We start from the raw sequence: 115,343 nt of genomic DNA, 5'->3' as shown, positions 1-115,343 counted from the left end.
CCCATCCCTTCTTCCAGTTCTGAAACGATTTTGCCCCAGGGATCGCAGATCAGACTGTGGCCAAAGGTCCTCCGGCGCTCACTGTTCTGCCCGCCCTGACCCGGCGCTACCATCCATAACTGGTTTTCTATGGCGCGAGCCCGAATCAAGGCGTGCCAGTGGGCATCACCGGTATTCCAGGTAAAGGCGCTGGGCAAAGTGATCCATTCGGCACCCCTTTCCCGCAGAGCCCGGAAGATTTCTGGAAACCGCAGGTCATAACAGATCGCCAGACCCAGTCGACCTGCAGGCGTATCAATGACCACTAATTCTTCACCGGGTTCAAAGGTGTCAGATTCCCGATACTGCCCGTGGGCGTCTTCGACCATGGCGTCAAACAGGTGGATCTTGTCATAGCGAGCTACCTGCTGCCCCTGATCATCATAAACAACACAGGAAGCACGTACCCGGTCCGAGATTCTGGTGCCATCCGGGCGAGAGGCAATGGGCAACGATCCCCCAACGATCCACAAGCCCAGTTTTTTGGCCTGTTCCTTGAGAAAAGTCTGGATGGGGGCATCCGGAGCATTCTCATGCTGCCCGTGTTCCAGCATCTGTCGGGTAGACAATACGGCAAAATTTTCCGGAAGCACCGCAACCTTGGCGCCCTGCTTTGCGGCCTCTGCTAACAGGCGCTCGGCGTCGTCCAGATTCTTGGCGATATCATGCCCGCTGACCATCTGAATGGCCGCAACCCGGCGCCTATTTTCTGAATTGCTGGAGTCTGTTACTGCCGACATCACCGGCCCCCTTCTGTAATGATCAATGTATCAGCTGCCACTGTCGAAAACGCGTTTTAGATCGACGTCAGGGTTAGCCCATGTACCCTTAACACTATAAGTGGCACTGGTCAGTTTACTCAACGGGTCACCCAGCACTTTGTCCAAAACGAAAAGCGCACCGCCAATTGGGGCTCCTGCGCCCATCAAAAGGGCCGCCAGCGGAAGATTCTGAGTTAGAGGCAATACCACAACCATGTTCATATCCAGAGTTTCCTCTGCCAAATCCGTGGCTCCGCTAAACTTGAATGCCCCGGAGGGTCCGACAATCTGTAATTCCGGATCCAGGGTGAGCACCCCATCCTCCAGACGAGCCTTGCCAGAAATGGCGTCAAACGCCACACCCGCTTCATAAAGATCCGAGAAGTCCAGCTTCAGGCGTCGCCACAAGGTGTCTGAATTCAACAGGTTGAATATTCGGAAAAGCTGCGCGGTGTTATTCCCTTCAAGAATGACACCCTGATCGAAACGCATGCTGGCAGTGCCGCTCAGGGCCGCGGTTTCAAACTGATCCGGGCGCCCTGGCCAATCCAGATCCAACTCGATTGCTGTCTTCTCATTCCTGAATGGCACCTCTGCCGCAAAAAGCGCACTGGCGTCCGCCAGTGACTTCCCGTTCAAGGTTCCGGCAAACCCCGTTCTGACCTCGTCGCCTCGAATTCCCCAATCCAGGTCGCCCTGCAGGACCAACGACTTCAACTGCCCCTTGATATTGGCGACGCGAAAGCGCTCCGCTTCAGGCCGAAGGCCAAACGACCAGATACCGGCGTCTTCATCATTGAGTTTTAAATCGGCAATTCTTACGTCAACGTCGGGCCAACGTCCCGACTCAAGGTCTCTGAAGTCTTGGACTGACATCCTGTCATCGAGTTCCTTGCCTTCCCCGCCCGGGTCTTTGTCCTGCTCCAATGCCAGCGCTTCGAGGTCTACCTGAATTGAGCCGTCACCGACAGGCCAGGTTACCAGGCCTTTTACCCAGCCCCCTTCGAGGTCGACAAGCCAGTTATCCATGCCTTCGACCGCTTCTATTCCCAGCTTGTCAAAAGACCGGTTGCCCAGCGTTAGATTATTCAAGGCAATGTTTACCCGCCCGGTTTGCCAATCTACATCAGCATTCATCCGATCCTGCCAATCGATCGACAGTTCGAATCCGTTATCCGGATCAGGTACCACCGAAACGTCAACCGGCGCAGCGGCGTCAGACACCTTGCCAAGCGGTTCCGGCCAGCCGATCGAAACGCCCGTCAGGTCTGAGGTCAAACGAACCCGAGCCGGTTGGTCCGGCAGCAGACTCAGCGCGGCCTCGTAGCCCAACTTCCCCTCTATTCCAAGAGCCAGCTGGTCGCTCATACCAAGCTTGCGCCGCACATCTTCCACGGCGACGTCGCCCGCCTGCCGAATCACCAATCCGTCTCCCGATTCGGCTCTGCGGAACCAGGTTTTGACCGGGCTACCCAGAAAAAGTCCTGTCACCGGTTCAGAAGAGAAACCGGCCTGAGTGTTGTAGGACAGGACCCCCGACACATTTTCCCAATTCAGATTTACCGCCGGGTAGAACAAGGACACTGAATCTGCCGACACTGTCGCGTCAATCATCGGGGGTTGATCAGAACCCAGAGCAAACCCAAGTCCCAGATCAAGACCCAACTCGCCTTGCAAAAGCAGGGAATCCGGGGTCAGGTCTGTAAGATCTCTGAGGGGGCTTTGGGACAACCAATAGGCAAGCGCATCCCCGTTTATCGGGCCGCCCGCATCAACGTATAGCATGGTCTGCTCACTGGTCGGTTTTACTCTCACCTGCCCCGGCGTCAATTCAATCCCGCCCGTCTCGCCCGACGCCAGATCAACCCGCGTCTGACCTTGATGAATAAACACACGGCCTGCCGCACCGCTCACCTCTGGCCATCGATCGTCATAGTTGATGGTTGTATTACTGAAATCATAGAACATCGAGGAAACGAAGGATCCGGGAGGCGCACCACTACTGATGGTTCCATGCCCGTAATAGGTGCCACGGGTGATGTCGGCTTTGGTAATAGCTGTGTTCAGCCAGTCATACAGCGCGGAATCGACCAGATGGACGGGCACAAATTCGGCGAGCATCGGGGCGTTGCCGTCCTTGACCCCAACCTGAAGGCTCAACACATCTGAGCCGCCAGGTACCAGTTTCAGATCGAACGCCCCGGTTAATCCGGTTGAGTCTCCATAACTCATGGCAATGTCATCTGAAAAAACACGTGTTGTACCTTCCTCAATTTGCCAGGCGACGTTGGCATTGAATTGCCTGACATCCCATAAGCCTTTGAACAAGGACGGAAACCCAAACGTGAGCGCATTCGAATTGGCTTTCACCAGTCCACCCTGGCTGGTCACGATGATGGAACCATCAAGACCCTCCACTTCGGGTGCGCCGCCGTGTGCCTTCACGTTGATGTCTTCGAGATTGGCAGTAAACCGGAACTGGCCAGGATCCTCTGTGGGAAGCTCCAGTAACAGACGATTTAGCGTCCCTGACGGACGGTAGTTTTCCAGGGCGCTGGTCAGGGCCGTTGGCAAAATACTCAAGCGACTGAAAAGCCCCGTGACCGGGCCAACAGGAAAGCCATCAGCAATCAGCAGGTCATCATTTTTCCTGGTCTGAAAACGCAGATCAAATTCAGGCATGACCTCGCCATTCCAGCTCCAGGTCAGATCATTGAGGTGAAACTCGCCCGTTGCGTACCAAGGCGCCTGATCTTCCGCTTCTATGTCAGCCGCATAGGCATCTTCGGGCTGGTAACGGCGCCAGCCAAATCGCGCCGAAATATCTTCGAGGGGCGCGAGAGACTCCTGATGAACCCCAATCTGCAGATAGGGTGTCTGAAGATTGCCGCTAGCCTGCTCCATCAGACCATTTCGAAAGGTCAGCCAGATCTGTCCGCCAATATCAAAGCCTTCCGCTCGCATACCCTTCCAGCTGTATTCCTGAATCAGCCCGTCGAACAGTCGCCCTGAATTGATGTCCCCGTAAAACTGCCCGGTGAAATCACCCCTGAAGAAGTGTTGTCCAACCAGTTCGAAGCTTGCCAGCTGCTCGGTGGTTCCCGGTCTCATAGCTCGGCCGGAGGCGTGGAAAAGGCCTCTGCGGTAGATCAGATCGAGCTGAGGAATCTCAACTTGTCGCAGTTGCCCCAGGCTATCCCTGAGTCCCAGATCGATTCGCGTTATTTGAACGTAGGGATCCGACAACCACTGGCCTGCAAGATCAATCCACTTTTCCAGATCGTTGGCTACCGGCTCCGGCAAGTCAGCTCCCTCGACACCAATCTCACCACGGGGTGTCTGGTTGATCACCAGCTCAAGGCCATTGGCATCGAAGTCAGAGAATACGATTCGAAAACGAGAGAGCGAAGCAAGAAAGTCCAGACCAACCCGCAGGCTCTGTAGCGAGCCGATCACCTCATCACTGCCATCACCTGGCTTTAAAGCCAGGTCACGAGCGATGATCGTGGGGTTTAGCCAACGCCAGCGCGAAGACAAAGAGCCAATCTGAACTTGATGACCCAGTCTGTCAGACAGTTGCTGCTCAATTTCCGGACGATAGTCATTAATATTTTGCGTCAGCTGTCGGCCCAGCCCGGCATAGAGGGCCGCCAGCACAAGCGTACCCAGAAGCAGCCACCAGATCAGGTTGGCTAGCCGCGCAAGAAGCTGCAACAGCAGCCCCCTGGATCTTTTTCCCGCCTCAGCCGCGCTCATCAGATCTGCCGCAGCAATTAATACAAGTGGCGTTGATTACAGCAGAACCACATCGTATTGCTCCTGACTGTAGAAAGGCTCCACCTGGAAGCGAATGGTTTTACTGATAAAGGTTTCCAGGTCGGCCACATTGTCGGATTCTTCATCAAGCAAGCGATCAACCACGCTCTGGGAAGCCATAACAAGATAACTTTCCGCATCGTAGGCGCGGTTTACCCTCAGAATCTCGCGGAACACCTCATAGCAGACCGTTTCGCTGGTTTTCAGAAAGCCACGCCCATCACAAATGGGGCAAGGCTCGCACAGGACCTGGCCAAGGCTCTCAGTGGTTCGCTTTCGAGTCATCTCCACAAGGCCAAGTTCGGATACACCGGTTATCTTGGTTTTAGCGTGGTCGCGCTCCAGCATCTTTTCCAGCATACGATGTACCTGGCGTTGATGCTCTGGGTCTTCCATGTCGATAAAATCGATGATGATAATGCCACCCAGGTTGCGCAGGCGCAGCTGGCGACTGATGGAGCGTGCTGCTTCCAAGTTGGTCTTGAAAATCGTTTCTTCAAGGTTTCGGTGGCCCACGAACGCACCGGTATTGATATCGATGGTGGTCATAGCTTCCGTCTGGTCAATGATGACGTAACCACCTGATTTAAGTTGTACTTTTCGGCTTAGCGCCTTTTGAATCTCATCTTCAACAGAGTAAAGATCGAACAGTGGGCGCTCCCCCGGATAGTACTCTACCTTGTCTGAAAATTCGGTCACGAACTCGTCGACGAATTCCAGCACCCGCTGATGGCTTTCTTTGCTATCAATACGGACTTTTTCTGTCTGGGGACGAATCAAATCTCGAATGGTGCGGATGAACAGCGGCAAATCCTGGTAGACCACGGCAGGTGCCTGGCTTTTTCCAATCCGGTCTTCAATGGCCTGACTCAAGCGATGCAGGTAAACCATATCGCCAATCAGTTCTTCCGCCGACGCAGCCTCTGCAGCCGTTCGGATGATGTAACCACCATTAACTTCGGTATCCTTGGCGGCACCTTCTTCAATCAATCCTTTCAGGCGAGCGCGTTCGGCGTCGTCTTCAATACGCTGGGAAATCCCAATGTGCGAAACACCCGGCATAAACACCAGATAACGTGACGGGATGGACAACTGCGTGGTCAGTCTTGCCCCCTTGGTGCCGATGGGGTCCTTGGTCACCTGTACGACCAGCGACTGGCCCTCACGTAACAAGGTGCGTATATCAGGAACCGTTTTGGGGCCATCGGCGGGTTCGTCCGCCGTCTGCTGACCGGTAACAACATCTGAGGCATGAATAAAGGCAGCGCGTTCCAGACCAATATCCACAAAGGCTGCCTCCATCCCAGGCAACACCCGCACTACCTTGCCTTTGTATATGTTGCCAACGATTCCCTTACGACTGGTGCGCTCGATGTATGCTTCCTGAAGCATACCGTTTTCCACCAAGGCCACACGGGTTTCAACCGGCGTCACATTGATCAGAATCTCTTCACTCATTCGGGCCCTCCTGCCTCTTTATCCTGCCAAAGCGGCCAGGTAGTCCAGACCGGATAGCCAGCCAGCGCCAGTAGATCGGCGGTTTCCCGAAGAGGCAAACCCACCACTGCGCTGTAGCTACCGTGCAAACTCTCTACAAAAATACCACCCAGGCCCTGAATACCATAACTGCCCGCTTTATCCATCGGCTCGCCAGATCGAACGTAAGCGGCAATCTCGTCGGGTCGAAGCGCACGGAATCTGACTTCTGTAGTCACGAGACGCTCTTCTGCATGGCCATCAACAACAGCTGCAACAGCCGTTAGAACCCGGTGAGTGCTGCCAGAGAGGCTTTTCAGCGTTTCCTCTGCGTCGTCCGAATCCTCCGGCTTACCGAGAATATTGCCATCCAGGACCACCGAGGTGTCAGAGCCCAGGACAATAGCTTCTGGCGCGCGCTGCCCGATGGTCAAGGCCTTCTCCCGAGCCATCCGCAGCACATAGTCCTCCGGTAATTCATCGGCCAATGGGGTTTCGTCAATGTGTGCGGGCCGGACCTCAAAAGCCACGCCCATCTGACGGAGCAGTTCAGCCCGGCGGGGGGATGCTGAGGCCAGGATAATCGCTCGCACGGTTACTTAACCCAATTTTCGGTTCAGGTTGTCCAGCAGCGGACAGAGAATTGGCCACACGAGGGCGCTGGTCAGAGCCGGCCACAAATAGCTGAACCCTGATTCGTCGGCGCCCAACGTCTGCTTGATAAAGTGAACCAGCATCTGGTTAATACCAAGCAGCAAAAACACCATCATGCATTGCTGTGGAAGAGGATACATTCGTAAACGCTGATGCACCGTGAGAACGAGAAAAGCAATCACACCCATCGCCAACGCGTTCACGCCAAGAGGCGTTGCCTCCAGTACATCCAGCAAAAGACCCAGGCACCAGGCCAGCAAAATTCCGAACTGTGCGGGTGCCCGGAATGTCCAGTAGAAAACCACCAGGCCAAGCCATTCAGGCCTGAATTCAAACCAGCCAACCGGGAAAAGAGAACTACTCAGCACCAACGCCAATACAGCGCTGATCAGGAAGACAGGGTAACTGATCACCGAGAGCATCAGGCATCCCCTCCCTGCTGAGTTTCAGAGGATTCATCAGGACCGGTTTCGGATTGGGGTTCCGTCGCCGATTCCGGCGTAAACACGACCAACACCAGTCGGCTTTTATTCAATTCAGCCCTGGGGGTCGCCTCGATTTCTACGAACGGCTCCCCCGGTTCCTTGGTGATACTGGCCACTTCAGCCACGGGGTAACCTTTCGGAAACCGGCCGCCGAGTCCAGAGCTCACCAGAAGGTCTCCCTTGCGAATATCCGCAGTGTCGGGAACATGGACGAGTTCCAACGCGTCCGCGTCGCCATTGCCGAGCAGAACCGCTCTCAGTCCATTGCGAACTACCTCTACCGGCACAGCATGGCTGCTGTCAGACACAAGAAGCACTCGGCTGGTAAAACTGCTGGTTTGCTGGACCTGCCCCATCAGTCCGTTGGCATCCAGTATGGCTTGGCCCGGCTTTACGCCGTCCCGGCTACCCTTGTTGATCACAATCTCATGGGAAAAAGGATCGGGCGAAACCGCCACTACCTCCCCCACAATCACGCGATCATCGAGTACTTCCGAGGAATTCATGAGTTGGCGCAGTTCGTTGTTTTCAGAAGCCAACGCGGCGTACTTGAGCGCGCGACGTTCCAGAATCAAAAGGCGGGCCTGCAGCGCTTCATTTTCTTCCAGCAGGTCATCGCGAGTGGTGAAAAGGCTGGATACCCAGTTGCTGAACTGCTCTGGCGCATTACCCAACCAGTGCACCGGAGCGAGTCCAGTGCCGATGGCACTTCGAACAGAGGTGAGTTGATTGAACCGTGCGTCGGCGACAATCAAGGCCACCGACAGCACGAAAACAATCACTAGACGTAAACCAGGGACGGGGCCCTGTACAAAGATGGTCTTAATAGCGAGCGCTCCCCACAGGTTTAACCCTCCTGGGAGAACATTCCGATACCGCTGCGGTCAATAACTTCCAGCGCTTTACCGCCACCGCGGGCCACGCAGGTCAGAGGATCTTCTGCGATGATAACCGGCAGGCCCGTTTCTTCACTGATCAGTTTGTCCAGGCCGCGAAGCAGCGCACCACCGCCGGTCAGAACAATACCGCGCTCGGCAATGTCAGACGCCAGCTCGGGCGGTGACTGTTCCAAAGCGCTTTTAACTGTCTGAACGATCTGCGCCAGAGACTCCTGAAGTGCGTCCAGGATTTCCTCACTGTTCAAAGTGAACGCACGGGGCACACCCTCTGCCAGGTTGCGACCGCGCACATCAATTTCACGTACTTCAAGCCCTTCATAGGCACAGCCGATTTCATGCTTGATTCTCTCGGCCGTGGAATCACCGATCAGGCTGCCATAATTGCGTCGAACATAGGTCACAATGGCTTCGTCGAACTTGTCACCACCGGTACGAACCGATTCCGCATAAACAATGCCGTTCAGGGAAATGATGGCGATTTCTGTGGTGCCACCGCCAATGTCGACAATCATTGAGCCGCTAGCTTCTTCAACCGGAAGGCCGGCACCAATGGCCGCGGCCATGGGTTCTTCGATCAGAAACACTTCGCGGGCGCCCGCGCCAAGTGCCGATTCGCGAATGGCCTTGCGCTCAACCTGGGTTGATTTACTGGGAACACAGACCAGTACACGAGGACTAGGCGTAATGAAACTGTTTTCGTGCACCTTATGAATAAAATGCTGCAGCATTTTCTCAGTGACCACAAAATCCGCAATCACACCATCTTTCATCGGCCGGATTGCCGTAATATTTCCAGGCGTGCGCCCGAGCATGCGTTTGGCTTCGGCACCGACAGCCGCCACGGTTTTCTGGTTGTTGTTGGTGCGAATGGCCACCACGGAGGGCTCATTCAGGACGATTCCGCGCTCTCGCACGTATATGAGAGTGTTGGCGGTGCCCAGGTCGATGGACAGGTCGCTTGAAAATAAGCCTCGGAGTTTTTTAATCAACATTCGTGTAGTTTCAACCTGAGAGTTGCAGTCGCGGAAAAGATGCCGCAACTTTAGCAGTGAGCACCCCCTCAGGCAAGGCACCATCCTTGCTCTGAAAGCTTGTTTTCCGCCATTTTGCAGCGTTTTGGCCTCTCCCGCGATTGTTCGAATCTGTTACCATACCTCCCTTATTTTTTACTTGGGTGCATGGGCACTTGTAATAGGCTCTTCCAAAACACGCTCAAGCACCTCCATGTGGCGCTTGGGCTCCGCCTTCCCTGGCTCCGCACAGCGTTGGAAGAGCCTCTTACAAGGGCCCCCAGACTCTCCGGCATCATCAGGATCTCCGAGTCAAAAAACCTGTAAATTACTGAACTTTCATACTTTGGGAGACAAATCGTGAGCATTTCCCGCGAGGACATTGGAAAAGTCGCCGTGCTTGCCCGCATTCGTGTGGACGAGGAGCAGGTCTCGGCGCTGGAAAAGGATCTGGGCAACATTCTGGATCTGGTGGACCAGCTGGGCGCCGCTGATACCGATTCGGTAGAGCCCATGGCCCACCCACTGAACGCAGTGCAAAAATTGCGCTCCGATGAGGTGACAGAAACGAATGAACGGGAACGCTTCCAGGCGATTGCACCGGCCACCGAAAACGGCCTTTACCTTGTGCCCCGAGTGATTGAGTGAAAGGACCCAGCATGCATAACAAATCCGTAGCCGAACTTGCGCGCGATCTGGACAGCGGCCAAGTCTCCAGCGTGGAACTGACCCGGGCGTTTCTCGACCGCATCAAGCAGGAAGACGGCAAGTACAACAGCTTTATTACGGTCACTGATGAGCAGGCATTGGCCGACGCGAAAGCAGCAGACGAACAGCGTGCCGCTGGCAAGGCCACACCCTGGACGGGCGTGCCATTCGCTCACAAGGATATTTTCTGTACCGATGGCGTGCGTACCACCTGTGGTTCGAAGATGCTTGAGAATTTCGTGCCGCCATACGATGCCACCGTCACAGCCAACTTCTGCCAGGCCGGCGCAGTGTGTTTGGGCAAGACCAACATGGACGAATTTGCCATGGGGTCGTCCAACGAAAACAGTTATTTTGGCGCGGTCACCAATCCATGGGGACTGGCCTCGGGGAACAAGCGCGTGCCGGGCGGCTCTTCGGGTGGTTCGGCTGCAGCCGTTGCGGGCCGCCTGGTTCCGGCCGCAACCGCAACCGATACCGGCGGTTCGATTCGTCAGCCGGCGGCGTTGTGCGGCGTGACCGGGCTCAAGCCAACCTATGGCCGCGTCTCTCGCTACGGCATGATCGCATTCGCCTCCAGCCTGGATCAGGGCGGTACCATCGCCCGGACGGCAGAGGATAACGCCTTGATGCTCAATGTAATGGCAGGCTATGACAGAAAGGATTCCACGTCTATCGATCGCGAGGTGCCGGATTACACCGCCACTCTCAACGAGCCTCTGAAAGGCCTGAAGATTGGTCTGCCGAAAGAGTACTTCAGCGATCAGCTCAGCCCTGCCATGGAAGAACAGGTTCGCAACGCGGTGAAGGAATACGAAAAGCTGGGTGCCACCGTTAAAGAAGTGTCGCTACCTAACGCGAAGCTGGCGATCGCCGCTTACTACGTGATTGCACCTGCCGAAGCCTCCGCCAATCTGTCGCGGTTCGATGGTGTTCGTTACGGCTATCGTTGCGACGACCCGAAAGACCTGATGGACCTTTACACCCGCTCCCGCGCCGAGGGCTTTGGCAATGAGGTCAAGCGTCGGATTCTGGTCGGCACTTACGCGCTTTCTGCCGGCTACTTCGATGCCTACTATCTAAAGGCCCAGAAAGTGCGCCGCCTGATCCAGCAGGACTTCATCAATGCTTTCAAGGACGTGGACGTGCTGATGAGCCCAACCACGCCGTCACCGGCGTTTATTCAAGGCGAGAAGACCAGCGACCCGGTCACCATGTATCTGGAGGACGTATTCACCATCGCCATCAACCTGGCAGGTATTCCGGCGATGTCCGTGCCAGCCGGATTTGTAGACGGTTTGCCCGTGGGCCTGCAGATCATCGGGGATTATTTCTCTGAGGCGCGCTTGCTGAACGCGGCCCATCAATTCCAGCAGGTGACTGACTTTCACCAGCGTGAACCGCAATAAGCCCGGGACAGGAGAAAGACTATGCAGTGGGACATTGTGATCGGGCTGGAAATTCATGTTCAGCTCGCCACCAAAACCAAGATTTTTTCCGGCTCCAGCACCGCTTACGGCGCCGAGCCCAATACCCAGGCCAACGCCGTTGACCTGGCCATGCCCGGCACCCTGCCCGTTCCGAATGAACAGGCCTTTCGCTACGCGGTCATGTTTGGCCTGGCGGTGAATGCCGAGATCGAGCGCCGCTCGGTGTTCGAGCGTAAAAACTATTTTTATCCGGATCTGCCCAAGGGTTATCAAACCACGCAGCTGGAACGTCCGATTGTCGGCCCCGGGTACGTTGACATTGATCTGTCCAACGGCGAGTCGAAACGAGTGCGCATCCATCACGCCCACCTGGAAGAAGACGCGGGCAAATCCCTGCATGAAGACTTTCACGGCATGACCGGCGTCGACCTGAACCGCGCCGGTACGCCGCTGATCGAAGTGGTCACCGAACCGGACATGACCAACGCCGACGAGGCGGTGGCGTTTGCCAAGAAGCTCCACAGCATTGTGACTTCGCTGGGCATCTGCGACGGCGACATGTCCCAGGGCTCTATGCGTTTCGATGTCAATATCTCGTTGAAACCAAAAGGCGAGGACGAACTGGGCACTCGAACCGAAACCAAGAACCTGAACTCCTTTCGGTTCATGGAGCAGGCCATCGCCCACGAAGTCGAGCGGCAGATGGACATCCTTGAAGACGGCGGTTCGATCGTTCAGGAAACTCGCCTGTACAATGGTGACCGGGACGAATCCCGCTCCATGCGTACCAAAGAAGAAGCGAACGACTACCGCTACTTCCCCTGTCCGGACCTGTTGCCCGTCGAGATCGACGACTCGTTCATCGACGAGGCCCGCAACAGTCTTCCTGAATTGCCGGATGCGCGGAAAGCGCGGTTTATGGAGCAGTACGGTCTGAATGACTATGACGCCAACCTGCTGGCCAGCGATTCAAAGCTCGCCGCTTTCTTTGAAGCCGCAGCTGAGCGAGGCAAAGACGCGAAACTGGCCTCCAACTGGGTCCAGGGTGAGTTTTCCGCACGACTGAACGCCGAGGAAAAATCTGTCGCCGAGTCGCCCATTTCTGGCGAACAGCTTGGCGACCTGGTGGTTCGCATTGCGGATAACACCATCTCGTCTGCGGGCGCCAAGAAAGTCTTTGAAGCCCTCTGGACCGGCGAAAACGACAACGTCGACGCCATCATCGACTCTCAGGGCCTGAAGCAGGTCTCTGATACCGGTGCTCTGGAAGCGATGGTAGACGAAGTTCTGGCTGACATGCCGGATCAGGTGGCGCAATACCAGAATGAGGAAGACCCGAAGAAGCGCAAGAAGATGCTTGGCGGCTTTATGGGACCTCTTATGAAGGCCTCGAAGGGTCAGGGCAACCCCAAGCTCTTTAATGAGATTCTGGTTAAAAAGCTTGGGGGCTGAATAGCGGACATGCGGCGTGGCTGTGGGTTTCGACCCTAGCCTGTTTGATTTGGGGGAGGCCTTGATGGGAGGCTTCTCCCAAAAAACGCTTCAAGCACATCCATGTGCGCTTGGGCTCCGCCATCCATGGCTCCGCACATTTTTGGGAGAAGCCTCCCACCAAGGCCTGCCAACTCCCAGATATCGCTACAGGAACGTACATCAATACACTGGCCGCGACGGTTTAACTCGTGACGCGTTATCTCAAGCGCCTGTCAGGCGGGGGCAATACCCCTTCCCAAAAATGTCGGAGGCCATGGATGGCCGGAGCCAAGCGCACACGGACGTGCTTGTAGCGGTTTTTGGGAAGGGGTATTGCCCCCGCCCAGCCACCGCAGCTAACAGGCTAGGGCCAGGTTAAAACCAAACAGGTCAAACCAAAGAAGCCCACAGATCATGCTCATCCGCGTGATCAACCACCGCCCGAACAATCTCCCCAGGCACCAGGTCGGTCTCTTCATTTAGGTAGACCATGCCGTCGATCTCCGGCGCATCCGCTTTTGAACGCCCGATCGCACCTTCTTCGTCGACCTCATCAATCAGCACCTCGATGGTAGTGCCAATTTTCGCCTGAAGACGTGCTGCCGAAATCTCTGCCTGCTTTTCCATGAAGCGAGCCAGGCGGTCTTCCTTCACCTCTTCCGGCACAGCACCTTCCAGCTCATTGGCCTTCGCGCCCTTCACCGGGCTGTACTTAAAGGCACCAACCCGGTCCAGCTGAGCCTCGTCCAGCCAATCCAACAGGTACTGGAAATCCTCTTCTGTTTCGCCGGGGAAACCGACAATAAACGTAGAACGGATCGTTAGCTCCGGGCAGATCTCTCGCCACTTTTTAATGCGCTCCAACGTCTTACTGTCGTGGGCCGGACGTTTCATGGCTTTCAGGACTTTCGGGCTGGCGTGCTGAAACGGTATGTCCAGATATGGAAGGATCTTGCCTTCCGCCATCAGCGGGATGATGTCGTCTACATGAGGGTACGGGTAAACGTAATGGAGCCGAACCCAAACGCCGAGTTCACCCAGCGCTTCGCACAGTGACTGCATCTTGGTTTTCAGAGGGCGCCCCTGCCAGAAGCCAGTGCGGTACTTGGTATCGACGCCGTAGGCCGAGGTATCCTGGGAAATCACCAGCAGCTCCTTGACTCCCGCATCGGCCAGACGTTTGGCTTCATCCATCACATCGCCAATCGGACGACTCACCAGATCGCCCCGCATGGAGGGAATGATGCAAAAGGTGCAGCGATGGTTACAGCCTTCAGAAATTTTCAGATAAGCATAGTGACGGGGCGTCAGTTTGATACCCTGGGGTGGGACAAGATCGACAAATGGGTCGTGGTTTTGCTTCGGCGGAACGAACTGATGGACAGCACCCACCACTTCCTCGTACGCCTGAGGGCCGGAAACCGCAAGAACACCGGGGTGGCTCTGACGAATGGTGTCTGCCTCGGCGCCCATGCAACCCGTCACGATCACCTTGCCGTTTTCGTTGATGGCCTCGCCGATGGCATCCAGAGACTCCTGTTTGGCCGCGTCAATAAAGCCACAGGTGTTCACCACCACGATATCCGCATCGTTGTAGGTGGGCACGACATCGTAACCATCCAGTCTGAGCTGTGTCAGTATGCGTTCTGAATCCACCAGAGCCTTAGGACACCCCAGGCTGATAAAGCCGACCTTGCCGGTGCCCTCGGGTTCTGGTGTCAATTTTTCTGTCATCTACTCGACCTCTATTTCATTTCTGTGACACTTGCATCACAATTTTCATCGCTCGCAAAGCAGGCGCTATAGTCTCACCTTGCTGGTTACTAAGTAAACAACTAGACTTTCAGGAAGTTAAGACAACTAATTATAAGAAATGATGATGAAGAACGTTGTTGCCAAACCCAACCTGCGCAACCAACAACGCGTTGACGTTGCCACCGAGGTCACGGTTGAGAAAACCGATGGCAGTTCTCTTGTATGTTCAGTCTCCAACATTTCCCGAACCGGCCTCATGATCGCATGCGGGCAGGATGAGGTACGGGAGCTCATCCCCAACCAGCAAACGCCAGCTCCGGGCGCCTGGATTGACGTAAAGGCCTCATTTTCGGTGCCAGTGGTGGCGGCGCAACCTGTCATCGTCGTAACGCATGGCCACATCGTTCACATGCGTCGCATTTCCCGTGACGAGTTTCAGATAGGTATTCAGTTCGCCGATTTCGAGGGCAACGGCTTTGACTACGTAGACAATTACGTCAGTAAGCTGCTTGCTGCTGAGGCCAATTAAGCGCCGTTTTCGCCCGGAAATGGCCGACGCAAACACTCTGCCCCATCGGCCTGACGCTATATTGTTATGACATGAAACTCTAAACGCCCTTCTTCTTATGCTACCGCCTATTCTGGTATCATCAGCGCTTTCATACGCCACGCCCTCGCATTTTGTGTAGGGCACGACACGCGGTAGCAGGAACGATGACTACTTATAACCTGACGCATCTCAAGCAGCTGGAAGCGGAAAGCATCCACATCATTCGGGAAGTCGCAGCAGAATTCGACAACCCGGTCATGCTTTATTCCATTGGAAAGGACTCGGCGGTGATGCTTCACCTGGCGCGCAAAGCTTTCCACCCTGGTAAATTGCCGTTTCCTCTGCTGCACGTTGATACCACCTGGAAATTCCGGGAGATGATTGAATTCCGGGACCGCAAGGCAAAGGAATACGGTCTGGACCTGATCGTCCACAAGAATGAAGACGGTATCAAACAGGGCATTGGCCCTTTCACCCACGGTAGTGCCAAGCACACCGACGTGATGAAAACCCAGGCCCTTAAGCAAGCGCTGGACAAGTACAAGTTTGATGCGGCCTTTGGCGGTGCACGCCGGGACGAGGAAAAATCCCGCGCCAAAGAGCGCGTCTACTCGTTCCGTGATGAATATCACCGCTGGGATCCGAAAAACCAGCGCCCCGAACTGTGGAACATCTACAACGGCAAAATCAACAAGGGCGAGAGCATTCGCGTGTTCCCGCTGTCCAACTGGACCGAGCTGGACATCTGGCAGTACATCTACCTTGAGAACATCGAGATCGTTCCCCTTTACTACTCTGCCAAGCGTCCTGTGGTTGAGCGTGACGGCACGCTGATCATGGTAGACGACGACCGCATGCCTCTGAAGGAAGGGGAAACGCCGGAAATGAAGTCCATCCGTTTCCGCACCCTGGGTTGCTACCCGCTAACCGGCGCCATTGAATCTGAGGCAGATACACTGCCGGAGATCATCCAGGAAATGCTGTTGGCGACCAGCTCCGAACGTCAGGGCCGTGTGATTGACCACGACTCGGCCGGCTCCATGGAACAGAAAAAGCGGGAAGGGTACTTCTAAGATGTCACACCAGTCCGATCTTATTGCAGAAGACATTCAGGCTTACCTGAAGCAACACGAAAACAAGGAACTGCTGCGCCTGCTGACCTGTGGCAGCGTGGATGATGGCAAGAGCACCCTGATTGGTCGCCTGCTGCACGACACCAAGATGATCTACGAAGATCACATGGCCAGCTTGAAAACCGACAGCGCCAAAATGGGCACCACCGGTGAAAAGCTGGATCTGGCCCTGCTGGTGGACGGCCTCCAGGCGGAGCGTGAACAGGGCATCACCATTGATGTGGCCTACCGCTTTTTCTCCACTGACAAGCGCAAGTTCATCATCGCGGACACACCAGGGCACGAGCAATACACTCGCAACATGGCCACCGGCGCGTCCACAGCGCAGGTCGCGATTCTGATGATCGACGCGCGCCACGGCGTGCTGACACAGACCCGTCGCCACTCGTACATTGCCTCGCTACTCGGCATCCGGCATGTGGTCGTAGCCGTCAACAAGATGGACCTGGTGGATTTTAGTGAAGAGCGCTTTAACGAAATCAAAGACGACTATATCGCCTTTGCAGCGCCATTGGGGCTGAAGGACATCCGCTTCGTACCCATGTCGGCTCTGGAAGGCGACAATGTGGTCAACAAAAGCGAGAACACTCCCTGGTTCGACGGCCAGCCGCTGATGGAGATTCTTGAAACCGTTCAGGTGTCTCACGACAAGAATCTGGAACACTTTCGGTTCCCGGTGCAGTACGTTAACCGCCCGAACCTGAACTTCCGTGGCTTCTGCGGGACCATTGCCTCTGGTGTTGTGCGTCCGGGTGATAAACTCATGGCGCTGCCGTCGCGCAAAACCAGTACCGTCAAGGACATCGTGACCTTTGATGGCAACCTCGCCGAAGCCTACATCGATCAAGCTGTCACCCTGACTCTGAACGACGAAATCGACGTGAGCCGCGGTGACATGCTGGTCAAAGCTGAAGACGAACCTGAAGTCGGAAACCGTTTCCTGGCGAACATTGTCTGGATGACCGATGCGCCTCTGGAAACCGGCCGACTTTACGACATCAAACTGGGCCCGACCTTCTCGTCGGCAACCGTGAAAAAGATTCACCACCAGACCGACGTCAATACATTGGAGAAACGTGAAAACCCCACCGAACTCCAGCTGAACGAAATCGGCCTTTGCGAGCTCACTCTGAGCCAGCCGATTGCTTTTGATGCCTATCCGAGAAACCACGTGACTGGCAGCTTTATCGTCATCGACCGCTTGAGCAATGTGACCATCGGTGCGGGCATGATCGCCGGGACTGCGGATACGGTTGAGTCTCTTGATCCAGTCAGCACGGAAGAGCGTCAGCGTCGCCTGGCACAGAAACCTGCGATCATCGCGTGTAATGGCAAGCAGGCGCCATCCCTGGCACTTGCCCTGGAACGTTCGCTGTTCGATCAGGGTAAAACATCGGTGGTTCTGACCGAAGACAACGCCGGTAATGTGGATGACCGACGCCGCGCGGCCCAGGTGGTCGCGGCTCACGGCCTGATCGCCATTGCTGTGAACCTTGGGTCTGACGTTGCTTCCGCCTCCATCGCTGCAGATGAAAGCGATGAGATCCCGGAAGCGGTCAGCAAACTGGTTCAGGATCTGCTTCGCAACAAGCGTATCTGATCTACATCAGCCGATCACACCGGGCCCCGCTAGCTTTCCGGCTGCGGGGCTTTGTTCGTTCTATATTCAGGAAGACTCGTTATGGCCATCAAACATCTGCGCATTGCCTTTGCTTCCCAACTGCAACCCGGCAGCCCTGCCCGGTTAATTGAGGGGGAGCCATTGGCTGAGCCCGGCGGAGACTATGAGGGACTGCAAAAGCAGATGAAGCGGCTGTTCAACAGCAAGCCAGGCAAGAAATACGGCCGATTTTCGGAAGACACCGGCGAGTCGCCTTTTAGCGCCTGGCTGGGGGATTACCTGGCAGATCGTCAAAGCTTTGCCTCAATGACAGACCGGCTGTTCAAGCAATGGCAAGAGCTTCTGACCGGCGCACAGGAGGAACATCAAGGGCACCTGATGTTAGTTCACGAAGCGCTGGCAGATTCGGAGGTTGTTTACCTGCTGATCATCGAGAGTGACAGCGCCCTGCGTTTTGATGGCCAGCAGGCGCTGGATACGACCGATGTTCTGAGCTTATCCCGCCTGAATCTGGCGGTTCGGATTGAAATCGACGACTGGAAAAGCGACCAGGCTGCTGAAAATTATCTGACGCTGGTTCATGCCCGTGGCACGGGAGAGATTGGCGATCATTTTATTCGTCTGTGTGGATTCACCAATCAGGTGGACGTTGAGAAAGAAACGCTAACCTTTCTGGACGCGGTCGAGGCGTTTGCCAAGTCTTCGGAGCCCGAAAAAGCCGGTGAGGTACGACACAAGGCCTACGAGTTCTGCAAGGAACAACACGCCCTGGGCGAGCCGGTGGAAATCGAAGCGCTGTCAGGTTACCTGGATGAAAATGAGCCGCAACGATTCAAGGAGTTTGCCTCTGAGACCGCCGAACTGCCTGAAAGCGGCGTGTTGCATCCCGATCATCGCAAGGTGAAAAAGCTGGTTCGTATTGCGGGATCCGGCGGTGGCATGAGTGTGTCGTTTTCATCGGACTTGGTGAATCAGGCCGTTTACTACGACCGGGACAATGATGCTTTGACAATCACGCGACTGCCCAAGGCGCTTCGGGAACAGTTGAAGCGATATCTGGAGGGGCGTGAGGAATAATCCTCCTTCAGCAGCCTGCTCGTTGGGGAGGCTGCCTGCGCCGCCGTTAGGTCTTTCCTTTCGGAAAAAGAACTCGCTGCGCTCAGACACCTTTGTTCCTGCAGAAAAGACCTAACCGCGTCCCAGACGATCAGGCCTCGTCAGGGTTCTCAAACGACTGTGTCCCGAACTGTTCAAACGCTTCGGCTTTTGCCCGCTTTTTTTCGGCGCGGATTGCCCTCACTTCTTTCATCCAGGCGACGCCGTCAATGAGTTCGCCGGTGTCCGGGTCGATCGGTGGGTAGGGCAGATTTCGGTCATCGCAGTAGCGCTTTACCACTGGCTGACACCAGCAGAACAGCAGGCGATTGTATTCATCGTCGGGCAGGCGCTGGTAATCATAAAGCCCGGCCAGTTTTCTCTGACGCTGGGCTTCCGAGAGGATGATCGCGCAGGCAGCGGACACGTTCAGTGACTCCACCATGCCCATCATCGGAATCACGATGTGTTCGTCCGCTTCGGCGGCTGCGCCAGAACTCACGCCATCGACCTCGTTGCCCAGGATGACCGTACAGGGAATGGTGAAATCCACCTCCCGAAAATCAACCGCACGGTCCGACAGCTGCGCCGCGTAGAGCTTATGGCCCTGCCCTTTCAAAGTCGCTACGGCGTCATCCATGGTGCGATGAGTGTGGGTCGTTACCCAGTTATAACTGCCACCGGCGGTCTTCCGGAACGCCCGAAAGCCCTCCTTCGGCCACACCACGTGCATGTTGGCCAGACCAAAAGCGTCACAGGAACGGATGATGGCGGACAGGTTCCGTGGCTTGTGGACCTGGTCAGTCAGCACGCTCAGGTCTGGCTGACGGGTGTTGAGGGTTTGTTTGATTCGGGCGAGGCGTTCGGGAGTCATGTGTTCAGTGTTCTGCATTTTTTCGACAAGCCCGGAATATTACCACATCAGGAATAGCAACAAGCCGATACAAAGGTGGTTGCCAATTGATCACCCCGTTATAATACGCAGTTCCTTTTTGATCAGGGCGCCGGTATCCTTCGCCGCCCGCAAACGCACCACCCATTTGCACCAAAACGTTGAGAATCATGGCCAAGAAGCTGTACATCAAAACCCATGGCTGTCAGATGAACGAATACGATTCGTCCAGAATGGCCGACCTGCTGCGCACCGGCGAAACCGTCGAAATGACCGACACGCCTGACGACGCAGACATTCTGCTTCTGAACACCTGCTCCATTCGCGAAAAAGCGCAGGAGAAAGTGTTCCACCAGCTTGGTCGCTGGAAAGGCCTGAAGAGTAAAAACCCCGACCTAATTATCGGCGTTGGCGGCTGCGTGGCGAGCCAGGAAGGCCAGGCCATCATCGACCGCGCCCCCTATGTGGACATGGTATTCGGCCCCCAGACTCTGCACCGTTTACCGGACATGATCACCGAAATCCGCGCCAAAGGCGACGGTGTCGGGGTGGTCGACGTCAGCTTCCCGGAAATTGAAAAGTTCGACAACCTGCCGGAACCCGGTGCCGAGGGACCATCCGCGTTTGTGTCGATCATGGAAGGCTGCAGCAAATACTGCACTTTCTGCGTGGTGCCTTACACCCGTGGTGAAGAAGTCAGCCGCCCGGTCGACGACGTCATTGCCGAAGTCGCTCATCTGGCCAGCCAGGGTGTACGTGAGGTAAATCTGCTGGGCCAGAATGTGAATGCCTATCGGGGCGAAACCCACGATGGCGACGTGATGGACATGGCCGAGCTGGTTACCCTGATCGCCACCATCGACGGCATCGACCGCATCCGTTACACCACCTCTCACCCGGTGGAATTCTCGGATTCACTGATTGCCGCTTACGAGCAAGTGCCCGAGCTGGTCAGCCATCTGCATCTGCCGGTGCAAAGCGGTTCGGACCGCATTCTGGCCGCCATGAAGCGTGGCCATACGGCTCTAGAGTACAAGTCCAAGCTCCGCCGCCTGCGCAAGATTCGTCCGGACATCAGCTTCTCATCCGACTTTATCATCGGCTTTCCAGGTGAAACCGAGAAAGACTTTGAAGACACCATGAAGCTGATCAACGACATCGGCTTCGATGTGTCTTTCAGCTTTATATACAGTGCACGCCCCGGCACACCGGCGGCAGATCTGCCGGATGACACCCCGATGGACGTCAAAAAGCAGCGTCTCTCCATTCTGCAGGAGCGCATCAACCAGCAGGCGATGGATATCAGTCGCAAGATGGTGGGGACAACGCAACGTATTCTGGTGACTGGCCTTTCGAAAAAAGACCCAGGCGAGTATGCGGGTCGCACTGAAAACAACCGCATCGTGAACTTCCGTCATGAAAACCCGGAAGTTGTAGGCAACTTCATCGATGTAGAGATCAAAGAGGCGATGCCCAATTCTCTACGTGGCATGCCCGTTGATTCAGAGATGTACTAACCCCCTTGGGGAAAGCACCAAACCTGGAGACTTTTTGAAAACCAACGACGCGAAACAGTTTGATCTTCACCCCGTCGATCAGGATCGCCTGGCTGCACTGTGCGGCCAGTTCGATGAGCATCTGAAGCACATTGAAAAACGGATGAGCGTGCGCGTGGGACGCCGCGGGCATCATTTCAGGGTGGAAGGCGAAAGCGAACATGTGGCCGCTGCCAGCGAAGTGATTCGCCACCTGTATCGTGAGACCGAAGCCACCAATGATATTTCGCCGGATACCGTGCACCTGTTCATCAGGGAATCCGGCTTTGAGCGACTGCCAGCGGATGTGCCCTACGACGGAGCCGTGACGGTCATCAAAACGCCAAAACTCCAGGCCAAGCCGCGCGGCGCAAACCAGCAGAAGTACGTTCATAACATCCGCACCCACGATGTAAACTTCGGCATTGGCCCAGCGGGCACCGGTAAAACCTGGCTGGCCGTCGCCTGTGCCGTGGAAGCCCTGAAAGACGAGCAGGTGAAGCGAATCCTGTTGGTGCGTCCGGCAGTAGAAGCGGGTGAGAAACTCGGCTTTCTTCCTGGCGACCTGGCCCAGAAAGTGGACCCTTACCTGCGCCCGCTTTACGACGCACTCTATGAAATGCTGGGCTTTGATCAGGTGACCCGGTTGATCGAAAAAAGCATCATCGAGATCGCGCCCTTGGCATTCATGCGGGGCCGCACCCTGAACAATTCATTCATCATCCTGGATGAGAGCCAGAACACCACCCGCGAGCAAATGAAAATGTTCCTGACGCGGATCGGCTTTGGCTCGACGGCGGTCATTACCGGCGACACCACCCAGGTGGACTTGCCACGCGGGCAGAACTCCGGGTTGATTCACGCGGCGTCGGTGCTGAGCGACGTGTCTGGCATTGGCTTCACCAGATTCGAGTCTCAGGATGTGGTGCGCCACCCGCTGGTGCAGCGCATCGTCGAGGCCTATGACGTGTTCGACGGTGGAGGCACCTGATCACCGTGGCCAGCCTGACTGTCGATATACAACTGGCAACCGAGTCAGAAGACCTGCCCGAGGCGGACACCATGCAACAATGGGCCAGTTCTGCCTGGCTCGGTGACCATGACTCCGAGGTAACCGTTCGTATTGTGGATACTGAGGAAAGCGCCGCCCTTAACGCCCAGTATCGCGGCAAATCCGGGCCAACCAACGTGCTTTCCTTCCCATTTGAAGCTCCAGCCGGTATAACGGTGCCGTTAGCCGGTGATTTGATCATCTGCGAACCAGTGGTTAAACGTGAAGCGTTGGAACAGCGAAAAACGGTAACTGCACACTGGGCGCACATGCTGGTGCATGGAATGTTGCACCTTCAGGGCTACGACCATATTAAAGATGACGAGGCCGAGGCCATGGAAGCCCTCGAGATCCAGTTGCTGGCGCAGCTCGGTTTCTGCAATCCTTACGAAATAACCGATGACATTGGGGAAACGGAAAAAGACGCATGAGCGACGATCAGTCGAGTCGCAGCCAGGGCAACAGTAAGTCCTGGCTGGAACGTATATCACAGGCCTTCTCCAGCGGGCCTGAGTCCGTCGAGGACGTGCTGGAAATCCTGCGGGATGCCGAATCAGAAAACATCATCGATACCGATGCCATGAGCATCATCGAAGGTGCGATGCAGGTGATCGACATGCGGGTGGAAGAAATCATGATCCCCCGCTCCCAGATGGTCACCGTTAAAGCCTCTCTGGAGCCAAAAGAATTCCTGGGTGAAATCATCAGCTCCGCTCACAGCCGTTTCCCGGTGATTGGCGACAGCCAGGACGACGTTATTGGTGTTCTGCTGGCAAAAGACCTTTTGCCTCTCGCACTGGATGGCAACCTCAGTTGGAACCGCATTCGCGAAATCCTGCGTCCCCCCACGTTCGTGCCTGAAAGCAAGCGCCTGAACCAGTTGCTTAAGGAATTCAAGGAAACCCGCAACCACATGGCCATCGTGGTGGATGAGTATGGCGGCACCGCCGGGCTGATCACCATCGAAGATGTGCTTGAACAGATTGTTGGCGAAATTGAAGACGAGCATGATTTCGATGAGGAAACCCACATCAAGTCACGCAGCGACGGCACCTATGCCGTTAAGGCGGTCACTCCGGTAGACGACTTCAATGAATTCTTTGAGACCGAACTGGACGAAGAAGAGTTCGACACGATTGGCGGCGTGGTTCTCAAGGAATTCGGCCACCTGCCCCGACGGGGCGAAAAGGTAAACTGCCAGGGGCTGGAATTCACGATTGCCAATGCCGACAACCGGGTGATTCGACTGCTTCAGGTATCGCGGCACGATGAGCGATAGCCCCCGGGCGACGGCGATGCCACCCGGTCTATCCAACGCCCCATTAATGAGGGCCTCTGCGCTTATAGTTGCAGGCGCCCTCCAGACGCTGACCTTTTCGCCAGTGAACTGGTGGTGGCTTGGGCCCGTGTCGATCCTTTTGATCCTTCTCTGCTGCCTGCCACTTGAACCTCAAAAGCTTTTCAAAGCTGGCTGGTTTACCGGGCTGGGTCTGTTTGGCTCTGGCGCCAGCTGGGTTTACGTCAGCATCAGCGAACACGGCAACACTTCGATCCCTCTGGCCGTCATTCTTACGGTTATTTTTGTGGCAGGCCTGGCCCTGTTTCACGGCATCGCATTCTGGGCCTGGGGCAAGCTGGCAAAACACAGTGCTGCTCGTCGTCTCATACTGTTCCCTGCTGTCTGGATAATCGGCGACTGGGTTCGCGGCTGGCTGCTGACCGGTTTTCCATGGCTGTACCTGGGTACCGCACATGTTGACGGCCCCCTTGCCAGCTTCGCTCCACTAACCGGCGTCCATGGACTGAGCTTTTGGGTAGCCGCCAGCGGCTGTGCCGTTTATGCCTGCTGGTGGTTGGTGCAAAACCTGAGGTACACCAGCGCTGGTGCTGTCGCCCTGGCCGCACTACTACCGTGGGCCATAGGCCCGACAATGGCCAACAGCCAATGGACAACCCTGGCCACATCCCCAACGACCTTTGCCTCGATGCAAGGCAACATTCCCCAGCAAATCAAATGGGATCCGGATTTTCTTCGGGATCAGATTGTCACCTACCTGGACCTGACCGAAGGCCACTGGAACACAGACCTGATTCTCTGGCCCGAAACGGCCATTCCCATCCCTCAGGACCAGGCCGGGAAGATCATTGACCACATTGGCGGTGAACTTGGTGAGAGCAGCACCCTGATCACAGGTATTCCCTGGTATGGCTTCAGCGACCGTATCGAGGATTTCACCTTTCACAACAGCATTATGGCCATCGGCAATGGTGACGGCATCTACCACAAACAACGACTGGTGCCCTTCGGCGAATACGTGCCCCTGCAGCAATGGCTGCGCGGCCTGATCGGTTTCTTCGACCTGCCGATGTCGAGCTTCAGCCGCGGGCCCTCAGACCAGGGCCCACTGACTGCCAACGGCACACGGATTATGCCTTTCATATGCTATGAAGTGGCCTACCCGGATTTCGTCGCCTTCAACGCCCGCAACACAGGTCTGTTGCTGACCATCAGTAACGACGGCTGGTTCGGCGACTCAATAGGCCCGCTTCAACATCTGCAAATAGCCCGTATGCGGGCATTGGAAACTGGCCGTTACATGCTGCGCGGCACCAACAATGGCGTAACCGCTATCATTGACGAAAAAGGACGAATCACCGAGACGATTCCCCAGTTTGAAAAGGCCGTTCTGACGGGTGAGGTATATGCCGCAAACGGTTCCACCCCCTATATGGAGGCGGGATCCTGGCCAGTTTTAACACTGGCAGCCATCCTGATCGTTTTCGTCCGCGAGCGCGTGATTCCCAAAAACTGAAGCTACCTGTCCGCTCAATCAACAGGGTGCCTGAACAAGAGGTGGGGAAGGTTTTTCTGACGGGATAAAGGTGTCTGAGCGAAGCGAGTTCTTTTCCCAAAAGAAAAATCTTCCCCACCTCGTCCTCGTTCGTTCCAGGATTGTGCTGGCCTCCTTATTTGCTCCACTTGGCATTATTCGTCTTTTCGTGGCCAGCGGCTGGTGACTCGTTCGTAATAATGAGACCCACACGCGTCGCAGGGTTCCAGGTGGCTGGTTGCGGTCAGGCAACGCATGTGGCCGCAATTGAGACATTTGAACATCCCGGCGGTGGCAACTTCACCGCTGATGTACTGGCTGGGTTCGTGACTTTCCAGTTTCTGGCTCAGTTCCAGCGTGTCAATTTTGGTTTTGTCTGCAACCGAAAAAAGCACGTTGGCTAACTGGTGCTCCAGCAATGACAGGTCCAGTTGAAGCCACTCCTTCAACCCCTCGCCGGTTTCCTCGACAAAATGCAGCAGGTGCTCAAGATCTCGCTGCAAATAAGCACCAAGAAGATCCGCCTCTTCCCTCGTCATCTCCGCCAGGTCGTACTCGAACTCTACCGCTCGCTCAATTTCCTCTCTGAGGGTGTCGCGAGTGGTTTCCTCCATATCGCTGAGCCGGGACTGTACCCGCTCCAGCATTCGATCGTAGGCTTCAAGTGCCTTGCCGGATAGATGGTTTCTTTCCTGCTCCGTTGTCATAACTGCTCTCCCAATCGATCTTGCTTCGGTGCATGCACCGGCCTGACTGCCACCCTTACCATAAGTCTGGCACAGGATTCAGAAATTGGCAGACTACCTGTAAAGCCTTCTGTGCGTTAGAATGATCGGCCTTTTCGCACATCCTATTTTTGACAGGGTAACTTTGGTAATGGCAGGAATGGACCAGCAATACAATCCCAGCGATGTTGAACGTAGCGCCCAGAAATTCTGGGAGGAAAACAACACGTTTACGGTTAAGGAAGAGCCGGGCAAGCCCAAATACTACTGCCTTTCCATGTTCCCCTACCCCAGCGGCAAACTGCATATGGGGCACGTTCGCAATTACACCATCGGCGACGTTATTTCACGGTATCAGCGCATGCAGGGTAAAAACGTCATGCAGCCCATGGGCTGGGACGCGTTCGGCCTTCCTGCAGAAAACGCCGCAATTGCCAACAAGACGGCGCCAGCGAAGTGGACCCACTCCAACATTGCCTACATGAAAAACCAGCTTAAGCAGCTGGGCTTTGGTTACGACTGGAATCGTGAGCTGGCCACCTGCAAGCCGGATTACTACCGCTGGGAGCAATGGTTCTTTGCCCGCCTTTATGAAAAAGGCCTAGTCTACAAAAAGATGTCCACCGTGAACTGGGATCCGGTCGACCAGACCGTACTGGCCAACGAACAGGTTGTGGATGGTCGCGGCTGGCGGTCAGGTGCCGTTGTCGAGCAGAAAAAAATACCCCAGTGGTTCATCCGCATCACCGACTACGCGGAAGAACTGCTGAGCGATCTGGAGCAGCTGGAAGACTGGCCGGAACAGGTCAAAACCATGCAGCGCAACTGGATCGGCAAGTCTGTGGGTACCGAGCTGACCTTCCAGATGAAAGGCGACCGTGATCCACTTGAGGTCTACACAACACGCCCTGACACACTCATGGGGGTCACCTACATGGCGGTGTCTGCGGAACACCCGATTGCCAGGGAATCCGCCAAACAGTATCCCGAAGTCGCCAACTTTGCCGAAGAATGCCGCAACAGCAAAACCGCAGAAGCGGACATGGCGGTCATGGAGAAAAAGGGCATTGATACAGGCTTCAAGGCCATCCATCCCCTGACACACGAAGAAATTCCGGTTTACATTGCCAACTTCGTACTCACCGATTATGGCACCGGCGCCCTGATGGCGGTTCCCGGGCACGATGAACGCGATCACGAATTCGCGATCAAGTACCGCTTGCCCATCAAGCAGGTGATCGCCGCCAGTGATGGTCGCAACATTGATGTTCAGGAAGAGGCCTTCACTGAGAAAGGCATCCTGGTGTCGTCCGGAAAGTACAACGGCCTGACCAGCGAAGAAGCCTTCGACGAAATTGCCAAATACCTGGAAGACAACGGCATTGGCAAACGCACGGTGAACTATCGTCTGCGCGATTGGGGTGTCTCTCGCCAGCGATACTGGGGTGCACCTATTCCCATGATGACTCTGGAAGACGGCACTGAACGCCCGGTTCCGGATGACCAATTGCCGGTCACGCTGCCAGAAGACGTCGAGATGGACGGCGTGCAGTCCCCTATTAAAGCCGACCCGGAATGGGCGAAGACGAGCTTCGAGGGCCAGCCTGCCACCTTGGAGACCGACACCTTCGACACGTTCATGGAATCGTCCTGGTATTACGCCCGTTTCTGTAGCCCGAACTACGACAAAGGCATGCTGGACCCGTCCGCAGCCAACTATTGGCTGCCCGTCGACCAGTACATCGGTGGTATCGAGCATGCCATTCTTCACCTGTTGTACGCGCGCTTCTTCCACAAGCTGCTGCGTGATGTTGGACTGGTGACCAGTTCTGAGCCATTCAATCGCCTGCTTTGTCAGGGCATGGTTCTGGCAGAAACCTACTACCGCGAAGATGACTCAGGCAAGAAAACCTGGATCTCGCCCGCCGACGTTGAGACAAGGCGTGACGATAAAGGTCAGGCCATTGAAACCGTTCACAAGGACGACGGCCAACCGGTGATTGCAGGCGGCGTCACCAAGATGTCCAAGTCAAAGAACAACGGCATTGACCCACAAGCCATCATTGATGAGCACGGCGCCGACACCGTTCGTCTGTTCATGATGTTTGCTGCGCCTCCTGAGCAGTCTCTGGAGTGGTCTGATAGCGGCGTGGAAGGCGCTCACCGCTTTCTCAAGCGCCTGTGGCGCATGGTGTCAGAGCACGCTTCCAATGGCCCGGCCCCGACATTGAATGCCGCCGAGCTGACAGACGGACAGAAAAACCTGCGTCGCAAGACTCACGAAACCATTGCCAAAGTCAGCGACGACATCAGCCGCCGTCTGACGTTCAATACGTCCATTGCTGCCGTGATGGAACTGCTGAACGAAGTCGCCAAACTGACCGACCAGGAAGCCCAGAGCCAGGCCGTCCGTCAGGAAGCACTGGATTCGGCCGTCGCGATGCTTGCGCCCATTGTTCCCCACATCTGTCACCAGCTGTGGCAGGCATTGGGTCATACGGATCCAGTGGTCGACGCTGCCTGGCCGGAAGCTGATAAGGACGCCATGGTGCGCAGTGAAATCCAGGTGGTCCTTCAGGTGAACGGCAAAGTCCGGGCAAAAGCAGACGTCCCGGCAGATATCGACAAAGGCAGCCTTGAAACCCTCGCTTTGGAAAACGAAAACGTAGTGCGGTTTACCGAGGGCAAAACGGTCCGCAAGGTGATCGTCGTTCCGGGCAAGCTGGTCAATGTGGTAGCCAACTGATATGCAGCCACTGCCTGGGCTGATCCGGCAATCGAGCGCAACAAACCTGTTGTGTGTGCTAATCGGCCTGACCGTTGCGGGATGCGGCTTTCAGTTGCGCGGAGCCTCCACCGTACCCGACGCCGTGCAGCCTCTGGCATTGAAGTGCAAGGCCCCTGTGCCAGACCGGCTTTGTCGAGCGGTGGAAAACCAACTGAATCTCGGGCAGGTGGCAACCAGCACACCGGGAAAAGCAGCTGCTACGCTGGAATTGACCGGGTTTCGCCAGGAACGGCGGGCCAACGCGGTCACCTCCCGGGCGGTTGCGGCCGAGTATACGCTCCGGCAATCGGTGAATGCGGAAGTCGTTTCCGCCAGTCAACGCCCGCTCCTCGTCCGAGAGAGAGTCAGCACCACCGAATCCTATCGCTACGACGAGACCAACGTACTCGCCAAACAACGTGAGGAAGAGGCCCTTCAGGAACGACTGTCAGAACGTCTCGCCCAACAAATTCTGTTTCGTCTGGCTCCACTGAACCAGACCCGGGTCGACAGCCTTGAGGAGGCCCAGTGAAAATTCAGGCCGGCCAGCTTGAACAGCAACTGGAGAAAAAACTCTCCCCCGTCTATCTGGTGTCTGGCGATGAAGCCCTGCTGGTTCAGGAATCCTGCGATCAGATACGCAAAGCCGCACGAAAAGCAGGCTTCGAAGACCGCCTGGCCTTCCATGCTGACGCACAGTTCGATTGGTCGCGCCTGGCGGAAGAATTCAATGCCATGTCTCTGTTTGCCGAGAAAAGACGCATTGAAGTCCACCTGCCCACGGGCAAGCTCGGCGATGGCCGAGACATCGTCGAGCGCTTTCTGGAAGAGCCTCCCGAGGACGTGATTCTGATTCTGATCAGTGCTCGACTGGATGCCGCAGAAACCCGCCGAAAATGGTACAAGGCACTTCAGCAAACCGGTGTGCATTTGCCCATCTGGCCCATTGATTCCGACAAATTCCCCGGCTGGTTACAGCAACGAGCCAGGCAACACGGCATCAGCCTGACCCGCGGTGCCCTTGCGCTGCTCGCCGAACGTCTGGAAGGCAACCTGTTGGCCGTCAGTCAGGAACTGGATCGCCTGGCACTGTTCGCTTCCGACAGCACTGTCGATGAAGACTCAATTGAACAGGCCGTTCAGGACAGCTCTCGCTTCAATGGCTTTGAGTTGGTCAGTGAGACCCTGGCGGGCCGGGCGACTCACGCCCGCAAAATTGCCGGGGCGCTACAGCACGAGGGGGAAAACCCGCTGGGATTCCTGACACTGCTGAACCGTGACCTGAATCTGGCCATGGAAATCCGCATCGCGTCTGCAAGACAGACCAGCAACGAGAGCACATCCGGATTCCTGAAAAAGCGCGGCATCTTCCAACCTCAAAGAGCCCGCGCTATTGAGCAGGCCTCCAGACGCCTGAGCAGGGCCCAATTAAACGCTGCGGTCGAGCTGTGCAGTGCAGCAGACAGAGCCGCCAAAGGCTTTGACCCTCTGCCACCGTGGCACCATATTCAGGATCTCATCACCCTCCTGGCCAATCCGGCCTGAACCCGTTTTACGGCTTGACAAAAAACGGTCAGCAGTCGCATCTTGATCATTGAAGTGTCAGCCAAACGGGAGGCACAACCATGAGTATCCGCGACGATCTGAAACAACTTTCTGAAAAAATCAAAGCCTATCGGGATGAGGCTCGTGTTCAGATTCATTTGGCCAGGGAAGATGTGAAAGATGAATGGGATGATCTGGAACAGGACTGGGAGCGTTTCAAGGAACGGCTTGAAAAGCTCTGGCACGACGCGGAGAACACCTCGAGAGAGGCACAGGATGCAACCCATCAGTTCGGAGAGGACTTGAAAAAGTCCTATCAGGCCATTCGGGATCGCCTCAGGTAAAGTGTGCGCCTGTTAACACTTTGCTACAAAGGGCCTACAAGATGCGGCAGATTGTGTCGGGTATTGTGTCATAATTCTCATTATCAGTGAAAAAAGCGTCATTTTTCTGAAGAAACTGATCCAAAACCGACGCTTGGACCACGACGAGGTATGATAATTATGAAAGCACTGGTCTATTTTCTCATAGCACTTCCGATACTCACCCTTTCCACTTTCGTTACCGGACAAAACACGCGATTCAGCGATCCAGAGACCGTGATCAAAGACGAATTTTGGGGCAACCTGTACGCAGACGGCGGCACTTCCTTTTTCTGCCAGGAACCGTTCACTAGCAAAGGTTTTTTGCTAACCGACGGCTACATCTATCCGCTGGCGCAGGTCAGGCGAGCGTTGGACTGCGGTACCAGCCAGCAATGCAAGCAGAACGACCGATACCGTCAAATTGCGTCTGACCTGCACAACATCGTGCCGGTTAGCAGCCGAATCGAGATGTCCCGTCGTAATGCGCTCTATGAAAACCTGGGCTCTACCGGCGGCGAACCTGACGATTGCGGCATTCGGGAAAGCGCCCAATTCTTTGAGCCGCCGGGCATTGTTAAGGGTGATATTGCCAGAACCGTTGCCTACATGGTGAGCACCTACAACCTGCCATGGGCGGGCGCTAACCGGGTGTTCGTAGGCTGGAACCAGATGGATCCCCCAGACGACAGTGAATTGACTCGCCATCGCCAGGTCGCAGAAATACAGGGTAATGAAAACCCGTTTGTGCTAGACCCTAGCCTGGTAAATCAACTCTAGAAATAGCAATTCAAAGTCCGAAAACGAAAAAGGCAGGCCCAGTGGCCTGCCTTTTTTAATCCAGATAACTCTGGGCTCCGATCAGAACTCTTCTGCAGTCAGCGCCATCATCGAGTCACTGCCACTGCGGATACCTTCCGCCAGGGCTACGGTTTTTGGCAGCAAGCGGTCAAAATAGAACCGGGCCGTTTTGATCTTACCGGTGTAAAAACCAGAGGTATCGCCTTCGGCCTTATCAGCCGCAGCCTTGACGATCTTCACCCACATATAGCCGAGTGCGGTCAGGCCGAACAGGTCAAGGTAGTCTACAGCGGCAGCGCCGATCGATTCCGGATTCTCTCCCGCCTTGGCAATCACGTTTTCTGTCACGTCAGACAGGCGCTCAAAAGCGGCCGCGAGCGGCTCCAGATAAGGACGCAGGGCCTGATTGTCACTGTTTTCTTCGATGAACGTGGCGATGTCATTGGCAAACAGTTCGTACAGCTTACCCTGGCTACCGACCACCTTACGGCCCATCAGGTCCATGGCCTGGATGCCATTGGTACCTTCATAGATCTGGGTGATCCGGCAATCTCGAACCAACTGCTCCTGGCCCCATTCACGGATAAAGCCGTGACCACCAAACACCTGCTGGCCAATGATCGTAGTATCCAGACCACGGTCAGTCAGGAACGCTTTGGCCACCGGGGTCAGCAGCGCAACCATGCCCTCGGCGTGTTTACGACGCTCGTCGTCTTCGGCGTACTTGGCAATGTCCAGCCACTGGGCAACGTAGGTTGAAAACGCGCGACCACCCTCCACGTAACCTTTCATGGTCAGCAGCATACGGCGTACGTCCGGGTGTACCAGAATCGGGTCAGCGGCTTTTTCAGGCTCTTGAGCACCGGTCGGTGAACGGCTCTGGATGCGCTCCATGGCGTATTCACGAGCGCTTTGCAGAGATGCCTCGGCAGCACCGATACCCTGGATACCAACGCCCAGACGCTCGTAGTTCATCATGGTGAACATGGCAGCCAGGCCTTTGTTCTCTTCCCCGACAAGCCAGCCCTTGGCACCATCGAAGTTCATGACACAAGTAGCCGAGCCTTTGATACCCATTTTCTTTTCCAGTGAGCCACAGCTAAATTGATTGCGCTCACCCAGCGACCCATCATCGTTAACCATGAACTTGGGCACCAGGAACAACGAAATGCCTTTCGGGCCTTTGGGCGCGTCTGGCAGCTTCGCCAACACCAGATGGATGATATTTTCAGCCATGTCGTGCTCGCCCCAGGTAATGAAGATCTTGGTACCTGAAACGTTGAATGAACCGTCGTCGTTAGGCTCTGCTTTGGTACGAATAATACCCAGATCAGTACCTGCGTGTGGCTCGGTCAGATCCATCGCACCGGACCAGACACCGGAATACATATTCGGCAGGTACTTCTCTTTCAGTTCCTGACTACCGTGGGCATCCAGGGCCAGACAGGCACCGGCAGTCAGCATCGGCGCCAGACCAAAAGCCATGTTCGCGCCCTGCATCATTTCCTCAAACTGGGCGACCAGGGTCTTGGGCATACCCATGCCGCCAAACTCCGGGTTACCACCCAGACCGTTCCAGCCACCTTCAACAATAGTTTGGTAAGCTTCACGGAAGCCATCCGGTGTGGAGACCTCACCGTCGTTCCACTTGCAACCCTGCTCATCGCCCTCACGATTCAATGGTGCAAGCACACCGCTGGTGATTTTGCCGGCCTCTTCCAGAATGGCATCTGCCGTATCCGGATCTACGTTTTCCGCTACTTTTGGCAGCGAGGCCCAAAGTGCTGGTGCATCAAATACTTCATTCAGTACGAAGCGCATGTCACGTAAGGGTGCCTGATAATCAGCCATCTAAAATTCTCCACCATTCAATCGAGAGGCGCATGTGCGTTTTGAGACGCGCCATTCTAACTCAATATTGCTACTGACTCATTCAGCATTTGAAGACAGTGCCAAAGGTCCTGTCACAAAAAAGCCCGCCTCCGGGGAGAGCGGGCTTTTCTAGCCTTTGAAACCCGCCTTAGAGGGCGAAAGCTTCTTCAGGCATATCCATCAGGCTGTCCGCGCCAGCAAGCATGCTTTCTGCGTGAGCCCTGGCCCGTGGCAGCAGCCGCTTGAAGTAGAAGCGAGCTGACTGGATTTTCGCGTTGTAGAACATTTCTTCCGTGGTGCCCTCAACCATCTTGTCATGAGCCACCTTGGCCATACGTGCCCACAGGTAGGCGAATACGGCGTAACCGGAATACATCAGGTAGTCCACAGAAGCGGCACCCACCTCTTCACGGTTCTTCATGGCGGTCATGCCGATCTTCATGGTGAGATCGCCCCACTCTTTGTTCATCGCGGCCAGCGGCTCGATGAATTCCTTGAGCTGCTCGTCGTCGGCGTTTTCCTTGCAGAACATGTGAACCTGCTTGGTAAAGCCTTTCAGAGATTCGCCCTGAGTCATCAGAACCTTACGACCCAACAGATCCAGTGCCTGGATACCGGTGGTGCCTTCGTAGATCATGCCGATACGGGCATCACGTACGTTCTGTTCCATGCCCCACTCGGAGATGAAACCGTGGCCACCCAGGACCTGCATGCCCAGGTTAGAAGCCTCGTAACCGATCTCGGTCAGGAAAGCTTTGGCAATTGGCGTCAGGAAGCCCAGAGACTCGTCAGCCGCTTTGCGCTCTTCTTCAGTCTTGCCACTGTGAACAATATCTGCCTGCTGGGCAGTCAGATAAATAAGGGCGCGTGCGCCTTCAGCCACAACTTTCTGAGTCAACAGCATGCGACGAACGTCCGGATGAACGATGATCGGATCAGCCGGCCCGTCCGGGTTCTTCGGACCACTCAGAGAGCGCATTGCCAGACGATCCTTGGCATAAGCCAGAGAGCCCTGGAAACCAAGTTCCGCTGCGCCCAGACCCTGGATCGCCGTACCGATACGGGCAGTGTTCATGAAAGTGAACATGCAGTTCAGGCCCTTGTTCTCTGGCCCGATCAACCAGCCTTTGGCGCCGTCAAAGTTCATCACGCAAGTGGCGTTACCATGGATGCCCATTTTGTGCTCAAGAGAACCACAGGAAACGGCGTTGGGCTCACCGGCAGAACCGTCTTCGTTCGGCAGGCGCTTGGGAACAATGAACAGCGAGATACCCTTGGTACCTTCCGGAGCGCCTGGCAGACGCGCCAGCACAACGTGAACGATGTTTTCTGCCATATCGTGCTCACCGGCAGAAATAAAGATCTTGGTACCCGTGATTGAATAGGTGCCGTCTGCATTGGGCTCAGCTTTGGTGCGCAGGGTGCCCAGGTCTGAACCACAATGCGGTTCGGTCAGACACATGGTGCCGGTCCACTCACCGCTGATCAGCTTGGTCAGGTAAGTCTGCTTGTGCTCTTCCGAACCGTGAGTCTCGATGGTGTTGGTGCAGCCGTGGCTGAGCCCCGGATACATACCGAAAGACCAGTTAGCGGTGCCAACCATTTCGCTCATCACCAGACCCAGCGAATGAGGCAAGCCCTGACCACCGTAGTTGGGGTCCGCTGTCATTGAAGGCCATCCGCTCTCAACGTACTGCTGATAGGCTTCTTTGAAACCGGTCGGAGTTTTAACGCCGTCTTCGGTCAGTGTGCAGCCTTCCTGGTCACCCACCCGATTCAGTGGAGACAATACCTGCTCACAAAACTTGGCTCCCTCCGCGATGATGGCGTCTACCATATCCGGGGTGGCGTCCTCTCCCCCTTTCAGATTGGCGTAGTGCTGCTCGCTGTCGAGCAGCTCAGACATAACAAATTTGATATCGCGCAGGGGCGCTTTGTACTCAGGCATTGGGCTTCACCTCAATTGTTCATTCGCTATCGCAACCCGGTTGCGACGGTTTGCCTTGGGGTTTGAATCGGCGGCCAGAACGGTTCCTTCGCCGCAAATTAAACACTTGTTTGAAACATACGTTTAGAGGCACAGAATTGTCAATAGAAAGCTTTGAAATTTGTGTATGGTTTTGTGCACAAATATTTCAGTTGATTCAGGCTCGTGCCCGCAACTAACAGGTCGGAAAAAGAGGTTTTTCAGGCAGTTGCCTGGAAGGGGACGGACGGGCTCCGCTCGGCGTCAGCACCAGCGAAGCCTTCGACAGATTGGTAGGTTCTGGATGCGTCTTCGTTGACTCGTGGGGTATTACTGCTTTCAGCGGACTTCGGGCCCTGCGAGTCCCGACTCCCGGAATCTGTCGCCAATTCGGCCTGAGCCTGCAACATCAACTGCATCGCCTGAGCCGCCACGGCTCGATCCTGCGGCGATGGTTCGGCCGGGGCCAAAGCCGCCGCCCTAACAGTTCGCATTTTTTCAATGGTCGCCTGTGGATCACCGCTGACCGGCGAAGTATCAATCGAGACCTCGCCACCAACGGCGTACTGGGCGCCATCCGGGCCTCGTTCATAAACGTACGAAATAGCGCCGGCGTACTGGCCACCGACCGCCTGATGGGCGGCCTCGTGGGCTCGAACTTCACGATCGCGTGCTTTGAGTTCGGTGAGTTGCTTTAACTCGGCAGAATCCAGGCCCTCGGGATTGTCAGTACGCCCGGAAATCTTCGACTTCCCCTCCTCCTGCTGACCAGAACCGGTTTCATTAGCGGCTTTCGGTGCAGAGGTAGTAGCGCCCGACGTTCCAGAGACCCGGAATGCCGGGACTTTGGAAGTCAGCGGATTCGAAGACAGGGGATTGACGAGATTCATTTGTGATCACTGGGCATGCAGGCGAGGGAGCGCCCCGCCGGATCAGGCGTTAATATCCAACAACGTACCAAGGGTTTCGTCCGCTGTTTTGACCACCTGGGCAGAAGCCTCAACACTTCTTTCGTAGAGCTTAAGATCCAGAATGGGCTCCACCAGGCCGCCAGCACTTTCGGCAGAACCCTGGGGGCCATCCACCCCTCCACGAGCTATCTGGCGGGCGGCTTTCTCCATACCCTGGATGCCTTCCTGAACTCCCTGGATACCAATTCCGAGCGTGTTATTGATCATAACGTCTCATTCCAAGATGGTGTATAACGTCAATTAGGCCACAAAATTGGTCATTTTTCAAACAGAGCGTCAATGTTCAGGTGCTCGGCCATCGCTGAGGGAACAGGATTGGCCTGCCACGGCATCACGCCCAGACAGCGAGCGCCCAGATGGCCCTGCAGATAGTCGAGGGTCTCCTGCTCGCAATCCATAAGGTCTTGCCGTGGTCGATTCGCCACCCAGCCCGCAAGGGAAAGACCGTCCCGGCGGATGGCCTCTGCGGTTAACATCGCATGATTGATACACCCAAGCTGCAGCGGAACCACCATGATGACGGGCATCTGGAGTGAAACGGGCACAGCCGCGTAGGTCTCACGATCGTTCAGGGGCACGCGCCAGCCACCCGCTCCCTCAACCAACAGCAGGTCCGCCGGGCGGGTTTGCAAGCCGCGGCAAAAACCGACCAACCTCTGTGACGTGACCTGGCGACCGGCTTGAGCAGCGGCCACATGGGGCGCAATGGCCGGAGCCAACGCAACCGGATTGACCTGATCGTACGAGAGCGGTTTCGTCATAGCCTCGATCAGGGTCAGCGCATCCTCATTTCTGAGCCCTTCCGGCGTTTCCTCACAGCCAGAAGCGATGGGCTTCATGGCCAGAGTTCTCAAACCTTTGGCCGCGGCAGCTTGCAGAATGGCCGCTGACACAAGGGTTTTGCCAACGCCCGTATCTGTTCCAGTCACAAAAAAGCTCTTCTTTGCCATCTAACGTCACTTCTATCAGTTATTCAGGAAGCCGGAAGGTAATCCAGGCGGCTTGATAGGTAGCAACAACCTGCCCGGAGGTTGCCCTTGGATAGTGACGACACATTGCTCGCAGTCGGCCCGGCGCCGTCGCACTGGAACGTCGTGCGGCGCCTTTAAAGCCCGCACCAATGGCCTTGAGCTCCGACAACAGCGCCATAGGCGTCGGATAGTCCAGGAGGATGGTCTCCTGACTTAACCGGGCTTCTGGCAAGGTTCGATTGACCCAACTCGCGTAGGAATCTGCCGTATCAAATCGATTGACGTGCTGGTGATCGGGATCCGCTTTGTGCCAGGCCTCTTTGAGTTCAAACAGCGTGCCATCCAGCAAGGTGGACATCATGAGCTGACCACCCGGTTTAAGCACCCTACGGCATTCAGAAAGCACTTGCTCGGGGTTCTCGGCCCACTGGATCATCAAATTGCTGAATATCAGGTCAACACTGTTGTCTTTAAACGGCAGGACTTCGGCATCCGCAGCCAACCATTGCAAGTCGGTCGGACAGGCAGACTTCGCAAACTGCAGCATGCCGGGGGCCAAATCGACGCCAACGGTGTGCTCAACTCGACCACGTTCGCCAATCTCTCGAGTGAACCAGCCGGTGCCGCAGCCGAGATCCAGCGCAAGGCCACGTCTCTCGCTGTCGCGATCCGATACCGGAAGGATACGGTCGACCATCACCTGCCCCATGTAGCGCTGGAGCCTGGCAGCGGGATCGTATGTTCTGGAGGCCGCCCCAAAATCCCTGGCAATAACGGATTTTTCAGGGGCAACAGACGCCTTATGCTGTGAAGGGAGAGTCATACCACCTCCTGCTGCTGGGTAAAAAATTCAGCCATAGACCGACCGCAGTTGATCGCATGCTGACCTCGGGGCCAATGGGTCATGCCGGGAATCACCCGACATTCGGCGCATTCGGGCAGGGACAATTGCTGATCCCATGGAGCGACCAGAGTATCGTGGCTTCCTGAAAGGTGAAGCGCAGGCACGTCTGAACATTGCCAGACCTTTCTTTGGTCCTCGTCGGCCAGCCACTGCAGCCCCTTAACCAGATTCGCCGCTGACGCAGCAGGCCCGTTTTCAATCCAGGTCATGAGTTCCTGCCGCGCTTCCGAGCGCTCGCTTTGTCGGCAACCGTGAATCATCAGCTGTTGGAAACGACGCCAGGTTCGCTGAGCGTTGGAATTCAGGCCTGCTACAAACGCCTGGAACGTGGCCGGCTCCATACCACAGGGCCATTCAGGGGCTTTAACAAACCGGGGGAAGCCGGCTACGGTCACCACCGACTGGACTAGCGAATCCTTCACACCGGCTGCCGCCATAGCCACCTGCGCCCCCTGCGACCAGCCCAGCCAAACTGCCGGTTCCGGGTGCCGACGGGTCAGAACATCGGCGACCTCGCAAATCGAACCGCAGTCTGCCAGCAACTCATCATTCAGAGATTCATAACGAACTTCGGCGGGCCAGCTCCGAACCACTGGCGCCAACATCAGAGCGTCCACGCCCCATCCCCCAACCACGATCAGGGGCAGGCTTCGCCAGGCCCGGGTCATACCGCCTGTTCAGCCGCCGGGGCCAGAAGTGAACGACTCTCATCCAGCCCGGCCAATAACTGGTTCAAATCATCCCAGGTATGGGCAGCACTGAGGGTGACCCTTAGCCGTGCTTCGCCATCTGGCACGGTCGGAGGGCGAATAGCGGTGACCAGTAACCCCCGCTCTTCCAGTGCCCCGCTGAGTGCCAGTGCTGTCCAGTTGTCGCCCAGCATGATGGGTTGAATGGGGGTATCCGATGCCATGAGCTGATACCCCATCGCGGACGCTTGTTGGCGAAAATGACGGATCAGGGACTGCAGGTGATCCCGGCGGGCCTGCTCGCGTTCAATAAGGTCTAGACTGGCACAGGTTGCCGCTGCAATGGCCGGCGGCATCGCTGTGGTATAGATGTAAGTGCGCGCCTTCTGCACCAGGTAGTCCATCAATACCCCGGGTCCTGATACAAATGCACCGCTGGTGCCGACTGCCTTACCAAGGGTACCGACCAACACCGGTACGTCTTCTTCGGTCAGCCCGAACTCTGCAAGGCTGCCACGCCCTTCCGGGCCCAGCACACCAATACCGTGGGCGTCATCCACCACCAGCAGCGCATCGTGACGTTTGCAAAGACTGGCAAGCTGCCTCAATGGCGCCACGTCGCCATCCATACTGAAAACGCCGTCGGTCACCACCAGCTTATGACCGCCGGTGGATTTCAGCATTGTTTCCAGTGCGTCCGTGTCACCGTGAGGGTAACGCCTGACTCTGGCGCGGCTGAGAATGCAGCCATCGATGATGGAGGCATGATTCAACCGATCTGAAAAAATCGTATCGCCTCTCCCTGCGAGGGCAGATATGACCCCCATATTTGCCATATAGCCGGTAGAGAAGAATAACGCCGAGCTGCGCTGGGTAAATCGCGCCAGACGTTCTTCCAACTGATGATGGGCGTCGTGATGACCGCAGATAAGGTGAGACGCGGCGCCGCCAAGGCCATTCTCACTCATGGCTTCAGCGGCAACGCGGGTCAGTTCAGGATGACTTGCCAGCCCCAGATAGTCATTACTGCAGAAAGACAGTAACGGAGCGCCGTCGGAAACCAGCGCTGGCTGTTGCGGCCCGCTGATCTGACGCCGAACCCGGTAGAGCCCAGCCGCTTTACGTTCCTCGAGCTCGCCCGCAAAATCACGCATGGTGGTCTCCAGCGCCAGACAGGGCGTTACGCGGATTCCTGGGTCGCGTCATAGAACAGATGGCGGTTCTGCTCATACTCCACTGCTTCAGCCAGCGCTTCCTCTTCGGCCTCTTCAGGGTGGGCCTGTTCGCGCTCTTCCGGGCGGATACCAAGGCGGCGGAACAGCGCCATGTCAGCGTCAGCCTGCGGATTGGCAGTGGTCAGCAGTTTCTCACCGTAGAAAATCGAGTTGGCACCGGCCAGGAAACACAGAGACTGCATTTGCTCATTCATTTCCTCACGGCCTGCAGAAAGGCGAACGTGAGACGCAGGCATCATGATGCGCGCCACCGCAATGGTCCGAATGAAGTCAAACGGATCCAGATCTTCCACATCTTCCATGGGCGTGCCTGGCACTTTCACCAACATGTTGACCGGTACGCTTTCCGGCTGCTGTGGCAGGTTAGCCAGTTGAACCAGCAATCCGACGCGGTCGTCCGGGTCTTCACCCATCCCGACAATGCCGCCACAGCACACTTTCATGCCAGCCTTACGCACGTTATCCAGCGTATCCAGACGGTCCTGGTAGGTCCGCGTCGTAATGATGTGACTGTAATACTTCTCGGAGGTATCCAGATTGTGGTTGTAGTAATCCAGGCCCGCCTCGGCCAATTCATCCGCCTGCTCCTGTTCCAGCATTCCCAGGGTCATGCAGGTTTCAAGGCCCAGGGATTTCACCTGTTTCACCATGTCCACAACGTAACCCATGTCCTTCTTGGAGGGGCTACGCCAGGCAGCGCCCATACAAAAACGCGAGGCGCCTTTTTCTTTGGCCGCTTTGGCTTCTGCAACCACCTTTTCAATCTCGAGCAACTTTTCCTTGTCCAGGCCCGTGTTGTAATGGCCGCTTTGAGGGCAGTATTTACAATCCTCCGGGCAGGCGCCGGTCTTGATCGACAACAGGGTGCTGACCTGAACCTCATTGGGATCAAAATTTTCCCGATGAACACTCTGGGCCCGAAACATCAGATCATTGAATGGCAGCTCGAACAGTGCACGGGCTTCCTGCATGGTCCAGTCGTGTCGTGCGGTTGCAAGAGGCTTGGTGAGTGGTTCGGTGGCGGCCATAATAGAGTCCTGTTACTTTCCATAGTTCGCTGGTTAACGGATGACCAAATGATAAAGGGACTGAAGTCGCTGTCAACCTTGTTTGCACTAAAGGTTAACAGCAAAGGAAGCTGCGTTGCCTGTCATTCCCCCAATGGCCACTTCGGCCTATGCCTGAATTGTGCGAATGACCTGCCCGAAAACCTGTGTCAGTGCAGAGTTTGCGCCCTGCCGCTGCCGTTCAGCAGCGGCAATTTAGTCTGTGGACAATGCCTAAAAGACCCACCTGCGTTTAGCCGGACAATCGCCCCGTGGCGCTACCGGTTTCCCGTGGACGCCCTGGTCCAAAGGTACAAGGATTCCGGACAGCGAGCCTACGCACGGCCTTTGATCCACGGATTATCGAAAACAGTCGAAAAGACCTTCTACCGCCCGCCGGAGCGCCGACCAGAGCTTTTGATCCCCGCACCTATGCATCCGGCGCGCCGCAGGAAAAGAGGTTTCAACCAGGCAGCCGACATTGCCGAACATCTCAGCCGTGAGCTGGGCATCCCCTGGTCTGCAGATTCTTTGAAAAGAACGCGATACACGCCGACCCAACGCGGCCTTAATCGCCAGGCCCGACTGGCCAATCTTCAGGGAGTGTTTGCGGTGACCAAACTCCTGCCAGACAGAGTCGCATTGGTAGACGACGTAATAACCACCGGCGCTACCACCCGTCAATTGGCCGCGGTCATGAAAGAGGTGGGCGTAAAGGAGATCGAAATTTGGGCGCTGGCGCGCACGCCGGGGTAGCTCGCAACTACTGGCCAAGCAGATCGGCAACCCGATCCGCTATCGCCAGTGAGGCGGTAAGCCCGGGGGACTCAATCCCGAACAGATTCACCAGACCGGGCAATCCATGGTCGGCCTGCCCCTGAATCTGAAAGTCCGCAAACGAATCCTCAGGGCCATGAAGCTTAGGCCTGACGCCCGCGTACGCAGGCTGAAGGCGACGCTCGTCCAGCCTCGGCCACCACCTGCGGACACTCGCCGCAAACTGGCTCGCTCGCTGGCCATCCACGGTGAAATCGGGGGTTTCCACCCATTCAACATCCGGGCCGAAGCGCACCTGTCCGGCCATATCCAGCGTCAGATGAATGCCGAGCCCTCCCGGTTCGGGGACGGGATACACCAAAGACCGGAAGGGATGTTTTCCCGGATAGCTGAAGTACACGCCTCTGGCATAAAACGGCCGCGGAATACATTGATCGGGCAACCCCTCCAATCGCTGAGCCAAAGCAATGGCACCAAGCCCTGCCGAATTGACAAGCTGAGAGGCTTGTAGCCAGCAGGGCGCCTGACCACCCACCCTGATACGATATCCAGCAGGCTCACTGACAACCTGCTCAACGGGCGCCTGACAAATCAACTGCCCGCCGGCATCTTCAAGCTCCCCCAGTAAAGCCAACATCATGGCATGACTATCTACAATGCCGGTCTCCGGCGAAAACAGCGCGGCGTGCGCGTTGACCTCAGGGAGCCTGGATTTGAATGAAGGCCCTTCCCACCAATGCAAATCCACGCCATTGCGCGAGGCCTGAGCTTTTATCGCTGCAAGCCTTTCAACCTCCGGCCCCTGAGCAACGATCCACTTTCCACATTTATGGATCGGCAAATGGCGAGAGCCACAGAACTCATAAAGGTCTTGCCGTCCCTTTACGCAAAGCTCTGCCTTCAGCGAATCCTCCGGGTAGTAGATACCAGCATGGACCACCTCGCTGTTGCGCGACGACACGCCCTCGCCAAATCTCGGCCCGGACTCAAGCACAATCACTTCCCTGCCCTGGCGTGCCAGGGCCCTGGCCACAGCCAGCCCAACAACGCCAGCACCGACAACAACGGAATGGGTCTGGAAGATATCGAGATCTGTCATGGCTTTGATCCGACTGAAGAGACTGTAACGAAGCAAGCCATCGAGTATCTCAAAAGCACGGCGCAGTAAAAACCAGCAATCGCATTACGGTGACACCCCTAAAACCGTTATACTTCGCGCTGAAGCAAGTGCTGGGAGCCAAAGATCAATGACGGACAGGAAGCAATTCATCATCGTAATGCTGGTCGCCGCTATATTTGTAGGCTGGCTGGGATGGCGTGGCTTTGAGGTCATCAGCCTCAACCATGCCCTTCAGGACGACGACATTGTGGCCAAGTATCCCTACCAGCACCGGGTTGTTCGAGTGGAAGGAAATACCGCCATTATGAGTTCCTTACGCTCTCACTCCACCCCAACCCGGGATGCGCTGAACGCGGTTTTCCCGAGCATGCGTAATCTTGCCGACACCAGCCGGGAGTGGCAGCGAGCGGAGCGTGAAATGGCTCAGGTTCAGGCGCGTGCTGGCGACATCATCCTGGGCCAATCCGGCATTGACCGAATCCGCTGGGAACTGGACGAAAACTGGTATCACCTGAGCGACATGCAATCCAGGCAGAGTGCAAGGCGCTAACTCGTCCTTATGACTGATACCACCAATGCGACATCCAGCGCTCACCCCTACGACTCATTGACCCCGGACGTTATTCTAGACGGACTTGAAGACGCTGGCTTTGAAGTCAGCGGTCGCCTGTTTGCACTCAACAGCTATGAAAACCGGGTTTATCAGATTGGTATTGAGGAGCAATCTCCGGTGATTGCCAAGTTCTACCGTCCCGGGCGATGGAGCGAGCCCCAAATTCGTGAAGAGCATGACTTTACCCGGCAGCTTCTCGATGCCGACATACCGGTGGTTGCCCCAATGGCCTTGCCCACCGGTGAAACCCTGGGGCGGGTTGGCGAATTCCTGTTTGCCGTATTCCCCCAGCGTGGCGGCCAGGCACCTGACACCAGTGTGACTGACACTCTTTATCGTCTTGGCCAGTGGCTGGGTCAATTGCATAACTGCGGTGATACCCAGGATTTTGTTGAACGTCCCACCATGGATCTTATCCAGGGCTTGCGAGCCAATAATGAATTCCTGGTCAACGCAGGCTGGGTTCCTGAAGATTTGAGACCTGCCTGGGATTCCCTGCTTCCAGACCTGATTGCCAGCTGCAAGCGCAGAATGGACGACGCTGGCGACGTGCACTCGCTCAGAATTCACGGTGACTGCCATGCTGGCAACATCCTCTGTCGCGAAGAGCAGATGCTGTTTGTTGACCTGGATGATTGCCGCACTGGGCCAGCCATTCAGGACCTGTGGTTATTGCTCAACGGTGATGACGTGGAACGTGGCCAGCAGTTTGGCGAGCTTTTGGAAGGCTACGAAATGTTCCGTGACTTTAACCGCCGGGAACGTCATCTGATTGAACCACTACGCTGCTACCGCCAGATTGCCCATTGCGCCTGGTTGGCAAAGCGATGGGACGACCCCGCATTTCCGCGTTTTTTCCCGTGGTTCGCCCAACCCCGGTTCTGGTCTGATCAGATTCTGTCCCTGCGGGAGCAGCTAGCGGCATTGCAGAGCCCGTCGATCAGCCTGCCCGGGCAGTTTTAAAACACCCCGACATCGGAGCTAAGAGTGAGCCAGACTGACGCCAGATTTACCATCAGAAGTCTTATTTTGACGGCTGTAATTACACTAGTGGCAACCATTGTGGCGCTGGAATTTGCCGGTAAAATCGACCATTCAGATAACAAGGACCACGTGCCGGTTGGGGAATTCGAAGCCATTCATATCAAACCGGGCGAACCCTTCAGGATGTCCCCGAAGGCATCCGAATTGCACGCGGTTTGCGAGCAGGGCTTTCTTGCTATCGCTGCCGACGTTGACCCGGATTTCCGGGGTATACTGGTTGATTATAAAAACCGCGGTGTTCGATGCAGCCGTGGTCCTGGGCCCGTCCACGACCGCCCGGTTCATGACAACACCGGACAGTAAAAGGAGCCCGGCTGATGTCTTCTTCCACAAAAAAGCCCGACCAGGCCCAGGACCGACTATTCGCAACCGAGCAGTCCTCCGGTGAGTTCCGCTTCGATTCCGCCGTCGCCCGCGTGTTCCCGGATATGATCCGTCGATCCGTGCCCGGCTACACCACCATTATTCCAATGATCGAGGTCATCACCGATCAGTATGCGCAGCCCGGCAGTCACTGCTACGACCTTGGCTGCTCGCTGGGGGCGTCCACCCTGGCTATGCGGCATGGCATCGGTGACCGCGAATGTACGTTGATCGGCGTTGATAATTCGGACGCGATGATCGAGCGGTGTGAACACTACATCGCTCTGGACGACCACCCGCTGCCAGTCACCCTGAAATGTGAAGACATCCTGGACACGGACATCCAGAACACTTCGGTCACAACACTGAATTTTACCCTGCAATTTGTTGCCCCAGAACGCAGAACCGAATTGCTCGGACGCATTGCCGATGCCACCCTGCCCGGCGGCGTGCTGATTCTGTCCGAAAAAATCCGCTTTGAGTCCGACGTAGAACAAGCTGCTCAGACCGAGCTACACCACGAGTTCAAACGGGCCAACGGCTATTCCGACCTGGAGATCAGCCAGAAGCGGTCAGCACTGGAACGGGTGTTATTGCCTGAGACCCTTGCGGAGCATCAGGAACGCCTCCATACCGCAGGTTTCACGCGGGTCATGGTCTGGTACCAGTGCTTTAATTTTGTTTCCATGCTGGCCATAAAATCGCCCTGAACGGATCATTAACACTCCATGACGAATTTCGACTGGCAGAACTGCTACGGGCCTCTGCTCAAGGACCTAACGGAACGTGGCCTTGAAAGCTGGACATCACAGCTCGGGCAACAACTAAGACAGCGGTTTGATGACAATCCACACGGTGATGTGGGCAGATGGATGGCTGCTCTGGCATCACTCCCTCAGGTAGACACCGCTAACGTCGACTTCAATAAACCGGAAGTAACGTTGAGCGCTCCCGAGCCGCTGTCAGGGACCGCTATCGAACAGCTTGAAGCCGGATTAAGGGGTCTGATGCCCTGGCGCAAAGGGCCCTTCCAACTCTTTGGCACGTACATTGACACCGAATGGCGATCCGACTGGAAGTGGGACCGCGTGGCGCCTCATTTGTCCGATCTGTCAGGTAGAACAGTGCTGGATGTGGGGTGTGGATCCGGATATCACCTGTGGCGAATGCTTGGCAAGGGCGCCAGCCGTGTCATCGGGGTTGATCCCGGACTCCTCTTTCTGTTCCAGTTCCTGGCCGTCCGGAAATACATTTTACCGGAACCAAGGGCCGATATCCTGCCCATACGACTGGAAGACTTGCCACGTCGGCTGGAAGCCTTCGACACCACCTTTTCCATGGGCGTGCTATACCACCGCCGCGCGCCCCTCGACCATTTACTGGAACTGAAGGACACACTCAAGCGTGGGGGCGAGCTGGTGTTGGAAACGCTTGTCGTTGATGGGCCGGAGGGTTACAGCTTGATGCCGAAGGATCGCTACGGCCAGATGCGCAACGTCTGGTTTCTGCCCAGTTGCGACACGCTTCTGAGATGGCTGGATCGATGTGGTTTCAAAGACGCTCGCGTAGTGGATGTCAGCGTGACAACCGTCGAAGAGCAAAGACAGACCGACTGGATGCGTTTCCAGTCGCTGGAAGACTTTCTGGATCCGGACGACCCGAGCAAAACCATTGAAGGTTATCCTGGCCCCAAACGGGCGACATTCGTCGCGAGCAAACCCTGAATCGGGTTTGCTCGCTGAGTTCAGTATCCGCTCTTATTCGCCGAACGGATGCCGAAGAATGACCGTTTCAACCCGATCCGGGCCGGTTGAAATGATATCAATCGGCGCCTCGATCTGCTCCTCCAGGAAGTGGATGTAAGCACGGGCATTCTCTGGCAGCTGATCCAACGAGGTCAGGCCGAAGGTGCTTTCCTTCCAGCCCGGCAGTTCCTCGTAAACAGGCTCAATGTCCTTGAAGGTGTCGCAGCCGATGGGTGGACGGAAAATTTCGCCCTGTGGTGTCTTGTAGCCGATGCACACCTTGACGGTGTCCATGCCGTCGAGCACATCGAGCTTGGTCAGACAGATACCGGACACACTGTTGATTTGAATGGCATGACGCAACGCGACGGCATCAAACCAGCCACACCGGCGTGAACGGCCGGTAGTGGTACCAATCTCGTTACCTTTCACAGCCAGGTGATGGCCCATGTCATCAAACAGCTCCGTCGGGAAGGGACCTGAACCTACGCGGGTCGTGTAAGCCTTGGTAATACCCAGCACGTAATCCAGGAACAGCGGCCCAAAACCGGAGCCGGTTGCGGTGCCGCCGGCGGTGGTGTTGGAGGAGGTCACGTAAGGGTAGGTACCCAGATCAATGTCCAGCAAGGAACCCTGCGCACCTTCGAACAGGATGTGTTCGCCACGCTTTCGCAAGTCGTGAAGAATGTCGGTGACGTCTGCCGCCATCGGCAGGATTTCCTCACCCATGCCGCGCAGCTCGGCCAGAACCTGGTCGATATCTTCGGCTTCTTCCTTGAAATACTCGGTCAACACGAAGTTGTGGTAGGTCATGATTTCCCGCAGCTTCTCTTCGAAACTCACGGGATTCAGCAAATCACCCAGACGAACGCCCCGGCGGCTTGCTTTGTCTTCGTACGCGGGGCCTATACCACGCCCTGTGGTACCAATCTTGTCTACACCGCGGGCGCGCTCGCGGGCCTGATCAATACGCACATGGGTCTTCAGAATGATCGGGCACGCCAGGCTGATTTTCAGGCGCTCACGCACGGCGACGCCGTTGGATTCCAATTCCCGGACTTCCTTGAGCAGAGCCTCCGGCGACAATACAACGCCGTTACCAATCAGACACTGAACGTCCTGGCGCAATATGCCGGATGGAATCAGGTGAAGGGCCGTTTTCTTGCCCTCGATAACGAGCGTGTGGCCAGCGTTGTGACCGCCCTGAAAACGGACGACGGCGGCCACTTTGTCTGTCAGCAGGTCAACGATCTTACCTTTGCCTTCGTCACCCCATTGGGTGCCCAGTACTACAACGTTCTTACCCATGATGTTCTCTCGATTCGTCCAGCTCAGTTAGTCCAGGTGTTCCACGACCCACTGGCCGTCACGCTTAACAAGTATTCTGTCGCATCCCCGAGTGCGGGGGTCGGTGTCGCCGTCTTCCGGCAGTGCCCGAATGACCGTTTCAGTAAGACGCAGCCCGGCAATCACGCCTTCAAGCGCATCGTCCTCATTGGCTGGCGCCCAGATCAGTCCGGATGAATGACTGGCCCGCTGCCCAAGAGACGCCAACGAACGAATATCCAGACTGAAACCGGTCGCAGGGCGTGCGCGGCCAAAATCACTGCCAATGGCGTCGTAACGGCCACCTTTGCCAACCGCGTCACCGTGGCCAGGGACGTAGGCCGCAAAGACCAGCCCGGTGTGATAGTTGTACCCGCGAAGTTCGCAGAAATCGAAACCGAAGCTCACCTCCGGGAAGTGCCGCTCCAGCATGTCTGCGACCCGTTCCAGCTGTTCCAGCGCTTCCTGCAACGCCTTGGGGGCGCTTGCAAGAATCGAGCTGGCCTCTTTTAACGCATCGCGGCCACCGCTGACCCGGGCAAGCTTGCGAAGCATGTCGCCGGCAGAGCCCTTGGGACAATCGCCCAGCCATTCGTCCAGCTCCGGCACCGATTTTCGTGCCATGGCATCGAATATCGCGGCTCCCGTGTCACGGTCAAACCCGGCTTCGCGCACCAGGTTTTCGTAGATGGCCACATGCGCAAGATCCAGATGCACTTTCGGTAGGCCAGCTACTCGAAGAGTTTCCAGCAGCAGCCCAATGACTTCCATATCTGCGGTTTCGGAGCTGCTACCAAACAGCTCGCAGCCTGCCTGAATCGGCGTGCGCCCCGTCAGCATGTGCCGTGGCCGGGTGTGAAGCACATGGCCTGCGTAACACAAACGGGTAATGCCATCCTGGCCCAGAGTATGGGCATCGATGCGGGCGGCCTGTGGCGTCATATCGGCACGCAGCCCCATCATTCTCCCGGTCAGCTGATCGGTCAGCTTGAACGTCTGCAATTCCAGATCGTGGCCGGTTCCGGTGAACAATGATTCCAGGTATTCAATGAGTGGCGGAATAACCAGCTGGTAGCCCCAGCGCTGACAGGTGTCCATGACATCCCGGCGCAAAGATTCGATCTGTCCAGCCAGCGGCGGAAGAATGTCTTCGACGCCATCAGGCAGAAGCCAGCGATCAGATACTGTCATGAGATTCGGTTGTCCGTTCTGACCCGTGGCGCTGGCGGGCGCGCATCGGGTTGTGCACAGGATTTAAGGCGATGTCCGGAACAGAAAACCCGGACCAAAACCGGCGAGATTTTACACTGTTGGCAGACACAAAAAAACCGGAATGCCTGAGCATTCCGGTTTTCACCGCAACACCTGCCGTATCAGCGGTTACCCATCGGGTCCTTGAGATACTTCAGGAAGTCGCTTTCGGCGTCGATCACCATGATGTCGCCCTTATCGGCGAAGGTGCTCTGATACGCTTCGAGGCTTCGATAGAAGGCGTAAAACTCGCTGTCTGAGCCATACGCATCCGCATAGATCTGAGCCGCTTGAGCATCGCCCTCACCGCGCACTTCCTCGGCCTTAGCAAAGGCTTCAGCCAGGATTACAGTGCGCTGACGATCCGCATCGGCGCGAATACCTTCCGCCAGCTCGTTACCGCGAGAGCGGAATTCCTGAGCCAGCTTTTCACGCTCGGTCGCCATACGGCGGAACACGTTTTGACTGACCTGGCCAGGAAACTCGATGGCTTTGACACGGATATCAACGACTTCGATACCGAACTCGGATTTGGCCGTCTCGTTCACACGGGTTGTCAGCGTGTTCATCAGCTCATCGCGCTGCCCCGACACGACTTCCACCATGGTGCGAACACCGAACTCATCGCGAAGACCGTTGTCGACCCGCGACAGCAACAGTGAGGACGCACGATACTCGTCTCCACCAGTCGCACGGTAGAACTGATCCACGTCGCGGATCTTCCAGGCGATGTAAGAATCCACGTCCAGTGGTTTCTTCTCGATGGTCAGGTACTGACGAGAGGGCAAATCGGTGGTCAGAACCCGAACGTCAAATTCCCGGACCTGATCGATCACCGGTACCTTGAAATGAATACCCGCCTGTATGTCAGTCTCAATGAGCTCACCAAAGCGCAACAGAACACCGCGATGAGTCTCAGGGATAATATACACGCTGGACAATACCACCAGCACCACAATGAGGGCGCCGGCAAGGCCCACTACACCTTTAGCTCCCATATTAACGACTCCTCCGAGTGCTTGAATTCTGACGGCTCTGCAGCTCCTGCATTACCTCGTCAGCCAGCGCCTTGATGTCCGCCTGACTCTTGCCTGAACCGCTGTTACCACCGCTTCCCACGCTGGCGCCGGACGGACTGGTCAATCGATCAAGCGGCAGATACATCATGTTGTCACCACTTTCAGTGTCCACCATGATCTTGCTGCTGTTCGACAATACGGTTTCCAGTGCCTGAATGTACATACGCTCACGAGTCACTTCCGGAGCCTGGTTATACACACCCAGAACGGCCAGGAAGCGAGCGGTTTCACCACGGGCACGCTCGATGACTTCTTCTTTGTATGCTGCGGCTTCTTCCGTCAGACGCTGAGCACGGCCTCGTGCTTCAGGCACGATCTTGTTGCGATAGCGCTCTGCTTCTTCCTTAACTTGCTGCTCGTCTTCTCGGGCACGCTGTACTTCGCGGAAGGCGTCCTGAACCGGCTGCGGTGGCTGGGTGCTTTCAACGTTAACCCGTACCAGTTCCAGTCCCGTGCCGTATTCCTCAAGAAACGTCTGCAGCCGCTGCTCTACCCGAACCGCCAGCTCTGCACGGCCTTCGGTCAGCACGTCATCGAGTGTTGAACTGCCCACTTCATGACGCAAAGCACTGTCGGTCGCAAAGGCCAAAGCCTGATTAGAATCGCGCACATTCAGCACATAAGCACGGGCATCGCCGACGCGGTACTGCACCTGCAGATCCACTGAAACCAGATTCTCATCCTGGGTCAGCATCTGGCCCGAGGATTCGGCGTTCCGTACGTTGGTCACCCGCACCAGAGTCACGTCGTCAATCAAAGGCACTTTGAATTGCAGGCCCGGGTTCTCGGTACGACTGAACTCACCGAAACGCAACACCACCGCGCGCTCCTGCTCGTCCACCGTATAGAACGACTGAAAAATGACGTAGCCAGCAAAAATGATCGCCGCGATGGCAAGTACTGCCCCGAATCCGCCACTATTGCCGGAGGATGAGCCATTGCCGCCGGAGTTGCTGCCTTTGCCACCCAGCAGCTTGTTGAGCTTGTCGAGGCCTTTCTTCAGCGCCTCATCCAGGTCCGGCGGCCCCTGATCATTACCGCCGCGACCACCTCCGGTTCCCCAGGGATCGTTGTCATTGCGGTTCCCACCCGGTTCATTCCAGGCCATATCGTTCTCCGTTCCTAACTGATCGAATGGCTGCAAATACTAGGGATTTATAAGCGCCCCGGCAATAGCGCAGCCTGCTTAACTCTATGTCTGTTCCAGTGTTACGTCGTTTTCTGTCATTCCTGCTCTACTGAGCAACTGAAGCCAATCCCTCTGCTGTAGGCGAACCTCAAGCACCGAATCCCCATTATCACGGTGGTTTTCGGCCAGTACAGATCCGGCCTCGTGCAACAATGCCCTGAGTTTGCCATCGACGGGGCGCAGGCACACAAAGTGATGTACTACGTCCTCTGCAAGCCGTTCGACCACTGCATCGAACAATTCATCCATGCCCTGACCGGATACCGCCGATACCCAAACCCGGACCGGGATCCCTTCTTCATTACGATCAACTCTTGGCGAAAAACCATCAAGAAGGTCAATTTTATTGAAAACCTGCAATACAGGAATCTCGTCAGCACCAATTTCCGCCAGCACCTCTTCTACCTGCTCAATGTTCTCATCACGACGATGATCATGGCAGTCAACAATGTGCAGCAAAATCGATGCCTGTGTAGTTTCTTCGAGAGTTGCACGGAATGCCTCAACCAGTTTATGGGGGAGGTGGCGAATAAAACCAACCGTGTCCGCCATAACGACAGGTCCGATGTCCGGAAGTTCCAGACGGCGAAGGGTCGGATCCAGTGTCGCAAACAGCTGATCCGCAGCATAGACAGTGGAAGTGGTCAGCCGATTGAACAGCGTTGATTTACCTGCGTTGGTATAACCCACCAGGGACACCGTGGGTATATCGGCCCGGTTGCGGGCCCGACGACCCTGATTCCGCTGCTTGCGGACCTTTTCAAGGCGCCGGTGAATGGATTTGATCCTTTCGCGCAGCAACCGTCGGTCCGTTTCCAACTGGGTTTCACCCGGCCCACGAAGCCCGATACCACCTTTCTGGCGCTCAAGGTGTGTCCAGCCCCGAATCAAACGAGTAGACATGTGCTCAAGCTGGGCAAGCTCGACCTGCAATTTGCCCTCATGGGTTCTGGCGCGCTGGGCGAAAATGTCCAGTATGACACCGGTACGGTCCAATACGCGGCATTTGAGCTCCCGCTCGACGTTTCGCTCCTGGCTGGGACTGAGCGCGTGATTAAACAGCACAACGTCTGCCTCGTTGGCTGCAATGGCATCCCGGATTTCTTCGAGCTTGCCCGCGCCTACAAACAGCCGCGGACTCGGCTGTTTGCGGGTACCTGTGATGACACCCACAGCTTCGACGCCAGCCGACCAGACCAGTTCACGGAATTCGTCCGGGTCTTCGGTGTCTTCGTACGAGGTAAAATCAATGTGGACGATGATGGCGCGTTCGCCAACGTCGGGGCGCTCAAACAAGTAAAAGTAACTCCTGATCGTTCAAATGGGGCGGGCCCTTAAAAACAAACACCCGTGTACCTGAGAAAGCCCCAAGCCATATCAACACTGGAGCCCTTCAGATTCACGGGTGTTACAACGTCTGCCCGGTCTGGACAAATCAGTCCTCGGACTCTTCACCGCCCGGTGCCTGCGGCGGAATACGGACATTGCGTGCCGGCACAACGGTTGAGATGGCGTGCTTGTACACCATCTGGCTGACTGTGTTTTTCAAAAGAATTACGAACTGGTCGAAAGATTCAATCTGGCCTTGCAGCTTGATGCCATTCACCAGAAAGATCGAGACCGGAATGCGCTCCTTGCGTAAGGCGTTGAGGTAAGGGTCTTGTAAGGATTGCCCTTTTGACATGTTTATTCTCCTGTTTATAGTAAAAGCAGATCGTCATTTAAAGCTTCAATGTGGTGCGAGACCCGATGATTTTCAAGGCCTTATCAACCTGTTGAAAATCGTCGCTATCCAGCCAGTCCAAATCGGACCATTTTCGCAGCCAAGTCAGCTGCCGTTTAGCAAGCTGCCGAGTGGCAGCCACCCCTTTTTCCACCAATACCTGTTCGTCATATTCGCCAGCCAAATGCGACCAGGCCTGACGGTATCCAACACAGCGCATCGAGGGGAGATCGGGGTGAAGATCACCTCTGGCCATTAATTCCCTGACTTCGTCGAGAAAACCCGCATCCAGCATCGCCTGGAATCGACGGCGAATTCTTTCGTGCAGAACTCGTCGCTCAGCCGGCGCCAGCGCAAGCTGTATCACAGTATACGGAAGAGTCGGCGATTCGTCTGCCTGCCACCGAGTGAAATAGGTGAAATCCTCACCCCCACTTTCGTCGGAAGCTCCGGAACCTGACGGCCGCCAGAGCTCGGATATGGGTCTGCCCGTCAATCGAATCACTTCAACAGCCCTGAGCAGGCGTTGACGGTTGTTGGGGTGGATCAGCTTTGCCGCCACCGGGTCCTTTGCCTCAAGCTCCCGGTACAACGAGGCCCATCCTTGCTGATCCGCCTGATTTTCCAGCTGCCGGCGCAGGTCGGAATCGGCCGAGGGAAGATCTGACATGCCCTGCAACAAAGCCTTGAAGTACATCATGGTTCCGCCAACCAACAGCGGAATTCGGCCCTTGGCGGCAATCTCAGACATCTCGGCCAGCGCATCGTTTCGGAAATCCGCCGCTGAATAGGTGTCAGCAGGATCGCAAATATCGATCAGTCGATGGGGAGCTACCGCCAGTTCTTCCGGAGAAGGCTTGGCGGTACCAATATCCATACCTCGGTAAATCATGGCTGAATCGACGCTGATGATGTCGCACGGAAAACGGCGGCAAATCTCAATGGCCAGATCTGTTTTCCCGGAGGCCGTTGGCCCCATCAGGAATATGGCCGGGGGATGGTCGGACATCTCGAACCTATCGCCCCCGCAAAAACAGTTTATCGAGTTCCGATAGCGTCATGACTGTCCATGTGGGGCGCCCGTGGTTGCACTGCCCGCTTCGCTCAGTGGCTTCCATGTCCCGAAGCAAGGTATTCATTTCAGGAATCGTTAACTGACGGTTGGCCCGGACCGACCCGTGGCAGGCCATTGTCCCCAGCAGTTCATGAGTTACGGCCTCTACTCGATCACTTTCCCCGTTTTCGATGAGATCCGACAACACATCCCGTACCAGCTGTTCTGTATCAGCACCTCGCAATAAAGCGGGCACCTGGCGCACCGCAAGAGTTTCAGGACCAATTCGTTCAACCCTCAGTCCGAGCTGCAGCAGCTCTTCCCCATGCGTTTCTGCCAGGGCTGCTTCCTTCTGGCTGACGGCCAGAGACACAGGCACCAGCAGCGGCTGACTTTTCAGATCCTGGGCGTCCATAGCGCGCTTCATGCGCTCATAGGTAATGCGCTCGTGGGCGGCATGCATGTCCACCACGATCAGCCCCTGGTGGCTTTGCGCCAGTATATAGATGCCATGTAACTGGGCGATGGCATAGCCGAGCGGTGGTTCGTCACCCTGTGGCATCGGGGGTGTGTTCATCGCTGCCGGACGATCCATGGGCGGAGCCACATCCCCACCAGACTCCTCGACACCACCGCCCTGATTTAAAGACTGATAGAACGCCATCTGGTCACGAACCTGCCATTCCGGCTGGCCCGAACGATCTGCCTGCACACCAGCAAAGGCGTTGCTTGTCGATGCCTGAGCATGCCCTGCACCACTATTGAAACCAACAGGCTGGGCATCGGTCATGGGGACTTGCACGCCGAAGGTCTGTGCATGCACCGAGGGCTGACGATGTTCCGACTGCGCCACCGCTCCGCGTAAATGGTCATCGGGCCGCACATCCGCCAGCGCCTTGTGAAGTGTCCGGAAAATAAAATCATGGACCAGACGGCCGTCCCTGAAGCGCACCTCATGCTTGGTCGGATGCACGTTCACATCCACCGAGGCCGGATCAACTTCGAGATACAGCACGAACGCCGGATGGCGATTGTTGTAGAGCACATCCCGGTAAGCTTGGCGAACCGCGTGGGCGACCAGTCGATCACGAATCACCCGGCCGTTAACAAAGAAATACTGCAGATCAGCCTGGCTTCGGGAAAAAGTCGGCAATGCGACCCAGCCCCAGAGCCGCAAACCTGTGGCTTCGGCATCAATCAGGACGGCATTGTCGATAAACTGCTGACCGCACAGAGAACCAATGCGGCGCTCGCGGTCCAGCGGATTTTCTGCAGGCCGCAGGCTCTGAACCACGCGCTGGTTATGACGCAGGGTAAAGCCGGTGTCGAATCGGCTCAATGCCTGGCGCCGGACACACTCTTCCACGTGGTTAAATTCGGTTTTTTCGGTACGCAGAAACTTGCGGCGGGCCGGTGTGTTGAAGAACAGATCCCGCACCTCGACCGTCGTGCCCACCGGATGGGCGGCAGGTGCAATGGTGGCGTCCATGTCACGCCCTTCAACCTCGACTTTGGACGCCGCCTCCTGAGCTTCGGTGCGCGACGTCAGCGCAAGCCTGGAAACGGACGAAATACTGGCCAGGGCCTCGCCCCGGAAGCCAAGGGAGGCAACCGCTTCAAGGTCATCGAGGTCGGCAATTTTGCTGGTAGCATGCCGACTCAGCGCCAACGGCAGATCGTCTTCACCGATGCCATTGCCGTCATCACGAACCCGTATGAGTTTGACGCCGCCCTGCTCGATATCAATATCAATCCTGCGGGCACCCGCATCCAGAGCGTTTTCAATCAGTTCTTTTGCAACGGAAGCCGGGCGCTCAACCACCTCGCCTGCAGCAATCTGGTTTGCCAGGCGCGGTGACAGCAATCGGATGGCGGGCATGTAGGAAACGACCTCATTGTTCAGGAAGCGGGTATGCGAATGGTTTGCCCTACCATAACACGGTCGTTGTTCAGTCCGTTATATCGCATTAGCTCGCTAACGGTTGTCTGGGTGCGACGCGCAACGCCGGACAGCGTGTCTCCCCGCTGGATACGATATTGACTGATTTTGCTGTCGCCATTTCGCTTCTGCCATGCCAGCAACGTGCCGGGCGGTGGCGTCTTGCGGAAGTATTCGTCGATGCCACGAAAAACCGCATGAGACAGCTTTCGCTGATAAGCGGCGCTGGACAGATTCTTTTCCTCGGTGGGGTTGGAAATAAACCCGGCTTCAACGAGGATCGACGGAATGTCCGGCGATTTGAGAACGGCGAATGCCGCCTGCTCCACGCCTGTCTTATGGAGTTTGGCAACCCCACCAAGTTCGTTAAGTATGGAGCTACCCACACCAAGACTTGAATTGATACTGGCTGTCATGGACAGATCCAGCAAGACACCCGCCAGAGTGTCATCCCGGCCATCCAGCGACACGCCACCAGCGCCGCCAATCAGATCAGAACGGTTTTCGGTTTTGGCCAGCCAGCGAGCCGTTTCACTGGTCGCGCCCCGCTGGGACAACGCAAACACGGAAGCGCCCCTTGGTTGAGGCGTGCGGAATGCATCGGCATGAACAGAAACAAACAGATCCGCGTTGTGTTTACGCGCCAGGATCGTGCGGCTACGCAGATCAATATAGTAATCACCGGTACGTGTCAGACGCGCAGTGTAGCCAGGTTTCTCTTCAATCAGATCAGCCAGCCTGCGAGCCATGTTCAACACCACGTCTTTTTCTCGGGTGCCTCTGGGACCAATCGCACCAGGATCCTCACCGCCGTGACCAGCGTCGATCACCACCACAATGTCCCGTTTGCCATTGGCACTGTCGGTGACCGTTGGCTTGGCTTCCTCGCGGGCGTTTTTTGCCCCCTCGTCAATCAGATCAACCACCAAACGATGGCCGTACTGCTGATTGGGTTCCAATTGGAAGCTTCTGGGTTTGATGTCGCTTTTCAGGTCCAGCACTACCCGAAGGTCATTGCCATTGCGGGGCGCACTGCGGATGCGGCGAACGGGGCTACCACTCAGATCCAGAGCACCAAAATCGGCTTTCAGCCGGGTGTTTTTCAGGTCAATGACCAGACGGGCCGGGCCAGTCAGGGAGAAAATGTTGTGATCAACCGAGTCACCCACGTCCAATACCAGGCGAGTATGGTCTGGAGCCGGCCAGATCCTCACGCTTTCAACATTCACACCGGCGCTGACAGGCAACGCCAGAACCAGCAGCAGTGAAGTGATGATGTGTCGCAAGCACAGTCTGGTTTTCATGCTAAACACCTGCATTGAAGTCAACCTTCTGTAATGTCCCTGATTATCCGCCGGATGCCCGCAGGCTTTCCAGCAATTCCTTTCCCAGGGACGTCTCTGACGTCAGCGTGGCCTGGCGCCCCTCGTCTTTGAGTTCGAGTAAAAACCTCAGATCAGGCGAAGGCAGAATACCCTGCCCCTTCTCTGCCCACTCGATCAGACAGAGACTGCGTTTACCGAAATAATCCCGGATACCCAGATATTCCAGCTCCTCCGGGTCACCCAACCGGTACAGGTCAAAGTGATACACCACCGGCTCAAGGTGCTCGTAGGGCTCTACAATCGTATAGGTGGGACTTTTCACTGCCCCATCGTGCCCCATGCCCCGCATAACGCCCCGGCTCAACGTGGTTTTGCCCATACCCAGATTGCCCTGCAAAAATACCGTGACCCCTTTATGGCAGCCTTTCACCACCTCAGCCAGCGAGCGCCCCAGCGACTCCGTGGCCGAGTCATCGGCCAAGAACATACGGTAAACATCTCGCAACTCATCTTTTGTCATCGACACCTACACCTCGGCCCGAATCAGAACCGATGGAAGCGCATCAATCACATCCTGAGGCAGCAACCCCAGCGCGCCTTTTGTTTCAGACGCTTTGTCGGCTGCCGCCAGATGCAGTGAGGCGCCCATCTCCGCTGCGAGGCTGTCGTCAGACAATTGGCCGCGCAATCCACCAATGATTCCAGACAGCACATCTCCCATGCCGCCGGTGGCCATACCGGGATTGCTACCACTGATGATGACGGGTAGTCCCTTGCCATCCGCTACCACCGTGCCGGCGCCTTTCAGCAAAACGACACCGCCATAGACTTCCTGCAGCCTGACCGCAGCCGCAACTCGATCCGCCTCAACCTCAGGCACTGTGCAACCCAAAAGCCTGGCGGCTTCACCGGGATGAGGAGTCAGAATGTGGTTGTCCGCCGGCTGCGCAACCCGCGTCGCCATCAGGTTCAGTGCATCGGCATCCAGAATCCGGGGCTTGCCGCTATCAACGACTTGCTGAAGCATCTGTTGCCCCCAGGCGCCTCGACCGATACCGGGACCACACACGATGACCGTCGCCGACTCTAGCAAAGGCTTGAGTTCTGACCCGTGGGTGATCGCATGAGCCATCAGGGACGGACAGCGCGCCAACGCTGGGCCGACGTACTCCGGTCGCGTCCCCAGGGTAATTAACCCGGCTCCGGTTCGCGCAGCGGCTTCTGCCGCAAGAATCCCGGCCCCGCCGAACCCCCGCTCGCCGGCAACCACAAGCACATGCCCAAAACGCCCTTTGTGGGCATTGGCGGGTCGACGGGGTAACCGTGATGCAATGCCAGACCAATCCACTCGCTTTGCAATCGGCGCCTGCCCGCTTTCTTGCGCCCAGTCATCTGTTTCCAGAGATTCGAACGCCAGGCTTCCACAACATTCAGGCCCATGTCCGGTAAACAGCCCTGCTTTCAACGCAATGAAGGTCACCGTCATGTCTGCTCGAATGGCCGTGCCAGTGACGGTGCCCCGGGTCGAATCCAACCCGGAGGGCACATCGACGGCCAGAACCGGCGTAGTAACAGCGTTGCACCGGTCAATCAAATCCGCAAACGGCTCCCGGGGCGAACCAGTCACGCCCGTGCCCAGCATGGCATCGACGATCAATTCCACATCGCCAAGTGGAAGGCCATCGATGTCTGACAGCGCCTGCACATCGACGCCATCTGCTTCCGCCTTATGCCAGGCTTTACGAGCATCCCCTTTCAACTTTTCCGTAGGCGCCACGGCCACGCAATGAACGCGAATACCGTGTCGCCTTGCGTTAGCGGCAATCAGGTAGCCGTCACCACCGTTATTTCCAGCCCCGCAAAGCACCAACAACGAGGAAGGCTCTGGCCAGGTTCGAACCAGCCGACGGAACGCACTGGCCGCCGCCGCTTGCATAAGCTCAAAGCCATCGACCCCTTGCTGATCAATCACATAACGATCGATCGCCTGCACCGCATCGGCGGAGTAAAGGTCTTCTGGTAGACTGTTGTCCTGCGCCAGGGGCATTGAAAACCGCTCCCGCTAAAGAATCCGGATTAAGAAAATCGGCCAGCTGCCTGTAAAGCATAGCAAAATACCAAAAAAGGTCATAACTTAATCAATACCTTTACGCTTTCTTTGCTTTTCCCTGGCCAGAAGCAGTGTCCTTCACTTCCGTTTACAGCAGGCCCTCATGACTGACGCCACGAATCAACAACTCACGCAGCTGCCTGAAATGATTCGAGAATGGGCCAGAGAGCTGGGCTTCAGCGACCTTGGAATCACCTATCCGGACACCGGGCCACACGCCCATCATTTGCAAGAATGGCTGGATCAGGGATTTCACGGCGAAATGGACTACATGGCGCATCATGGCGACAAACGCTACACGCCGACGTCTCTAGTGGAGGGAACCCAACGCGTTATATCCGTGCGGCTGGACTATCTGCCTGCTCCCGACAGCCCGGCGCGAGTACTCACTGACCCCGAAAAGGCCTATGTGACCCGCTACGCGGTAGGTCGTGATTATCACAAACTGATGCGCAAGCGGCTCGCGACACTGGCGAAAAAGATCGACGAGGCAGTATCCGGGTATGACTACCGTGCTTTTGTAGACAGCGCACCGGTGCTGGAAAGGGCTCTGGCCCAACGCGCAGGACTGGGCTGGATTGGCAAGAACAACATGGTGATTCACCCAAAAGGCGGGTCGTTTTTCTTCCTGGGTGAAATCTTTACCAGCGCGCCCTTGCCCGTGGACGCTCCGTTTGAAAAAGAACACTGTGGCTCTTGCGCAGCTTGCCTGGACATTTGCCCCACGGACGCCTTCGAGGGGCCACATCGCCTGGACGCCCGAAAATGCATCAGCTATCTGACCATAGAGCTGTCGGGCAGCATACCGGTAGAACTCCGTGAAAAAATGGGCAACCGGGTGTTTGGCTGTGACGACTGCCAGTTGGTCTGCCCCTGGAACAAATTCAGCAAACCTACCGCCGAAAATGACTTTCAGCCCCGCCACGGCCTGGACAACGCAGAACTGGCAACGCTGTTTTTATGGACAGAAGAAGAGTTTCTGAAACGTACCGAGGGGTCCGCCATCCGTCGGACCGGCTACGAAGGCTGGCTGCGGAATCTGGCCGTGGGCCTCGGCAATGCGCCATCAACCATCCCTGTGATTGAGGCGCTGAAACAAAGGGCCGACCACCCCTCAGAGATCGTCAGGGAGCACGTTCAGTGGGCGCTTGCGCGCCACGGTTTATAGGTTAAAGAAGTTTTCGCGGTAGTGTCTTAACTCATTGATGGAATCACGGATATCGTCGAGCGCCAGGTGACTGCCTTTCTTTTTCACGCCGTCTAGAACATCCGGCCGCCAGCGACGAGCCAGTTCTTTCACGGTGCTGACGTCCAGATTGCGATAGTGGAAGAAGGCTTCAAGCTCTGGCATATACTTCACCAGGAACCGGCGATCCTGCCCTATGCTATTACCACACAGGGGTGACTGCCCGGGCTCCAGGTAGCGCTGAAGAAACTCAATGGTCTGTTGTTCTGCATCAATCTCGCTGACCTTGCTGTCACGAACACGTTGAGTAAGGCCACTCTCGCCATGGGTACGAGTGCACCACTCGTCCATGCTGTTGAGAAGGCTATCGGACTGGTGCACGGCAATGACCGGCCCCTCCTCAATCGTATTCAGATCGGAATCCGTAATGATGGTCGCAATCTCTATGATCCGCTCTTGCTCCGGGTCCAGCCCGGTCATTTCAAGGTCAATCCATACAAGGTAATTAGAACCGGCCATTCAACTTCCTCCAAAAATAGTGTTTGGGTGCTGGCATTGGCGGGTGAGGTTTACCCCGCCGTCGCCTCCCGCAACTTATGCCTATTCTGGACGAATAACGTATGATGTGACACCACCAGACAGCGATTGCGGAAAGCTCAATTATTTATGGCCAAAAGGCGACTGAACAAACAACAGAAATGGCGTATCTCAAAAGTTCAGCAAGAGCGCACCGCTCGGGCCGCGCGCAAAGAGAAAAAAATCGGCGAACAGATCGAGGCCGGTGACCTTGGGCCGGAACAGGAAGGCCTGATCATTGCTCACTATGGCCAGCAACTGGACGTTGAAGTTCTGGAGGGAGAAGACAAGGGTCAAGTGGTTCGGTGCTTCGTTCGGGCCAACATCGACAGCCTGGTGACCGGCGACCGGGTCATCTGGCGCATGAGCGGGAACGAAACCGGCGTTATTGTCGCCCGTTGCGACCGTCAGTCCCTGCTCCAGCGCCCGGATAATTTTGGCGCCCTAAAACCGGTTGCTGCCAATATCGACCACATCATTCTGGTGATCGCGCCGGAACCGGAACCCCACGACAATCTCATTGACCGCTATCTTGTCGCCGCGGAAATCACCAACATTCCGGCGATTCTGCTACTTAACAAGTCAGACCTGCTGAACGAACACAATCGCGATGCCATTAACACGCTTCTGGCCCGGTATCGGGACCTTGGTTATCGCGTGGAACAGACGTCGTCGAAAACCGACGGTGAGAAAGCGGCTGGCGTTGAAGCGCTGATAAAAGATCAGACCAGTGTCTTCGTAGGCCAGTCCGGGGTGGGAAAATCATCCATTATCCAGACGCTATTACCCGACGAAAGCATTCGCGTGGGCGCCGTCTCTGAAAGTACCGGCAAGGGCGTGCACACAACAACCACTGCCCGGTTGTTCCACCTGGCCTGCGGCGGTGACCTGATTGATTCGCCCGGCATTCGGGAATTCGGGCTGTGGCACATGTCGCCGTCGGAAATCGAGTATGGTTTTCGAGAAATCCGGGACCTTATCGGCCACTGCAAGTTCCGCAATTGCAGCCACCTTGGCGACCCAGGTTGTGCCATTGCGGCAGCCGCAGAAGAGGGCCGTATCAGCGAATCACGGCTGAAAAGCTTCCACCGGATTCTTCAGGATATGGCAGAACAACAGGCGCGAGGGCTGAAAGTCGATTAGCCGTTGATCACCAGTTCAACTCGCCCTCTTCAGGTGTGGCCTGTTCCTGCAACCACTCGCCTTCTTCCAGGGACTGCATGGATTGTTGCTGCTGCTCTTCGGAGGGGGCGGTCAGGTCAATCAGCGGTTCATCGGACTTGCCCGCTTTGCTCTGCATGTCTTCCGAGGCCTTCTTGTTCATCACAATGATAGAAATCCGACGATTTACTGGTGCCTGGGGATCATCCTTATCAAACAGAACCGAATCGCTTAATCCCACTACCCGACCAATCTGGTCGCTGTCGACGCCGCCGGCGACCAGGGCGCGCCGAGCGGTATTGGCACGATCCGCGGAAAGCTCCCAGTTGGTATAACCTGGCCGACCATTGAAAGGCGTTGAATCCGTGTGACCGGTGATGCTCAACTTCTTGTCCACCGTTGATAGCTTTTTGGCCAATTCGAAAAGAATGTCCTGAGAATAGTATTTGAGCTCAGCGCGACCGCTATCGAACATGGGACGCTGTGACCGATCAACAATCTGAATGCGCAGACCTTCGCTGGTAATATCGATTAGCAATTGGTCCTTGAATTCCTTCAGTGTTTCGCTTTTGTCGATTCGTTCTTTCAGCTCCTGAAATAATTGCGCCATCTGTTGTTGTTCCAGGGTCTGCGCCATCTCCTCGACAACCTGATCCTCGATCTGAATATTGGTGTCTGCGACGTCTTCGCTGGATTCATTAACCACAGAGGCACTGCCTTCCAGATCGACCGGGTTCGGCGACCCCCCTTCGGTAAACCCGACGGGATCCTTGAAATACCCCTCTACCGCAAGCTTCTGTTCTGGCGACGCCGTGGCGGTCAGCCACAGAACCAGAAAAAATGCCATCATGGCAGTGGCAAAGTCGGCAAACGCTACTTTCCAGGAACCCCCGTGATGACCAGCGGCGACTACCTTCTTGCGCTTAACGATGATGGGCTGATCTTCCAAAACATCACTCCCGGCTATTTAGAACGCACGTGATCATTGAGCTCCTGAAAGCCCGGCCGTTTATCTGACGGCAAGGATTTACGGCCAAACTCGATCGCCATCTGCGGTGCCTGACCGGATACCGTTGCAACAATCGACGATTTCACGCACTCATAGGCCTTGATCTCGTACTTGGCGGAATGTTCCATCGCAATGGACAAAGGCCCCACGAAACCGTAACCCATCCAGATGCCCAGAAAGGTACCAACCAGTGCCGCAGCCACACTCAGGCCTATCCGCTCCGGGCCTTCCGTCAGAAAATTCATGGTGATGACGATGCCCAGCACGGCTGCCACGATACCCAGGCCCGGCAACGCATCGGCGATCTTATTCAAAGCGTGGGCTGGCTCTTCCACCTCGTGATGACGGCTGTCGATTTCGTTCTCCATCATGCCTTCCAGCTCGTGGGTGGCCATGTTGCCGGCGCTGATAATGCGCAGATAGTCAGTGATGAAGGCGAGGAGGTACTTGGACTTCATGATGGCCGGGTAGCGGGTAAAAATCTGACTGGAGTCCGGATCATCAATGTCTTCCTCGATGGCCATGACCCCCTGCTTTCGAGATTTGTCGAATACTTCGTAAAGCAGGCTGAGCAAGTCCATGTAAAAGGACTTGTTGTAGGGCGACCCGGTGAGCTGGGTCATGATGCCCTTACCCACCTCTTTGATGGTGTGCACAGGATTGGCGATGACAAAAGACCCTACCGCTGCTCCCCCGATAATCAGTACTTCCGTCGGTTGCCAAAGCACCGCCAGATTACCGCCATGCAGGACATAGCCCCCCAGAACACAACTGGCAACAACAATTGCACCTATAATGAATAGCATGGTTAGAGAACGTACCTTCGTTGATTGTTTTACTGCGTCGACCTTATCACGCCGTCAGTCACTGCGCGCAGCTTTGCTTGATAATAGCAAGCCCCGCCGGGAACCGCGAAGACGCAAAACCATTTCTATCCTGCACGCCGCTTTTGATAAACTCCGGCGCTTTACACCTCAAGGATAAGGTTTCATGTTCGACAAGCTGTTTGTAATGAGTCAATACGTCACGCCCCAGTTAACGGTTTCACGGCTGGCGGGGCGGCTTGCCGACATGGACAACACACCGGCGGTGAAAAACCGGGTGGTTCGCTGGTTTATTGATCGCTACGGCGTCAACATGGATGAAGCACTGGAACCGGATCCGGAAGCCTATCCGAGCTTTAACGCCTTTTTTACCCGCGCCCTCAAACCCGGACTTAGACCTGTTGATGACCGCCCTTCTGTATTGGTTAGCCCTGTGGATGGCGCCATCAGTCAGCTGGGTACGGTAACGGATGACCGGGTATTTCAGGCCAAAGGCCAGTCCTTCAGCCTGACGGAACTGCTGGGCGGCGATTCAGGCAAAGCCGCGGAATTTGAGAACGGCGAGTTTGCGACTATTTATCTGTCGCCCAGGGACTATCACCGTATTCACATGCCATTGAGCGGAACGCTCCGGGAAATGACCTATATCCCTGGCAGACTGTTTTCGGTCAACCCGACGACCGCAGCACAGGTACCCAACCTGTTTGCCAGGAACGAGCGCATATCCTGCGTATTCGACACCGATGCCGGTCCCATGGCGATGGTACTGGTGGGCGCCATGATTGTAGGAAGCATGGAAACCACCTGGGCCGGAGTTGTTGCACCTGGGACTTCCGACGTCGACACAACGTCCTACCAACATCTTGAAAAGCCTATTCGCATCGAAAAAGGCGAAGAAATGGGTCGGTTCAGGTTGGGATCAACGGTTGTTCTGGTGATGCCCAAAGGAGCGGTTAGCTGGGGCAAGGATCAGATACCAGGTGCAACGGTACGGATGGGACAAGCCTTCGGAGACCTGGCCAATACTGATAAGTAAGCCACTCTGCGGCGGATAAGGCTGTCAGGCTCGCTCGTCAGGAAACGCCAACACTTCGGAGATATCGTCAACGCCCAGCTTCAGCATCAGAAGCCTGTCCAGTCCCAGAGCGACGCCGGCGCATTCAGGAATGCCTGACTCCATGGCAGATAACAGAGCTTCATCGAAAGGCATCTCTGACTTACCGGCCTCCCGCCGGGCCCGGTTATCCGCTTCAAACCGGGCTCGCTGCTCAGCCGGGTCTGTTAGCTCCCAGTAGCCATTGCACAATTCAAGTCCTTCAATATACAACTCGAATCGATGCGCCTGAAGCCTGCCGTTGACTTCGGTAACTCTGGCCAACGCGGCCTGTGAGGCCGGATAGCCGGTAACGAAAACCGGCCCGAGGCTTGCCAATTCCGGCTCGATTTGAAGGCTCATCAATAAGTCCAGACATTCGTCTCTCAAAAGACCAGAACGCTGTGCGGCATCCATCCAGGGCTGACACATGGCCCTGAGTTCTTCATCGGACGCGGAAAACGGGTCGATCCCTGCAAACCGGATGAATGCATCCCGGTATGTGACGGTTACCGGACGAGGACAATCCAGCCAACCGCAGACCAGATCTGCAACTTCCCCCATCAGGTCGGCATCGTCAAACCCGGTACGGTACCACTCCAGCAAGGAGAATTCGGGGTTGTGCCGGGCACCCCGTTCGCCACTGCGAAACACCCTGGCAATCTGGTAGACGTCGCCCAAGCCAGCGGCCAGCAGGCGTTTCATTGGGTATTCCGGCGAGGTCTGCAGCCACAAACGATCTTCATCACCGCCCGGGCCGACAGGCACACTGTCGATGTTCAAATCGGTCACGCTGCAGCGCCCAAGAATCGGCGTTTCCACCTCCAGAACGTTCCTGGAGGCAAAAAAACCGCGCACCCAGGCTAGCTGTTGTGCGCGGCTTTTCAGGGCAGCCAGTGAGGCTGACGGCTGCCAATGATCAGAATCAGACACGACCTCAGTTCTTGACCCGACTGACGTATTCTCCCGAGCGGGTGTCCACTTTCAGCACCTCGCCAATGGTAATGAACAACGGCACGTTAACCACCGCCCCAGTGGAGAGGGTCGCCGGTTTGGAGCCGCCCTGCGCCGTGTCGCCTTTCATGCCCGGATCGGTGTCAACCACTTCCAGCTCTACAAAATTGGGCGGCGTGACGGTCAGCGGAGCGCCGTTATACAGAGTCACGGTGTAGACGTCTTGCTCTTTCAGCCATTTCAGAGCGTCGCTTACCGCCTTTTCGTCGGCAGGAAACTGCTCAAATGAACCGTCGGTTTTCATGAAGTGCCAGAATTCTCCATCGGTGTAGAGATATTCCATCTCCAGATCGACAACATCCGCTGCTTCGAGACTCTCACCAGACTTGAAGGTGCGCTCCCACTGACGATTGGTCATCAGATTGCGGAGTTTCACACGGTTGAATGCCTGGCCCTTGCCCGGCTTAACGAATTCATTTTCAAGAATGATGCAGGGGTCGCCATCCAGTAAAACTTTAAGACCGCCGCGGAATTCGTTGGTAGAATATGAAGCCATGAAATTATCACCTGAAACGATGCAGTTAAGAATTCGAAGGTCGCTATGATACAGCGAACCGCCGCGCTTATAGAAGCCCGCTCCGTCTACGATGAGAATCCGGTACCGGATACCAACGAACAGAGCTGGCAAAGGTTGCTGTCCGACTCAATCACCTCTCCCGACACCCTTCTGCGCCGCCTGGAACTTGATCCGGCTCAATGGCGCGCCGGTGCGGATCTGGGCCATCAGCTGTTCTCTATCAGAGTTCCGGAACCCTACGCCCAAAGAATGGCGAGAGGCAATGCCGACGACCCTCTTCTACGGCAAGTCCTACCCACCCTGGCCGAGGGTGAATCCGTACCGGATTACGTCTCTGACCCGCTGCAGGAGGCCGACGCCATTGCCACCAATGGCTTGATACGGAAATACAAGAGCCGGGCACTGGTCATGGTTACTGGCCAATGCGCCATCAATTGCCGTTATTGTTTCCGACGACATTTCCCATACGACGAGCACCGACTGACACCGGAAGACCGACAACAGGTTCTGGATTACATTGCCAGCCACCCGGATATCAACGAAGTGATTCTCAGCGGCGGCGACCCGCTGGTCGCCAGCGACCGCCTACTGTCATTCTGGGCCAGCTCCATAGCCAAAATTCCTCACGTGCGGCGGCTGCGCATCCATACCCGGCTTCCTGTGGTCATACCCCAGCGGGTAACTCCGGAATTGTTGGGCGTGCTTTCCGAAAGCAGGCTTCAATGCGTGATGGTCCTGCATTTCAACCACGCCAACGAACTGGACGAGGCTGTTAAAGAAGCGATGCAGCAATTGCGGGAAGCCGGGGTGACGCTACTGAACCAGTCTGTGATTCTTCGCGGCGTCAACGATTCAGCCGACGGTCTGGCGGCCCTCAGTGAGCGACTGTTCGAGTGTCATGTTTTGCCATACTACCTGCATGCTTTCGACCCCGTCGCCGGCGCCCATCACTTTGCTGTAAGCGACACCCAGGCGCGTGCTATCGTTCGAGAATTGCTGGCGAGATTGCCCGGTTTTCTGGTTCCGCGACTGGTTCGCGAGGAACCTGACAAGCCCGGCAAGACACCCCTTGACCTGTTCAGCTGATCGGATTGACGATGAGTCAAACCTGATCGGTTGTTAAACATTGTCAACTTGGACATCACTCGCTTTTTGCCCAGCGTTTGCTATTTTAATGTGATGCATCGTATAACTAGAAAAAACACCGAGTTGGCGTGATTGAATGGATGGTAAGACTCTGAAACCGGATCTGGATGTACCTGAACAGAAAACAGCGAGTCTGTCCTTTTGCGAGACAACGCCAAAAGCGTTCAAGGACTGGGTCAATCAATTACCGATGGCCAACATCGGTGAAGCGTCGCGCCAGCTTTATCACGCCATCATTGAGCTGAACCAGCTGTTCGCGTCACACAGCCAGCGCCTCCAGTATCTGGAACTGATTCGCCCAAAGATCCATTTTGTCTGCGAAGAGCTTTCGCGGCACTATCTGGGGCTGTCCATTGCGCTTCCGGAGAAACAACGGAAAATTGCCAATCTTTCCCAGGCACTCCAGCTGCACTGCGCCTCTGGTTACAAGCTCTGCATTATGGAGTGCATGGACAATGGGGGCGTGGACAAAAACAAAAAAGCCATCGCCACTGCGGCTCATCGTGCCATTTCAGAACTGGCATCGACTGTCCTTCGCTCTCATCAACTGTATTGCCCCAGCCCATCCCGGAGCTGGCTGGAATGCCACCGTATGTTTCGGTTTGCCTTGCGGAACAAGCTGCACGGCCATTCGGTCGATGACGACAATCTTACGCAGCGACGCAGCAGCACCGTCGAGGACGCCTACAAACGTCTTCTTTTACTCGGTTGCGCCAGGCCAAACCAACTGAGACAGTCCGAACTTGCCCTGGTCTACAACCTGTTCGAAACCTGCACAGACCAGGTTGAAATTGGCCCAGAGGCACCTGACGACAGCCTGTTCGTGGTGAATCTTGAACGCGACAGCTCACCGATTTACCGAAGCCTTCTTGATCATACGCCCGGCCACGAGAGTCTGAACTTCGACACTCGCAATCTGTCGGCAGAAATCAGTGAAGTTCTGCACGCCAGAAGCCATTCAAGCGAAGCAGACTCTCCCCTGCGACTGCCAACCTCTGTGAGCAACACTCTGCTCACTCATTTGAGTCAGGCACTGGGCATTCTTGCCAAGCGTAACTTCAATCGGATTGCCAGCCAGGGCACGCTGGAAATCTGTGTTGGGCTGACCGCGACTCACTATTACGTATCGGGTGGCAAGACCTTCAACCAATTCGTTAGCGGAAACAACGAACTGGCTACTCAGGACGAGCCCGACGGCAACATGTTCCTGCGCAAGTCGCGACAGCGGGAAGATGCCTGGGCTGGCGCGCACGATGCGGGGCCCAGTGACGAGCTGACTCAATCGGCCGACACACCGATCAATTTTCGCAACAGCATCGGAGCCAAACCGGACAGTGCCAGCAGTGGATCCCAGCCCAAATCCCATCATGCCCTTCTGATCAACACCAGCCCGGGTGGCTACTGCGTCACCTGGGAAACCAGCGTACCAACGTCACTGCAAGCGGGTGAGGTTCTGGGTGTCCGTGAGCAATCCAACCACCCCTGGAGCATTGCCGTGGTGCGCTGGATTCGCCAGGTTCGTAATCAGGGCACGCAAATCGGCATTGAACTGCTTGCGCCCAGTGCTGCGCCTTGCGGCGTTCGTTTGATTCAGAAAGTGGGTAACAGCAGCGAATACCTGCGAGGCCTTTTACTGCCTGAGATCAGCGTGGTCAACCAGGCGGCAACTCTGATTACGCCAAGGTTGCCCTTTCAATCTGGCAGCCGAATCTCCATGCTGTACGATGGACGTGAAGATCAAGGCACACTGTCCCGGAAAGTCAGTGCGACTGGCAGTATCAGCCAGTTCGAGCTGAAGCTGCAAAATGCGGGAAGCTCACCCGTTCAGGGACCGCAGTCCTCTTCTGGCACCAGTGAGGATGAGTTCGACTCGCTTTGGCCTTCGCTCTGACACTTCGCAGGCCGAAACAGACGATTGAACCCGGTTTCAAGGGTTGTTATTGACGGGTAAGCACTGCATCATTCAGCGTTAGTGATTCGCCGGCAACCCCCTATTTTGATTCAGCATCGTATGCACGACCGGCCAAGCCAACGAGTACTGCGAGACATCTGACGAATGCAGAAGAAAAAGACCACCGTACATCTGCTCATACTCGACCCTTCGCAAAACGACGCGGAATCCATGGTCAGCCTGCTTAGAAATTCGGGCAAGGCAACCCGCGCACACCGCATCACATCCGAAGAAGACCTCGAGGAGACGCTGAAAGCCGGTCAATGGGATCTGCTTCTGGCGCGGGACGATGTTGAGCAGGAATTTGGTCCGGATGGCGCACTGGCCATGATTCGCCGCATGGACAAGGACATACCATTCGTCCTGCTTACCCACGAATTCGGCCACGAACGCGCTGTTGAGATCATGAAGGCGGGCGGCCAGGACACTGTGCCCTTCGAAAACACCGATCAACTGGTTCTGGTGGTCAATCGGGAGCTGGCGGCACTGGAAGATCGCCGTCGCCGAAGAACTCTGGAGTCCCATCTGCGTGAATCCGAGCAGCGATGCCAGCTGCTGCTGGAAAGCTCCAAAGATGCCATCGCCTACATTAACGACGGCATGCACATCTATGCCAACCAGTCGTACATGGAGTTCCTCGGCTACGACGATATTGACGACCTCATCTGTATTCCTGTTCTGGACACACTGACGTCCGAAAGCGCAGACAAGTACAAGGAATTCATGAAGGCCTTCGCCAGCGATGACGAAGAAAGCAAGACGCTGGCTTGCGTTGCTCGCAGAAGCGACGATCAGGAACTGAACGTCAACATGACGGTATCTGCGGCAACCTACGACGGCGAACTCTGTACCCAGATTGTGCTGCAGCCAGAGCACAACGATGCGGAACTGGAAGAGAAGTTGCGCCAGATCAGCAGTCAGGATCTGCTGACCGGCCTGTACAACCGCCAGTATCTTATGGATGCGCTGGGACAGGCCATCGCCAAGGCAGGCAAAGACAACGAAACGGGTGCACTGGCCTACATCTCCATTGATGGTTTCATGGCGATGAAGAGCCAGGTCGGCATAGCCGGTGCCGACCTTGTGCTGGGCGATCTGGCAAATATCCTGGGCGAACACACACCCGAAAACTTCACGCTTGCGCGGCTAAGTGACGACGCGTTCTGCCTGCTTGCCCATCCGTGCCCAGAAAAAACCATGGCAGAGCTGTGCGAAACCATCTGTAAAAAGGTTGAAGACCACCTCTTCGAGATCAGCGGACGCACCGTGCAGATCACGCTCAGCATTGGCGTTGCAGCCATCACCGAAAACGCACCCAAGGCGCCGGACCTGATGGGCCGTGCGCACACCGCCTCTGCCGATCTCAAGAAGAAAGAGGGTCATGAAAGCGGCAACGGTGTACTGGTCTATAATCCGGCCGACTACGAGACGCTGGACGAGAGCAACTCTGCTGATGCCATCCAGAAAGCGCTGGACGACAATCGTTTCCGCCTGTTGTTCCAGCCGATCATCAATTTGCGGGGCGAAGGCGAAGAGCATTACGAAGCCTTTGTTCGAATGCTCGACAAGGAAGAAAACGAGGTCTCACCTTACGACTTCCTGCCTCCGGTCGGCCCATCTGACATGGCCATCAAGATCGACCGCTGGGTGATTCTCCAGACCATTAAACAGCTGTCCAGCCATCGATCGCGCGGACATGACACCCGTTTGTTCCTGAACGTCACTGCCGAAACACTGGAAGACAAAACGTTTACGCCATGGTTGAGCGTGGCCCTCAAAGCAGCGCGATTGCCCGGCGATTCACTGATCTTCCAGATTCGTGAAGGCGACGCCAACAACTTCATGAAGCAGGCCAAAGAATTCGCCAAAGCGGTTCACGAGCTGCACTGCAAGGTATCTATTGCGCAGTTTGGCTGCGCGCTGAACCCCTTCAATACCTTGAAGCACATTGACGTGGATTACGTGAAGATCGACGGATCGTTCACCGAAGAAATCCAGAAGAAGAGCGAAGCCAAGGACGAAGTCAACGAGATGGTCAAAAGCCTGCAGAGCGCAGGTAAGCTCACCATCGTGCCATTGGTTGAGAACGCTGGCGTGCTAGCCACGCTATGGCAGGCCGGCGTGAACTACATTCAGGGCTATTATCTGCAAGCCCCGGTACCGGAAATGAACTACGATTTCGGCGACCACTGAAGCCGTGAGCCTTCCATCAGGGGGCCGTTAAAGGCCCACCTGACGGCTATCACTCTCCCTGAATCCAATCAGATACAGAATGGCATCCAGCCCCAGTGTGGAAATGGAATGCCGTGCAGACTCCTTGACCAATGGCTTCGCCCTGAACGCGACGCCCAATCCGGCCTGGCTCAGCATTGGCAGGTCGTTGGCCCCATCGCCGACCGCAATGACCTGCTCCCGGGAAATGTGCTCTTTCTCGGCAATTTCGAGTAACAATTCCGCTTTCCGGTTACCGTCAACGATTTGCCCTGCGACTCGGCCGGTCACCTTGCCGTTGTCTATCTCAAGCTCGTTCGCATAGACGTAATCTATGCCCAGCTTGCGCTGCAAATGACGTGCAAAATAGGTGAAGCCACCCGACAGTATGGCGGTGCGGTAGCCCAGGGATTTCAAGCTGCGAATCAGGTGCTCCGCACCTTCCGTGAGGTTGAGGCGCTCCGCGATACGTTCAAGCACAGACTCATCCAGGCCTTGCAGCAGCGCCAGACGCTCGGCAAAGCTCTCGCTGAAATCCAACTCGCCCTGCATGGCTCGTTCAGTGATTTCCGCCACCTGATCGCCCACCCCTGCTTCCAACGCCAGTTCGTCGATGACTTCGGCGTCAATCAGGGTGGAATCCATGTCAAACACCACCAGCCTTCGGTTACGGCGGAATATAGAATCCTCCTGGAAGGCGATGTCTACATTCATTTCACCGGCAATATGAAGAAAATCCGCTCGCAGCTCTTCCAGATCCGAGGGCGTTCCCCGCACTGAGAATTCCACACACGCCAACCGGTTGTCCGCCTGATTCAGCGAAGGCCGGGCAGACAGGCGTGTGATGTTGTCAATGTTCAGGCCGTGCCGGGCGGTAATTGCAGACACTCGGGCGATCTGCTCTGCCTTGATGTCTCTGGAGAGCAACGTGACGATGTAGCAGGCGCGATTACGACCCTCAGCCCACTGCTGGTATTCCTCCATGGTGATGGGCGCAAACCGTACCTGAAGGTCCAGGGAGTGCAATCGGAACAGCAGGTCACGAATAACCGGGGACGATTTTGACGCATCGGGAATCTCAATCAAGATGCCCCAGGTCAGGTGATCGTGTATCACAGCCTGACCTATATCCAGAATACGGACGTCGTACTGCCCCATAATGCCGGTGATCTCGGAGGTCAGCCCGGGCTTGTCGCGGCCAGAAACGTTGATCAGTACCAGTTCACTCACGCTCTGACTGCTCCTTTTCTGACGATTGATCAGACGCCTGATCGACCTCCTGGGCGGCAACATTGCTGGCTGACTGGATCACCTCGATGCCGTCAACTCGCTGCAACCCCCGGGGCAGCTTGTGCCCGCGACGGCCACGTTCACCCAGATAGTGCTCCAGGTCACTGAACTGAAGCCCCATTTTGCGCTTCCCGGCCCAGATCTCCAGTTGATCGTCCGCAGCAAACACAGCGGCTGCCACAACGAACTCTTCCCGATTCTGAACCCGCGCGGAAGGAATGCTGATGATTTTGTTACCCTTGCCTTTTGCCAATTCAGGCAGCTCGCTGAGCGGGAACACCAGCATCCGGCCCTCGTTGGATATGGCACCCAGGTACAAGGTTTCCGAGGACTTTGGGACCGGAACCGGCGTCATGATTCTCGCGCCTTTTGGCACAGACACCACCGCTTTACCGTTCTTGTTCTTGCTGATCATATCGCCGAGCGAGGTCACGAAACCGTAACCGCCATCCGTCACCAGCAGAACTTTCTGCCGCGGCTCGCCCATCAGGAGCCCAGAGAAGGTGGCGCCAGAGGGCGGGTTGATGCGGCCACTGAGTGGCTCGCCTTGCCCCCGTGCAGACGGCAAAGAGTGCGCAACCAGAGAATAGGCACGGCCGGTGGAATCCAGGAAGACCGCCTGCTGGTTATTCCGCCCTTTGGCGGCCATGGCAAACTTGTCACCCGCCTTGTAGCTGAGTCCTTCCGGTTGAATGTCGTGCCCCTTGGCAGCGCGCACCCAGCCCTTTTCAGACAGTACAACGGTGACCGGGTCATTGGACACCAGTTCGGTTTCGCTGAAGGCGCGGGCTTCTTCCCGCTCAACGATCGGCGATCGGCGCTCATCACCGTAGGTTTCGGCGTCTTCGATCAGTTCCGATTTGATCAGCTCTCTCAGGCGATCCTCAGAGCCAAGAATGGATTGAAGCTCATCGCGCTCGGCAGACAGTTCGTCCTGCTCGCCGCGGATCTTCATTTCCTCCAGCTTCGCCAGGTGGCGCAATTTCAGCTCGAGGATGGCTTCAGCCTGTTCTTCAGTCAGGCCAAATTTCGCAATCAATGCCTCTTTGGGCTTGTCCTCATAACGAATGATGGCGATCACTTCGTCGATATTGAGATACGCAACCAGCAAACCCTCGAGGATATGCAGACGCGCCAGCACCTTATCCAGTCTGTGCTGAAGACGACGGGTGACGGTCGTTCGCCGGAACTCCAACCACTCGGTCAGCAGTGTCTGCAAACCTTTCACGCCGGGCCGCCCGTCATTTCCGATCACGTTGATGTTCACGCGATAGGTTTTCTCAAGATCCGTGCTGGCAAACAGATGGGCCATCAAACCGTCGTGGTCCACACGGTTCGACCGCGGAACAATCACCAGGCGCGTGGGATTTTCGTGGTCCGATTCATCACGCAGGTCGGCCACCATGGGCAGCTTCTTGGCCTGCATCTGCTGGGCAATCTGTTCCAGCACCCGGTTGCCAGATGCCTGGTGAGGTAGATCGGTCACAACAATCTCGCCGCCCTCGTTTATCCAACGTGCGCGCATTCTCAGAGAGCCACGCCCAGTCTCATACATCTGACGGATGTCTTTGCGCGGGGTAATAACCTCTGCTTCGGTGGGAAAATCCGGCCCCTTCACGTGCTCACACAAATCGTCAACGGAGGCGTCTGGCTGGTCCAGAAGACGAACGCAGGCAGCCGCAATTTCCCGGGCATTATGTGGTGGAATGTCTGTAGCCATACCCACGGCGATCCCCGTGGTGCCATTGAGCAACACGTGCGGCAACCGAGCCGGCAGAACCGCCGGTTCATTCATCGTCCCGTCAAAGTTGGGCACCCAGTCCACCGTGCCCTGCCCGAGCTCCCGCAGCAGAACCTCCGAGAAACGGGCCAGGCGCGACTCGGTGTAACGCATGGCGGCAAAGGATTTGGGGTCGTCTGGCGCACCCCAGTTGCCCTGTCCATCGACCAGCGGATAACGATAGGAGAACGGCTGCGCCATCAGCACCATGGCCTCATAGCAGGCGCTGTCGCCGTGGGGATGGAACTTACCCAGCACGTCACCGACGGTGCGCGCGGATTTCTTGTACTTGGACGTGGATTTCAGACCAAGTTCAGACATGGCGTAGACGATTCGACGCTGAACGGGCTTTAGGCCGTCACCGATGTTCGGCAGTGCCCTATCGAGAATCACGTACATGGAGTAATCAAGGTACGCTTTTTCCGTGTAGTCCCTCAGCGAGACCCGCTCAAAACCTTCATCCGTCGTCTGGAACTCTGGCATGCATGCCCCTTTTCGCCGTCAGAAAAGCGCCCATTATATGGAGGCTGGCGCGGATACACCAACACCCTCTGGCCATTCCAATAGCGGAATTCCCGAATGGAGCACATAAACACCCACCCGTATTCTCAATGACACTCACACACCGACTCATTGTTGATGAACAACAACGGAGCGTTATGACACCGGACCTGAAAGCCTGTGGCCAAGCCTTGTTGACGGCGACGATCAATGCCTCTCTGGCACTTGCCCTGATGCTACTCATAGAGTTTGCAATCAGCGGGTCATTTCAGCTGGCCGACGCCTACGTCTGGGCCGTCTCAGTGATTGGGCTGGTCATTTTCTTTGCCCAGTTCTGGCGGCAACGCCATCTGTGTCGTCACTGTCAGTCTGAGCGCGAAAATGACGCGGAAAACCTTAAAACGTGACTTAAGCCATCCCATTGCTATGCTGTAAGAGTCCGGCTTCACGCACCCTCATGAGGGCTCTTGCATGAATTTAAACAAGAAATTAGGTCTACGGACCAAAATCTGTCTCCCCTTTGCCCTGTCGGCAATCGCACTGATCGTCATCGGAATTGTCAGCGCCATGACATTCCGTAATCTTGTTGCGGACACGAATGACATCGCTGACAACGCTCTGCCTGCCATTAGCGAAGTACTCAACGGGGATCGGGACCTTTACCAGGCCCTCGTAGCGCAGAATTCTGCTGTTGAGGCCGCACTCCTGGGTAGAGAATCCGACGAGTACCGGGCGTCTTTTGATGAAAATACCAAGCAGGCGTACGACCGAATGAAATCTGCTTTGGGAAGGCTCAAAGGCACTGAGTTGGCGGACAAAGCTGAAGGTTTCGAGGCCGCCTTCAAGCGCTGGACAGATGCCGCAAAACTAGCCATGGATCACGCAGACGAACGATCAAAACTGGCGGCGCAGGCCGTACAGATGGGCGAGGGCCGCACCGCCTTCGGCGAGCTAAGAAACTACTACGATGTTATAGGCTCCCATGCCGATGATCAGGCCAAGATCTCTGCTGCTCATGCTGCCGAAGAAGCCTCGAGCCGCTCCCTGCTTATCATGATCACCAGCATTGCGACAGTCGCGGTCTGTATTGCACTGTTCGTTATTTTCCTGCGCATGATTGTTGGCTCAGTCGGGCAACTGAAAGACCAGTTGGACAACATTGCCCAGGGCGAAGGTGACCTGACTCAGAGAGTGCCGGTGGACACCAACGATGATCTTGGGGCGCTGGCTGACAGCTTCAACAAAGTGTTGGAAAACCTCCAAAACATGGTCGGCCGTATTCAAAAACTGAGTGAGGATCTCGGAAACGAAGCCAGTGAACTGGCAAGAGCGTCCAGGGACAACACGGATGGCGTCAGTCGTCAGACCGATCTCATTTCGATGGTCGCCACCGCCATCAATGAGATGCAGAGTGCGATCGAAGAAGTTGCTGGCAACGCCTCGCGCGCTGCGGAGGTAACCACGCAAGCACAGGAGACGACAGAGAAAAGTGGCCAAATTATCCATAGCTCTTCTGAGCAGGTTCACACTCTGGCCGAGCAGATTTCCAAGGCCGTTGACGTTATTCGCAAACTGTCGGAAGACTCCGACAACATCACATCGGTACTCGATGTGATCCGAGGCGTGGCGGAGCAGACCAATTTACTGGCTCTCAACGCAGCCATCGAAGCGGCGCGCGCTGGGGAACAGGGGCGTGGATTTGCCGTGGTTGCCGATGAAGTCAGAACTTTGGCTCAGCGAACCCAGCAATCCACGGAAGACATTCAACGAATGATTACCGCACTACAAACCGGCGTCTCAGACATCGTTGAGGTCATGGAAACCGGCAGTACTCAGGCCGGTGAAACTGAAAAACTTGCAGCAGACGCCGAAAAAGAGCTGAACGCCATTGTTGAGTCGATGAATGACATCAGCGACGTCAATTCCAGTGTTGCCTCAGCGACAGAACAACAGACTCAGGTGGTTGAGGAAATTAATCGTAACATCGTCAACATCAACGAGCTGGCTGCGGAAAGTTCGCGTCGTTCAAGTAACATCAATGACATCAGCTCTAAATTGGATGGTTACGCCAGCGAGCTGAAACAGCAGACAAGCCGATTCAAGGTATGATTTACCGCTGCCCACAAGGGCAGCGGCGTCAGCGCGTTGTTTACTGGCGAATGCCTTCAACAGAGATGATAAGTTCAACTTCTCTGGAGGCTTTGCCCAGCTTTTCGTAGGAAATACCGAAATCATCCAGATAGAATTCGGTCTCGGCCTCGAAACCCATGCGATAGCCGCCCCATGGATCGGCACCGTGGCCAACCATTTCAACGTCGAGAGTGACTTCTTTCGTGACACCATGAAGCGTCAGATCGCCAATGATATCGGCTTCGCCGTCTTCGCCCACCTCAACACGCTTGCTGGTAAACGTGGCTTCCGAAAATTCGTCGACATCGAGAAAGTCGTCCGAACGAATGTGCTTGTCCCGCTCTGCGTGATTGGAGTCCACACTGGCCGTTTCCACCGTCACTGACACAGAGCTGTTCGCCGGATTCTCAGCGTCGTAGACAAACTCACCGTCAAAGTTGTTGAATCGACCGTACAGCCAGCTATACCCCAGATGCGAAATCTTGAACGTAATGAACTGGTGGGCTCCTTCGTCATCGAATGCGTAGGTGCCACTGTGTTCCGATGCCTGGGCACTACCAATGGTTGCCAGAGAGACAGCGGATGCAAGAATCAGTTTTTTCATGGTTTTCTCCTTTGGGTTTTATTAAGACGTTTGTATGCAAGGCGTTGCGCCTCGCGTGTTTTCTAAGAATTAGCGTTTACGGCCCATGGTTCCCAACATGCGCCGAAGCGTGTCGTCTTTATCCAGAAAGTGATGCTTCAAAGCACCGAGCGCATGTATGCCGGCCAGCACAATGATCGACCAGGTCACCCAGTAATGAATGTCCCCGGCAGTATCCTCCATACCCTTTATACGACCGGTCGCTGAAGGGACATCAAACCAACCAAATACACTGATTGATGAGCCATCCGCGGTAGAAATCAGATAGCCACTGATCATCGCCACATAAATAAGAAGGTAGAGCAGGCCATGCGCGACGTGCGCCGCTATCACTTCAGCCTTGAGGTGGTTGGGCATTGGAACAGGCGACTTGTTCATCCACCGCCACACCAATCGGAATACCATCACTGCAAACAGCAAAAGACCAACAGCTCGATGTATATCGGGCGCCTGCTTATACCAGTCGTGGTAGTAATCCAGATCGACCATCCAATAGCCCAGCGCAAAAAGGCCAATCACCGCGACAGCCACAAGCCAGTGGAGACTGATCGACACAACGCCGTACCTTTCCCTGGAGTTCTTTACCTGCATCAAAACGCCCCTTTCAATGACTTTTAAGCTGCCTCGAGTGTAGAAAGACTGCGTAGTCAGGCCAAACAAAATGTTTTGCACGCCATGATCAGAAATACTGACCATGGAGCGTCCGTAGTAACACCTATGCCTTTGGTCTTATAGGGGTTTTACGGATTGCTCGGTTTCAGCGCAGCGATAGAATGTGCAGATGTAAACAGATTTCATCCACACATTTCATACAGAGAATAAGGTAATGGAAATCGAATTCGACGAGACAGTCGTTGTCCCCAGCAACAACTGATTCTTTAAAAATTTCAAGTGTATATAGTTACGCCAGGTTTCGCGTTTTTACATGAAATACTGGCAATGGACGGCGGATTTTGGCAATCTTCGTGTCAATTGTCCGACCTGTTCCCTAAGCTGCTGCTTTAGAACTGGTTTTGCGGGCTAATTGATCAACAGATCGGCATCAGGCTCTACGCGCTGAACGCCGGTGGTTTCGTTTATCAGACACAGAAGCGCCCATGTCCCGACCCCTTCCAGAAGCACTGGCAATACCGGATGTTGAACTCTTGTCTCCGATGCTGTCCCAGGAAGGGGAAAGTTGGACAGCCGACTATCAGGGGCTGACGCTTAAGACAGCGCTGCAACCCATTTTTAGCCTCTCGCACAAACGGGTGGTGGGTTACGAAGCGCTGATTCGAGCCTTTGACAATGACAATGCCGCAGTATTACCGCTGCACCTGTTCGAATTGGCTTCCTCCGACGCAGAGAATCTTCTGCTCGACCGTCTTTGCCGCTTTCTGCACATTCGCAACTATTCCCACTTTCATGACCAGTTAAACTGGCTGTTTCTCAATGTTTCCCCCAGCGTGGTCTCGACCGGCACGCGAGCAGACTCCTTTTTCGGGGAACTGCTGAAGAAAACCGGCCTGCCTCCTCACCGAATCGTGATGGAGATCGTAGAGCAGCCCACTGATGATGCGGAAAAGCTCAGAGAAACCGTCTCCTACTACCAACAGTTGGGTTGCCTGACGGCCATCGACGATTTTGGGGCGGGACATTCCAATTTCGAACGTATCTGGAACCTTTCTCCAGACATCGTAAAGCTGGACAGAACCTTGTTAACCCGTGCAACAGATGACCGAAAAGCACGGCAGATTCTTAACGGCATCGTCACCCTGTTGCATCAATCCGGCTGCCTCGTACTTCTGGAAGGCGTCGAAACCCACAACCAGGCAATGATTTCAATCGATGCCGGTGTGGATTTTGTGCAAGGATTCTACTTTCACAAGCCCAGTGTCGCTCTCGATCAGCTTCGCAACCGGGACATGACGGATCTGGACCAGCTACTGAGTGATTATAAGAGCAGAAGCCGGGTCACTATGGACCCTTCAGATCAGATAACGGGCTTTTTCGAACGGGATTTTCAAACCGCCGTCGACCGCCTGCGAGACGGGCATGCGATGCAGCATGCCTGTAGCGCCCTGTTAAATCATCCAACTGTATCCCGCTGCTATCTGGTGGATGAGATCGGTGTCCAGATTCGGGATACCCTGGTCTCCGATGCCGCCACCCGCAACCTGGATCCGCGGTTCCGGCCGCTGGAAAGCACCACCAGTGCAGACTGGTACCGCCAGCAGTACCTCAGGCAGGCGATCGCCAAACCGGGCACATTGCACGTTACGGCGCCCTATCTGTGCATAACGGGCGCTTACATGTGCGTGACGCTGTCACTGGGCTATTACGATAACGGCCAACTTTATGTGCTGTGCTGCGACATCCTGGCCAGTGGCACAGCCAACGACCTCAAGAAACTCTGATACCGTAGACCAACGAAATCACCCCGACGGTCACAAGGCCGATAAACAGATTCATCGGCACTCCCACTTTCACGAAATCCATGAAGCGGTAACCTCCGGGACCGAAGACCATCATATTGGTCTGGTAACCAAGAGGCGTGGCAAAACTGGCGGAGGCGGCCATCATGACCGCAATCACGTAGGGCTCCGGCGCAATGCCAAGTGAGGAGGTCATGGACAGTACCACCGGAAGAATCAGTACGGCGGCCGCGTTATTGGTAATCACCTCGGTGAGCACTGATACAGCGATATAGACCAATAAAAGCGTTACCAATGGATTCCCGCTGCTGGTAGAAAGAATACCTTCAGCAAGGAACCCTGCGGCCCCGGTGGCTTCCAGCGCAGCCCCCAGTGAAAACGACGCGGCAATCGTCAGCATTACCGGCACATCAACGGCTTTCTGCGCCTGTCCAACCGAGCAGCACCCGGTCAGCACCATCAACGCCGCACCGAGCAGGGCAGCATTCAGCATGGACAGAAAACCACCAGCGGCACTGCCCACAAGCACAAGCAGAATAGCCCAGGAAAGGTACGCGCGGTCGTGTCGCGGCGTGTCTGTTTCCAGATCATTGATCAGAAGAAAGTCTTTGGCGTAGCGTTGCCGACTAACGAACGCCGGGCGCGCTTCCAACAACAGGACATCGCCGGTTTTCAGCCGGATATTCCCCAGGTTGCCAGACACCCGTTCACCGCCGCGAGCCACCGCGAGTACCACTGCCCCGTATCGGTCACGAAACCGGGCATCCCGAATGGTCATACCCAGTACATCAGAGGTGGGCGACAGTGCCGCTTCGACCAGACGTCGTTCAGCCCGATCCTTGCTCAGACTCGGCTCATCATCGTGCACGGACGGTACGATGCCGTGAATGCGGAGCAAATCGGAGATTGCCTGAGTGTCGCCCGCAAATACCAGCCGGTCACCGCCGCGCAAGCGTTCTTCTGACGGCACAGCGGTCACCACACTGCCATCCCTCTCGATCTCCACCAGGTAAAGTCGATCCAGCTCTCTCAATCCTGCTTCATCGACGCTCTTTCCTACCAATGGCCCATCGAAAGCAACCGCCACTTCCAATGTGAATTCCCGCATCGAGCCAAACTTCTGTTGGTCCTTCCGATCCGGCAGGGCTCTGGGCATTACCAGCAACATCACGCCAAGCCCGATAATCGCGACGGGAAGACCCACGGCAGTGATCGAGAAAATAGAAAATCCCTCTTCCCCCGTAAGGTGCTGGTACTGGCCATTCACAACCAGGTTCGTGCTGGTGCCAATCAGAGTCAGCGTGCCGCCCAGAATGGCAGAATAGCTGAGGGGGATCATAAGCTTGGAGGGAGAGATTCCGATCTTTCGAGACCAGGCGTGAATCGCCGGAATCATGGTCGCCACGACCGGTGTGTTGTTCAGAAAACCACTGAGTAAAGCAACTGGCAGAGAAATGCGGGCCTGAGCGGAGCGGACTGAACGGGGAGATCGCAACAGATAATGAACGACCAGGTCCACACCTCCGGAATGGTGTATTCCCGCCGCTACCACAAACATGGCAACAACCGTGATCAGGCCAGTATTGCTAAAACCAGACAGTGCTTCGTCAGCCGACACAATGCCGCTGGCGCTCAGCACAATCAGCACTGAAAGCATGACAAGATGCGGGCCGTATCGCCCCACGCTCATCAGTAACAGGGCGATTGCGGCCAGACTTAGTACAAACCAGCCTTGCCAGTCCATCCACACACTCCCGCAAGAAAAGGGAGCAGGATAGCGACTCTGAATCTAACTTAGAAAGAATAAAAAATGATGCTCAAAGCACCAATAAGAATATGCAGGCAGATCGATCAGACTTCAATGTCTGCCATGTTGCCGTAGGCCTCAAGCCAACTGCGTCGATCAGAAGCACGCTTTTTACCGAGTAGCATATCCATACGGCTGTCGGTGTCGTCGCCGTCTTCAATGGTGAGCATCACCAGACGCCGGGTGTCAGGTGCCATGGTGGTCTCGCGCAACTGGAGCGGATTCATTTCGCCCAGGCCTTTGAAGCGGGTGACAGAAATCTTGCCCTTACGATTTTCAGCGGCAAGCCGGTCAAGGATGCCCTGCTTCTCGTGCTCATCCAGGGCGTAAAAAGTTTCCTTGCCCAGATCCACCCGGTACAGCGGCGGCATAGCCACGAACACATGTCCCGCGGCAACCACCGGACGGAAGTGCTTTACGAACAGTGCGCACAGCAATGTGGCAATGTGCAGGCCGTCAGAGTCGGCATCGGCCAATATGCAGACTTTGTTGTACCGGAGGCCTTCCAGCTTGTCCGAGCCGGGGTCGACCCCGATAGCCACAGCAATATCGTGGACTTCCTGAGAGGCCAGAATTTCGCTGGAGTCCACTTCCCAGGTGTTCAGGATCTTTCCCCGCAAAGGCATAACGGCCTGAAATTCGCGGTCGCGCGCCTGTTTTGCAGACCCACCCGCTGAGTCACCTTCGACAAGGAACAACTCGGAGCGAGCAGTATCGCTGCCAGAACAATCAGCCAGCTTGCCAGGCAAAGCCGGGCCAGAGGTCACTTTCTTGCGTGCCACTTTTTTGCTGGCCCGTAAGCGGCGCTGGGCGTTGCTGATAAACAGCTCTGCCAGGGCCTCGGCCACGTCTGTGTGCTGGTTCAGCCAGAGACTGAACGAGTCCTTAACGACGCCCGAGATAAACCCGGCGGCCTCTCGGGAGGACAGTCGCTCTTTCGTCTGACCACTGAACTGTGGCTCCTGCATCTTGAAAGACAGCACGTAGGCACAGCGTTCCCAGATGTCTTCTGGCGAGAGCTTCACGCCTCGTGGAAGCAGGTTTCGGAATTCACAGAATTCACGCATCGCTTCCAGCAGACCGGTACGCAGCCCGTTCACATGTGTCCCGCCCTGAGCCGTCGGAATCAGGTTTACGTAACTTTCCATCACGGACTCACCGCCTTCCGGCAACCATTGGATGGCCCAATCTACCGCTTCGGTATTGCCCGAAAAGCTGCCGACAAATGGATCCAGCGGTACCGCTTCAATGTCTGCCAGTTCGGAGCGTAAATAGTCCCGCAGGCCGTCCTCGTAACACCACTCATCTTTCTCGCCAGTCTGTTCCTGAAGAAAAGTCACCACCAGGCCCGGGCAGAGAACAGCCTTGGCTCGAAGGTTATGGCGTAAGCGGCTGACGGAGAACTTCGGGCTGTCGAAGTAGCTGGCGTCCGGCGTGAACTTCAATCGGGTGCCTGTATTCCGTTTGCCGACGGTATCGACTACTGCCAGGTCGGTTTCTTTATAACCGTTGGCAAAGGTCATCCGATGGAGCTGACCGTCGCGCTTGATCTGAACTTCCAGATGGGTAGCCAGTGCGTTGACTACCGACACCCCTACCCCGTGCAAACCACCGGAAAAATTGTAATTGCCCTGGGAAAACTTACCCCCGGCGTGCAGTCGCGAAAGAATCAACTCGACGCCCGGAACCCCGTGCTCTTTATGCATATCGACCGGCATGCCGCGGCCATCATCTTCCACGCTGAGCGAGCCGTCGTTATACAACACCACATCAATACGCTTTGCGTGACCGGCCAGAGCCTCGTCAACGCTGTTATCGATTACTTCCTGAGCCAGATGATTCGGGCGACTGGTATCAGTGTACATGCCCGGGCGTTTGCGCACGGGGTCCAGACCACTCAGGACTTCAATAGCGTCGGCGTTATACTGTTTCGGGCTCTGACTCATGGCTGTTTCTGACTCACAGGCGGCAGATGTTGCTGAGGATTGTTAAAAGCTGGGCCATAGCTTAGGGATTCGTGAACAAAGATCAACGGTTGTCTTTGCGATTCAGAGTCAGAGACTCGAGGCCGTTGCCATTCACTTCAACCCGAGACCAATACCCGGGCGTCACAGCTAGCACGGCGCAGGGAGTGGTGAGAACTTGGGTGACGACGGCATCCGCCGGTGGACGACGTAAGAAAACCGTCAGCCGCAAGGTGCTGTCGACAATCTGGGAGCTGGCCAGTGTCAATCCGAACCCTCCGGTTGGCTTCTGGCCAAGCCCCACGATCAGCAGATGTTCCCGTTCAAAATTCAGGTTTTCCATCGGTTTCATGGACAGATTCTGCATGGTCCATTGCTTGAGGCGGGTCAAATCCTGTGCACTGGCAATGTATGTCAGCCCTTCTGAGCCAACGCCGCACTGGTCCGATTCGGTAATCTGCCTGGCCAGCGGAGCGCCTTCAGGAGTGGCTGTCATTTGGTGACTGCAAGCGGTCAGTGCCAGAAAAACGACCGCTCCAGTAAAAGCATTCAGTCTACGCATCAGGGCGCGTACTCCTTGGTGAGTTCAGGCTGATCGCTTGCCTCTGATTTTACCCGGTACCCCTCGAAGCCGACACGGGGCATTCCCATGGCACTGATGGTCGGGCGCCGGAAACTGGTGTTCAGGCGGACCCCATTCTGTGGATCGTCCCCAAGCCGGATCGTTTCCGGCAGGCCATTGACCGGGTATTCCGCACAGGCCTCGCCGTTCTCGCAGATCAGGCCATTGTTATCTGTGTCAGTGCCAGCCACCAGGAAGTAATTGGCGGGCTCGATATCGTCGAACTCGAACCGGTAGCGGCCATCCGTCGCTGTTACGATGGTCTGCTGAATCTCGGCTTCTTCATCATCGGCGTTAATCAGGAGGATATAGTGCCGGCCCGCATTCTTGTCATCAACATCAGCGCCCAGCTGCAATGAAACCGGAATCGCGAGGGTGTCCGCTGCTCCGTTGTCAGGATCGTAACTGACTACCAGCTCCGTCACGAAACGCCCTTCCGGATCCAGCCCATCAGGGCTAGCAACGACATTAACCTGCAGAGGCTGTTCCGGATCCTCCACACTGGCCGATAACCAGGGCGCCCCGGGGGTCAGGTCTGTGATGGTGACGGTCTCATTTTCCGGAAAGGGGTTGAGCGTCAACGCTGAGCTGAGTACCGCAGAGTTAAACTGAATGGCAGAGGGGGACGAGGATAGAGAGATGGGGGGATCACCTTCCAGCACGGCGTACACAGACTCCAGCGCATCAATCAACCCGAAGCCATAATCGCTGGTTGGCGCCAGTGGCCGTGTCAGAGAACCGCCCCGCAAGAAAGCCAGAAACTGCACTGGCGTTAGCGTGGGCACTTCTCCTTTCATCAGTGCATACACGCCTGCAACGTGGGGGGCGGCCATGGAAGTGCCTTGAAGAGATGCATAGTTAGCAACAAAACTGCCGCCTTCATCCGTTCCGTAGGTGCTGACAACCAGATCCGCAAAGCCGTCCTGATCGGCGTCACGCGAGGCGTCCCCGCCGGGTGCCACCACATTCACCGAAGGCCCGGTGTTTGAATAACCGGCCAGCACACCGGCACCGTCCACGGCGCCGACTCCAATCACATTGTCGTAAGCGGCAGGAAAGGTTGCGTCACTCGTGGCGGCATTACCGGCTGCTGCAACAATAAGCTTGCCATTGCCTCCATCCCACGCCGCATTTATGGCATTGCGCAGAGCCTCGCTATTACCGAGCCCACCCAGACTGAGATTCAAGACGTCAATTTCGTCGCGACCTGCGGCCCAGTTAATGGCCGCAATCAAATCCGAAGACGAGCCTACCCCTTCTTTGCCCAAGACTCGCAGCGGATAAATCAGTGCCTCAGGAGCCACCCCGACAATGCCGATGTCATTGTCGACCGCGGCCGCAATGCCAGCGACGTGCGTGCCATGGAAGTTACTGCTTCGACTTCGTCCGTCTCCCGGGTCAGCAGGGTTGGTGTCGCGGCCAGCGGTGCCATCGATATCCCGATCACCGGTGACAAAATCCATGTTTGGTTCTGGATCCGTTTCTGTTACCAGTCGCACATTGGCATCCAGATCCGGATGCCAGGCGCCCCTCGAAGACGGCGACGAACTGAATAATCCGGTATCGAGAACCGCTATGCCGACACCCGAGCCATTATTGGGTGCAACCTGCCAGGCCAGCCGGGTTTGCATCAGTGTCAGATTCCATTGCCGAGAGAAGAAGTCGTCATTGTCCGGTGCGACAGCCTGCGCCGTGTAGATGTAATCAGGCTCCGCGCTGACAACCCCCGGTTGCTTACGCAGTGAACGAATCCAGCCCAGGGTGCTCTTCCGCTGATCCGGTTCGGCCTGATCAGACAAAATTCGTACCGCAGAGCTGTTGCGCTTCATAAGCCAGGTGCCGTTACCCAGGGATTGTTGCCTGACCACGCCAACCGAGGAAGCCATTGCCCTTGGCGCGGCTGGCACAGCCATCTGAACCACAGCTTGATCAATCACAAAAGTTGGCTCCGAATACCGGGCGTTGAGGCTTGTGGTGGAGGCGATATCCGCCAGAGACAGCACATAGCGAAACGGCATGCCCCCACTGGTCGACAATTCAATCAGGTAGGAGCCTGACTCAAATCCGGTCGGCAAGGTGACAGTCATCGGGTTCAGATCCCCGGTTCTTTCAACCGGTGGTAAGGCGTCGACAAGGTTTCCGCCGTCGGATTTAAGTACCCGGATCTGTCGGGTCGGATCCGCAATGTCGGTCACCAGGAACAAGTCCGGGGAGGCAAACACCTGAAGAGAGATTCGGTCACCTTCCGCCAGCTCTGCGACGTATAAATCGGTGCGGTCCCTGGAGTAGTCAAAAGGCCCATTGGGATAGGAGCCTATCGGGTTATCGTAGGTGTCGTCGTTAAAACTCAGATAGCCACCGACTGTTGCGTTGGCAGGCAATTGCTGAGCGGTGGCAGGGGTATTGTTGTCAACGGAAAGCCCAAGGCGCGCCTCGTCTGCAGTATCGCCATCGACCCTTGTGTTGGTCTCGATGCCAACGGAACCAGACAGATCAGGCGGCACGGGTCCGGAAGAACCACCCCCACAACCCGATAACCACAAACCAGTTCCGAAAACCAGAAGACCGAAACCTAACGCCTTTGCCATAAACAACCCACCGACAATACTGCTACTTCACATCCCGTTCACGCAGTATGACTGCAAATGACTATATTCTGAAATCAGGTACGTTCAGCGGGCGGGCCGGGTTAAAGGAATTGCTTCATTCCCATCATGCCCATGACCTGCGAGGTCAGATCATCAAGGCTCAGCCCGCCGTCAGGACGGAACCAGGTCACGGTCCAGCTGAGCGCCCCGGTCAGCATTCGACGAACCACGAAAGGATCGGCTGCCAGCACGTCTTCTGTTCTGAGTGCTTCCAGAACCTCTAGCCACAGCGCCTCATAGATATCCCTGAGTTTCAGCACCTCTTCCTGCGAACTTTCAGACAGGCTTCGCCATTCAAACACCAGAACCGCCATCGCCTCTCCCGTTTGACCGTTGATGGACTCCAGCTCTGCCCGGATCAGGGCGCGGAGTTTATCGGCGTTGGACTCTGCAGCATCGACAGCGGACTGCATCAAGGCAGTGTTGAGCCGAATGGTTTCTACCATCACGGCTTTCAGGATTTCTTCTTTGGTGCGGAAATGGTGAAACAGACTGCCCGACTGAATCCCGACTGCCGCTGCCAGATCACGCACGGTCGTTCGCTCATACCCTTTATCCCGGAACAGACCGGCGGCTTCACGAAGCAAGCGGCCGCGGGCGCCGGAAGGATCCGATACCAGGTTGTCGGCTATCAGGGACTTAAGGATGGCGTCTTGATTCACGGGGGTGTCTCGTACAGCGGAACGGTTGGCGACATTCTATCTCGATTCGGGCTATTTACAAACCAAGCGCTTGCTTGGTATCTTCATTTTCACCCTCAAGGAATAGGTAACGATATGCCTGACAACACCGGCCGCAAGGTTCGCATCGGTTGCTCTGCCGCCTTCTGGGGCGACACCGAAACGGCTGCCGCTCAACTGGTACAGCACGGCAACATTGACTACCTGGTTGCTGACTATCTTGCCGAAATCACCATGTCCATCATGGCCGGGCAAAAGATGAAAGACCCTTCCCAGGGCTATGCCCGCGATTTTGTTCAGACGGTCATGGCCCCCCTGCTTGAAGACATTAAAACCCGAGGCATACGTGTGCTGGCCAATGCCGGCGGCGTTAACCCGGTAGCCTGTCGTGAGGCACTTCAGGCACTTTGTGACAAAGCAGGCGTGGACCTGAAAATTGCTCTGGTTCTGGGCGACGACCTATTACCTGTGAAAAAGCAGCTGGCAGGAAACGACATCACCGAAATGACCACGGGGCAGCCCATGCCGCCCATGATGGTCAGCCTGAATGCCTATCTGGGCGCCCCGGGCCTGGTCGCTGCATTGGACCAGGGCGCAGACATCGTGATCACCGGCCGGGTGGCAGACAGCGCCCTGGTCCTCGCACCCCTGGTACACGAATTCGGCTGGGCCTGGACCGATTACGACAAACTGGCGCAGGGCAGCCTCGCGGGCCATCTTCTGGAATGTGGCGCTCAGTCCACCGGCGGCAATTTCACAGACTGGCAGGACGTTGCTGATGGTTTCGACAACATGGGCTTTCCCGTGGCCGAGGTGCATGCCGACGGCGACTTTACAATCACCAAGCCTGAAAACACCGGTGGCAAGGTGTCAATCGGAACAGTCGCCGAACAACTGGTCTATGAAATTGGCGATCCCCGCGCTTACCTCTTACCCGACGTCGTCTGCGACTTCACCGGTGTCACACTGAACGAAACCGGTAAAGACGAAGTCACGGTTTCCGGCGCCAAAGGTTTGCCCCCGACGGACAGCTACAAGGTCTCCGGCACCTGGCCCGACGGTTTCAAATGCACCGTCACTTTCCTGTTGGCAGGTATAGACGCTCCCATCAAGGCCCAGCGAGTCGCCGAGGCCATTCTGTCCAAAACATCCCGGATGTTTCAGGAGAAAGGCTTTGCCGATTACACCGACACCAGCATCGAACTGCTGGGAACCGAAGCCACCTATGGCGAACACGCCCGAGGCGACCGTTGCCGGGAGGTAGTCGTCAAGATCAGCGTAGCCCACGTCAAGAAGGAAGCCCTGGTGCTGTTCTCGCGGGAAATTGCCCAGGCGGCAACCGGCATGGCACCGGGCATTACCGGCATCGTTGGCGGCCGTCCCACTGTATGGCCCAAGATACGTCTGTATTCGTGCCTGGTTCCAAAGACGGGCGTTGAAATCTCTGTCGACCTTAACGGTGAAAGCACGCCAATCTCTGTGAACACCGAGGGTGGCTTCAGCCCAGATCAATTGAAAACTCAACCCAAAGGTAACGCAGCAGAGCCAACCGATGTTTCGGTGCCGCTGATCAAACTTGCGTGGGCACGCAGCGGCGACAAAGGTGACCATACCAACATCGGCGTGATTGCCCGCCGAGCCAAGTATGTACCCTATATTGAAGCGGCATTGACGGAACAGGCCGTCGCCAATTGGATGCGCCACACCCTCGACCCGGAGCGTGGCCGCGTGACGCGCTGGTCCATGCCTGGCTTTAATGCGTTTAATTTTCTACTGGAACACAGCCTGGGCGGCGGCGGTGTTGCCAGCCTACGCATTGATCCCCAGGGCAAGGCCTTCGCCCAGCAGTTGCTTGAATTTCCGATACCGGTGCCCTCTTCCCTGGCTTCTCTTTAAGGAATACAAGAATGAGCTATCAATCCATCTTCCATCCCGACCTTTTCAAGGGCCAAACCTTCATCGTGACCGGCGGTGGTTCTGGCATCGGGCGCTGTACCGCCCATGAGCTGGCTGCGCTCGGTGCCAGGGTTGCACTGGTTGGGCGCAAGGCCGAAAAAGTGGAAGCCGTTAAAGCCGAAATCTCAGAGGACGGTGGCATTGCCTCGGCTCATGCCTGTGATATTCGCGAGGAAGAGTCCGTCAAGGCAACCGTCAAAGCGATCATCGCAGAGCACGGCGGGTTGAACGGTGTGGTCAACAACGCTGGCGGCCAATTCCCTTCACCGCTGGCGGGTATCAACCAGAAAGGCTGGGAAACCGTGGTTCGCACCAACCTGACCGGCGGCTTTTTGATGGCCCGGGAAGCCTATACCCAGGCACTGACCAAGACCGGAGGGGCCATCGTCAACATTGTGGCCGACATGTGGGGCGGCATGCCCGGCATGGGGCATTCGGGTGCCGCCCGCGCCGGCATGGTGAACTTTACACAGACCGCTGCGGTTGAGTGGGGCTGTTCCGGGGTGCGCGTGAACGCGGTCGCCCCGGGCTGGGTAGCCTCCAGCGGTATGGACAACTATCCGGAACACATGAAGGAATGGATCCGCAGCCTTGGCGATAACGTGCCCATCAAGCGCCTGGGCACCGAATCGGAAGTCAGCGCGGCCATCTGTTTTCTGCTCAGCCCCGGCGCCGCTTTTATCAACGGAGACTGCCTTCGCATTGACGGTGGTGCGTCCCAGGGCGGGCGGATGTGGCCTCTTCCCAAAGCCAAAAATAATGAGCCATTCAATGGTTTTCACCGTGCAGTGACGCCAAAAGTATTGAGCGAGGATTGAGGGCACACCATGCAGGTACTCGAACCAACCACAACGTCTGACTCCGAAGATTTCGGCGCGAACGCCGAAGCCATGCAGGCCCACATCGACACCTTCCGCGAAGTTGAACAGAAAGTGCTCGACCTGGCCGAAGCGGCCCGCGAGAAATTCACCAAGCGCGGTAAGCTGCTGCCCAGGGATCGCATTAACCGTCTGCTGGACCGGGGCACCCCCTTTTTGGAGCTGTGTTCACTGGCCGGTTATAAAATGCACGACGACAAGGACGGTAGCCAGGCAGGCGGCGGTATTATCGCCGGTATCGGCACCGTCAGCGGTGTTCGCTGCCTGATCGTTGCCAGTAACAGCGCTATTAAAGGTGGCACCATCACCCCGGCCGGTTTGGACAAAACCCTGCGCCTCCAACAAATCGCCTCGGAAAACAAGTTGCCGGTTGTATCACTGTCTGAAAGCGGCGGCGCGAACCTGAACTACGCCACCGACATCTTTGTGCTGGGCGCCCGTGGTTTTGCCAATCAGGCTCGCATGTCTGCGTCCGGCATTCCGCAGATCACGGTGGTGCATGGCAACGCGACGGCGGGCGGCGCCTATCAGCCCGGCCTGTCTGACTACGTGATCGTGGTGCGGGAACAAGCCAAAATGTTCCTGGCTGGCCCACCCCTGCTGAAAGCCGCCACTGGCGAAGAAGCCACCGATGAAGAGCTGGGCGGCGCCCAGATGCACGCCGAAGTGGCAGGCACCGCCGAATACCTGGCCGAAGACGACGCCGACGGCATCCGCCAGGCTCGAAACGTTCTGGAATCGCTGCCGTGGAACGAGCACTTGCCACCGCAACGGGAACTGTCGTGGGAAGAACCTCTCTATTCAGAAGAAGAACTGTTGGGCCTGATTCCCGCCGATGCCAAGAAGCCGTATGACGTACGGGAGATCCTCGCGCGCCTGGCGGACGGCTCGAAGTTTATGGACTTCAAGAACGACTACGACGACCAGACTGTGTGCGGCACCATCCGCATTGAAGGCCATTCGGTCGGCATCATCGGCAACAACGGCCCGATAACGCCAGCAGGCGCGACCAAAGCAGCCCAGTTCATTCAACTCTGCGATCAGGCCGGCACGCCATTGCTGTTCTTGCACAACACCACCGGGTTCATGGTGGGCACCCATTCCGAGCAGAACGGCATCATCAAGCATGGCTCCAAGATGATCCAGGCCGTGGCCAACTGCCGGGTGCCGAAAGTCGCAATTGTGATTGGCGGTTCCTATGGTGCAGGTAACTACGCCATGTGTGGTCGCGGGCTGGATCCAAGATTCATCTTTGCCTGGCCCAACAGCCGAACGGCAGTGATGGGCCCAGCCCAGGCGGGCAAGGTGATGCGCATTGTGGCGGAGGACAAACAGCGCCGCAGTGGCGTTGAGCCCGATGCCAAGACTCTGGATTTTCTGGAGCAAGCAACGGCCAAGAAATTGGAAGACGGTTCAACAGCCCTGTTTGGCACGGCGCGACTGTGGGACGACGGTCTGATCGACCCTCGCGATACGCGGCGGGTTCTGGCGCTGGTGCTATCGGTCTGCCGCGAGGCGGAAGCCCGGCAGTTGCGGCCCAATACATTTGGTGTTGGTCGTTTTTGACAGACTTCACCCGCAGCCGCCACCCAAGCTAAACACCGTGCCACCAAAACCACCAGGCGCGGACTAACAACACCGGAGAACAAGAATGAAATTTACCGAAGAACACGAAGCCCTGAGAAAAACCGTCCGGGATTTCGTCGAAAAGGAAATTAACCCGCACTGCGACGAGTGGGAAGAAGCCGGCGAGTTTCCGATTCATGAGATCTTCAAGAAACTGGGCGACCTCGGCATTCTCGGTATCCAGAAGCCCGAAGAATACGGTGGCATGGGGCTGGACTATAGCTACAACCTGGTCGCGGCAGAAGAACTCGGGATGGCTCATTGCGGTGGTGTGCCGTTGGCCGTGGGCGTGCAAACCGATATGTGCACCCCCGCCATTGCCCGCTTCGGCTCTGACGAACTGAAGCGAACCTTTCTGGCACCTGCCATTGCTGGCGATATGGTGGGCTGTATTGGCGTCAGCGAAGTCGGCGCAGGGTCTGATGTGGCCGGCATGAGCACCACCGCCAAAGCGGACGGTGACGATTACATCATCAACGGCTCCAAGATGTGGATCACCAACAGCCCCAAGGCCGATTTCATCTGCCTGCTGGCCAACACATCGGACGACAAGCCCCACAAAAACAAATCCCTGATCGTCGTGCCCATGAATTCACCGGGCATCTCCTTCAGTCCGCACCTTAACAAGTTGGGCATGCGATCCTCAGAAACCGCGCAGATTTTCTTTGACGATGTGCGCGTTCCGCAACGCTATCGCATTGGCGCCGAAGGCACCGGTTTCATCATGCAGATGCTGCAATTTCAGGAAGAGCGAATGTGGGGCGCTGCCAACGTCATTAAGGCGCTGGAAAACTGCATCTACCAGACCATCGAGTACTGCCGTGAACGGAAGACCTTCGGGCAGCCGCTGATCAATAACCAGTCGATCCATTTCCGACTGGCCGAACTGCAAACCGAAGTTGAAGCGCTGCGTGCCCTCACCTATCAGGCGTGTGAACTCCACATCGAGGGGAAAGACGTGACCCGACTGGCATCCATGGCCAAATTGAAAGCGGGCCGACTGGGCCGCGAGGTCACGGACAGCTGCCTGCAGTATTGGGGCGGCATGGGCTACATGTGGGACAACCCGCTGTCCCGAGCCTTCCGCGATGTGCGTCTGGTGTCCATTGGCGGCGGTGCGGACGAAATCATGCTGGGCATTATCTGCAAGACCATGGGCATCTTGCCCGGTAAACAGAAAGACTGAACAGCGGAGGTAACGGCGCCATGGAACAGCTAGCACAATGCGAGACCCTGATCGTCGAAAAACAGGGGCCGACCCTGCACCTGACCCTTGACCGTGCGGATGTCCGCAACGCCATGAGTCTACAGATGGTTGCAGAGCTTTCGACGGTGTTTTCCCAGATTGAGCAGGACGACAGCATCCGCGCCGTGGTGGTCCGCGGAGCGGGTGGTCATTTTTGTGCCGGCGGCGATATTAAAGACATGGCAGGCGCCCGGGGACAAAAAGTCGAGGAAGGCGAAGTCGACCCGTTTTACAAGCTCAATCGAGCCTTCGGGCAAATGATCGAACAGGTCAACCAATCCTCCAAGGTTGTCATCGCCGTCACGGAAGGCGCGGTCATGGGCGGCGGGTTCGGGCTTGCCTGCGTCTCTGACGTGGCCATCGCTGGCCCTACCGCCAAATTTGGCATGCCCGAAACCTCTCTGGGCGTCATCCCGGCCCAGATCGCACCGTTTGTGGTGGAACGGATCGGCCTGACCCAGGCACGTCGATTGTCGCTGTTGGGTTTGAGAATTGACGCTCAGGAAGCCTGCTCGCTGGGCATTGTTCATCAGGCCGCTGGCTCTGATGAAGAACTGGAAACCATGCTCAACCAAGCCCTGGAGCGTGTCCGCCACTGTGCCCCGCACGCCACGGCGGAAACCAAGGCGTTGCTACATAGGGTTGGTCACGAAGACATGAGCAGCCTGCTTGATAGCGCGGCGGAGAAATTTGCGAACGCCATTCGTGGTGAGGAAGGCGCGGAAGGCACCATGGCGTTTATGCAAAAACGGCCGCCCAAATGGGCTGAGACGAAAGACTGAAGGGACCAAGAGCATGCTAAACAAACTCCTGATAGCGAACCGGGGCGAAATCGCCGTTCGCGTTATCCGCACGGCCAAATCCCTCGGCTACCGCACCGTGGCCGTTTTTTCCGAAGCCGATGCCAACGCTTTGCACGTTGAACTGGCCGACGAAGCCGTCTGTATCGGGCCGGCTCAGGTCTCGGCCTCTTATCTCAATGCAGACGCTATTCTGGAAGCCGCCAGAAAAACCAGCGCCGACTGTGTGCATCCGGGCTACGGCTTCCTGTCAGAGAACAGCGACTTCTCCAAAGCCTGCAAAGAAGCCGGCCTGGTGTTCGTCGGGCCACCGGAAGCCGCCATCGAACTGATGGGTAGCAAACGCCGTTCAAAAATCGCCATGCAAGAGGCCGGGGTGCGAGTTGTGCCAGGTTTCGAAGGCAACAATTCGGATGACGACGAACTGATCAAGGCCGCCGCCGACATCGGTTACCCCCTGATGATAAAAGCCTCCGCCGGCGGTGGCGGCCGGGGTATGCGCCAGGTGGACTCCGAGGCCGACCTTGCGGACAACCTGAAACGCGCTCGGTCCGAATCCCGACAGGCGTTTGGCGACGACGAACTCATCCTCGAAAAAGCCGTGATCGAGCCCCGCCATATCGAAATTCAGGTCTTCGCAGATCAACACGGTAACGCCGTCTATCTGGGAGAACGGGATTGTTCCATCCAGCGCCGACACCAGAAAGTGGTTGAGGAAGCCCCCTCACCCTTTATGACCCCCGAACTTCGCCAAGCCATGGGCGAGGCCGCTGTGAAAGCAGCCCTGGCCTGCAATTACGAGGGGGCCGGCACCGTGGAATTTCTGGTGGATAAAGACCGCAACTTCTACTTTCTGGAAATGAACACACGGTTGCAAGTAGAGCACCCGGTCACCGAGCTGATCACGGGGCAGGACCTGGTGGCCTGGCAGCTAACCGTCGCGGAAGGCGAGCCTCTTCCGCTGACCCAGAAAGACGTCGCATTGCAGGGCCACGCCATCGAAGTGCGCCTGTACGCTGAAGATCCAGCCCAGAATTTCACGCCACAGACCGGCACCCTGCTCCGTTTCGATCCCGCCGAAGGAGACGGAATCCGCTTCGACAGCGGCGTACGGACAGGTGATGACATCACGCCTCATTACGACCCCATGCTGGCCAAAGTCATCGCCTACGGGAAAAACCGGAACGAAGCACGCAGACGACTGATCACGGCACTGGAAAAAACGGCGGTATTCGGAACCACCACCAATCAAGGCTTCCTGTCGCGAATCATCGCCAATGACAGTTTTGGTCGAGGTGAAGCCACCACCGCGTTTCTGCTAACCGAATTCCGTGACGATCCGTCCATGGCACCCGCCCAGATTGGCACCCGGGAACTGGCTCTTGGCGCCGCTCTTTTCAGTCAGGGAAACCAGCAACAGCGTGCCTGGAGCAACGCGCCTGCCACCGTTACTCCGATGAAACTGGCGACAGACAGTGAGTCCTTCAATGTGTTGGTTCGCACCAGAGGCCACCGCGTCACCGTGACGGCCGGCGAGCAACAGCATGAACTGGAGCTGGTCTCCGCGGCGGAAGGTAACGCATGCATCATCGACAATGGGGTCCGTCAGGTTTGCCAATATCACCGTCAGGGTGATCATCTATATTTGCAGGCGTTCGGCAAGAACCTGACCTTTAAAGACCTGACCCATCAACCCGCCAGCGGTAGCGCCAACAGCGGAACCGGGCAGATCAAAGCAACGATGGATGGCGCACTGATTGACCTGTTGGTCGAACAGGGACAGGCCGTCAAACAGGGGGATACGCTGGTGATTCTGGAAGCCATGAAAATGGAGCATCCGGTCAAAGCAGACCGCGATGGCATCCTCGCAAACCTACCAGTATCAAAAGGGCAACAGGTGAAACGGAACCAGCTGCTGGCTGAAATCACCGCCGACGAAACCGCTGAGGACACAGGGCAATGAGCGATTCAACTTCTCTGAAAAACAGAACCGTGTTCATCACCGGGGGCAGCCGCGGCATTGGCCGCGCCATCGCTCTGGCCTGCGCCCGCCAGGGAGCCAACGTGGTCATTGCCGCGAAATCCGACCAACCTCACCCCAAGTTGCCAGGCACCATTCACAGCGTTGCCGACGAAGTTCGAGCTGCCGGTGGACAGGCGCTTCCTCTGGTTCTGGACGTACGCGACGAAGCACGCGTGAGCGCTTGTATTGATGAAGCTGGCCATTACTTTGGCGGCATCGACGCGGTGATCAACAACGCGGGGGCGATCAAGCTTACTGGCGTGGAAAAACTCAAAGCCAGCCGGTACGACCTGATGCATCAGGTCAATGCCAGGGCGGTGTTTCTCACCAGCCAGGCCGCACTGCCCTGGCTCAAAGAATCGGATCGCGCCCATATTCTCAGCCTGAGCCCGCCCTTGAACCTGAACACCAGGTGGTTTGCCAATCACGGCCCCTACACAACCACGAAGTACGCGATGACCATGCTGAGCCTGGGCATGGCCGAAGAATTCCGGCGCCACAACATTGCCGTGAATACGCTCTGGCCGAAGACCCTCATCGCAACGTCTGCGATCGAATTTGAAGCCGGTGGCCCGCAGTTGATGGCCCAGGGTCGCAAGCCCGACATTATGGCTGATGCGGCGATCAGCATCCTGAGCAAACACGCGAACGAATTATCAGGTCAAACCCTCATTGATGAAGATGTCCTTCGCGGCGATGGGCAGACCGACTTTGAACACTATCGGTATCAGCCAGGAGACAAACCACTGATACCCGATCTTTTTCTGGACGACTGAAACGGACCCTTCTATGACACAGGATACTGTCACGGCCCGCGACCTTGCTCGCAGCCTGCCCAACATCGCCAAACGCTTCCCGACGATCGCCAAGGGCCTTTATTACTACAAAGCCAAGAAGCCGAAGAAGTCGTTGACCCTGGGCAGGCTCATCGAAAGCAACGCCAAGTCCTATGGCAATCGGCCGGCTATCCTGTATCAAGATCGTAGCCTGACCTGGCGGGAACTGGACGCCTGGGCCAACCAGATTGCCCGCTATCTGGCGTCCGAAGGCCTGAAGAAAGGCGACGCCATTGCCATTTTTCTTGAGAACCGTCCAGAGTTGCTGGCCGTTCTTGCTGGCGCAGCAAAAGCAGGCATCGCCTGCGCCATGCTGAATACCTCCCAGAAAGGAAAGGTACTGACCCACAGCATCAACCTTATTCAACCAAAACTGGTGGTTGTCGGCGAAGAAATGGTCAGTGTGTTTGACGAGGTTAAAGCGTCGATTGATACCCACCACGCGCGCCCGTTCCAGTTCCTCGCGGACGCAAACACCCTGAGCATCTTCGGTGAGGCACCAGAGGGTTACGCCAACATGGCGGCCGGCGTCAGCGGGCATCGCAGTGACACGTCTGGAGTCACCAACCCTCCGACGATGGCGGACACCGCCGTGTACCTGTTTACCTCTGGCACCACCGGACTGCCCAAGGCAGCGCCTGGCTCCCACCGCAAGTTTATCAAGGCTTACGGCGGATTCGGCCTGATGTCACTGGCCATGGAACCGGAAGACGTTCTCTACTGCACCCTGCCTCTCTACCATGGCACTGCGTTGCTGGTTTGCTGGGGATCGGTGCTGGCCGGCGGCTCTGCGCTTGCGCTTCGCCGCAAATTCTCCGCCAGGGAATTCTGGAAAGACGTCAACTACTATCGCGCGACCACGTTTGGCTATGTGGGCGAGCTGTGTCGCTACTTACTTAATCAGCCAGCCTCGGAAAAGGACCGTCAGCACACGCTGACCAAAATGATCGGCAATGGCCTGAGGCCCTCGATCTGGAACGAGTTCAAATCCCGATTCGGCATTGAGACCGTTGCGGAGCTATACGCTTCCAGTGAGGGCAACATTGGTTTCAGCAATTTTTTCAACATGAACAACACGGTGGGATTCTCAACCGCGCCTTACAAGCTGGTGGCGTTCCACGACGGCACCCGAGATCCGATCAGGGACAGCAAAGGCTTCATGAAGGAAGTCGACAAAGGCGAACCCGGGCTACTGATCGGTGAAATCACCAAAGCCTGGTCGTTCGAGGGCTATACCGAGAAAGAAGCCACGGAAAAGTCGATCCTGCGCGACGCCTTCAAGAAAGGCGATGAATGGTTCAACACCGGGGATGTGCTGCGAAATATTGGCTGTGGCCATCTGCAGTTCGTGGATCGCATGGGCGACACCTTCCGCTGGAAAGGCGAAAACGTCTCGACCACCGAGGTAGAAAACATCATCGACGGCTCGGGATTGGCGGAAGAAGCCATCGTTTACGGCGTCGAAATCCCAGGCACCAATGGCAAAGCCGGTATGGTAACGCTCGTCCCTCAATCGAATTCGAACGAATTTGATACAGACAAGCTTCTGAAATACCTGCAGGACAACCTGCCGCCTTACGCCATTCCGGTGTTCATCCGAGTGACGGACAGCATCGAGAAAACCGGGACGTTCAAGTACCGAAAGGTGGATATTCAAAAGCTGGGATACTCGCTCGACAGGAAAGATGACGCCGTGCTCGTGCTGTTGCCCAAGGATAATGGGTATACCGAGCTGACGCCCGCGCTGAAGCAACGGATTGATAATGGGGAGATTGGGTTTTAGGTTCCGTTCGAGCCTATAAATGCGATCCCAGCTTGCGCGACTCGGAGTGCTGCGACGGAAAGAACTCCCTCCCAAAAAACGCTACGAGCTCATCCATGAGCGCTTGGGCTCCGCACATTTTTGGGAGGGAGTTCTGTCCGTCGCATGCCAACATTGGCGGAGATCGCCTGCTGGAAATAACTCGAAGCTACACAGCCGAAACGGCGCAAACGCCGAATCTGGCAGGCCGATTCCCAGATACAAGAGACGAAAAGGTCAGCCCTCAGGCACCAACTTTCAGCACGATCTTCCCGGTAGCAGTCCGACCAGTCAGCGCACCCAGCGCCTTCTCGTAGTCTTCAAACTCGAACACCTGGCTAATCTTCGGATGGATTTTGCCTTCAGAGAACATCTTCATCAGCTCCATCATGTTCTGAGCACTGTTCTCCGGTTCGCGCTGGGTAAAGCTGCCCCAGAACACGCCGACCAGGGAACAGCCCTTGAGCAGCGTCAGATTTGCCGGCACTTTAGGGATGTCGCCAGCGGCGAAGCCGATGACCAGGTGACGGCCATTCCAGGCCATCGCCCGCAGGGCCTGTTCGGTAAAGTCGCCGCCGACCGGGTCGTAGACGACGTCCACGCCCTTACTGTGGGTCAACTTCTTTACCGCTTCTTTCAAGGGCTCGTTGGTGTAGTTGATAACCTCATCTGCACCGGCCTGTTTGGCAACCTCCAGCTTCTCGTCGGTGCTGGCAGCCGCAATAACGTGGGCCCCCATGGCTTTACCAAGCTCCACAGTTGCCAACCCCACACCGCCACTGGCACCCAGAACCAGAAGCGATTCGCCCGGCTGGATGTTTGCGCGCTGCTTCAACGCGTAATAGGAAGTTCCATAAACCATTGAGAAGGCAGCGGCTTGTTCATCAGACATGCTGTCCGGAATTGGCAGTAGATTTTGCTCGGAAACCACCACTTCCTCGGCAAAAGCGCCGAATCCTGTCAGCCCGGCCACTCGGTCACCCGGTTTAAAGCGAGTCACCTTTTCTCCGACTTCAATGACCTCACCGGACATCTCGCCGCCTGGCGAAAACGGCATGTTAGGCTTTAGCTGGTATTTACCTTCAATAATTAGCGTGTCCGGAAAGTTCAGTCCGGCAGCCTTCACGCGAACCTTGACGCCGCGACCTCTTACCACAGGGCTTTCAATCTCTTCGATGACCAGATTGCTGGCCGGCCCGTATTCCTTGCAGAGAATCGCTCTCATCGTGTCACTCCGTTCGTCAGCTTTAGTTATGGAAGGATAGTCTGTTTAAAGACCGAAGCTAACCAGAGAAGCACCATGAATCAAATGAACAAATCTTATCTCGGCAGATAAGTCTGCCTTATAACTCTCGATTGTGCTTCAGAACGTGGTGCTGGCGTAGGCCAGGGCTCCGACAACACCAATCGCAGCCACCAGCAACCCGAATCCCAACCACTTGATGCCTGACTCGGCTCGCCGAGCCGTAGACGTGTCAGTATCGTGATTCACGATCTGACCTTGTTCGCTTGAGGCGCGAATGAGATCAATCATTTCTTCGCAAAGTTCTCGGTTGAAGCTGAGAGGCTGAAAGGAGGTCATGTCGTGCTTTTCCAAAAGCTTCCGCACATCTGACGAGAGCGGCACATACTTCATGGACCAATTAGAGAAGGATCTTGAAGAAAGCGGCTCATGGACAAGAGTTGAGATAGACCGATGACGGTCATCTTTCGCGATGCGATCGTACAATTCGTTGACCGCATTTTCCTCTCCCTCGAGATACTGGAAAAAGAACCCGTCGCCATAATATAGGCCACCAACGATTTCGCGTCTGGCGTTGTTGCGCCTGGACGTCATCAGTATCCGCGCCACGTTTGGCTCTACACCCTGCTCTACAGGCTGTTCACGAAAAGTTGCTTCACTGGCATAGGCCAGACGGATAAGAGACATAGCAGTTTACTCCCGGAAAATTGGCTGAACGTTTCAGAGGCCGATATCTGTATATTTTGAAGTCGCATCCAAAATACGAGGATGCCTTCAGAATTGGATCAGAAAGGGCCGCAGATAATTCCCCCTCTGTTCCAAACGCGATGAAAAACCGATACCCCCGGGCCCTCTCACTTGGCCTGAACTCGGGCAATCGTTAAACTGCGGCTTTTATATCTACTTTCACGACTCTCCCGACTCACAACCCCTGTAAGGCAGACCATTACATGCTCGAACGACTATTCAAACTTCAGGCGCACGGCACAAACGTTCGCAAAGAGGTCATCGCAGGGATTACCACCTTCCTGACGATGGCTTACATCATCGTGGTCAACCCCAGCATTCTATCCAGTACCGGCATGGATTTCGGCGCAGTGTTTGTGGCCACCTGTCTGGCCGCCGCCATTGGCACACTGATCATGGGCTTCTGGGCAAACTATCCTATTGCCCTGGCCCCCGGTATGGGCCTGAACGCGTTTTTCTCGTTTACAGTGGTCGGCAGCCTGGGATACAGCTGGCAGGTTGCCCTCGGAGCCGTATTCATCTCGGGCTTCATTTTCTTTCTGTTGAGCATTTTCAGGATCCGGGAATGGATCATTAACAGCATTCCCATGTCCCTCCGATTTGGCATTTCGGCAGGTATTGGCTTCTTCCTGGCTCTGATCGCCCTCAAAAATGCCGGCATCGTGGTCGACAACCCGGCAACGCTGGTTGGTCTGGGTGAAATCAAGGTCGCGGAAAGCCTGCTGTTCTTCGGCGGTTTTGTGGTGATCTGCGCCCTTTCCTTCAGACAGATCACCGGCGCGGTCATGATCGGCATTCTGGCCGTCACCGGCGTGGCTATGATGCTGGGCATGGTGGAATACAACGGTTTCGCCTCCGCTCCGCCCAGCCTGGCTCCCACTTTCCTGCAGCTGGACCTCGCCGGTGCGTTCAATGTCGGCATGATCAGTGTGATTTTTGCCTTCCTGTTCGTCGACCTGTTTGACACCTCTGGCACATTGATCGGCGCCGCCCAGCGCGGCGGTCTTCTCGATAAAGACGGCAAGCTACCGCGCCTGGGTCGTGCGTTGATGTCGGACTCAGTCGCAACCATGTCAGGCGCTGCGCTGGGTACCTCGACAACCACGTCCTACATCGAGTCCACAGCAGGCATTTCTGCTGGCGGTCGCACGGGCCTGACTGCCGTTGTGGTGGCGGTTCTGTTCCTTGCTTGCCTGCTGCTTTCGCCGATTGCGAAGATCATCCCCGCCTACGCCACTGCGCCGGCACTTTTGTACGTCGCTGTCCTGATGGCCAGCGGCCTGAAGCTTATTAACTGGGATGACATCACTGACGCCGCGCCAGCCGTGGTAACCGCTCTGATGATGCCACTGACGTTTTCCATTGCTAACGGCATCGCTCTTGGCTTCATTACCTATGCCATCCTCAAAGCTGTGAGCGGCCGCTGGAGTGAACTGAACCCCAGCGTCGTCATTATCGCACTGGTCTTCGTTCTGAAATTCATTTTCTTGGAAGCGGCGTAAGCCGTTTCCCCGGAGATCCCATGGACTATTTTTCCGAAAGCATCAAAAAGGCCATCCGCACCGTTCCAGACTGGCCCAAACCCGGCGTCGCATTCCGGGATATCACCACGGTTTTGCAGGACAAGACGGCATTCCGAAAGCTGATTGACGCCTTTGTGCACCGCTACCATGGCCACGACATTGACGCAGTAGCAGCTGTCGACGCCCGCGGTTTCATCATTGGCTCTGCTCTGGCTTACGAACTGAATGCCTCTCTGGTCCTGATCCGGAAGAAAGGGAAGCTGCCGTTTGACACTCTGGTTGAAGACTACGAGCTGGAATACGGCACTGCATCGGTCGAGCTCCACAAAGATGCCTTTAAACCCGGAGACAAAGTCGTTTTGGTCGACGACCTCATTGCGACCGGTGGCACCATGCTGGCGGCTGTCCATCTGATTCGACGGATAGGCGCTGAGATTGTTGAAGTGGCCGCCATGATTGACCTGCCAGACCTGGGTGGCTCCAGAAAACTGCAAGAGGAAGACCTGAAGGTCTATACTGTTTGCTCTTTCGAAGGCGACTAAGGGCACTTTGTGACGAACCCCGTGACGGATTATCAGCACCACTGGAAAGACGGCACCCCGCTAAGGCTGCCGTTGGGCAAAATCGTCTGCGTCGGCCGCAACTATGCCGAGCACGCCAAAGAGCTGAACAATCCGATACCCGATCAGCCGCTGCTGTTCATTAAGCCGGCAACCTCAGCGGTTCACGCAACCCGCCCTATTGTGCTGCCAGAGGGCCAGGGCTCTGTGCATTATGAAACCGAGTTAGCGGTGCTTATCGGGCGGCCGCTGAAAAACGCGACCGCCTCCGACGTGGAAGCTGCGATACTGGGCTACGGTCTGGCGCTGGATCTGACGTTGCGCGACGTTCAGGCGGATCTAAAAGAGAAAGGACACCCCTGGGAGCGTGCCAAGGCCTTTGATGGTGCGTGCCCGCTGTCACCCTTCGTTCCGGCGGACAAACTGCCCAAAGATCATCTGACCTTCACCCTGGACATAAACCAGGAACGCCGCCAGACCGGGGACACCCGCGACATGCTGAATCCGATCGTGCCATTGATTGCGCACATGAGCCGCCACTTCACACTGCTGCCCGGGGATGTCATTCTGACGGGCACCCCCAGCGGCGTGGGCGCACTCGAACCCGGACAAACGCTGTCATTGGAACTGGAACGAGCGCTGTTTGTAGAGACCCATGTGGTTGAAAACAACGTATACCCGGCATGAACAAAAAACCCGTAACAACCCGTAGAGGCCGCTTCTTCAAACTCGCTGGCATGACTGCCTCTGTGGCCAGTCAATACGCAGGTCAGAGAGCCCGCCGTCTGTTTCGCAGCGAAGAAGACAACGAAGGCGCGCGCTCGGAAAGCTACACCCGCATGGCCGATCAGATCGCTGAAACATTGGGCGAGATGAAAGGCGCCGTGATGAAGGTGGGGCAGATTGCTTCCCAGACCCAGGACTTTCTACCCAAAGAATTCTCAGACGCGCTCCAGCGGCTTCAGAAAGAAGCACCACCGATGCCGTTCGACGTCATTGTGGGCCAGATCGAGAACGAGCTGGGCAAGCCGGTGTCGGAACTCTTCGACTATCTGCAGGAAGAGCCTTACGCGGCAGCCAGTATCGGACAGGTGCATCGCGCCAGGTTGCATGACGGCACGGATGTGATCATCAAGGTCCAATACCCGGGCGTTGACGAGTCCTGTGACAGCGACCTGAAACAATTGCGCATGGCATTGAAGCTGGGGGGCTTGCTGAAGCTTCCCAAGGAGCACGTTGATCAACTGTTCGGCGAAATCCGCGTTCGCCTTAAAGAAGAGCTGGATTACGAGAACGAAGCCCAAAACCTGGAGCTTTTCCGGGACTTCCACAAGAACGATAAGTGGATCGTGATCCCCAAGGTGTACGGATCTCACTCGTCGCGGCGGGTACTAACCATGGAACTGGTCGAAGGCGACCACATCAGCGCCGTGACACCAGAGCATTACGACCAGGACACCATCAACCTGATCGGCCACAGAATTTTCACCATGATGGCGGATCAGCTGTTTCGCTATCAGTGCATTCATGGCGACCCTCACGCAGGTAATTTCGCCTACCGTCCCGATGGCACCATCATTCTTTACGACTTTGGCTGCGTTAAAAAGCTCAAGCCCGCAATCGTGGAGGCCTACCGCAAAGCCCTGGTTTCAGCATTGGATGAGGACTATGCCGCGCTGGACCGTCACCTGATTGACCTTGGCGCCAGAGTGGAATCCCAGCCCGCCGTAGACGAGGCCTATTACGCCATGTGGCGGGATATTCTGATCAAACCGTTTGAAAACGACACGCCTTACGATTTTGCTCAGTCTGAACTGCACAAAGATGTCGCGGCGAAAACCACGACCGTATTCAAGTACCTGGATTATTTCAAACCGCCGGTGGAGAGTATCTTCATCGACCGCATGATCGCGGGGCATTACTGGATGATGAAGCGATTGGGGGCCCAGGCGGCGTTCAGAGAACAGTTAAACAGTTATTTAATGTAGAAAAAACTCCCTCATAAGTTGTACAAACGAATTCTGATATCTTTGGACTGTCTAACTAATAAAACTTAGCAATAATTGGCAACAGGAAAGCGATCAGTGTTAGCGGAGCCAACGTCATCAAATATCGTCTTGCCGCATCCATTGCCTTCACGAACTCGCCACTAGAATTCGATTTGTAACTTCGCCGATAGAGTGAAATCAGAAACTTAAGGTCGCTTAACAGCGAGAGCTTGGATGGCGTTCCCGAAACGCTTCCGGTAGCTTCGCTGGCCCTAGAATCCGGTAATGCCTCGAGTACGAGATCCAAAGATTTAAAATATTTTTTTAAAAACCAGAAGTAAATGCCCAAATTAACGAAAAAAATGAGCAGAAACGTGTCATTCATCGATCACTCCTTCCAAATCGATATCGCCAGTCACACCAGATTTAAACGAAAAACCGCCATAAGGGCCAATTGCAGTTCCGATAGAGAAGTCTTCGTAATTCCATTTAATTTCTAGACAGCCCCCAGCACAAAACTCGGCTGACTGAAAGAAACCCTGAATTTCACCTGATGAGTAGACCTCTGCCGAAACTCCACCAAATGGTTTCAGCATTATTCCTTTATTACTGGTCACACTATAACTTAACTTACCTCGAAGATTCGAGCTGGCTACAGCGCTCGCGCCAGCCCCGAATGCAGCCTCCACACCGCCATCAATTGTAAATACGTCGAGGAAATTATCCCTGAGACCACCATCTACCAATCGATTCCAAAGATAACCGGCGAATGAATCTTCAGTTGCCATTGGCAGTGAGGGCAAATAAGCACCAGGATTGCCCCAAAAGCCAGCATTTTCCGATTCGTTCGAAACACTTCCAGGCGAAGAGCTCGGCAAACTTTCCGATCCAGCTGAGAACTGATTGGTGCCGGCAGCGATCTTATTCACAGTTTTATCATCAGTCGGTTTAGGCGTCGGTGCAGGGCGATTATTAGAGTCGGTACTTTTTGCACTAGTGTGACCAGTGTGACTTTGCCCGGTTCTAATCGAACTGATGTGAACTTTCTTTCCTCCACTAGGACTTGTGGTAATCGTTGCGTTACCGCTGACCTTGACATTCAAAGAACTTTTAGCCGAGATGTTATTACCTGCGGATTGGCTAACGCCGGCGGTAAGTTGGAAATCAGTGCGTTGACTAAAAGATTTAGTCCTTGAAGCACTGCCACCCCGAGGCTGATTAGAAATTGTCGAACGCCCTCCTGACGCAGATGCACTTGCATCACCTCCGCCAAAATCAAATAACTCAGCAATACCATTCACAGCCATTGCTCCCAGATACGCCGCCGCCAAATATTCCCAAATATAACCACTTGGGTCTGTCGCACTCATTGGGTTATTCATCACGTAAGAATAGCGGTTGTAACTCTGTGTCAATGCTGGTGCTTGAACCAATGGATCCGCACTCATGAACCGTCCAATAGTCGGATCATAGATCCTGCCATTCATGTGGATGAATCCGAATTCATCCAATTGCTCATGGCCCGTAAAGCCTCGATTTGTGACAACCTCTAGTTGAGCTTCCCAATCACCCACTAGCGTTTCCCAGCCCTCCTCGCGTCGCTCCCCGAATGGAGCGAAGCTTTGTTCCTGGGCAATGTCGCCCTGAGCATCCGTGATTACACTTGCGGTTCCTAGGTTGTCCTTATGTAAAAAGGTCAGCTTTTGCTTTTCAATTCCAGACAGGATGTTCTTGCTTTGCGTGTGCAACACCTTACCGCCGACACGGGACTTTTCAGTTACAGTGCCTTTTCTCAAATCAATGGTTTTTTCGTAAGCGCCGCCTTGAAGGTAAAACGTTTCTCGAGTTTTCTGTCCGTCGCTTTTACGTAGCTGGTAGAACCGTTTGGTATCCGGGCCGTAGGAGAAAAATGCTTCTCGTCGGCTCTGCTTTATCCAGATAGGCTTGTTCGAGGCATCGTAGCTAAGCAGACGAGCACCGGAGGTGGTGATGTTGCCGTTGGCGTCGTATCCGTACTCGGTCTCTACGCCTGAGTTTGTAATACTGGTAACCGCGTTGGGACGCTGGCTGTCGTACTTGTAACCATCTATATCTGAAACACCCTGTTTGTAGGTGATATTTCCATTCGGGTCGTATTCGTAATTCAACGTGCGAGTTCCAGAGCTAAGACCGGTGGTCTCGGCTTTCGTCAACCTATTCAGAGTGTCGTAACTGAAGGTCTCTTTTACATTCTGCCCGGAAAATATGGCGCTGCGACTTCTAAGGTTGCCATCGGTGCTGTAGGCGAATTCATAATCCTGCAGTGAATTCCCGTTTTTGCTGGTCGATATGCTGCTCAAGAAACCTTGTGCGTCGGTGTAGGTTCGACGAGTCGTTACACCATTGCCAAAGCGCTCAGACATCACCTGGCCGAACACGTCTGTTTCTGATGCCGTCCAATAATCAATGCTGCTATCCGCACTCTGTATGCCAATTCGGTAACCGTACGCACTGTACTTGGTTCTCGCTGCAAATCCGGATGGGTAGGTCACAGTCCGCAATCTGCTCGCATCATCGTATCCGTAAACAAACTCAAAATCGTGATTGCCGAGTAGAGTCGTGTTCACTCGGCGCGGTCGCGACAGTTCGTCGTACTGGTAGGCCTCTGTGAAATCAGGCCCCGTAATGCGATCCACCAAACCGACACCATTTGGCGCCGTATCGTGGATCCAATTCCATTGTTTGGAAACCTCCTTTCCTCCATGATCCACGTAATTCTCAGTGCGGGTCTCCATTCTTCCCAAGGAGTCCCTAGTCATCTCAATAACCTGACCTTTTGCGTCAACTTGCTTGACCAGTTCCCCAAACCCATTGTATGTGAAGTCAATTTTCCCGGTATTTGGATCAAAAACAGAATCCCTGTTACCGGCATCGTCGTATTCAACCCATAATTCAACTGCGCTGAGCGGTCTGCCCGGATCCTGTTCCACTTTGGACCTCACCAACCGCCCAAGATCATCATAGACGTATCGAACAGAGGCACCTTGCGCATCTACCGACTGCCTTAGCTGCCCATTCACATCGAAATGCCGCGAAGAGGTTTTGGTAACTGTTCCACCCTCAGGCAACACAACCCTCGTGGTAATCGACGTTTTGCTGGAGTATGTCGGGCTGGCTGAATAACTGAATCTTTGATACCCACCACCCGGGTTATTGATACGACCCGGTCGATCGTACTCATCAAAGCTTTCAACCGTTGTCCATTCAGGCGCAGAGCCTTCGAAGTAAGGGTTCGACTCGGCGATCAATCGACCAATTTCGTCGAATTGACGGTCTTTAACGACCTTTTGTCCGTCAGGGTTAACGCTGCTCTGCCGAATGGTGCGCCCTAATCTGTCAACATAAGAGACCTCGGGAGGCGCTACCATTCCGCCGGCATCGGGGTTCAAAGTTGCTTTTGTTGTCCGAACTAATGCATGGGTGGGGCAACCAGTCGAGCACCAAGACCGCATGATTTGCGCGACTGTGCCATCCGGGGTTGACTGAGTCGTTTGACGCCCCCACACGTCATAGCTTTGGGTGGTTGCCAGGCCATTGGCGTCAATTGTCCTCGTAACCTGGCCGTTACGAGGGTCATAAGTAAAGCTTTGAGTGTGCCCCTCTGCGTTTACGATGGTCCCAGGGCGTAGGTCTTTCCACCATGAAGTCACGCTCATCACGTTTCGCGTAACCTGCGTTCCATCATCCCCTCTCGCTTCAACAGAAATATTGGATACATTGCCAAACGTGTTGAGTTCAAACGTTGCCTTCTGCGACAACGGAGTGCCTGCATAGTTGGTTCTCTTATGCACTCTGTTTGTGGCTTCCCAGGGTTCCTGAGTCGTCACCGTGGTTTCTTCGCCCGCGACCAGGGTTTCACTGGTTTTGAAGCCTACCCGCCAGTCATCACCGTCCGTCAGTTTCTGATTGAAGGATCGACTGATCTGAACCGTCCGCTCTACCTCAGTGACTTCGCCTGATTCAAGTCCTCCGCCGGTCTTGGCCAACATACCGGTGACATTGCCGTACATGTCTACCGTGCGGTCAATTTGCTTTACGGATACTGCGCTTCCGTCGTAGGAAACAGTTGTCGACTTCTTGAGATAGGGAAGCGTAATGTTCGAGTCAGGCTGCTTTTGCTCTTCCCATTTCTGAGTCATTTCAGTCAGGAGAGTACCCTGGCGCTCAACGGTCATCGTCTCCAGGGTCCCCTCGAAAGGATAATCCTGTCGAAATGTTTTGGTGATTTTGCGCTGCGCCTGAACCTGTTCTTCGACAATTTCGCCGAAGCCCAGAAATCCTCTGCCCTGCAAGTGTTCTTTTGCACCTTTATAATGGTAGTTGGTGACAAGTTGTCCGCCCTGCCCGTTGTCTTCTGTCATGCTCTTGACGAGATACATACCGGCGTGGGTGTCACGATAAGGGAAGCAGGATGTTTCTACCTCTGTGTCACACCGCGTGTTGACGAAGGTATACACATCAGGATCTGAACTAGGCAAATACTCGAAACTGGTTTCAATACCGGCGCCGTTAACCACCTTTTCAAGAAGGTCGGGCTTCCCGCTGCGGTGATAAAACGCTTTTAAATCAGGTCCATCGGCGATAACAATGTCACCAATGCCGTCCGCCGACACGTCCACAAACATGGGCGCATCATTCGCAGAAATGACGGGTATCGTTTGCTCGTACTCTAGGCCGATACTGTTTCGATCCAGATTCGTTGAGTAAACCTTCCAGCCGTCACTTTCCTTTATCACAAAGTCAGGTTTGCCATCGTTATCGTGGTTGAGTGGCATGATGTCCGGTTGTGCGTTGTCGGTCTCAAGGCCAGTATCAATCTGGTCAAAACCGATACCGTTATTGACGTACGCATCCCATCTGTTATTCGAGCGCACCAACATGTCCGGCAATCCGTCCACATTGATGTCGGTGAGAGTTCCGTTGCCATCATCTCCGTCACCCAGCGGAATGCCTGTCGCTTTCTGCTCAAACGCGTAGACATCATTCCAGTTGCCCATGGTGTCCAACACGGATTCGCCAGTGGCAAAAGGCTCATACTTTACCCAGTTGCCATTTCGCTTCGCGACGACATCGTCGTAGCCATTTCCATCCAGATCACTCGCAAAAGAACCCGCTAGCGAATACTCGCTGCTTCTCGTATAGCCATCGGCAATGCCATCAAAAAAGTGATTGAAAAACACAACATTCTCTCTTTCGAACGCTGCGCTGGTTCGCAAAGACACAAAAGCATTCTTGGCAACTTCAGGGATACCAGGCTCACTTTCATCACGCCAGACATCGTTCTCTGCGTAGGCGTTGGTTAACGCTTCAACCATCTGATTTTCAATGAAACCAAAAACATCCTCCTTACCGTCACCGTTAAAATCACCTACGATAGGCTTGCTACCTAAGGTGGAGATAACAACACCAGACAGGTTATTGTATCGAGCAATTTCAATAATGCCCCAGTCAAATACGTCAACTGGTGAATTACCCGCCACGATAGTGGTATTCATTTTAGCGCTTGTAACTACCAATAAACCGTAGGCACCATCGCGCTCATCCAAAAGTATCGGTTGTGCGCCACTTGCATATGGTTGAGATGCTCCCTTTCGTATGCCTGTCTCTTGTGGTGAAGAAAAACCAGATTTTTCACCCCACATAACACTCCACTGGTCATTTTGAGGGAAGACAAGGTCGGCGTAACCGTCGCCGTTCGCATCGAATAACAACGGGCGGCCGGACATTTGTATTTGAGGTGCAATTAGGTTGGAATCGGTTTCGTAACCGCTTTCTCCCTCTTGATAAGTGAACGTAACTGGGCGAGCACAATGTGCGGCAGATCCAGACAACTCGTAGCCGCATTCTTCCAATTGCTCTAGCAAAGACCGGCCTGAGCTTGCCGAGTATTTGTACTTAAGGTTGTATTTTTTTACGTTCGCTCCATCGACAGAAGTTGTGACGGTCGAAAGCCTCTTAGTAGTCGAGTACTCCGCACCGGCCCAGTAACGCCAATTGATATCTTTACGCCCTCCAGAGCCGCCTCGGTCTTCATACTCAAAGTCGATGCGAACACCTGGTTGGTACTCAATGTAGTCGGGATACTGCTCGTTTTTATTTCGATCATTGGTGTAAGAAACTTGAAAGCTATTGCCGAATTCGTCACTTACCTTGTTCAACGTCCAAGAGTAAACAGAGTTCGTACTTGCGGGAGACACTCTCGAATCTTCGGTTCTACCAAGTTCGAGAACTCGACCAGACTTTGTCCAAACCTTGAAATACAGAGGTCCATTCCCAGCAGATCCAAAGCTTTTTATCTTGCTCACCTGATCTTTTTCGGTCCTGTATTCTGCCCCGTCATCGCCGTAATTACCCTCTACGACTATCAATCGACTTCCATCAAAACAGTACTTTTCCTCGGACGACATGGGTTCGGCTTTAGGAGTGCCATCAACGGGAATGATCGGCTTACATCGAGACACACTCGACAGTCCCGAAAGTCCCCAGCCCAACCCTTGGTGGCCGGCACCAAAACCGCTGTCGTAGCTCAGTCCCAGGCCAGGTACTACACCGCCGCGACCCGGAGGAAGTTCGAAGGCGACGCCGTAACTTGATGAGCCGGTAGGCGTGACAGACGGGGCGCCAGAGGTAAAAGCGACCGAACTGCTGCTGGTCCCGTTCAGGTTTGGAAACTGCCCTGAACTTCCTGCTTTGGCAACTTTTGTTTCGCCGTTTTCGACAAGAATTAGGTCGTCCCGTCCATCGAGGTCAATATCGACCACACCAATATCTTTACTACCCGGCTCGCCCTGCTGTGGGATAGTCTGCGCTATCAACGCCACAGCTCCATTTTCCGAGGAATGCAAAACGAAATCGGTTTGGGTGTCGGATTTAAGATAAAGATCGTTTTCACCGTCACCATTGAAATCGCCCGAAATTAACGAGTAGTCGCTGGCAACTAGGTTCAGGTTGGCAAGGCCTGTTGGAGTCGCTGCTTGCACCACATAGGAGCCATCCCCAGCACCAAGCAGTACAAAGGATGGATGATCTCCAGAAAGCGTGACCTTCACGTCATAGGGGATACTCACTTCTTTCGTAGCGCTTCTGAGTATCACATCCTCAATTCCGTCAGAATTGTAATCAGCGACAAACACCTCGTGACTATCGCTTGTCCAGGGTTTTGCTGATACCTGCAATGGCAATACGACCAAAAGGCACAAGTAAAAGAAACGGAACAAGGGCTGAGAAACTGGCATGGAGAACATCCGTGTTTAATAAGATTACAATCTGTTTTCGATATAATGTTTTGCGCGTTCTTTCAGATAATCATCGACCGATTGCTGACAGCTGGGTTGACCAGCCCCGTCACACAGTTTGATGGTATCGAGGTACGCTTCGGTTTCTTCGCGCAGAACTCGAGCAGTTTTCTTTGATTGCTCGGGACTATCAGATTCGGGAGGTGTCCACAGGTAAGACACTAAATAAAGGTTTTCAGAGCCAGAGAGCGCCTGTGTAATGAGGAGCTTTTCCACTCGCTTTGGATTCGAATCACTCGTGCAGAGTCTCTCAACCCTGAAAAACTGCTCCGTCTGCTCCTTTTCAATGAAGTCGCTCCATTTACCTGAGTCACAGACAATGTCTTCTTGTCTCATGACTTGATTCAAAGAAGTCGGGTCTGGAAGCTGGGTGCGATTTTTGAGGACATGCTGCACAAGCAGACCCTGCTCTCCCAATATTTCGTTGCTGAGCGCTGTGTACCTGTAATAATTCTCAGCATCTGACTCTGATTGACTTACAAGCTGGCTGCCAGCGGGCGCCCGCATCGTAATGTTTTCTGAGCCCGACACTTGTGAACTTATCGCGATTAACAGAAGCGAAAGCCCATGCAAAGCACTTCGGGGAAACCTTCCTGACATAAAATCCCTCAATGAAAGCCTGCTTACTTTTTTGGCGGCGAATGACTTGCGCACAGGTCAGTCCACCGTTGCGCCAGTTTCTGCGTGGATTGCAAAGACTTCTCCGCCATCGGTACCGACGTACACCAGCCCATCTGAACTTGCTCGCGGCGAAGATCGTACCGGCGCTCCCAGGTCCAGTTTCCAGAGCATGTCGCCAGAGACCGGATCAATTGAGTAAACGTGGCCATCGTCCGAACCAACATATACTTGCCCTGTCGCCGAAACCGCTGGTGTCGTCGCTATGGCCCCGTCAGCCGTCAACAATGTCTGTGGCTCTGCGGGAGAAGTCAGACTGATTTTCAGTAGCTTCCCGCTATCCGTACCGACGACCAGATGGCCATCGCTGAGTATTTCAGGTGAAGACTGTGATGGACTGCCAAGATCCAGCGACCAGAGCTGCTGACCGTTCTGGTCCAGCGCATAAAGCATCCCATTTTGTTCAACCGCGTAGCTGTTGCCATCCGAATCCAGGGCCACTTTCGACCTTATAGCGCCTCCGGTCTCTGCACTCCACTTTGCCAGGCCAGGAGCGCCAGGAAACCAACGGGGATCAGTCGGGTCTGTGTTTACTGCGTATTCTTCCGAGTTAGTAAAGCCGTCCCCATCCTGGTCGAGCTGACCATCCGACGCATCGACTGGATTGAGAAGATAAAGCACCTCCCAACCATCATCCATGCCATCCCCGTCGGAATCGCTGTTGTTGGCCTGAGTTTGATAAAGGTGATACTCATCCTCATTGGAAATCCCATCGCCGTCTAAATCGAGCACCGCATCAGAAGCGTCAAATGGATCAAGACCGTTAGCCGTTTCCCAGACATCCGGGAGGCGGTCACCGTCATCGTCAAGATCCTCGTTGTCGCCAGTGCCATCGTTGTCGAAGTCAGCGCACTCAGTGGGATCTCGATCAAAAACGTCGGTTTCGTTGGGGCATCCATCTCCGTCAATGTCTGGATCAGAGTTATCGCCGATCAAATCGCCATCGAAGTCCGCCCACTCAAGCGGATCATCCGGGAAGGCATCGGTATTATCGCCGTAACCATCAGAGTCTGAATCTGCGGTTTCTGTAGGATCAAGTGGAAACGCGTCATCTTTATCAGGAACTGAGTCGCCATCGGTGTCGAGATGACCAATACCTTTAAACCCGGCAGTCAGGACGACCAGCTCATCCGCAGCATTGGATATGGCATACAGGTGACGGCCATCCGGACTGGCCACGGCGCTGGACCACACACCACCGGTGTTCCCTT

95 protein-coding genes (1 of these 95 running past the window's edge) are annotated in these 115,343 nt (G+C 55.7%); 44 read left to right on the top strand and 51 right to left on the bottom strand.

The window, feature by feature from the left end; all coding sequences use genetic code 11:
* The 7 genes from QLQ17_RS06675 to QLQ17_RS06645 form a co-directional block, all read right to left on the bottom strand.
* Window positions 1-779: the 5' portion of a carbon-nitrogen hydrolase family protein gene (locus QLQ17_RS06675; protein WP_283208764.1), read on the bottom strand. Its footprint begins 82 nt before the window's first position; only the first 779 of its 861 coding nucleotides appear in the window; its start codon is at window positions 777-779; the stop codon falls past the left edge of the window.
* Between the two features lie 30 nt (window positions 780-809).
* Entirely contained in the window at window positions 810-4,556 is a 3,747-nt protein-coding gene (locus tag QLQ17_RS06670; protein ID WP_283208763.1) for a YhdP family phospholipid transporter, read from the bottom strand.
* A gap of 36 nt (window positions 4,557-4,592) precedes the next feature.
* On the bottom strand, window positions 4,593-6,074 hold the full coding sequence (gene rng / locus QLQ17_RS06665; protein ID WP_283208762.1) for a ribonuclease G: 1,482 nt from the start codon (window positions 6,072-6,074) through the stop codon (window positions 4,593-4,595).
* Entirely contained in the window at window positions 6,071-6,685 is a 615-nt protein-coding gene (locus QLQ17_RS06660) for a Maf family protein (RefSeq protein WP_283208761.1), read from the bottom strand. The genes rng and QLQ17_RS06660 overlap by 4 nt, the downstream gene beginning before the upstream one ends.
* A 6-nt stretch (window positions 6,686-6,691) precedes the next feature.
* Entirely contained in the window at window positions 6,692-7,168 is a 477-nt protein-coding gene (gene mreD, locus QLQ17_RS06655) for a rod shape-determining protein MreD (RefSeq protein ID WP_283208760.1), read from the bottom strand.
* Entirely contained in the window at window positions 7,168-8,013 is an 846-nt protein-coding gene (gene mreC, locus QLQ17_RS06650; protein ID WP_502867355.1) for a rod shape-determining protein MreC, read from the bottom strand. The genes mreD and mreC overlap by 1 nt, the downstream gene beginning before the upstream one ends.
* Before the next feature lie 65 nt (window positions 8,014-8,078).
* Complete coding sequence (locus tag QLQ17_RS06645) at window positions 8,079-9,119, bottom strand: rod shape-determining protein (protein WP_283209055.1); 1,041 nt, start codon at window positions 9,117-9,119, stop codon at window positions 8,079-8,081.
* A 381-nt stretch (window positions 9,120-9,500) separates the two neighbouring features.
* Between QLQ17_RS06645 and gatC the strand changes: the two genes are divergently transcribed.
* The 3 genes from gatC to gatB are packed head-to-tail and all read left to right on the top strand — an operon-like array spanning window position 9,501 to window position 12,730.
* The gene (gatC, locus tag QLQ17_RS06640) at window positions 9,501-9,788 is read left to right on the top strand and encodes an Asp-tRNA(Asn)/Glu-tRNA(Gln) amidotransferase subunit GatC (RefSeq protein WP_283208759.1); all 288 of its coding nucleotides are present in this window, start codon (window positions 9,501-9,503) and stop codon (window positions 9,786-9,788) included.
* Between the two features lie 11 nt (window positions 9,789-9,799).
* Window positions 9,800-11,257, top strand: a complete 1,458-nt coding sequence (gene gatA, locus QLQ17_RS06635; protein ID WP_283208758.1) for an Asp-tRNA(Asn)/Glu-tRNA(Gln) amidotransferase subunit GatA — start codon at window positions 9,800-9,802, stop codon at window positions 11,255-11,257.
* Between the two features lie 21 nt (window positions 11,258-11,278).
* The gene (gatB, locus tag QLQ17_RS06630) at window positions 11,279-12,730 is read left to right on the top strand and encodes an Asp-tRNA(Asn)/Glu-tRNA(Gln) amidotransferase subunit GatB (RefSeq protein ID WP_283208757.1); all 1,452 of its coding nucleotides are present in this window, start codon (window positions 11,279-11,281) and stop codon (window positions 12,728-12,730) included.
* 411 nt (window positions 12,731-13,141) lie between these two features.
* Here gatB and rimO read toward each other — a convergent pair whose 3' ends face one another.
* On the bottom strand, window positions 13,142-14,485 hold the full coding sequence (gene rimO / locus QLQ17_RS06625) for a 30S ribosomal protein S12 methylthiotransferase RimO (RefSeq protein WP_283208756.1): 1,344 nt from the start codon (window positions 14,483-14,485) through the stop codon (window positions 13,142-13,144).
* A gap of 145 nt (window positions 14,486-14,630) precedes the next feature.
* Here rimO and QLQ17_RS06620 point away from each other — a divergent pair, with 145 nt between their 5' ends.
* From QLQ17_RS06620 to QLQ17_RS06605, 4 genes are all read left to right on the top strand, one after another.
* Window positions 14,631-15,035 (top strand): PilZ domain-containing protein, encoded by a 405-nt coding sequence (locus QLQ17_RS06620; RefSeq protein ID WP_283208755.1) that lies wholly within the window; start codon window positions 14,631-14,633, stop codon window positions 15,033-15,035.
* 185 nt (window positions 15,036-15,220) lie between these two features.
* Window positions 15,221-16,129, top strand: a complete 909-nt coding sequence (cysD, locus tag QLQ17_RS06615) for a sulfate adenylyltransferase subunit CysD (protein ID WP_283208754.1) — start codon at window positions 15,221-15,223, stop codon at window positions 16,127-16,129.
* 1 nt (window position 16,130) lies between these two features.
* Complete coding sequence (cysN, locus tag QLQ17_RS06610; RefSeq protein WP_283208753.1) at window positions 16,131-17,789, top strand: sulfate adenylyltransferase subunit CysN; 1,659 nt, start codon at window positions 16,131-16,133, stop codon at window positions 17,787-17,789.
* An 81-nt stretch (window positions 17,790-17,870) separates the two neighbouring features.
* Window positions 17,871-18,887 carry a nucleoid-associated protein gene (locus tag QLQ17_RS06605; RefSeq protein ID WP_283208752.1) on the top strand — a complete coding sequence of 339 codons (1,017 nt, stop codon included), beginning with the start codon at window positions 17,871-17,873 and terminating at the stop codon, window positions 18,885-18,887.
* A gap of 130 nt (window positions 18,888-19,017) precedes the next feature.
* On the opposite strand, the gene trmH is transcribed toward QLQ17_RS06605, so the two are convergent.
* Complete coding sequence (trmH, locus tag QLQ17_RS06600; RefSeq protein WP_283208751.1) at window positions 19,018-19,779, bottom strand: tRNA (guanosine(18)-2'-O)-methyltransferase TrmH; 762 nt, start codon at window positions 19,777-19,779, stop codon at window positions 19,018-19,020.
* Between the two features lie 188 nt (window positions 19,780-19,967).
* On the opposite strand from trmH, the gene miaB reads away from it, so the two are divergent.
* From miaB to lnt, 5 genes are read left to right on the top strand one after another with little or no spacing between them, the layout of a single operon-like run.
* Window positions 19,968-21,314 carry a tRNA (N6-isopentenyl adenosine(37)-C2)-methylthiotransferase MiaB gene (gene miaB, locus QLQ17_RS06595; protein ID WP_283208750.1) on the top strand — a complete coding sequence of 449 codons (1,347 nt, stop codon included), beginning with the start codon at window positions 19,968-19,970 and terminating at the stop codon, window positions 21,312-21,314.
* Window positions 21,315-21,348: 34 nt separating this feature from the next.
* Complete coding sequence (locus QLQ17_RS06590) at window positions 21,349-22,323, top strand: PhoH family protein (protein ID WP_283208749.1); 975 nt, start codon at window positions 21,349-21,351, stop codon at window positions 22,321-22,323.
* Between the two features lie 5 nt (window positions 22,324-22,328).
* A complete protein-coding gene (gene ybeY / locus QLQ17_RS06585) occupies window positions 22,329-22,814 on the top strand; it encodes an rRNA maturation RNase YbeY (protein WP_283208748.1) in 486 nt (161 codons plus the stop codon).
* Window positions 22,811-23,662 (top strand): CorC family transporter, encoded by an 852-nt coding sequence (locus QLQ17_RS06580; protein ID WP_283208747.1) that lies wholly within the window; start codon window positions 22,811-22,813, stop codon window positions 23,660-23,662. Before ybeY ends, QLQ17_RS06580 begins: the two co-directional genes overlap by 4 nt.
* 16 nt (window positions 23,663-23,678) lie before the next feature.
* The gene (gene lnt, locus QLQ17_RS06575) at window positions 23,679-25,196 is read left to right on the top strand and encodes an apolipoprotein N-acyltransferase (protein WP_502867366.1); all 1,518 of its coding nucleotides are present in this window, start codon (window positions 23,679-23,681) and stop codon (window positions 25,194-25,196) included.
* Window positions 25,197-25,369: 173 nt separating this feature from the next.
* Here lnt and QLQ17_RS06570 read toward each other — a convergent pair whose 3' ends face one another.
* The gene (locus QLQ17_RS06570; RefSeq protein ID WP_283208745.1) at window positions 25,370-25,921 is read right to left on the bottom strand and encodes a zinc ribbon-containing protein; all 552 of its coding nucleotides are present in this window, start codon (window positions 25,919-25,921) and stop codon (window positions 25,370-25,372) included.
* Window positions 25,922-26,099: 178 nt separating this feature from the next.
* On the opposite strand from QLQ17_RS06570, the gene leuS reads away from it, so the two are divergent.
* From leuS to QLQ17_RS06545, 5 genes are all read left to right on the top strand, one after another.
* On the top strand, window positions 26,100-28,685 hold the full coding sequence (gene leuS, locus QLQ17_RS06565) for a leucine--tRNA ligase (protein WP_283209054.1): 2,586 nt from the start codon (window positions 26,100-26,102) through the stop codon (window positions 28,683-28,685).
* A gap of 1 nt (window position 28,686) precedes the next feature.
* A complete protein-coding gene (locus tag QLQ17_RS06560) occupies window positions 28,687-29,238 on the top strand; it encodes an LPS-assembly lipoprotein LptE (protein WP_283208744.1) in 552 nt (183 codons plus the stop codon).
* Window positions 29,235-30,251, top strand: a complete 1,017-nt coding sequence (holA, locus tag QLQ17_RS06555; RefSeq protein WP_283208743.1) for a DNA polymerase III subunit delta — start codon at window positions 29,235-29,237, stop codon at window positions 30,249-30,251. The genes QLQ17_RS06560 and holA overlap by 4 nt, the downstream gene beginning before the upstream one ends.
* A gap of 80 nt (window positions 30,252-30,331) precedes the next feature.
* Window positions 30,332-30,595 (top strand): hypothetical protein, encoded by a 264-nt coding sequence (locus QLQ17_RS06550; RefSeq protein WP_283208742.1) that lies wholly within the window; start codon window positions 30,332-30,334, stop codon window positions 30,593-30,595.
* A gap of 159 nt (window positions 30,596-30,754) precedes the next feature.
* A complete protein-coding gene (locus QLQ17_RS06545) occupies window positions 30,755-31,393 on the top strand; it encodes an endonuclease (RefSeq protein WP_283208741.1) in 639 nt (212 codons plus the stop codon).
* Window positions 31,394-31,474: 81 nt separating this feature from the next.
* Here QLQ17_RS06545 and QLQ17_RS06540 read toward each other — a convergent pair whose 3' ends face one another.
* The 9 genes from QLQ17_RS06540 to bioB form a co-directional block, all read right to left on the bottom strand.
* Window positions 31,475-33,265, bottom strand: coding sequence for an acyl-CoA dehydrogenase C-terminal domain-containing protein (locus QLQ17_RS06540; protein WP_283208740.1), 1,791 nt, complete (start codon window positions 33,263-33,265; stop codon window positions 31,475-31,477).
* 169 nt (window positions 33,266-33,434) lie between these two features.
* Window positions 33,435-35,234 carry an acyl-CoA dehydrogenase C-terminal domain-containing protein gene (locus tag QLQ17_RS06535; RefSeq protein WP_283208739.1) on the bottom strand — a complete coding sequence of 600 codons (1,800 nt, stop codon included), beginning with the start codon at window positions 35,232-35,234 and terminating at the stop codon, window positions 33,435-33,437.
* A 239-nt stretch (window positions 35,235-35,473) separates the two neighbouring features.
* Window positions 35,474-36,142: a putative metalloprotease CJM1_0395 family protein gene (locus tag QLQ17_RS06530; RefSeq protein ID WP_283208738.1), complete on the bottom strand. Its 669-nt coding sequence runs from the start codon at window positions 36,140-36,142 to the stop codon at window positions 35,474-35,476.
* Between the two features lie 42 nt (window positions 36,143-36,184).
* Window positions 36,185-36,430 carry a flagellar biosynthesis protein FlgE gene (locus tag QLQ17_RS06525; RefSeq protein WP_283208737.1) on the bottom strand — a complete coding sequence of 82 codons (246 nt, stop codon included), beginning with the start codon at window positions 36,428-36,430 and terminating at the stop codon, window positions 36,185-36,187.
* A 50-nt stretch (window positions 36,431-36,480) separates the two neighbouring features.
* Entirely contained in the window at window positions 36,481-37,173 is a 693-nt protein-coding gene (gene bioD, locus QLQ17_RS06520; protein ID WP_283208736.1) for a dethiobiotin synthase, read from the bottom strand.
* A gap of 19 nt (window positions 37,174-37,192) precedes the next feature.
* Window positions 37,193-38,017, bottom strand: a complete 825-nt coding sequence (bioC, locus tag QLQ17_RS06515) for a malonyl-ACP O-methyltransferase BioC (protein ID WP_283208735.1) — start codon at window positions 38,015-38,017, stop codon at window positions 37,193-37,195.
* The gene (locus QLQ17_RS06510) at window positions 38,014-38,766 is read right to left on the bottom strand and encodes an alpha/beta fold hydrolase (protein WP_283208734.1); all 753 of its coding nucleotides are present in this window, start codon (window positions 38,764-38,766) and stop codon (window positions 38,014-38,016) included. Before QLQ17_RS06510 ends, bioC begins: the two co-directional genes overlap by 4 nt.
* Window positions 38,763-39,941 (bottom strand): 8-amino-7-oxononanoate synthase, encoded by a 1,179-nt coding sequence (gene bioF, locus QLQ17_RS06505; RefSeq protein WP_283208733.1) that lies wholly within the window; start codon window positions 39,939-39,941, stop codon window positions 38,763-38,765. The genes QLQ17_RS06510 and bioF overlap by 4 nt, the downstream gene beginning before the upstream one ends.
* A gap of 26 nt (window positions 39,942-39,967) precedes the next feature.
* Window positions 39,968-41,050 carry a biotin synthase BioB gene (bioB, locus tag QLQ17_RS06500; RefSeq protein ID WP_283208732.1) on the bottom strand — a complete coding sequence of 361 codons (1,083 nt, stop codon included), beginning with the start codon at window positions 41,048-41,050 and terminating at the stop codon, window positions 39,968-39,970.
* A gap of 309 nt (window positions 41,051-41,359) precedes the next feature.
* Between bioB and QLQ17_RS06495 the strand changes: the two genes are divergently transcribed.
* Entirely contained in the window at window positions 41,360-41,824 is a 465-nt protein-coding gene (locus QLQ17_RS06495) for a ComF family protein (protein ID WP_283208731.1), read from the top strand.
* A 7-nt stretch (window positions 41,825-41,831) separates the two neighbouring features.
* Here the strand turns inward: QLQ17_RS06495 and QLQ17_RS06490 are convergent, their stop codons facing one another.
* Complete coding sequence (locus QLQ17_RS06490) at window positions 41,832-42,944, bottom strand: NAD(P)/FAD-dependent oxidoreductase (RefSeq protein ID WP_283208730.1); 1,113 nt, start codon at window positions 42,942-42,944, stop codon at window positions 41,832-41,834.
* Between the two features lie 148 nt (window positions 42,945-43,092).
* Here QLQ17_RS06490 and QLQ17_RS06485 point away from each other — a divergent pair, with 148 nt between their 5' ends.
* From QLQ17_RS06485 to cmoB, 5 genes are read left to right on the top strand one after another with little or no spacing between them, the layout of a single operon-like run.
* The gene (locus QLQ17_RS06485; protein ID WP_283208729.1) at window positions 43,093-43,515 is read left to right on the top strand and encodes a hypothetical protein; all 423 of its coding nucleotides are present in this window, start codon (window positions 43,093-43,095) and stop codon (window positions 43,513-43,515) included.
* Between the two features lie 9 nt (window positions 43,516-43,524).
* Entirely contained in the window at window positions 43,525-44,541 is a 1,017-nt protein-coding gene (locus tag QLQ17_RS06480; protein ID WP_283208728.1) for a serine/threonine protein kinase, read from the top strand.
* A 24-nt stretch (window positions 44,542-44,565) separates the two neighbouring features.
* A complete protein-coding gene (locus QLQ17_RS06475; RefSeq protein ID WP_283208727.1) occupies window positions 44,566-44,925 on the top strand; it encodes a PA3694 family proteiin in 360 nt (119 codons plus the stop codon).
* 14 nt (window positions 44,926-44,939) lie between these two features.
* Window positions 44,940-45,695 (top strand): carboxy-S-adenosyl-L-methionine synthase CmoA, encoded by a 756-nt coding sequence (cmoA, locus tag QLQ17_RS06470; RefSeq protein ID WP_283208726.1) that lies wholly within the window; start codon window positions 44,940-44,942, stop codon window positions 45,693-45,695.
* 18 nt (window positions 45,696-45,713) lie between these two features.
* Complete coding sequence (cmoB, locus tag QLQ17_RS06465; RefSeq protein WP_283208725.1) at window positions 45,714-46,709, top strand: tRNA 5-methoxyuridine(34)/uridine 5-oxyacetic acid(34) synthase CmoB; 996 nt, start codon at window positions 45,714-45,716, stop codon at window positions 46,707-46,709.
* 33 nt (window positions 46,710-46,742) lie between these two features.
* Here the strand turns inward: cmoB and QLQ17_RS06460 are convergent, their stop codons facing one another.
* The 11 genes from QLQ17_RS06460 to QLQ17_RS06410 form a co-directional block, all read right to left on the bottom strand.
* On the bottom strand, window positions 46,743-48,038 hold the full coding sequence (locus tag QLQ17_RS06460) for an adenylosuccinate synthase (RefSeq protein ID WP_283208724.1): 1,296 nt from the start codon (window positions 48,036-48,038) through the stop codon (window positions 46,743-46,745).
* Window positions 48,039-48,065: 27 nt separating this feature from the next.
* On the bottom strand, window positions 48,066-49,247 hold the full coding sequence (locus QLQ17_RS06455) for an ATP phosphoribosyltransferase regulatory subunit (RefSeq protein WP_283208723.1): 1,182 nt from the start codon (window positions 49,245-49,247) through the stop codon (window positions 48,066-48,068).
* A 182-nt stretch (window positions 49,248-49,429) separates the two neighbouring features.
* On the bottom strand, window positions 49,430-50,305 hold the full coding sequence (gene hflC, locus QLQ17_RS06450; RefSeq protein WP_283208722.1) for a protease modulator HflC: 876 nt from the start codon (window positions 50,303-50,305) through the stop codon (window positions 49,430-49,432).
* A gap of 1 nt (window position 50,306) precedes the next feature.
* Window positions 50,307-51,494 (bottom strand): FtsH protease activity modulator HflK, encoded by a 1,188-nt coding sequence (hflK, locus tag QLQ17_RS06445; RefSeq protein WP_283208721.1) that lies wholly within the window; start codon window positions 51,492-51,494, stop codon window positions 50,307-50,309.
* A gap of 84 nt (window positions 51,495-51,578) precedes the next feature.
* Complete coding sequence (gene hflX, locus QLQ17_RS06440) at window positions 51,579-52,871, bottom strand: ribosome rescue GTPase HflX (protein WP_283208720.1); 1,293 nt, start codon at window positions 52,869-52,871, stop codon at window positions 51,579-51,581.
* Window positions 52,872-53,010: 139 nt separating this feature from the next.
* Window positions 53,011-53,259 (bottom strand): RNA chaperone Hfq, encoded by a 249-nt coding sequence (gene hfq / locus QLQ17_RS06435; protein ID WP_135802723.1) that lies wholly within the window; start codon window positions 53,257-53,259, stop codon window positions 53,011-53,013.
* Between the two features lie 37 nt (window positions 53,260-53,296).
* Window positions 53,297-54,307, bottom strand: a complete 1,011-nt coding sequence (gene miaA, locus QLQ17_RS06430) for a tRNA (adenosine(37)-N6)-dimethylallyltransferase MiaA (protein WP_283208719.1) — start codon at window positions 54,305-54,307, stop codon at window positions 53,297-53,299.
* 7 nt (window positions 54,308-54,314) lie between these two features.
* Window positions 54,315-56,231, bottom strand: a complete 1,917-nt coding sequence (gene mutL, locus QLQ17_RS06425; RefSeq protein ID WP_283208718.1) for a DNA mismatch repair endonuclease MutL — start codon at window positions 56,229-56,231, stop codon at window positions 54,315-54,317.
* Between the two features lie 20 nt (window positions 56,232-56,251).
* Window positions 56,252-57,595, bottom strand: coding sequence for an N-acetylmuramoyl-L-alanine amidase (locus QLQ17_RS06420; RefSeq protein ID WP_283208717.1), 1,344 nt, complete (start codon window positions 57,593-57,595; stop codon window positions 56,252-56,254).
* Between the two features lie 43 nt (window positions 57,596-57,638).
* Entirely contained in the window at window positions 57,639-58,136 is a 498-nt protein-coding gene (gene tsaE / locus QLQ17_RS06415) for a tRNA (adenosine(37)-N6)-threonylcarbamoyltransferase complex ATPase subunit type 1 TsaE (RefSeq protein ID WP_283208716.1), read from the bottom strand.
* A 6-nt stretch (window positions 58,137-58,142) separates the two neighbouring features.
* Window positions 58,143-59,663 carry an NAD(P)H-hydrate dehydratase gene (locus QLQ17_RS06410; protein WP_283208715.1) on the bottom strand — a complete coding sequence of 507 codons (1,521 nt, stop codon included), beginning with the start codon at window positions 59,661-59,663 and terminating at the stop codon, window positions 58,143-58,145.
* A 166-nt stretch (window positions 59,664-59,829) separates the two neighbouring features.
* On the opposite strand from QLQ17_RS06410, the gene queG reads away from it, so the two are divergent.
* Window positions 59,830-60,894: a tRNA epoxyqueuosine(34) reductase QueG gene (queG, locus tag QLQ17_RS06405; protein ID WP_283208714.1), complete on the top strand. Its 1,065-nt coding sequence runs from the start codon at window positions 59,830-59,832 to the stop codon at window positions 60,892-60,894.
* On the opposite strand, the gene orn is transcribed toward queG, so the two are convergent.
* Window positions 60,889-61,431, bottom strand: a complete 543-nt coding sequence (gene orn / locus QLQ17_RS06400; protein WP_283208713.1) for an oligoribonuclease — start codon at window positions 61,429-61,431, stop codon at window positions 60,889-60,891. The genes queG and orn overlap by 6 nt on opposite strands.
* A gap of 147 nt (window positions 61,432-61,578) precedes the next feature.
* Here orn and rsgA point away from each other — a divergent pair, with 147 nt between their 5' ends.
* A complete protein-coding gene (rsgA, locus tag QLQ17_RS06395) occupies window positions 61,579-62,631 on the top strand; it encodes a small ribosomal subunit biogenesis GTPase RsgA (protein ID WP_283208712.1) in 1,053 nt (350 codons plus the stop codon).
* Window positions 62,632-62,638: 7 nt separating this feature from the next.
* Here the strand turns inward: rsgA and motB are convergent, their stop codons facing one another.
* Both motB and motA read right to left on the bottom strand, forming a co-directional pair.
* Complete coding sequence (gene motB / locus QLQ17_RS06390; RefSeq protein ID WP_283208711.1) at window positions 62,639-63,598, bottom strand: flagellar motor protein MotB; 960 nt, start codon at window positions 63,596-63,598, stop codon at window positions 62,639-62,641.
* Between the two features lie 14 nt (window positions 63,599-63,612).
* Window positions 63,613-64,464, bottom strand: coding sequence for a flagellar motor stator protein MotA (gene motA / locus QLQ17_RS06385; RefSeq protein WP_283208710.1), 852 nt, complete (start codon window positions 64,462-64,464; stop codon window positions 63,613-63,615).
* Between the two features lie 184 nt (window positions 64,465-64,648).
* On the opposite strand from motA, the gene asd reads away from it, so the two are divergent.
* On the top strand, window positions 64,649-65,518 hold the full coding sequence (gene asd / locus QLQ17_RS06380; RefSeq protein WP_283208709.1) for an archaetidylserine decarboxylase: 870 nt from the start codon (window positions 64,649-64,651) through the stop codon (window positions 65,516-65,518).
* A gap of 24 nt (window positions 65,519-65,542) precedes the next feature.
* On the opposite strand, the gene epmA is transcribed toward asd, so the two are convergent.
* Both epmA and efp read right to left on the bottom strand, forming a co-directional pair.
* A complete protein-coding gene (gene epmA, locus QLQ17_RS06375; protein WP_283208708.1) occupies window positions 65,543-66,508 on the bottom strand; it encodes an EF-P lysine aminoacylase EpmA in 966 nt (321 codons plus the stop codon).
* A gap of 4 nt (window positions 66,509-66,512) precedes the next feature.
* Complete coding sequence (gene efp, locus QLQ17_RS06370; RefSeq protein WP_283208707.1) at window positions 66,513-67,085, bottom strand: elongation factor P; 573 nt, start codon at window positions 67,083-67,085, stop codon at window positions 66,513-66,515.
* A gap of 45 nt (window positions 67,086-67,130) precedes the next feature.
* On the opposite strand from efp, the gene epmB reads away from it, so the two are divergent.
* The 3 genes from epmB (at window position 67,131) to QLQ17_RS06355 (ending at window position 72,396) form a co-directional block, all read left to right on the top strand.
* Window positions 67,131-68,192, top strand: coding sequence for an EF-P beta-lysylation protein EpmB (gene epmB, locus QLQ17_RS06365; protein WP_283208706.1), 1,062 nt, complete (start codon window positions 67,131-67,133; stop codon window positions 68,190-68,192).
* Between the two features lie 136 nt (window positions 68,193-68,328).
* Window positions 68,329-70,143, top strand: a complete 1,815-nt coding sequence (locus tag QLQ17_RS06360) for a cyclic-di-GMP receptor FimW-related protein (RefSeq protein WP_283208705.1) — start codon at window positions 68,329-68,331, stop codon at window positions 70,141-70,143.
* Window positions 70,144-70,308: 165 nt separating this feature from the next.
* Complete coding sequence (locus tag QLQ17_RS06355; protein WP_283208704.1) at window positions 70,309-72,396, top strand: EAL domain-containing response regulator; 2,088 nt, start codon at window positions 70,309-70,311, stop codon at window positions 72,394-72,396.
* 27 nt (window positions 72,397-72,423) lie between these two features.
* On the opposite strand, the gene serB is transcribed toward QLQ17_RS06355, so the two are convergent.
* Together serB and parC are read right to left on the bottom strand one after the other, a co-directional pair.
* Window positions 72,424-73,644, bottom strand: coding sequence for a phosphoserine phosphatase SerB (gene serB, locus QLQ17_RS06350; RefSeq protein ID WP_283208703.1), 1,221 nt, complete (start codon window positions 73,642-73,644; stop codon window positions 72,424-72,426).
* On the bottom strand, window positions 73,637-75,967 hold the full coding sequence (gene parC / locus QLQ17_RS06345; RefSeq protein WP_283208702.1) for a DNA topoisomerase IV subunit A: 2,331 nt from the start codon (window positions 75,965-75,967) through the stop codon (window positions 73,637-73,639). The genes serB and parC overlap by 8 nt, the downstream gene beginning before the upstream one ends.
* Window positions 75,968-76,143: 176 nt before the next feature.
* On the opposite strand from parC, the gene QLQ17_RS06340 reads away from it, so the two are divergent.
* Together QLQ17_RS06340 and QLQ17_RS06335 are read left to right on the top strand one after the other, a co-directional pair.
* Complete coding sequence (locus QLQ17_RS06340; RefSeq protein ID WP_283208701.1) at window positions 76,144-76,392, top strand: hypothetical protein; 249 nt, start codon at window positions 76,144-76,146, stop codon at window positions 76,390-76,392.
* A 64-nt stretch (window positions 76,393-76,456) separates the two neighbouring features.
* Entirely contained in the window at window positions 76,457-78,094 is a 1,638-nt protein-coding gene (locus tag QLQ17_RS06335) for a methyl-accepting chemotaxis protein (protein ID WP_283208700.1), read from the top strand.
* Between the two features lie 40 nt (window positions 78,095-78,134).
* On the opposite strand, the gene QLQ17_RS06330 is transcribed toward QLQ17_RS06335, so the two are convergent.
* Both QLQ17_RS06330 and QLQ17_RS06325 read right to left on the bottom strand, forming a co-directional pair.
* Complete coding sequence (locus tag QLQ17_RS06330) at window positions 78,135-78,719, bottom strand: YceI family protein (RefSeq protein ID WP_283208699.1); 585 nt, start codon at window positions 78,717-78,719, stop codon at window positions 78,135-78,137.
* Window positions 78,720-78,788: 69 nt separating this feature from the next.
* Window positions 78,789-79,349: a cytochrome b gene (locus QLQ17_RS06325; protein ID WP_283208698.1), complete on the bottom strand. Its 561-nt coding sequence runs from the start codon at window positions 79,347-79,349 to the stop codon at window positions 78,789-78,791.
* Between the two features lie 506 nt (window positions 79,350-79,855).
* Between QLQ17_RS06325 and QLQ17_RS06320 the strand changes: the two genes are divergently transcribed.
* Entirely contained in the window at window positions 79,856-81,154 is a 1,299-nt protein-coding gene (locus tag QLQ17_RS06320; protein WP_283208697.1) for an EAL domain-containing protein, read from the top strand.
* Here QLQ17_RS06320 and QLQ17_RS06315 read toward each other — a convergent pair.
* The 5 genes from QLQ17_RS06315 to QLQ17_RS06295 form a co-directional block, all read right to left on the bottom strand.
* Entirely contained in the window at window positions 81,141-82,916 is a 1,776-nt protein-coding gene (locus QLQ17_RS06315) for an SLC13 family permease (protein WP_283208696.1), read from the bottom strand. The genes QLQ17_RS06320 and QLQ17_RS06315 overlap by 14 nt on opposite strands.
* A gap of 107 nt (window positions 82,917-83,023) precedes the next feature.
* A complete protein-coding gene (gene parE / locus QLQ17_RS06310; RefSeq protein WP_283208695.1) occupies window positions 83,024-84,925 on the bottom strand; it encodes a DNA topoisomerase IV subunit B in 1,902 nt (633 codons plus the stop codon).
* 82 nt (window positions 84,926-85,007) lie between these two features.
* A complete protein-coding gene (locus QLQ17_RS06305) occupies window positions 85,008-85,505 on the bottom strand; it encodes a protease complex subunit PrcB family protein (protein ID WP_283208694.1) in 498 nt (165 codons plus the stop codon).
* Complete coding sequence (locus QLQ17_RS06300; protein WP_283208693.1) at window positions 85,505-88,153, bottom strand: S8 family peptidase; 2,649 nt, start codon at window positions 88,151-88,153, stop codon at window positions 85,505-85,507. Before QLQ17_RS06300 ends, QLQ17_RS06305 begins: the two co-directional genes overlap by 1 nt.
* Window positions 88,154-88,254: 101 nt before the next feature.
* Window positions 88,255-88,875 (bottom strand): TetR/AcrR family transcriptional regulator, encoded by a 621-nt coding sequence (locus QLQ17_RS06295; RefSeq protein WP_283208692.1) that lies wholly within the window; start codon window positions 88,873-88,875, stop codon window positions 88,255-88,257.
* A 114-nt stretch (window positions 88,876-88,989) separates the two neighbouring features.
* On the opposite strand from QLQ17_RS06295, the gene QLQ17_RS06290 reads away from it, so the two are divergent.
* From QLQ17_RS06290 to QLQ17_RS06255, 8 genes are all read left to right on the top strand, one after another.
* On the top strand, window positions 88,990-90,789 hold the full coding sequence (locus QLQ17_RS06290; protein ID WP_283208691.1) for an acyclic terpene utilization AtuA family protein: 1,800 nt from the start codon (window positions 88,990-88,992) through the stop codon (window positions 90,787-90,789).
* 11 nt (window positions 90,790-90,800) lie between these two features.
* Entirely contained in the window at window positions 90,801-91,667 is an 867-nt protein-coding gene (locus QLQ17_RS06285) for an SDR family oxidoreductase (protein ID WP_283208690.1), read from the top strand.
* 9 nt (window positions 91,668-91,676) lie between these two features.
* Window positions 91,677-93,293 carry an acyl-CoA carboxylase subunit beta gene (locus QLQ17_RS06280; RefSeq protein ID WP_283208689.1) on the top strand — a complete coding sequence of 539 codons (1,617 nt, stop codon included), beginning with the start codon at window positions 91,677-91,679 and terminating at the stop codon, window positions 93,291-93,293.
* Window positions 93,294-93,378: 85 nt separating this feature from the next.
* Window positions 93,379-94,539, top strand: a complete 1,161-nt coding sequence (locus QLQ17_RS06275) for an acyl-CoA dehydrogenase family protein (RefSeq protein WP_283208688.1) — start codon at window positions 93,379-93,381, stop codon at window positions 94,537-94,539.
* Window positions 94,540-94,559: 20 nt separating this feature from the next.
* Entirely contained in the window at window positions 94,560-95,381 is an 822-nt protein-coding gene (locus tag QLQ17_RS06270; protein ID WP_283208687.1) for an enoyl-CoA hydratase/isomerase family protein, read from the top strand.
* 13 nt (window positions 95,382-95,394) lie between these two features.
* Complete coding sequence (locus tag QLQ17_RS06265) at window positions 95,395-97,362, top strand: acetyl/propionyl/methylcrotonyl-CoA carboxylase subunit alpha (protein ID WP_283208686.1); 1,968 nt, start codon at window positions 95,395-95,397, stop codon at window positions 97,360-97,362.
* Window positions 97,359-98,198: an SDR family oxidoreductase gene (locus tag QLQ17_RS06260; protein WP_283208685.1), complete on the top strand. Its 840-nt coding sequence runs from the start codon at window positions 97,359-97,361 to the stop codon at window positions 98,196-98,198. The genes QLQ17_RS06265 and QLQ17_RS06260 overlap by 4 nt, the downstream gene beginning before the upstream one ends.
* Before the next feature lie 13 nt (window positions 98,199-98,211).
* Window positions 98,212-100,041, top strand: a complete 1,830-nt coding sequence (locus QLQ17_RS06255) for a long-chain-acyl-CoA synthetase (protein WP_283208684.1) — start codon at window positions 98,212-98,214, stop codon at window positions 100,039-100,041.
* Between the two features lie 262 nt (window positions 100,042-100,303).
* Here QLQ17_RS06255 and QLQ17_RS06250 read toward each other — a convergent pair whose 3' ends face one another.
* Window positions 100,304-101,284 carry an NADPH:quinone oxidoreductase family protein gene (locus tag QLQ17_RS06250; protein ID WP_283208683.1) on the bottom strand — a complete coding sequence of 327 codons (981 nt, stop codon included), beginning with the start codon at window positions 101,282-101,284 and terminating at the stop codon, window positions 100,304-100,306.
* Between the two features lie 138 nt (window positions 101,285-101,422).
* Window positions 101,423-101,989 carry a BLUF domain-containing protein gene (locus QLQ17_RS06245; RefSeq protein WP_283208682.1) on the bottom strand — a complete coding sequence of 189 codons (567 nt, stop codon included), beginning with the start codon at window positions 101,987-101,989 and terminating at the stop codon, window positions 101,423-101,425.
* A 263-nt stretch (window positions 101,990-102,252) separates the two neighbouring features.
* Between QLQ17_RS06245 and QLQ17_RS06240 the strand changes: the two genes are divergently transcribed.
* Genes QLQ17_RS06240 through QLQ17_RS06225 form a run of 4 tightly spaced genes read left to right on the top strand, consistent with a single transcriptional unit; the run spans window position 102,253 to window position 106,120 of the window.
* On the top strand, window positions 102,253-103,551 hold the full coding sequence (locus QLQ17_RS06240) for an NCS2 family permease (RefSeq protein ID WP_283208681.1): 1,299 nt from the start codon (window positions 102,253-102,255) through the stop codon (window positions 103,549-103,551).
* Between the two features lie 20 nt (window positions 103,552-103,571).
* Window positions 103,572-104,114, top strand: a complete 543-nt coding sequence (locus QLQ17_RS06235; RefSeq protein ID WP_283208680.1) for an adenine phosphoribosyltransferase — start codon at window positions 103,572-103,574, stop codon at window positions 104,112-104,114.
* Window positions 104,115-104,135: 21 nt separating this feature from the next.
* Entirely contained in the window at window positions 104,136-104,819 is a 684-nt protein-coding gene (locus tag QLQ17_RS06230; RefSeq protein WP_283209053.1) for a fumarylacetoacetate hydrolase family protein, read from the top strand.
* Window positions 104,816-106,120, top strand: a complete 1,305-nt coding sequence (locus tag QLQ17_RS06225; RefSeq protein ID WP_283208679.1) for an ABC1 kinase family protein — start codon at window positions 104,816-104,818, stop codon at window positions 106,118-106,120. The genes QLQ17_RS06230 and QLQ17_RS06225 overlap by 4 nt, the downstream gene beginning before the upstream one ends.
* Window positions 106,121-106,175: 55 nt before the next feature.
* Here QLQ17_RS06225 and QLQ17_RS06220 read toward each other — a convergent pair whose 3' ends face one another.
* From QLQ17_RS06220 to QLQ17_RS06205, 4 genes are all read right to left on the bottom strand, one after another.
* A complete protein-coding gene (locus QLQ17_RS06220) occupies window positions 106,176-106,505 on the bottom strand; it encodes a hypothetical protein (RefSeq protein WP_283208678.1) in 330 nt (109 codons plus the stop codon).
* Window positions 106,498-113,394 (bottom strand): RHS repeat-associated core domain-containing protein, encoded by a 6,897-nt coding sequence (locus QLQ17_RS06215; RefSeq protein WP_283208677.1) that lies wholly within the window; start codon window positions 113,392-113,394, stop codon window positions 106,498-106,500. Before QLQ17_RS06215 ends, QLQ17_RS06220 begins: the two co-directional genes overlap by 8 nt.
* 24 nt (window positions 113,395-113,418) lie before the next feature.
* Window positions 113,419-114,108 carry a hypothetical protein gene (locus tag QLQ17_RS06210; RefSeq protein WP_283208676.1) on the bottom strand — a complete coding sequence of 230 codons (690 nt, stop codon included), beginning with the start codon at window positions 114,106-114,108 and terminating at the stop codon, window positions 113,419-113,421.
* A gap of 3 nt (window positions 114,109-114,111) precedes the next feature.
* A partial coding sequence (locus QLQ17_RS06205; RefSeq protein ID WP_283208675.1) for an outer membrane protein assembly factor BamB family protein occupies window positions 114,112-115,343 on the bottom strand: 1,232 nt, incomplete at its 5' end.

Origin of the sequence: Marinobacter sp. CHS3-4 (assembly GCF_030053415.1) — a bacterium.
GTDB lineage: Bacteria > Pseudomonadota > Gammaproteobacteria > Pseudomonadales > Oleiphilaceae > Marinobacter.
This window is presented reverse-complemented; position numbering and strand designations above follow the sequence as displayed.

What these genes read in the sequence shown, in the direction of transcription:
- QLQ17_RS06670 (WP_283208763.1), bottom strand. Translation starts at nt 4,556, where the DNA reads ATGAGCGCGGCTGAGGCGGGAAAAAGATCCAGGGGGCTGCTGTTGCAG.
- rng (WP_283208762.1), bottom strand. Translation starts at nt 6,074, where the DNA reads ATGAGTGAAGAGATTCTGATCAATGTGACGCCGGTTGAAACCCGTGTG.
- mreD (WP_283208760.1), bottom strand. Translation starts at nt 7,168, where the DNA reads ATGCTCTCGGTGATCAGTTACCCTGTCTTCCTGATCAGCGCTGTATTG.
- gatA (WP_283208758.1), top strand. Translation starts at nt 9,800, where the DNA reads ATGCATAACAAATCCGTAGCCGAACTTGCGCGCGATCTGGACAGCGGC.
- gatB (WP_283208757.1), top strand. Translation starts at nt 11,279, where the DNA reads ATGCAGTGGGACATTGTGATCGGGCTGGAAATTCATGTTCAGCTCGCC.
- rimO (WP_283208756.1), bottom strand. Translation starts at nt 14,485, where the DNA reads ATGACAGAAAAATTGACACCAGAACCCGAGGGCACCGGCAAGGTCGGC.
- QLQ17_RS06620 (WP_283208755.1), top strand. Translation starts at nt 14,631, where the DNA reads ATGAAGAACGTTGTTGCCAAACCCAACCTGCGCAACCAACAACGCGTT.
- cysD (WP_283208754.1), top strand. Translation starts at nt 15,221, where the DNA reads ATGACTACTTATAACCTGACGCATCTCAAGCAGCTGGAAGCGGAAAGC.
- cysN (WP_283208753.1), top strand. Translation starts at nt 16,131, where the DNA reads ATGTCACACCAGTCCGATCTTATTGCAGAAGACATTCAGGCTTACCTG.
- QLQ17_RS06605 (WP_283208752.1), top strand. Translation starts at nt 17,871, where the DNA reads ATGGCCATCAAACATCTGCGCATTGCCTTTGCTTCCCAACTGCAACCC.
- trmH (WP_283208751.1), bottom strand. Translation starts at nt 19,779, where the DNA reads ATGACTCCCGAACGCCTCGCCCGAATCAAACAAACCCTCAACACCCGT.
- miaB (WP_283208750.1), top strand. Translation starts at nt 19,968, where the DNA reads ATGGCCAAGAAGCTGTACATCAAAACCCATGGCTGTCAGATGAACGAA.
- QLQ17_RS06580 (WP_283208747.1), top strand. Translation starts at nt 22,811, where the DNA reads ATGAGCGACGATCAGTCGAGTCGCAGCCAGGGCAACAGTAAGTCCTGG.
- lnt (WP_502867366.1), top strand. Translation starts at nt 23,679, where the DNA reads ATGCCACCCGGTCTATCCAACGCCCCATTAATGAGGGCCTCTGCGCTT.
- QLQ17_RS06570 (WP_283208745.1), bottom strand. Translation starts at nt 25,921, where the DNA reads ATGACAACGGAGCAGGAAAGAAACCATCTATCCGGCAAGGCACTTGAA.
- leuS (WP_283209054.1), top strand. Translation starts at nt 26,100, where the DNA reads ATGGACCAGCAATACAATCCCAGCGATGTTGAACGTAGCGCCCAGAAA.
- QLQ17_RS06560 (WP_283208744.1), top strand. Translation starts at nt 28,687, where the DNA reads ATGCAGCCACTGCCTGGGCTGATCCGGCAATCGAGCGCAACAAACCTG.
- QLQ17_RS06550 (WP_283208742.1), top strand. Translation starts at nt 30,332, where the DNA reads ATGAGTATCCGCGACGATCTGAAACAACTTTCTGAAAAAATCAAAGCC.
- QLQ17_RS06545 (WP_283208741.1), top strand. Translation starts at nt 30,755, where the DNA reads ATGAAAGCACTGGTCTATTTTCTCATAGCACTTCCGATACTCACCCTT.
- QLQ17_RS06540 (WP_283208740.1), bottom strand. Translation starts at nt 33,265, where the DNA reads ATGGCTGATTATCAGGCACCCTTACGTGACATGCGCTTCGTACTGAAT.
- QLQ17_RS06535 (WP_283208739.1), bottom strand. Translation starts at nt 35,234, where the DNA reads ATGCCTGAGTACAAAGCGCCCCTGCGCGATATCAAATTTGTTATGTCT.
- QLQ17_RS06530 (WP_283208738.1), bottom strand. Translation starts at nt 36,142, where the DNA reads ATGAATCTCGTCAATCCCCTGTCTTCGAATCCGCTGACTTCCAAAGTC.
- QLQ17_RS06525 (WP_283208737.1), bottom strand. Translation starts at nt 36,430, where the DNA reads ATGATCAATAACACGCTCGGAATTGGTATCCAGGGAGTTCAGGAAGGC.
- bioD (WP_283208736.1), bottom strand. Translation starts at nt 37,173, where the DNA reads ATGGCAAAGAAGAGCTTTTTTGTGACTGGAACAGATACGGGCGTTGGC.
- bioC (WP_283208735.1), bottom strand. Translation starts at nt 38,017, where the DNA reads ATGACTCTCCCTTCACAGCATAAGGCGTCTGTTGCCCCTGAAAAATCC.
- QLQ17_RS06510 (WP_283208734.1), bottom strand. Translation starts at nt 38,766, where the DNA reads ATGACCCGGGCCTGGCGAAGCCTGCCCCTGATCGTGGTTGGGGGATGG.
- bioF (WP_283208733.1), bottom strand. Translation starts at nt 39,941, where the DNA reads ATGCGTGATTTTGCGGGCGAGCTCGAGGAACGTAAAGCGGCTGGGCTC.
- bioB (WP_283208732.1), bottom strand. Translation starts at nt 41,050, where the DNA reads ATGGCCGCCACCGAACCACTCACCAAGCCTCTTGCAACCGCACGACAC.
- QLQ17_RS06490 (WP_283208730.1), bottom strand. Translation starts at nt 42,944, where the DNA reads ATGACAGATCTCGATATCTTCCAGACCCATTCCGTTGTTGTCGGTGCT.
- QLQ17_RS06485 (WP_283208729.1), top strand. Translation starts at nt 43,093, where the DNA reads ATGACGGACAGGAAGCAATTCATCATCGTAATGCTGGTCGCCGCTATA.
- QLQ17_RS06480 (WP_283208728.1), top strand. Translation starts at nt 43,525, where the DNA reads ATGACTGATACCACCAATGCGACATCCAGCGCTCACCCCTACGACTCA.
- cmoA (WP_283208726.1), top strand. Translation starts at nt 44,940, where the DNA reads ATGTCTTCTTCCACAAAAAAGCCCGACCAGGCCCAGGACCGACTATTC.
- cmoB (WP_283208725.1), top strand. Translation starts at nt 45,714, where the DNA reads ATGACGAATTTCGACTGGCAGAACTGCTACGGGCCTCTGCTCAAGGAC.
- QLQ17_RS06460 (WP_283208724.1), bottom strand. Translation starts at nt 48,038, where the DNA reads ATGGGTAAGAACGTTGTAGTACTGGGCACCCAATGGGGTGACGAAGGC.
- QLQ17_RS06455 (WP_283208723.1), bottom strand. Translation starts at nt 49,247, where the DNA reads ATGACAGTATCTGATCGCTGGCTTCTGCCTGATGGCGTCGAAGACATT.
- hflC (WP_283208722.1), bottom strand. Translation starts at nt 50,305, where the DNA reads ATGGGAGCTAAAGGTGTAGTGGGCCTTGCCGGCGCCCTCATTGTGGTG.
- hflK (WP_283208721.1), bottom strand. Translation starts at nt 51,494, where the DNA reads ATGGCCTGGAATGAACCGGGTGGGAACCGCAATGACAACGATCCCTGG.
- hfq (WP_135802723.1), bottom strand. Translation starts at nt 53,259, where the DNA reads ATGTCAAAAGGGCAATCCTTACAAGACCCTTACCTCAACGCCTTACGC.
- miaA (WP_283208719.1), bottom strand. Translation starts at nt 54,307, where the DNA reads ATGTCCGACCATCCCCCGGCCATATTCCTGATGGGGCCAACGGCCTCC.
- mutL (WP_283208718.1), bottom strand. Translation starts at nt 56,231, where the DNA reads ATGCCCGCCATCCGATTGCTGTCACCGCGCCTGGCAAACCAGATTGCT.
- QLQ17_RS06420 (WP_283208717.1), bottom strand. Translation starts at nt 57,595, where the DNA reads ATGAAAACCAGACTGTGCTTGCGACACATCATCACTTCACTGCTGCTG.
- tsaE (WP_283208716.1), bottom strand. Translation starts at nt 58,136, where the DNA reads ATGACAAAAGATGAGTTGCGAGATGTTTACCGTATGTTCTTGGCCGAT.
- QLQ17_RS06410 (WP_283208715.1), bottom strand. Translation starts at nt 59,663, where the DNA reads ATGCCCCTGGCGCAGGACAACAGTCTACCAGAAGACCTTTACTCCGCC.
- queG (WP_283208714.1), top strand. Translation starts at nt 59,830, where the DNA reads ATGACTGACGCCACGAATCAACAACTCACGCAGCTGCCTGAAATGATT.
- orn (WP_283208713.1), bottom strand. Translation starts at nt 61,431, where the DNA reads ATGGCCGGTTCTAATTACCTTGTATGGATTGACCTTGAAATGACCGGG.
- rsgA (WP_283208712.1), top strand. Translation starts at nt 61,579, where the DNA reads ATGGCCAAAAGGCGACTGAACAAACAACAGAAATGGCGTATCTCAAAA.
- motA (WP_283208710.1), bottom strand. Translation starts at nt 64,464, where the DNA reads ATGCTATTCATTATAGGTGCAATTGTTGTTGCCAGTTGTGTTCTGGGG.
- asd (WP_283208709.1), top strand. Translation starts at nt 64,649, where the DNA reads ATGTTCGACAAGCTGTTTGTAATGAGTCAATACGTCACGCCCCAGTTA.
- efp (WP_283208707.1), bottom strand. Translation starts at nt 67,085, where the DNA reads ATGGCTTCATATTCTACCAACGAATTCCGCGGCGGTCTTAAAGTTTTA.
- epmB (WP_283208706.1), top strand. Translation starts at nt 67,131, where the DNA reads ATGATACAGCGAACCGCCGCGCTTATAGAAGCCCGCTCCGTCTACGAT.
- QLQ17_RS06360 (WP_283208705.1), top strand. Translation starts at nt 68,329, where the DNA reads ATGGATGGTAAGACTCTGAAACCGGATCTGGATGTACCTGAACAGAAA.
- QLQ17_RS06355 (WP_283208704.1), top strand. Translation starts at nt 70,309, where the DNA reads ATGCAGAAGAAAAAGACCACCGTACATCTGCTCATACTCGACCCTTCG.
- parC (WP_283208702.1), bottom strand. Translation starts at nt 75,967, where the DNA reads ATGCCAGAGTTCCAGACGACGGATGAAGGTTTTGAGCGGGTCTCGCTG.
- QLQ17_RS06340 (WP_283208701.1), top strand. Translation starts at nt 76,144, where the DNA reads ATGACACCGGACCTGAAAGCCTGTGGCCAAGCCTTGTTGACGGCGACG.
- QLQ17_RS06335 (WP_283208700.1), top strand. Translation starts at nt 76,457, where the DNA reads ATGAATTTAAACAAGAAATTAGGTCTACGGACCAAAATCTGTCTCCCC.
- QLQ17_RS06330 (WP_283208699.1), bottom strand. Translation starts at nt 78,719, where the DNA reads ATGAAAAAACTGATTCTTGCATCCGCTGTCTCTCTGGCAACCATTGGT.
- QLQ17_RS06325 (WP_283208698.1), bottom strand. Translation starts at nt 79,349, where the DNA reads ATGCAGGTAAAGAACTCCAGGGAAAGGTACGGCGTTGTGTCGATCAGT.
- QLQ17_RS06320 (WP_283208697.1), top strand. Translation starts at nt 79,856, where the DNA reads ATGTCCCGACCCCTTCCAGAAGCACTGGCAATACCGGATGTTGAACTC.
- QLQ17_RS06315 (WP_283208696.1), bottom strand. Translation starts at nt 82,916, where the DNA reads ATGGACTGGCAAGGCTGGTTTGTACTAAGTCTGGCCGCAATCGCCCTG.
- parE (WP_283208695.1), bottom strand. Translation starts at nt 84,925, where the DNA reads ATGAGTCAGAGCCCGAAACAGTATAACGCCGACGCTATTGAAGTCCTG.
- QLQ17_RS06305 (WP_283208694.1), bottom strand. Translation starts at nt 85,505, where the DNA reads ATGCGTAGACTGAATGCTTTTACTGGAGCGGTCGTTTTTCTGGCACTG.
- QLQ17_RS06300 (WP_283208693.1), bottom strand. Translation starts at nt 88,153, where the DNA reads ATGGCAAAGGCGTTAGGTTTCGGTCTTCTGGTTTTCGGAACTGGTTTG.
- QLQ17_RS06290 (WP_283208691.1), top strand. Translation starts at nt 88,990, where the DNA reads ATGCCTGACAACACCGGCCGCAAGGTTCGCATCGGTTGCTCTGCCGCC.
- QLQ17_RS06285 (WP_283208690.1), top strand. Translation starts at nt 90,801, where the DNA reads ATGAGCTATCAATCCATCTTCCATCCCGACCTTTTCAAGGGCCAAACC.
- QLQ17_RS06280 (WP_283208689.1), top strand. Translation starts at nt 91,677, where the DNA reads ATGCAGGTACTCGAACCAACCACAACGTCTGACTCCGAAGATTTCGGC.
- QLQ17_RS06275 (WP_283208688.1), top strand. Translation starts at nt 93,379, where the DNA reads ATGAAATTTACCGAAGAACACGAAGCCCTGAGAAAAACCGTCCGGGAT.
- QLQ17_RS06270 (WP_283208687.1), top strand. Translation starts at nt 94,560, where the DNA reads ATGGAACAGCTAGCACAATGCGAGACCCTGATCGTCGAAAAACAGGGG.
- QLQ17_RS06265 (WP_283208686.1), top strand. Translation starts at nt 95,395, where the DNA reads ATGCTAAACAAACTCCTGATAGCGAACCGGGGCGAAATCGCCGTTCGC.
- QLQ17_RS06260 (WP_283208685.1), top strand. Translation starts at nt 97,359, where the DNA reads ATGAGCGATTCAACTTCTCTGAAAAACAGAACCGTGTTCATCACCGGG.
- QLQ17_RS06255 (WP_283208684.1), top strand. Translation starts at nt 98,212, where the DNA reads ATGACACAGGATACTGTCACGGCCCGCGACCTTGCTCGCAGCCTGCCC.
- QLQ17_RS06250 (WP_283208683.1), bottom strand. Translation starts at nt 101,284, where the DNA reads ATGAGAGCGATTCTCTGCAAGGAATACGGGCCGGCCAGCAATCTGGTC.
- QLQ17_RS06245 (WP_283208682.1), bottom strand. Translation starts at nt 101,989, where the DNA reads ATGTCTCTTATCCGTCTGGCCTATGCCAGTGAAGCAACTTTTCGTGAA.
- QLQ17_RS06240 (WP_283208681.1), top strand. Translation starts at nt 102,253, where the DNA reads ATGCTCGAACGACTATTCAAACTTCAGGCGCACGGCACAAACGTTCGC.
- QLQ17_RS06235 (WP_283208680.1), top strand. Translation starts at nt 103,572, where the DNA reads ATGGACTATTTTTCCGAAAGCATCAAAAAGGCCATCCGCACCGTTCCA.
- QLQ17_RS06225 (WP_283208679.1), top strand. Translation starts at nt 104,816, where the DNA reads ATGAACAAAAAACCCGTAACAACCCGTAGAGGCCGCTTCTTCAAACTC.
- QLQ17_RS06220 (WP_283208678.1), bottom strand. Translation starts at nt 106,505, where the DNA reads ATGAATGACACGTTTCTGCTCATTTTTTTCGTTAATTTGGGCATTTAC.
- QLQ17_RS06215 (WP_283208677.1), bottom strand. Translation starts at nt 113,394, where the DNA reads ATGCCAGTTTCTCAGCCCTTGTTCCGTTTCTTTTACTTGTGCCTTTTG.